The sequence below is a fragment of the Streptomyces sp. SN-593 genome (assembly GCF_016756395.1).
GTDB lineage: Bacteria > Actinomycetota > Actinomycetes > Streptomycetales > Streptomycetaceae > Actinacidiphila > Actinacidiphila reveromycinica.
Genome location: NZ_AP018365.1, coordinates 3,476,654 through 3,591,996 on the forward strand (window position 1 = coordinate 3,476,654; position 115,343 = coordinate 3,591,996).

At 73.8% G+C, this 115,343-nt stretch carries 97 protein-coding genes and 2 pseudogenes (1 of these 99 cut by a window edge); 41 read left to right on the plus strand and 58 right to left on the minus strand.

Going from position 1 to position 115,343, the window contains the following annotated elements:
• Positions 1-154: 154 nt before the first annotated feature.
• Both RVR_RS14320 and RVR_RS14325 read right to left on the minus strand, forming a co-directional pair.
• Complete coding sequence (locus RVR_RS14320; RefSeq protein WP_202234224.1) at positions 155-1,729, minus strand: MFS transporter; 1,575 nt, start codon at positions 1,727-1,729, stop codon at positions 155-157.
• Positions 1,730-1,833: 104 nt separating this feature from the next.
• Complete coding sequence (locus RVR_RS14325; protein WP_202234225.1) at positions 1,834-2,469, minus strand: TetR/AcrR family transcriptional regulator; 636 nt, start codon at positions 2,467-2,469, stop codon at positions 1,834-1,836.
• A 357-nt stretch (positions 2,470-2,826) separates the two neighbouring features.
• On the opposite strand from RVR_RS14325, the gene RVR_RS14330 reads away from it, so the two are divergent.
• The gene (locus RVR_RS14330; RefSeq protein ID WP_202234226.1) at positions 2,827-3,378 is read left to right on the plus strand and encodes an NfeD family protein; all 552 of its coding nucleotides are present in this window, start codon (positions 2,827-2,829) and stop codon (positions 3,376-3,378) included.
• A 60-nt stretch (positions 3,379-3,438) separates the two neighbouring features.
• Here RVR_RS14330 and RVR_RS14335 read toward each other — a convergent pair whose 3' ends face one another.
• The 7 genes from RVR_RS14335 to RVR_RS14365 form a co-directional block, all read right to left on the minus strand.
• Positions 3,439-4,584 (minus strand): RNA polymerase sigma factor, encoded by a 1,146-nt coding sequence (locus RVR_RS14335; protein WP_202238628.1) that lies wholly within the window; start codon positions 4,582-4,584, stop codon positions 3,439-3,441.
• Between the two features lie 92 nt (positions 4,585-4,676).
• Positions 4,677-5,084, minus strand: a complete 408-nt coding sequence (locus tag RVR_RS14340; RefSeq protein WP_202234227.1) for a YciI family protein — start codon at positions 5,082-5,084, stop codon at positions 4,677-4,679.
• Positions 5,085-5,229: 145 nt separating this feature from the next.
• Positions 5,230-5,979, minus strand: a complete 750-nt coding sequence (locus tag RVR_RS14345) for an SDR family oxidoreductase (protein ID WP_202234228.1) — start codon at positions 5,977-5,979, stop codon at positions 5,230-5,232.
• 123 nt (positions 5,980-6,102) lie between these two features.
• Positions 6,103-7,005 (minus strand): RNA polymerase sigma-70 factor, encoded by a 903-nt coding sequence (locus tag RVR_RS14350; protein ID WP_202234229.1) that lies wholly within the window; start codon positions 7,003-7,005, stop codon positions 6,103-6,105.
• Positions 7,006-7,036: 31 nt separating this feature from the next.
• Entirely contained in the window at positions 7,037-7,711 is a 675-nt protein-coding gene (locus RVR_RS14355; protein WP_202234230.1) for a maltokinase N-terminal cap-like domain-containing protein, read from the minus strand.
• 126 nt (positions 7,712-7,837) lie between these two features.
• Entirely contained in the window at positions 7,838-8,056 is a 219-nt protein-coding gene (locus RVR_RS14360) for a DUF397 domain-containing protein (protein WP_202234231.1), read from the minus strand.
• Complete coding sequence (locus tag RVR_RS14365; protein WP_202234232.1) at positions 8,032-8,889, minus strand: helix-turn-helix domain-containing protein; 858 nt, start codon at positions 8,887-8,889, stop codon at positions 8,032-8,034. The genes RVR_RS14360 and RVR_RS14365 overlap by 25 nt, the downstream gene beginning before the upstream one ends.
• A 372-nt stretch (positions 8,890-9,261) precedes the next feature.
• Between RVR_RS14365 and RVR_RS14370 the strand changes: the two genes are divergently transcribed.
• From RVR_RS14370 to RVR_RS14380, 3 genes are read left to right on the plus strand one after another with little or no spacing between them, the layout of a single operon-like run.
• Positions 9,262-9,582 (plus strand): hypothetical protein, encoded by a 321-nt coding sequence (locus RVR_RS14370; RefSeq protein ID WP_202234233.1) that lies wholly within the window; start codon positions 9,262-9,264, stop codon positions 9,580-9,582.
• 53 nt (positions 9,583-9,635) lie between these two features.
• Complete coding sequence (locus RVR_RS14375; protein WP_202234234.1) at positions 9,636-11,231, plus strand: alpha/beta hydrolase; 1,596 nt, start codon at positions 9,636-9,638, stop codon at positions 11,229-11,231.
• An 8-nt stretch (positions 11,232-11,239) separates the two neighbouring features.
• Positions 11,240-11,737, plus strand: coding sequence for a hypothetical protein (locus RVR_RS14380; RefSeq protein ID WP_202234235.1), 498 nt, complete (start codon positions 11,240-11,242; stop codon positions 11,735-11,737).
• Positions 11,738-11,868: 131 nt separating this feature from the next.
• Here RVR_RS14380 and RVR_RS14385 read toward each other — a convergent pair whose 3' ends face one another.
• Positions 11,869-12,525, minus strand: a complete 657-nt coding sequence (locus RVR_RS14385; protein WP_202234236.1) for a hypothetical protein — start codon at positions 12,523-12,525, stop codon at positions 11,869-11,871.
• 329 nt (positions 12,526-12,854) lie between these two features.
• Here RVR_RS14385 and RVR_RS14390 point away from each other — a divergent pair, with 329 nt between their 5' ends.
• Positions 12,855-13,292 carry a nuclear transport factor 2 family protein gene (locus RVR_RS14390; protein ID WP_237404735.1) on the plus strand — a complete coding sequence of 146 codons (438 nt, stop codon included), beginning with the start codon at positions 12,855-12,857 and terminating at the stop codon, positions 13,290-13,292.
• Between the two features lie 66 nt (positions 13,293-13,358).
• Here the strand turns inward: RVR_RS14390 and RVR_RS14395 are convergent, their stop codons facing one another.
• From RVR_RS14395 to RVR_RS14410, 4 genes and pseudogenes are all read right to left on the minus strand, one after another.
• A complete protein-coding gene (locus RVR_RS14395; protein ID WP_202234238.1) occupies positions 13,359-14,594 on the minus strand; it encodes an MFS transporter in 1,236 nt (411 codons plus the stop codon).
• Positions 14,595-14,699: 105 nt separating this feature from the next.
• Complete coding sequence (locus RVR_RS14400; RefSeq protein WP_202234239.1) at positions 14,700-15,350, minus strand: TetR/AcrR family transcriptional regulator; 651 nt, start codon at positions 15,348-15,350, stop codon at positions 14,700-14,702.
• A 707-nt stretch (positions 15,351-16,057) separates the two neighbouring features.
• A pseudogene (locus tag RVR_RS14405) lies at positions 16,058-17,623 on the minus strand (threonine/serine exporter family protein); the annotation flags it as partial.
• On the minus strand, positions 17,577-18,335 hold the full coding sequence (locus RVR_RS14410) for a DedA family protein (protein WP_430393134.1): 759 nt from the start codon (positions 18,333-18,335) through the stop codon (positions 17,577-17,579). The pseudogene RVR_RS14405 and the gene RVR_RS14410, both read right to left, overlap by 47 nt.
• Before the next feature lie 216 nt (positions 18,336-18,551).
• Here RVR_RS14410 and RVR_RS14415 point away from each other — a divergent pair, with 216 nt between their 5' ends.
• The 9 genes from RVR_RS14415 to RVR_RS14455 all read left to right on the plus strand — a co-directional run bounded on the left by RVR_RS14415 (position 18,552) and on the right by RVR_RS14455 (position 29,003).
• A complete protein-coding gene (locus tag RVR_RS14415; protein ID WP_202234240.1) occupies positions 18,552-19,970 on the plus strand; it encodes an ABC transporter ATP-binding protein in 1,419 nt (472 codons plus the stop codon).
• 880 nt (positions 19,971-20,850) lie between these two features.
• The gene (locus RVR_RS14420) at positions 20,851-22,056 is read left to right on the plus strand and encodes a glycosyltransferase family 29 protein (protein WP_202234241.1); all 1,206 of its coding nucleotides are present in this window, start codon (positions 20,851-20,853) and stop codon (positions 22,054-22,056) included.
• The gene (locus RVR_RS14425; protein WP_202234242.1) at positions 22,053-24,329 is read left to right on the plus strand and encodes a polysaccharide pyruvyl transferase family protein; all 2,277 of its coding nucleotides are present in this window, start codon (positions 22,053-22,055) and stop codon (positions 24,327-24,329) included. Before RVR_RS14420 ends, RVR_RS14425 begins: the two co-directional genes overlap by 4 nt.
• A gap of 164 nt (positions 24,330-24,493) precedes the next feature.
• Positions 24,494-24,961, plus strand: a complete 468-nt coding sequence (locus RVR_RS14430; RefSeq protein ID WP_202234243.1) for a MarR family winged helix-turn-helix transcriptional regulator — start codon at positions 24,494-24,496, stop codon at positions 24,959-24,961.
• Between the two features lie 120 nt (positions 24,962-25,081).
• Positions 25,082-26,485 (plus strand): glutamate decarboxylase, encoded by a 1,404-nt coding sequence (gene gad, locus RVR_RS14435; protein ID WP_202234244.1) that lies wholly within the window; start codon positions 25,082-25,084, stop codon positions 26,483-26,485.
• Between the two features lie 126 nt (positions 26,486-26,611).
• The gene (locus RVR_RS14440) at positions 26,612-26,827 is read left to right on the plus strand and encodes a dodecin (RefSeq protein WP_202234245.1); all 216 of its coding nucleotides are present in this window, start codon (positions 26,612-26,614) and stop codon (positions 26,825-26,827) included.
• A 248-nt stretch (positions 26,828-27,075) separates the two neighbouring features.
• Complete coding sequence (locus RVR_RS14445) at positions 27,076-27,555, plus strand: DUF7144 family membrane protein (RefSeq protein WP_202234246.1); 480 nt, start codon at positions 27,076-27,078, stop codon at positions 27,553-27,555.
• Between the two features lie 11 nt (positions 27,556-27,566).
• Positions 27,567-28,607, plus strand: coding sequence for a rod shape-determining protein (locus tag RVR_RS14450; protein ID WP_202238634.1), 1,041 nt, complete (start codon positions 27,567-27,569; stop codon positions 28,605-28,607).
• Between the two features lie 27 nt (positions 28,608-28,634).
• Positions 28,635-29,003, plus strand: a complete 369-nt coding sequence (locus RVR_RS14455) for a VOC family protein (protein WP_202234247.1) — start codon at positions 28,635-28,637, stop codon at positions 29,001-29,003.
• 73 nt (positions 29,004-29,076) lie between these two features.
• Here RVR_RS14455 and RVR_RS14460 read toward each other — a convergent pair whose 3' ends face one another.
• The 7 genes from RVR_RS14460 to RVR_RS14490 all read right to left on the minus strand — a co-directional run bounded on the left by RVR_RS14460 (position 29,077) and on the right by RVR_RS14490 (position 41,581).
• The gene (locus RVR_RS14460; protein ID WP_202234248.1) at positions 29,077-30,090 is read right to left on the minus strand and encodes a DUF2786 domain-containing protein; all 1,014 of its coding nucleotides are present in this window, start codon (positions 30,088-30,090) and stop codon (positions 29,077-29,079) included.
• A gap of 764 nt (positions 30,091-30,854) precedes the next feature.
• Positions 30,855-31,778, minus strand: coding sequence for a M56 family metallopeptidase (locus RVR_RS14465; RefSeq protein ID WP_202234249.1), 924 nt, complete (start codon positions 31,776-31,778; stop codon positions 30,855-30,857).
• Positions 31,775-32,227, minus strand: coding sequence for a BlaI/MecI/CopY family transcriptional regulator (locus tag RVR_RS14470; RefSeq protein WP_202234250.1), 453 nt, complete (start codon positions 32,225-32,227; stop codon positions 31,775-31,777). Before RVR_RS14470 ends, RVR_RS14465 begins: the two co-directional genes overlap by 4 nt.
• A gap of 202 nt (positions 32,228-32,429) precedes the next feature.
• The gene (locus RVR_RS14475) at positions 32,430-37,394 is read right to left on the minus strand and encodes a DNA repair ATPase (RefSeq protein WP_202234251.1); all 4,965 of its coding nucleotides are present in this window, start codon (positions 37,392-37,394) and stop codon (positions 32,430-32,432) included.
• Between the two features lie 251 nt (positions 37,395-37,645).
• On the minus strand, positions 37,646-39,826 hold the full coding sequence (locus RVR_RS14480) for a flotillin family protein (protein WP_237404737.1): 2,181 nt from the start codon (positions 39,824-39,826) through the stop codon (positions 37,646-37,648).
• Between the two features lie 105 nt (positions 39,827-39,931).
• Positions 39,932-40,804, minus strand: coding sequence for a hypothetical protein (locus RVR_RS14485; RefSeq protein WP_202234252.1), 873 nt, complete (start codon positions 40,802-40,804; stop codon positions 39,932-39,934).
• Between the two features lie 225 nt (positions 40,805-41,029).
• Positions 41,030-41,581 carry a YceI family protein gene (locus RVR_RS14490; protein WP_202234253.1) on the minus strand — a complete coding sequence of 184 codons (552 nt, stop codon included), beginning with the start codon at positions 41,579-41,581 and terminating at the stop codon, positions 41,030-41,032.
• Positions 41,582-41,687: 106 nt separating this feature from the next.
• Here RVR_RS14490 and RVR_RS14495 point away from each other — a divergent pair, with 106 nt between their 5' ends.
• Positions 41,688-42,203 carry a MarR family winged helix-turn-helix transcriptional regulator gene (locus RVR_RS14495; protein ID WP_202234254.1) on the plus strand — a complete coding sequence of 172 codons (516 nt, stop codon included), beginning with the start codon at positions 41,688-41,690 and terminating at the stop codon, positions 42,201-42,203.
• Between the two features lie 125 nt (positions 42,204-42,328).
• Here the strand turns inward: RVR_RS14495 and RVR_RS14500 are convergent, their stop codons facing one another.
• The 3 genes from RVR_RS14500 to RVR_RS14510 all read right to left on the minus strand — a co-directional run bounded on the left by RVR_RS14500 (position 42,329) and on the right by RVR_RS14510 (position 44,776).
• Positions 42,329-43,402, minus strand: a complete 1,074-nt coding sequence (locus tag RVR_RS14500) for a PucR family transcriptional regulator (protein ID WP_202234255.1) — start codon at positions 43,400-43,402, stop codon at positions 42,329-42,331.
• Positions 43,403-43,843: 441 nt separating this feature from the next.
• A complete protein-coding gene (tatA, locus tag RVR_RS14505) occupies positions 43,844-44,125 on the minus strand; it encodes a Sec-independent protein translocase subunit TatA (protein WP_202234256.1) in 282 nt (93 codons plus the stop codon).
• A gap of 318 nt (positions 44,126-44,443) precedes the next feature.
• Positions 44,444-44,776 (minus strand): cupin domain-containing protein, encoded by a 333-nt coding sequence (locus tag RVR_RS14510; RefSeq protein WP_202234257.1) that lies wholly within the window; start codon positions 44,774-44,776, stop codon positions 44,444-44,446.
• A gap of 517 nt (positions 44,777-45,293) precedes the next feature.
• Here RVR_RS14510 and RVR_RS14515 point away from each other — a divergent pair.
• On the plus strand, positions 45,294-48,509 hold the full coding sequence (locus RVR_RS14515) for an AfsR/SARP family transcriptional regulator (protein ID WP_202234258.1): 3,216 nt from the start codon (positions 45,294-45,296) through the stop codon (positions 48,507-48,509).
• A gap of 217 nt (positions 48,510-48,726) precedes the next feature.
• Here RVR_RS14515 and RVR_RS14520 read toward each other — a convergent pair whose 3' ends face one another.
• Both RVR_RS14520 and RVR_RS14525 read right to left on the minus strand, forming a co-directional pair.
• Positions 48,727-48,993: a DUF6295 family protein gene (locus RVR_RS14520; protein ID WP_202234259.1), complete on the minus strand. Its 267-nt coding sequence runs from the start codon at positions 48,991-48,993 to the stop codon at positions 48,727-48,729.
• A 6-nt stretch (positions 48,994-48,999) separates the two neighbouring features.
• Positions 49,000-49,779 (minus strand): dienelactone hydrolase family protein, encoded by a 780-nt coding sequence (locus tag RVR_RS14525; RefSeq protein ID WP_202234260.1) that lies wholly within the window; start codon positions 49,777-49,779, stop codon positions 49,000-49,002.
• Between the two features lie 50 nt (positions 49,780-49,829).
• Here RVR_RS14525 and RVR_RS14530 point away from each other — a divergent pair, with 50 nt between their 5' ends.
• Together RVR_RS14530 and RVR_RS14535 are read left to right on the plus strand one after the other, a co-directional pair.
• Entirely contained in the window at positions 49,830-50,297 is a 468-nt protein-coding gene (locus tag RVR_RS14530) for a MarR family winged helix-turn-helix transcriptional regulator (RefSeq protein WP_202234261.1), read from the plus strand.
• Between the two features lie 163 nt (positions 50,298-50,460).
• Positions 50,461-52,068 (plus strand): MFS transporter, encoded by a 1,608-nt coding sequence (locus RVR_RS14535; RefSeq protein WP_202238636.1) that lies wholly within the window; start codon positions 50,461-50,463, stop codon positions 52,066-52,068.
• Positions 52,069-52,105: 37 nt separating this feature from the next.
• Here the strand turns inward: RVR_RS14535 and RVR_RS14540 are convergent, their stop codons facing one another.
• Positions 52,106-52,648 (minus strand): hypothetical protein, encoded by a 543-nt coding sequence (locus RVR_RS14540; protein WP_202234262.1) that lies wholly within the window; start codon positions 52,646-52,648, stop codon positions 52,106-52,108.
• 260 nt (positions 52,649-52,908) lie between these two features.
• On the opposite strand from RVR_RS14540, the gene RVR_RS14545 reads away from it, so the two are divergent.
• The 3 genes from RVR_RS14545 to RVR_RS14555 all read left to right on the plus strand — a co-directional run bounded on the left by RVR_RS14545 (position 52,909) and on the right by RVR_RS14555 (position 55,918).
• On the plus strand, positions 52,909-53,802 hold the full coding sequence (locus RVR_RS14545; protein ID WP_202234263.1) for a hypothetical protein: 894 nt from the start codon (positions 52,909-52,911) through the stop codon (positions 53,800-53,802).
• A gap of 113 nt (positions 53,803-53,915) precedes the next feature.
• Positions 53,916-55,172: a sensor histidine kinase gene (locus tag RVR_RS14550; protein ID WP_202234264.1), complete on the plus strand. Its 1,257-nt coding sequence runs from the start codon at positions 53,916-53,918 to the stop codon at positions 55,170-55,172.
• Positions 55,169-55,918: a response regulator transcription factor gene (locus RVR_RS14555; protein WP_237404738.1), complete on the plus strand. Its 750-nt coding sequence runs from the start codon at positions 55,169-55,171 to the stop codon at positions 55,916-55,918. The genes RVR_RS14550 and RVR_RS14555 overlap by 4 nt, the downstream gene beginning before the upstream one ends.
• 227 nt (positions 55,919-56,145) lie before the next feature.
• Here RVR_RS14555 and RVR_RS14560 read toward each other — a convergent pair whose 3' ends face one another.
• From RVR_RS14560 to RVR_RS14570, 3 genes are all read right to left on the minus strand, one after another.
• Entirely contained in the window at positions 56,146-56,610 is a 465-nt protein-coding gene (locus tag RVR_RS14560; protein WP_202234265.1) for an SPW repeat protein, read from the minus strand.
• A 164-nt stretch (positions 56,611-56,774) separates the two neighbouring features.
• The gene (locus RVR_RS14565; protein WP_202234266.1) at positions 56,775-57,491 is read right to left on the minus strand and encodes a TetR/AcrR family transcriptional regulator; all 717 of its coding nucleotides are present in this window, start codon (positions 57,489-57,491) and stop codon (positions 56,775-56,777) included.
• A gap of 170 nt (positions 57,492-57,661) precedes the next feature.
• Positions 57,662-59,020 carry an MFS transporter gene (locus RVR_RS14570; RefSeq protein WP_237404739.1) on the minus strand — a complete coding sequence of 453 codons (1,359 nt, stop codon included), beginning with the start codon at positions 59,018-59,020 and terminating at the stop codon, positions 57,662-57,664.
• 238 nt (positions 59,021-59,258) lie between these two features.
• Between RVR_RS14570 and RVR_RS14575 the strand changes: the two genes are divergently transcribed.
• The 5 genes from RVR_RS14575 to RVR_RS14595 all read left to right on the plus strand — a co-directional run bounded on the left by RVR_RS14575 (position 59,259) and on the right by RVR_RS14595 (position 64,904).
• Positions 59,259-60,119 (plus strand): DNA polymerase ligase N-terminal domain-containing protein, encoded by an 861-nt coding sequence (locus RVR_RS14575; protein ID WP_202234267.1) that lies wholly within the window; start codon positions 59,259-59,261, stop codon positions 60,117-60,119.
• Positions 60,120-60,571: 452 nt separating this feature from the next.
• Positions 60,572-61,504, plus strand: a complete 933-nt coding sequence (gene ligD / locus RVR_RS14580) for a non-homologous end-joining DNA ligase (RefSeq protein ID WP_202234268.1) — start codon at positions 60,572-60,574, stop codon at positions 61,502-61,504.
• Positions 61,505-61,586: 82 nt separating this feature from the next.
• Complete coding sequence (locus RVR_RS14585) at positions 61,587-62,306, plus strand: MgtC/SapB family protein (protein ID WP_202234269.1); 720 nt, start codon at positions 61,587-61,589, stop codon at positions 62,304-62,306.
• A gap of 159 nt (positions 62,307-62,465) precedes the next feature.
• Positions 62,466-63,098, plus strand: a complete 633-nt coding sequence (locus tag RVR_RS14590) for a MarR family winged helix-turn-helix transcriptional regulator (protein WP_237404740.1) — start codon at positions 62,466-62,468, stop codon at positions 63,096-63,098.
• A 117-nt stretch (positions 63,099-63,215) separates the two neighbouring features.
• Positions 63,216-64,904 carry an MDR family MFS transporter gene (locus tag RVR_RS14595; RefSeq protein ID WP_430393135.1) on the plus strand — a complete coding sequence of 563 codons (1,689 nt, stop codon included), beginning with the start codon at positions 63,216-63,218 and terminating at the stop codon, positions 64,902-64,904.
• Positions 64,905-64,984: 80 nt separating this feature from the next.
• Here RVR_RS14595 and RVR_RS14600 read toward each other — a convergent pair whose 3' ends face one another.
• Entirely contained in the window at positions 64,985-65,620 is a 636-nt protein-coding gene (locus RVR_RS14600) for an RDD family protein (RefSeq protein ID WP_202234270.1), read from the minus strand.
• 119 nt (positions 65,621-65,739) lie between these two features.
• On the opposite strand from RVR_RS14600, the gene RVR_RS14605 reads away from it, so the two are divergent.
• The gene (locus RVR_RS14605; RefSeq protein WP_237404741.1) at positions 65,740-66,006 is read left to right on the plus strand and encodes a type II toxin-antitoxin system VapB family antitoxin; all 267 of its coding nucleotides are present in this window, start codon (positions 65,740-65,742) and stop codon (positions 66,004-66,006) included.
• Positions 66,006-66,425, plus strand: coding sequence for a PIN domain nuclease (locus RVR_RS14610; RefSeq protein WP_202234271.1), 420 nt, complete (start codon positions 66,006-66,008; stop codon positions 66,423-66,425). The genes RVR_RS14605 and RVR_RS14610 overlap by 1 nt, the downstream gene beginning before the upstream one ends.
• A gap of 133 nt (positions 66,426-66,558) precedes the next feature.
• Here RVR_RS14610 and RVR_RS14615 read toward each other — a convergent pair whose 3' ends face one another.
• Complete coding sequence (locus RVR_RS14615; RefSeq protein WP_202234272.1) at positions 66,559-67,479, minus strand: SDR family oxidoreductase; 921 nt, start codon at positions 67,477-67,479, stop codon at positions 66,559-66,561.
• On the minus strand, positions 67,479-67,874 hold the full coding sequence (locus tag RVR_RS14620) for a nuclear transport factor 2 family protein (RefSeq protein ID WP_202234273.1): 396 nt from the start codon (positions 67,872-67,874) through the stop codon (positions 67,479-67,481). Before RVR_RS14620 ends, RVR_RS14615 begins: the two co-directional genes overlap by 1 nt.
• Before the next feature lie 25 nt (positions 67,875-67,899).
• Here RVR_RS14620 and RVR_RS14625 point away from each other — a divergent pair, with 25 nt between their 5' ends.
• Positions 67,900-68,529, plus strand: a complete 630-nt coding sequence (locus RVR_RS14625) for a TetR/AcrR family transcriptional regulator (protein ID WP_237404742.1) — start codon at positions 67,900-67,902, stop codon at positions 68,527-68,529.
• A 149-nt stretch (positions 68,530-68,678) separates the two neighbouring features.
• A complete protein-coding gene (locus RVR_RS14630) occupies positions 68,679-69,317 on the plus strand; it encodes a dihydrofolate reductase family protein (RefSeq protein WP_202234275.1) in 639 nt (212 codons plus the stop codon).
• A 153-nt stretch (positions 69,318-69,470) separates the two neighbouring features.
• On the opposite strand, the gene wrbA is transcribed toward RVR_RS14630, so the two are convergent.
• Complete coding sequence (gene wrbA, locus RVR_RS14635; RefSeq protein ID WP_202234276.1) at positions 69,471-70,082, minus strand: NAD(P)H:quinone oxidoreductase; 612 nt, start codon at positions 70,080-70,082, stop codon at positions 69,471-69,473.
• A 154-nt stretch (positions 70,083-70,236) separates the two neighbouring features.
• Here wrbA and sigJ point away from each other — a divergent pair, with 154 nt between their 5' ends.
• From sigJ to RVR_RS14650, 3 genes are all read left to right on the plus strand, one after another.
• Positions 70,237-71,175: an RNA polymerase sigma factor SigJ gene (gene sigJ / locus RVR_RS14640; RefSeq protein WP_202234277.1), complete on the plus strand. Its 939-nt coding sequence runs from the start codon at positions 70,237-70,239 to the stop codon at positions 71,173-71,175.
• Positions 71,176-71,764: 589 nt separating this feature from the next.
• Positions 71,765-73,846 (plus strand): ATP-binding protein, encoded by a 2,082-nt coding sequence (locus RVR_RS14645; protein WP_202234278.1) that lies wholly within the window; start codon positions 71,765-71,767, stop codon positions 73,844-73,846.
• Positions 73,847-74,447: 601 nt separating this feature from the next.
• On the plus strand, positions 74,448-75,269 hold the full coding sequence (locus RVR_RS14650) for an AfsR/SARP family transcriptional regulator (protein ID WP_202234279.1): 822 nt from the start codon (positions 74,448-74,450) through the stop codon (positions 75,267-75,269).
• A gap of 96 nt (positions 75,270-75,365) precedes the next feature.
• Here the strand turns inward: RVR_RS14650 and RVR_RS14655 are convergent, their stop codons facing one another.
• From RVR_RS14655 to RVR_RS14665, 3 genes are all read right to left on the minus strand, one after another.
• Positions 75,366-76,436, minus strand: a complete 1,071-nt coding sequence (locus tag RVR_RS14655; RefSeq protein WP_237404743.1) for an acetylserotonin O-methyltransferase — start codon at positions 76,434-76,436, stop codon at positions 75,366-75,368.
• 255 nt (positions 76,437-76,691) lie between these two features.
• Positions 76,692-77,483, minus strand: a complete 792-nt coding sequence (locus RVR_RS14660) for an undecaprenyl diphosphate synthase family protein (RefSeq protein WP_237404744.1) — start codon at positions 77,481-77,483, stop codon at positions 76,692-76,694.
• 326 nt (positions 77,484-77,809) lie between these two features.
• Positions 77,810-78,877, minus strand: a complete 1,068-nt coding sequence (locus tag RVR_RS14665) for a polyprenyl synthetase family protein (protein WP_237404745.1) — start codon at positions 78,875-78,877, stop codon at positions 77,810-77,812.
• A gap of 426 nt (positions 78,878-79,303) precedes the next feature.
• On the opposite strand from RVR_RS14665, the gene RVR_RS14670 reads away from it, so the two are divergent.
• Positions 79,304-79,933 carry a hypothetical protein gene (locus RVR_RS14670; RefSeq protein WP_237404746.1) on the plus strand — a complete coding sequence of 210 codons (630 nt, stop codon included), beginning with the start codon at positions 79,304-79,306 and terminating at the stop codon, positions 79,931-79,933.
• Between the two features lie 229 nt (positions 79,934-80,162).
• On the opposite strand, the gene RVR_RS14675 is transcribed toward RVR_RS14670, so the two are convergent.
• The 17 genes from RVR_RS14675 to RVR_RS14755 form a co-directional block, all read right to left on the minus strand.
• The gene (locus RVR_RS14675; RefSeq protein ID WP_202234280.1) at positions 80,163-81,608 is read right to left on the minus strand and encodes a nitrosuccinate lyase; all 1,446 of its coding nucleotides are present in this window, start codon (positions 81,606-81,608) and stop codon (positions 80,163-80,165) included.
• Positions 81,598-83,658, minus strand: a complete 2,061-nt coding sequence (locus RVR_RS14680) for an FAD/NAD(P)-binding protein (RefSeq protein ID WP_202234281.1) — start codon at positions 83,656-83,658, stop codon at positions 81,598-81,600. The genes RVR_RS14675 and RVR_RS14680 overlap by 11 nt, the downstream gene beginning before the upstream one ends.
• Positions 83,659-83,810: 152 nt before the next feature.
• Positions 83,811-84,785 carry a 3-oxoacyl-ACP synthase III family protein gene (locus tag RVR_RS14685; protein ID WP_202234282.1) on the minus strand — a complete coding sequence of 325 codons (975 nt, stop codon included), beginning with the start codon at positions 84,783-84,785 and terminating at the stop codon, positions 83,811-83,813.
• A 131-nt stretch (positions 84,786-84,916) separates the two neighbouring features.
• Positions 84,917-86,092, minus strand: coding sequence for a hydroxymethylglutaryl-CoA synthase (locus RVR_RS14690; protein WP_202234283.1), 1,176 nt, complete (start codon positions 86,090-86,092; stop codon positions 84,917-84,919).
• A gap of 5 nt (positions 86,093-86,097) precedes the next feature.
• Positions 86,098-87,156, minus strand: a complete 1,059-nt coding sequence (locus tag RVR_RS14695) for a hydroxymethylglutaryl-CoA reductase (protein WP_202234284.1) — start codon at positions 87,154-87,156, stop codon at positions 86,098-86,100.
• Entirely contained in the window at positions 87,153-88,244 is a 1,092-nt protein-coding gene (gene fni, locus RVR_RS14700) for a type 2 isopentenyl-diphosphate Delta-isomerase (RefSeq protein ID WP_202234285.1), read from the minus strand. The genes RVR_RS14695 and fni overlap by 4 nt, the downstream gene beginning before the upstream one ends.
• Entirely contained in the window at positions 88,241-89,356 is a 1,116-nt protein-coding gene (locus RVR_RS14705) for a phosphomevalonate kinase (protein ID WP_202234286.1), read from the minus strand. Before RVR_RS14705 ends, fni begins: the two co-directional genes overlap by 4 nt.
• Entirely contained in the window at positions 89,353-90,408 is a 1,056-nt protein-coding gene (gene mvaD, locus RVR_RS14710) for a diphosphomevalonate decarboxylase (protein WP_202234287.1), read from the minus strand. The genes RVR_RS14705 and mvaD overlap by 4 nt, the downstream gene beginning before the upstream one ends.
• The gene (gene mvk, locus RVR_RS14715) at positions 90,398-91,399 is read right to left on the minus strand and encodes a mevalonate kinase (RefSeq protein ID WP_202234288.1); all 1,002 of its coding nucleotides are present in this window, start codon (positions 91,397-91,399) and stop codon (positions 90,398-90,400) included. Before mvk ends, mvaD begins: the two co-directional genes overlap by 11 nt.
• Before the next feature lie 118 nt (positions 91,400-91,517).
• Positions 91,518-92,858, minus strand: coding sequence for a cytochrome P450 (locus RVR_RS14720; RefSeq protein ID WP_202234289.1), 1,341 nt, complete (start codon positions 92,856-92,858; stop codon positions 91,518-91,520).
• 148 nt (positions 92,859-93,006) lie between these two features.
• On the minus strand, positions 93,007-93,924 hold the full coding sequence (locus tag RVR_RS14725; protein ID WP_202234290.1) for an aromatic prenyltransferase: 918 nt from the start codon (positions 93,922-93,924) through the stop codon (positions 93,007-93,009).
• Positions 93,925-94,026: 102 nt separating this feature from the next.
• Positions 94,027-95,100, minus strand: a complete 1,074-nt coding sequence (locus RVR_RS14730) for a methyltransferase (RefSeq protein ID WP_237404747.1) — start codon at positions 95,098-95,100, stop codon at positions 94,027-94,029.
• Positions 95,101-95,159: 59 nt separating this feature from the next.
• Complete coding sequence (locus RVR_RS14735) at positions 95,160-96,746, minus strand: AMP-binding protein (protein ID WP_202234291.1); 1,587 nt, start codon at positions 96,744-96,746, stop codon at positions 95,160-95,162.
• Positions 96,747-97,058: 312 nt separating this feature from the next.
• Positions 97,059-98,054 (minus strand): class I SAM-dependent methyltransferase, encoded by a 996-nt coding sequence (locus tag RVR_RS14740; RefSeq protein ID WP_202234292.1) that lies wholly within the window; start codon positions 98,052-98,054, stop codon positions 97,059-97,061.
• Positions 98,051-99,205: a DegT/DnrJ/EryC1/StrS family aminotransferase gene (locus RVR_RS14745; protein ID WP_202234293.1), complete on the minus strand. Its 1,155-nt coding sequence runs from the start codon at positions 99,203-99,205 to the stop codon at positions 98,051-98,053. The genes RVR_RS14740 and RVR_RS14745 overlap by 4 nt, the downstream gene beginning before the upstream one ends.
• Before the next feature lie 5 nt (positions 99,206-99,210).
• Positions 99,211-99,777 (minus strand): cupin domain-containing protein, encoded by a 567-nt coding sequence (locus tag RVR_RS14750; RefSeq protein ID WP_202234294.1) that lies wholly within the window; start codon positions 99,775-99,777, stop codon positions 99,211-99,213.
• Between the two features lie 31 nt (positions 99,778-99,808).
• Entirely contained in the window at positions 99,809-100,879 is a 1,071-nt protein-coding gene (locus RVR_RS14755) for a type III polyketide synthase (protein ID WP_202234295.1), read from the minus strand.
• Between the two features lie 797 nt (positions 100,880-101,676).
• Here RVR_RS14755 and RVR_RS14760 point away from each other — a divergent pair.
• Positions 101,677-105,795, plus strand: a complete 4,119-nt coding sequence (locus tag RVR_RS14760; RefSeq protein ID WP_202234296.1) for an Ig domain-containing protein — start codon at positions 101,677-101,679, stop codon at positions 105,793-105,795.
• Positions 105,796-105,980: 185 nt separating this feature from the next.
• On the opposite strand, the gene RVR_RS14765 is transcribed toward RVR_RS14760, so the two are convergent.
• Positions 105,981-107,915, minus strand: a complete 1,935-nt coding sequence (locus RVR_RS14765) for a BTAD domain-containing putative transcriptional regulator (protein ID WP_202234297.1) — start codon at positions 107,913-107,915, stop codon at positions 105,981-105,983.
• Positions 107,916-108,081: 166 nt separating this feature from the next.
• Here RVR_RS14765 and RVR_RS39140 point away from each other — a divergent pair, with 166 nt between their 5' ends.
• The gene (locus RVR_RS39140; protein WP_202238665.1) at positions 108,082-108,222 is read left to right on the plus strand and encodes a nuclear transport factor 2 family protein; all 141 of its coding nucleotides are present in this window, start codon (positions 108,082-108,084) and stop codon (positions 108,220-108,222) included.
• 143 nt (positions 108,223-108,365) lie between these two features.
• Here RVR_RS39140 and RVR_RS14775 read toward each other — a convergent pair whose 3' ends face one another.
• From RVR_RS14775 to RVR_RS14785, 3 genes are all read right to left on the minus strand, one after another.
• Positions 108,366-109,181, minus strand: a complete 816-nt coding sequence (locus RVR_RS14775; RefSeq protein ID WP_202234298.1) for an NAD-dependent epimerase/dehydratase family protein — start codon at positions 109,179-109,181, stop codon at positions 108,366-108,368.
• Positions 109,178-109,642 carry a MarR family winged helix-turn-helix transcriptional regulator gene (locus RVR_RS14780; protein ID WP_237404748.1) on the minus strand — a complete coding sequence of 155 codons (465 nt, stop codon included), beginning with the start codon at positions 109,640-109,642 and terminating at the stop codon, positions 109,178-109,180. The genes RVR_RS14775 and RVR_RS14780 overlap by 4 nt, the downstream gene beginning before the upstream one ends.
• A gap of 127 nt (positions 109,643-109,769) precedes the next feature.
• Positions 109,770-110,612 (minus strand): helix-turn-helix transcriptional regulator, encoded by an 843-nt coding sequence (locus RVR_RS14785; RefSeq protein ID WP_202234299.1) that lies wholly within the window; start codon positions 110,610-110,612, stop codon positions 109,770-109,772.
• Positions 110,613-110,713: 101 nt separating this feature from the next.
• Between RVR_RS14785 and RVR_RS14790 the strand changes: the two genes are divergently transcribed.
• The 5 genes and pseudogenes from RVR_RS14790 to RVR_RS14810 all read left to right on the plus strand — a co-directional run.
• Complete coding sequence (locus tag RVR_RS14790; RefSeq protein ID WP_202234300.1) at positions 110,714-111,682, plus strand: alpha/beta hydrolase family protein; 969 nt, start codon at positions 110,714-110,716, stop codon at positions 111,680-111,682.
• Positions 111,683-111,694: 12 nt separating this feature from the next.
• Positions 111,695-112,112: pseudogene (locus tag RVR_RS14795) on the plus strand (SDR family oxidoreductase); the annotation flags it as partial.
• Positions 112,113-112,203: 91 nt separating this feature from the next.
• Entirely contained in the window at positions 112,204-112,344 is a 141-nt protein-coding gene (locus RVR_RS14800) for a hypothetical protein (protein WP_202234301.1), read from the plus strand.
• Between the two features lie 210 nt (positions 112,345-112,554).
• Positions 112,555-113,397 carry a S1 RNA-binding domain-containing protein gene (locus tag RVR_RS14805; protein ID WP_202234302.1) on the plus strand — a complete coding sequence of 281 codons (843 nt, stop codon included), beginning with the start codon at positions 112,555-112,557 and terminating at the stop codon, positions 113,395-113,397.
• A gap of 810 nt (positions 113,398-114,207) precedes the next feature.
• Positions 114,208-115,343, plus strand: partial view of a DUF6907 domain-containing protein gene (locus RVR_RS14810; protein ID WP_202234303.1) — the 5' portion only. 82 nt of this gene lie beyond the right edge of the window; the window shows 1,136 of its 1,218 coding nt (coding positions 1-1,136); its start codon is at positions 114,208-114,210; its stop codon lies off the right edge, out of view.

A 115,343-nucleotide genomic window follows, 5' to 3' on the forward strand; every position in this document is an offset into this window, starting at 1 on the left:
CGCGCCGTGCGGGCGGGTACGGCCCTGCCCGCCCGGGCGGGTACGGGCCCGCGAGTCGTACGTGTACGGGCGCGGGCCCGCGAGTTGTACGCGTACGGGCGCGCGTGACGGGGCGTGGACGGACGGGCCCGCGTGGACGTACGGGCCCGCCCGGTCAGCGGGTGGTGCGGGAGGGCGCCTCGCGCAGGAGCAGGGTGACCACGAGGGCGGCGAGCAGGGCCACCCCCGCGCCCGCCAGCAGCGTCTGGTGGACGCCCGCCACGAACGCGTGCCGCGCCTGGCCGGCGGCCGGCCCGCCGGCCGCGCTCGCCCCGGCCAGCGACGAGCGGGCCGCCCGCGCGGCGGCCGGCGGCAGTCCGGCCGGCAGGTGCAGGTGCGCGCGGTAGCCGGCGCCGAGCACACTGCCGAGCACCGCGATGCCGAGCGCGCCGCCCACCTCGCGCGACAGGTCGTTCATCGCCGAACCGACGTTCTGGAGCGCGCGCGGCAGCGCGTCGGTGATCTCGGTGGTCGCCGGCGTCATCGCCAGGCCGGTGCCGGCCCCGAGCGGCACCAGGCCCGCGACGACCAGCCCGTACGGACTGCCGGTGTCCAGCCGGGAGAGCACCGCCATCGCCGCCGCCACCAGCACCAGCCCGGCCGTCCACGGCCGCCGCGCGCCGAAGCGCTCCACCAGCCGCGGGCTCAGCCGGGTGGCGGGCACCAGCGCCGCCGCCATCGGCAGCACGCTCACCGCGGCGGTCAACGGACTGTCGCCGCGGACCAGTTGCAGGTACTGCATGGCCACGAAGATGAAGCCGAAGAAGACGAAGAACTGGAGCGTGATCGACGCCGAACCGGCCGCGAACCGCCGGTTGCGGAACAACCTCGGGTCCAGCAGCGGGTGTTCGCGGCGCAGTTCCCATCCGACGAAGCCGGCGAGCACCAGCACGCCGAGTCCGGTCCCGCCCAGGGTCAGCGGATCGCCCCAGCCGCGGGTGGGCGCCTGGATCGCCGAGCAGACCAGCGCGAACAGCCCGGCCACCGCCAACAGCGCGCCCACCAGGTCGAGTCGGGGCCGCTCCGACTCCGCCGACTCCGGCACGAACACCAGGGTCCCGGCGGCGGCGACCACCGCGAGCACCACGTTGAGCAGGAACACCGAGCGCCACGACCAGGCTTGGAGCAGCAGGCCCGACGCGAGCAGGCCGGCGACCGCGCTCCCGCCGGCCACCGCGGTCCACGCGCTCACCGCCCTCGCCCGCTGCTCGCGCGGGAAGGTCGTGGTGAGGGTGGACAGCGTGGCCGGCATCACCAGCGCGGCGCCGGCGCCCAGCAGGCCGCGCAGGGCGATGAGCCGGCTCGGGTCGGTGGTGAGCGCGGCCAGGGCGGAGCCGGCAGCGAACAGGGTGAGCCCGGCCACCAGAGCCAGCCGCCGGCCGAACCGGTCGCCGAGCGCCCCGGCGGGCAGCAGCAGTGCGGCGAAGGCGAGGCTGTAGGCGTCCACGATCCAGGAAAGCTGCGTCTGGTCCGCGTGGGTGTCGCGGGCCAGGCTCGGCAGCGCGACGTTGAGCGAGGCCATCGCCGAGACCACCGCGCCCAGCGCGAGGCAGGTGAGGAACAGGACCACGCCGTGCCGGACGGCGGGCCCGGGCGGCTCGGCCGGCGCGGTGGCGGCGGTCCGGGGCGCCGCCGGGGCGACGGGCGGGGTAAGGGGCGGGGTGCCGCCGCGCGAGTCCGCGGTGCGCATGGGGGCCTCCTGGGGCGGGATGTGCGCTGACCCCCGCACGGTCCCCCGCGGCCGCGTCCGCCTGCCACGCCGATGAATTCCCGGTGCCGTCCGACCTGCGGCTCCTACCGGTCGGGCCGCCGCATCCGCCGTTCCTGACGAATTCCGGGCCGGCCGTGCAGGGCCAGCCGCAGGGACGGCCCGCAGTGCCGCACGACGTCCTCGACCGGCATGGACGCGATCGGTTCGAGGGCCAGCAGGTAGCGGGTCATGATGATGCCCGCGATCTGCGAGCAGAACGCCATGGCCCGCGCGTGGGCCTGCGGGCCGCCGACGCGGTCGGCCAGCTTCTCGACGACCTCCCGCTCCAGCATCTCCTTCACGAGTACGGCGAACGACTCCTCGGTCATCACGTTGCGCACCATGGCCACCAGCGCCGGGCCGGTCTCCTCGGCGTCCCAGATGGCCAGCATGGCGCGCAGCGCCCGCAGGCTCAGCGTGGCCGGGTCGCCGTCGAGCACCCGCACCAGCACCTCGGCCGGGTTCGCCACCAGCGCCATGGACGCGCCGAACAGGCCGCGTTTGGAGCCGAAGTAGTAGCTGATCAGGGCGGCGTCCACGCCGGCGTCCGCGGCGATCGCCCGCAGCGTCACCGCCTCGTAGCCGTGTTCGAGGAACAGCCGCCGCGCCGCGGCGAGGACGGCTCCGCGCGTGTCCGCCGCCCCGGGCCGGCGCCCCCGCCGGGCCGGTCCATCCCCCACCCGCCCCACGATCCTCTCGGCCGCCCGACCCGCCCCCGGGAGCGAACCTAGCCGACCTGCCGCGCGCCCGGTGCCCCTCCCCGGCGGACGCGGACCCGGCCATGCGGCGAACGGCACCGAGTTTGCCACCGTTTGACCCTCGACGGACGGCCGCGGACCGCATTTCCGGCCCTAATCGAAATCCCCCGGACCCGAGAGCAGTTCACCCGTCACAGGCGTTTCTCCCGCACCCGTACGACCAGTTGGACCCACCCGGCGCAGACCGCCGGGATTCGGTTACGAAGGGGCCTGCCGACCGCTACTGTCGTCCGCCCGGAGTTTCTTCACCAGTGCACCTGACCAGGGAGACAAGAGATCATGACGTACGACGCGCCGCCGCCCCCCGGCTCGCCGCAGCCACCGCAGAACGCGGGCGGCCCGTCCGGGGGTTCTTTCGACCCCTCTTCGGTCGAACGGCTCGACTGGGCGATTCTCGGAATCGGGTTCATCGTCCTCGTCTTCTCGTTCTTCGACTACTACTCCTGGGATTTCGGCGCCTACGGGGTCCACCTCGGCAGCGTGAGCTGGAGTGCCTGGCACTTCGACCACGGGCTGTTCATAGCCTGGTTCGCGATGGTCCTCACCGTGCTGGGCGCCGGCGCGCTGGCCCTCAGCCTGTTCGTCCCCGCGGTCCAACTCCCCGCCCCGGCCCGGGCGCTGACGTTCCTCGGCTTCGGCATCGGCTTCGTGCTCTACGTGATCGCGATCTTCGCCCACTCCGACTTCGGCCCGGACGGCGGTCACGCCTTCAGCTTCTGGCTCAGCCTGATCCTCGCCGGCGTCGGCGCGGTGATCGCGCTGCTGCGGGCCCAGCAGACCGGCACGCCGCTGCCCGGTGCGCTCGGCAACCTGCCGCGCGTCGGCCGCTGACCTTCCCCCGCGACCGGCGCCCGTCCACGGCGCCGGTCACGGCGCCGGTCCACGACGACCTCAGCCGGGCCGCCGGGCGTTCAGCCGGGCGGCCTGGCGCGTGAGGTGGTCCCGCTCGGCGAGGTTGGTCGCCTCGTGGGCCGCCTCGGCGTACAGCCGGGCCGCCGCCGCGAGGTCGCCGTCGCGCTCGCGCAGGTAGGCCGCCACCGCGGCGTGGCGGGGCAGTGAGGCGTCCACCTCGGCGAGCGCCGCGAGGCCGGGGCGCGGACCGTCCGCCTCGCCGACGGCCACCGCGCGGTTGAGCCGGACCACCGGGCTGCCGGTCAACCGCACCAACTCGTCGTACCACTCCACGATCTGCACCCAGTCGGTCTCCTCCGCCGTGGGCGCGTCCGCGTGCAGGGACGCGATGGCGGCCTGGGCCTGGTACTCGCCCAGCCGGTCGCGCGCGAGGGCGGCCTGGAGGACGCGTACGCCCTCGGCGATCATCCGGGTGTCCCACCGGCCGCGGTCCTGCTCGGCCAGCGGCACCAGGGCGCCGTCGGGGGCGGTGCGCGCGGCGCGGCGCGCGTGGTGCAGCAGCATCAGGGCGAGCAGCCCCGCGGCTTCGGGGTGGTCGATCCGGGCCGCGAGCTGCCGGGTGAGCCGGATCGCCTCGGCGGCGAGGTCCACGTCGCCGGAGTAGCCCTCGTTGAAGACGAGGTAGAGCACGCGCAGCACCGTCGCCACGTCGCCGGGCCGGTCGAGGCGCACCCCGGACACGGTGCGCTTGGCGCGGCTGATCCGCTGGGCCATGGTCGCCTCGGGCACCAGGTAGGCCCGGGCGATCTGCCGGGTGGTGAGCCCGCCGACGGCGCGCAGCGTGAGGGCGACCGCGGAGGACGGGGTCAGCGAGGGGTGGGCGCACAGGAAGTAGAGCCGGAGGGTGTCGTCGGCCGCGGACGCGGGACCGGCGTCCGGCTCCGCGTCCACGGCGTCCTCGCGCCGCCGGCGGGCGGCGTCCGCCCGGGTCGCGTCGAGGAACCGGCGCCAGGCCACGGTGACCAGCCAGCCCTTCGGATCGCGCGGCGGCTCGGCCGGCCAGGTCCGGACCGCCTCGACCAGGGCGTCCTGCACGGCGTCCTCGGCCGCCGCGAAGTCCGCTCCGCGGCGGACGAGGATCGCGAGCACGACGGGGGTGAGGCCGCGCAGCAGCGCCTCGTCCATGGGCGGGCCCGCACCGCCGCCCCGCTCCTCCCCCGACCCGCCCGGCACCCCCGACCCGCCCGGCACCCCCGCGCCTTCCCGGTTCACCCGCGTCACTCCGTGACCGTGGGCGCCTCGGTGAGGAACGGGCGCAGCTCCAGCCACTCGTGGATGGGCCGGCCGCCCGCGCCGGGCGCTGCCGAGAGTTCCCCGGCCAGTTCCACGGCGCGGTCGTGGCCGTCCACGTCGATCACCATCCACCCGGCGATGACGTCCTTGGTCTCGGCGAACGGGCCGTCGGTGACCGGCGGCCGCCCCTCGCCGTCGTAGCGGACCCACTCCCCGCCGGGTGCGAGCGCCTGGGAGTCGACGTACTCGCCGGTCTCCTCCAGCCGGGCCGCGAAGTCGTTCATGTACCGGATGTGGTCGGAGATCTCCTGCGGCGTCCACCGGTCCATCGGCACGTTGTTCACCGCGTCCGGGGCGCCGCGGTAGTGCTTCAGCAGAAGGTACTTGGCCATAGTGGTTCTCCTCGGTGCTGGGTGCGGCCCCTTGTGGTCGCGTTCCTAGCAGGGACGGAGCCGGCCGGCGGTTCTCGACATCCCCGGACGGGGCTTTTTCCCGCGGGGGGCGTACGGTCACGGGCCGGGCCGCGGCCGCACCGCCTCAGTCGCCGGCGCTCCGGCAGAGGAACTGCTCGAACGTGACCGCGCCGACGGCGTGTTCGGGCGCGAGGTGGCCGCCGTCCCGGAAGGCGCGGTAGGTCCGGCCGGTCAGCGGGACCCCGACCACGGGGCGCCGCCGCCCGCCGGCCCGCAGATAGGCCCGGGCGAGTTCGGCGAACCCCAGCACCTCGGGCCCGCCGACGTCGGGCACCCGCCCGGCCGGCTCACCGCCCGCGATCCCCGCCAGCCGCGCGGCGACCTCCGAGGCGTCCACGGGCTGGTCGCTCAGCCCCGCGGGCACGAACACGACCGGCAGCTTCGCCAGCGCCCTGAGCACCTGGAGCACCAGCTCGTGGAACTGCGTCGCCCGCAGCACGCTGAACCCGATCCCGGACTCCTCGATCATCTTCTCCACGGCGAACTTGCTGCGGTAGTAGCTGTACGGCACCCGGTCGACGCCGACGATCGAGATGTAGACGAGGTGCCGCACCCCCGCCCGCCGGGAGGCGTCGAGCAGGTGGCGGGCCGCCTCCTCGTCGCCGCCGCGCGGGCTGGACGCGCAGTGCACGACCGTGTCCACGCCCGCCAGCGCCTCGTCGAGGCCGGTCCCCTCGCGCAGGTCCACCGCGTACGGCGGTGCCGCGTGCCGGCTGAGCACCCGCACGTCGTGGCCGTCGGCACGCAGCCGGTCCACGACGAGCCGCCCGAGCGTTCCCGTACCGCCGGTCACCAACGTCGTCCTCGCCGCCATCGCCCTCGCCGTCCCTTCGGTGGGGGCGCTCCCCGCTGGAGCACCCTCACGGAGAAGGAACCGGCGGACGCCCGCCGATGTGACGACGCCACGCGCGTCGCCCCCCGGCTCACCCGGACGGGCCTACGCCGCCTCGGCGAGCTGGCGCGCCGCGAAGGCCAGCTTCTCCGGGTTCAGCACCGCCCACACGCCGGCGATGGCGTCGCCGCGCACGTCCATCCCGACGACCGCGTACAGCCGCCCGCCGAGCCACACCGCCACCGCCGGGGAGCCGTTCGCCTCGATCACGCGCACCGCCAGCACGTCGCCGGGGACGCCGCCGAGCTTGCCGACGGTGCCGGACAGGAAGCGCATCACCCTCACCCGGCCCAGGATCGGGCGCCGGGCCGCGCTGGCCTTGCCGCCGCCGTCGCTCCACCAGGCGACGTCCTCGGCGAGCAGTCTCTCCAGCCGCGCGAGGTCGCCCTCGCGCGCCGCGCTGACGAAGGACTCGACGAGCGCGCGCTGCCGCTCCACCGCGGGCGTGAACCGGGTCTCCCGGGCCGCCACCCGCTTGACCGCCCTGCCGTACACCTGGCGGGAGTTGGCCTCGGTCAGGTCGAGCACCCCGGCGATGTCCCGGTGGCTGTAGCCGAACGCCTCGCGCAGCACGTACACCGCGCGCTCGGTGGGGTTCAGCCGCTCCAGCAGCACCAGCAGCGCGGTGGACACGGCGTCGCGCTGCTCGGCGGACTCCAGCGGCCCGAGCGCGCCCTCCCGGGTCAGCACCGGCTCCGGCAGCCAGGGCCCGACGTAGCGTTCGCGCCGGGCCCGGGCCGACGTCAGCCGGTTCACGCACAGGTTGGTGACGACCTTGGCGAGCCACGCGCCCGGCTGCTCGATCGCGGCCCGGTCGGCGCGGCTCCACCGCAGGTACGCGTCCTGCACCGCGTCCTCCGCCTCCTCGGCGGACCCGAGCAGCCGGTAGGCCAGGCCGAACATCCTGCGGCGGTACTCCGTGAACTCCTCGGCGCTCCCAGACGTCACGCCGCCCAGCGTGCCACAGGGCGCGCTCCGCTCACCCGCCGGTCGGGACCAGCAGGGCGAGCAGCCCGGTGACGCGCTCCCCGGTGCCGGGGGTGTGCCACCCGGCGCTGAGGTGGGCGCGCGGGGCCGGGTCGGCCGGCACCTCGGTGGACGGGTCCAAGGCGCGCAGCAGGTGCAGGGTGTGGGCGGCGTACGCGGGCGTCTCGACGGCGAGCCGGGTGCCGTCGGGCCCGTTGGCGACGGTGGTGACGACGGCGTCCACGGGCAGCGCGGGGCCGTTGAGGGTCGGGACCACCGTGAAGTCCGCCGTGTCCGAGACGGACTGCGCCTGCGGCTCGGCCCGGTCCTGCACCAGCGCGAGCAACTGAGCCTGGAGTACGGGGTCGTGGGTCCCGTCGTAGACCCAGCGGTGGCCGAGCACGCCGTGCTCGGTGGTGCCGATCAGCGCGTGGTCGGCGCCGTCGAGCGCCGCACCGCGGTACGTCAACGGGACCAGGTAGGCGCGCCCTTCGCCCTCACCGGAGGTGTCGGTGACCACCATGAACTCGATGCCCACCTCGCCCGCGGGGTCGTCCAGCCGGAACCCGCCGGACTTGTCGAGTACGGGCGCCCGCCCGGTGCCTGCGTACCAGGGCTGGGCCGCCAGCCACGGCGCGACGAGTTCCACCTTGCTCGGTACCAGCGTGGTGTTGTGGATGAAAGCCATGGGGCCAGCTCATCCGAGAACGCCCGCACGGGTCAAGGCGACCGGCGCGCGAACGGGCACGCGGCCGGTGAGGCGGCGCAAGCGGACGGGCGATCGACCGCTTGCGCCCTCAGGTGTCGGACCGGTTCAGACCCTCGGGAACTCGTCGGCGCGCACCGCGCCCACGAACGACGCCCACGCCTCCGCGGAGAACGCCAGCGCGGGCCCCTGGGGGTCCTTCGAGTCGCGGACCGGGACCACACCCGTGAAGCCGTCGGCGACCTCGACGCAGTTGCCCCCATCGGCGTTGCTGTACGACGACTTGCGCCACGTGGCAGCGCTCAGGTCCGTGGCAGGAGTGAACATGATGCGTGGTCCTCCAGTGCGGTTCGGATCATGGCCAAGGAATGCTCCGGCGTGAGCGCGAAGTCCCTGAAGCGATCGTAGGCCAACCGCAGGTGCTCCACCTCCTCGGAATCCTCGATCAACTGGCCATTGATGCTGCCTTCCAAGTAGGCAATGTTGCGGCCGCTGGGCAACCAGAGCATCGTCAGGGAGCCGCCCAGCAAGTCGTTCGGACCTGCCTCGAACGGCACGACGTGCAGCGTGACGTGAGGCAACTCTGCTGCCTGAATGAGCCGTTCAAGCTGCTCCGCCCAAGCATCCGGGTCCTTGATGCCGCGTCGAAGCGCCCCCTCGTCGATCAGGCCTCGGTAGTCCAGCAAGTTGGCGGTCCCGAAGATTCGCGCTTGGCGCTCCATCCGCTGGCGCACGCGCTCCGCCACTACGTGCTCGGGGAGCCCTCGCCGCGTGCGAAACAACGCCTCGGCATACCGCTCGGTCTGGAGCAGTCCGGGGATCACCCCCGCGACGAACTCCTGCATTCCACCGGCTTCCGTCTCCACGTCCATGAAGCCCTCGTACCGGCCCTGTTTCTTCTCCAGCTTGGCCAGTTCCCACAGGTCCGCGAGCAGGTCGCCGGTGCCGTAGAACTTGTCGAGCACCCTGGGGACGTCGGACGAGCCGAGGCGTTCGCCCTTCTCCAGCCGGTGCAGGTAGGACTGCTCGTACTTGGTCTCCGCGCCGAGCTGGATCAGGCTCAGGCCCGTCTTCTCCCGCTGCCGGGCCAGCTCCTTGGCGTAGATCCGCCGCGCGGAGGGCCTCTGGTCACTGCTGGCGTCGCCGTTGCTGTTGCTCATCGCACGCCCCTTCCTCTCCTGTTGCCGGAAAGCCAGGACAAGAGCCCTCCCGCGCACGGGAGTCGAGGCTCCGACCTGGCCTCCTTCGTTCCTGTTGATCCGTCACGGCTCGCCGCATTGCCTGCGGGCATAGGCAAATAAGCCCCTTTGCCCGGACAAAGGCTCACCTGAAACAGATCGTAGGGGCATGCACCGGCCCTTGTGCACGGAACGTCAGGATTCGCTCACAAACAGCTCGCCTTCGATCACTCCGGTCACCATCCGCCCCACCCGGCATCTCGGTCCGTGTGACCGACACGACACAGCGTCACCGTTGCTCCGGAGATCGGAGCTGCCTACTGTCACGGCCATCTGACGCAACGCAACCGGGGGATGGTCGAATTGGGCGGACAGATGGTGGACAACCCGCGCCGCGCCTGGCTCCAGTCACTGCTGTCGAGCATCGACACGACGCTGGCCGCGATGCGGCCCGTCCTGGACAAGCCCGCCTCCGACTTCGGCGGCGGCAAGGCGTGGATCGGCACGGACGCGGCGACGAGGTTCCAGGCGGACCTGACCGGCCGCAGGAACTCCGTGCACACGCTGACCGACGGGCTGCGGGACGTCGTGCAGAACGCGCTCAGGGCGGAACCGCTCCAGGTCACGGAGGGCCAGGCCCGGCAGATGCGGATGGACCACGAACACGGCTGGTGACGCGCTCCGTCCACCCGTCACCCTGACCTCAACGCCCGTTCCCGGGGGGGACCATGACCAAGATCGCGGCGATAGACACCACCGTGCTCGCCCAGGCCATCAAGAAGATGGACACCGGCGCCCACACGCTCACCACCAACTGCCAGTCGCTGACGAGCCAGTTCGGCACGTACGGCCTCGACACGACCAACCTGCGCAAGCTGGAGGCCATCGCCACCTGGACCCGTGACCAACTCCCCGACCTGCGCCGCCGGCACGCCCTGGCGGTGCAGATCGGCCAGGGCGACCCCCATGTCAAGGTCCCCGAGCCCATCTCCGTCCCGGTCGCGGACGCGTACCTCTTCCAGCAGGCGACGAAGAACCACGACCAGGCCGGCCTGGACCTGGTCAAGAGCGACCTGGCCAGGAACCTGGGCGATCCCGCCTTCCTCAAGGCGTACGCCGACGCGTCCCCCGACGACATCACCGCGTTCCAGGGGCTGCCGGCGGTCGACGCGGACAAGCTCAGCCGCCTGCGGCTGGCGGAGTGCCTGAAGGCGACGGACTGCCCGCAGCAGCTCAAGGACCTGTCGGCGTACCTCGACGGGAACAGCATCAGCCAGCCGTTCCTGCTCGGGTTCGACGCCAAGGGCAAAGGCCACGTGGCCCTGTCCTTCGGCAACCCGGACACCGCGAAGAACACCGCCGTCTACGTCCCCGGCACCGGCGCCCACGCAAGCGACGGCGACATGGACCGCGCGCTGACGCTGTTCAACTCCGCCAACGGCACGAAGAACGGGACGCCCCACTCGACGGCGTCGATCTACTGGCTGGGGTACGACGCGCCGGGCTGGAGCGTGCCCGGGCCGGCGTCGCCGGCCTCCGCCAACGACGGCGCGCCGAAGCTGGCCGCGTTCGTGAAGGCGTTGCAGGCCGACCACACCGGCAGCGGCCACCTCACGGTGATCGGCCACAGCTACGGGACCACGCTGGTGGGCGACGCGGCCGCGCACTTCGGGATGCGGCCGAACGACATCGTCTTCGTCGGCTCCCCCGGTGTCACCGTGGAGAAGGCGTCCCAACTCGGCATCGGGGCCGACCACGTGTGGGCGAGCAAGAAGAAGTTCGATCCCGTCCCGGAGATCGCCCTGCCGCTCGATCCCCTGCACTTCCTGGACGACCACAGCGACCTTTTCGGCAACGACCCGACCTCCACCACGTTCGGGGGCAGGACCTTCGACTCCGGGGACGGCAGCGGCGAAGGGCACGCCCACAGCGAGTACTGGGACGCGGGACCGTCCCTGGACAACATGACCCGCATCGTGACCGGGCACCCGGGCAAGGTCTCCGCGATGTCCACCGAGGAGAAGGCCGGCGCGCTGCCCAACTTCGCCGACTTCGTCGTGGACCCGGGGGCGGGCGTCGACGAACTGGTCGGCTCCGGGCTCCAGAACGCGGGCCACGCGATCGGCGGATACTGGGGGCGGCCGGTGGAGGACAGCGGTGACGTGCTCCACGACGTCGGCCAGACGCAGAACGACCTCATCAGCTCCGTCACCGACCTGGCCAGCGCCGATCCGGGAGCGACCGTGCACGACCTTGAGGACGCCGGCAGTTCGGTCGTGGACGCGGGCAAGAACGCCGTCCACGTGGTGACCGACTTCTTCTAGCAGGAGCGATGAACCGACACACGCGCACAGGCAGCTTGGCCGCCACGGGAGCTGTCACGCTGCTCCTCACCCTCACGACCGCCTGCGGCGTGGCGCACAAGGGTGACGTCCAGCCCGACGCCGTCGAGAAGCAGGCGCATACCTTCACCACACAGACCCTCGACGCCCTTCGCTCCACCATCGGCGCACCTACGACGACGACCTACGAGAACAAGTGGACCAAGTGCGCCACCGAGACACCCGGCCAGCACCGCTTCGAATACGTCTACGCGGTGACCATCCCCGTGCCGACCTCCAAGGCGAAGCCCGCGCTGGCCGCGGCACGAGCCGACTTCACCCGCCGCGGCTACACCCTCGCCTACGTACCGAACCCGAGTAGTGGCGCCGGAGCTACGCCTCCGAAGACCAAGTGGATCATCAACCTCAACGTTCGCACCACCTCGTTCCTCTTGTACGTCGACTCCGACTGCGTCTTCACCCGCCACGACCCCAAAACCACCTCTTGACCCGCACTATGCACACACCGAAATCCGTTGCCCGCGCACACAATTGACACACCGCCAGCACGTGCAGGGCACACGGACGACGGCCCGCCGGGGAAGTCCGGCGGGCCGTCACCGTGAGGAGGTCGTGCGGATCAGTTCAACGGGATGTCGAAGTTCTTCGCGGTGATCGACGTGCCGTCGGACGCCTGCGCGGCGAGGCGCTTGTAGCGCAGCACCAGCTTCTTCGTGTCCTTGTCCGGGGTGAACACGACCCACCCGGTCGTGGTCTTGCCCGTCTCGGCGTCGGGCAGCGGCGGGTAGCCGGCGGCCTTGATCTCGTCGTCGAGGATCGTGGTGCTCCCCTGGTCGATGCCGTTCGACATGCCGGTGAGGTAGAAGGAGTCCGCCCCGAAGGTGTCGTAGTACTTGCTGCTCGCGGTCACCTTCACGTCCACGAGGACCACCTCCTCGTCCTCCAGCGCGGAGTACTTGCTCTTGGACGCGGCCGAGGGCTGGTACCCGCTCACGTACTTGAGCACGGTGGCCTTGTCGCCCATCACGTCGTCGGTGAAGGACTTGTCGACCGTCACCGCGGCGGCCGACGACCCGCCGTCGTCGCCGCTGTCGTCCGTCGTCGCGGCGGGACTCGTCGCGGGCGCGGCGGTGGTGGCCGGCGCGGACGCGGACGTCGTGGACGACGCACTCGCGTCGTCCGACGAACCGGAGTCGTCGTTGCACGCGGTGAGCAGCGCGCCGCCCGCGAGGACCGCGGCTATGACGGGAAGACTGGTACGAACGTGAACACGCATGGTGCGGAACCCCGTTTCGGAATGCGGACTCCGAAATCGGCCCCCATTGCCTCCCCCGAAGTCGCCGCATTCATTGAACTTCGAATACTGACAACGGCTCGCCACTATACATGTGCGCTTCCGCGCCCCCACCGGCCATTTCCCGGGCCGCCTTCACCCGTTTCCTCCGGCTTTCCCGCCACCCGGAACGCCCCTTCCGGCACGGCCGTCCCCGCACCCCCGCGCCACGGGGACAGAACCGGAACCGAAGCGGAACGCAATCAGCACATCCCCGCCGCGGGTCCGCCGGGACCGCCCCCGCCCCCGGCCTCTCGGGTACGTTCGACCGCGTGAACAGCACCGCGGGTGAGACCGCCGTCCACCATCTGATCGCCCGGTACGCCGAGTTGGTCGACACCGGGGACTTCGCCGGGGTCGGCGCGTTGTTCGCGCACGCCCGCTTCATCGGCAGCGGCGAGCCCGTCGAGGGCCGGGACGGCGGGGTGGAGCGGATGCTCCGCGACAGCGTGATCCGGTACGAGGACGGCACGCCGCGCACGCACCACGTCACCACGAACATCGTCGCCGAGGTGGACGAGGAGGCGGGCACCGCCCACGCGCGCTCCTACGTGACGGTGTACCAGGCCCTTCCCGACTTCCCGCTCCAGGCCGTGGCCGCGGGCCGCTACGGTGACCGCTTCGAACGGCACGACGGGCAGTGGCGGTTCGCGGAGCGCCGGGTCCGCATCCACCTGGTGGGCGACGTCAGCCGGCACCTGCGCGCGTAGGGCCTGTCCGGCGGATCGTGCCGGTCGAGTTCGCGGAGGTGCCGGCGCTCCAGGCGCGGCCGGCCGTCACGGACGGCGGGCGCCGTGGCCCGTGAAGCGCTCCACCGACCAGAGCGCGAACGCCACCAGCGTCAGGGCGCCGCCCATGACACTCACCCCGGTCCAGCCCCAGGCCGAGTGCACCGCCCCGGTCGCGGCGGACGCGGCGGCGCCGCCGAGGAAGACGGTGGTCATGTAGACGGAGTTGACGCGGGCCCGGGCGTCGGGCCGCAGCGCGTAGATGTCGCGCTGGCTGAGCACCTGGTGGCCCTGGACGGCGAAGTCCAGCAGCACCCCGGCGATCGCGAGCAGCACGAGGTTGCCGACCCCGAACCCGGCCAGGACCATCGCCACCAGACCGGTCAGGATCGCCACCGCCCGGCCGACGACCCCGCGCCCGGCGTCGCCCAGCCGCCCGGCGACGGGTGCGGAGGCCGCGCCCGCGGCACCCACCAGCGCGAAGACGGCGATGCCGTTCTGCGACATGTGGTGCCGGTCGGCGAGTTCGTACGCCACCGCCGTCCAGTACGCGGTGAACGCGCCGAACATGCTCGCCTGCGTCAGCGCCCGGCGCACCAGCACCGGTTCGCTGCGCACCAGCCCGGCCACCGAGGCGAGCAGGGCGCCGTAGCGGGCGCTGTGCTCGGGCTTGCGGACCGGCAGCACCTTCAGCAGCGCCAGCGAGGTGAGCAGCATGACGACGGCCGAGATGGCGTAGATGCTGCGCCAGCCCCACGCGGCGGCGGCGAAGCTGGCGACGGAACGGGCCAGCATGATGCCGAGCAGCAGCCCGCTCATCACCTGCCCGACCAGCCGTCCGCGCGACTCGGCGGGCGCGAGGTGCGCCGCGAGCGGCACCAGGATCTGCGCCACCACGGAGGTGACGCCGATCAGCACCGACACCGCGAGGAAGACCCAGAAGTCCGGGGAGAACGCGGCCACCGCGAGCGCGAGCGCGGTGACCAGCAGCGTGCGGGAGGCCAGCCGCCGGTTCTCCAGGAGGTCGCCGAGCGGTATGAGCAGGGCGAGGCCGAGGGCGTAGCCGATCTGGGTGGCGGTCACCACGATGGTCGCGGTGCCCTTGCTCACGCCGAAGGAGTGGCTGAGCAGGCCGAGCAGCGGCTGCGCGTAGTAGAGGTTCGCGACGCTGGCGCCGCACGCGAAGGCGAGGGTGATGATCACCCAGCGCAGTGCGCGGGCGGGCTCGTCGGGTGGGGCGGGGGCGCCGGCCGCGTCGGCCGGGCTCGCGGTGGTCAGGGCCACGGGCGGAACGGCTGACGCAGGGGCGGACGGGGACGGGCCGCTGGTCGTCATGCGGGGCTCTCCGGTGCTCGGGGGTGTCCGGCACCCCAGGCACCGGACGGCTTCTTACTGAACGCTACGTTCAGTTTGAGCAACGGCCCGCACCGGGCTATTCCCATCCGCCCCGATCCCGGCCATCGCCTGCCGCACGGTCCGCTCGGCGAACGCCTCGTCCAGCGGTTCGTGGCCGAACAGCAGCCGGAAGTACACCGGTCCGAAGATCAGGTCGATCGTCGCGGGGATGTCCAGGTCGGCCCGCAGTTCCCCGCGGCGCATGCCCTCCCGCAGGACCTCGGCGGTCACCGCGCGGCGCGGGGAGAGCCACTGCTCGCGGAGCGCCTGCGCGATCTCCGGGTCGGACTGGGCGTCCGCGGCCAGCGCGCGCATCAGCGGGCCGGCCGGGCTCCGCGTGAACAGCCGCACCGCGGCCACGGCGATGACCCGCAGGGACTCCTCGGCGGGGGCGTTCTCGGGGAGGGTCCACGAATCCGCTGCGCGGAGCATGAAGCCCTCCAGGGCGACCGCGCCGCGCGACGGCCACCACTTGTAGACGGTGGCCTTGCCGACGCCCGCGCGGGCGGCGATGGCCTCCATCGTGGCGGCCTTCAGCCCGCCTTCCATCATCAGGTCGCCGGCTGCCGCGAGGATCGCCGCCTTGCGTTTCTCGCTGCGCGGGCGCCCGCGTGTCGGGTGCCCCGTCGCTTCGTCCGTCTCCACGGTCCGCTCTCTTTGCTGAACGCTACGTTCTGAGCGTACGTCACTATGACCCCACGGTGCCGAGCACTCCCGGGCGCCCCCGTCCCCCCGCCGTGACGGTGCCCGTCCGCTCCCGGGTGCGGCCCGGTGACCGGTTGCCCGCGCAGTTCCCCGCGCCCCTTCGGTTCCCCGCCGTGACGGTGCCCGTCCGCTCCCGAGTGCGGCCCGGTGACCGGTTGCCCGCGCAGTTCCCCGCGCCCCTTCGGTTCCCCGCCGTGACGGTGCCCGTCCGCTCCCGGGTGCGGGCCGGTGGCCGGTTGCGCGCGCAGTTCCCCGCGCCCCTGGGTGGGTGCCCCTTGCGGTGCGTGCCTTCCTGCGGGTGCGTGGTGGCTGGGGGTACCGCCCAGGCGAAGCTCTGGGGGAGCGCAGTTCCCCGCGCCCCTTTTTTGGGTTGCTCGCCGTTGTCGGCTGTACGGTCCCTTCGCCCGGGTACGGGCCGGGGTGCGCTGCGAAGCAGCCGCACCCACCCCAGGGGCGCGGGGAACTGCGCGCACAACCACGACGTACCGGCAGGTGGATGCGGACCGCAAGAGGCACCCACCAAGGGGCGCGGGGAACTGCGCGACAAGCCACCACGCACCCGCGGGTGGACGCGGACCGCAAGGGGCACCCACCTCGGGGGCACCCGGGGGCGGGGGCCCGGGGGCGCCCGGGCGGGACGGGGGCCGTCAGAACCCGCGGGTGCGCTTCGCGGCGCGCCGGGGCGCGGAAGCCCCGGGCACGCGAAGCGCGAGCCTCGCGATCTCGTTCCCGAGGTTCACCCCGATCGCCAGAGCGAGCGCGAGGGCCGCCGCCTTCGTGAGCTGCCCGAGCGCGGCGGACTGATGCTGCTGCGTGAGCGCGAGCAGCCCGAAGTACGTCGCGGACCCGGGCAGCAGCGGCCCGATCGCCGCCGTCACGTACGGCAGCACCGACACGAACCGGTACCGCGCCATGAGCTGCCCGAAGAGCCCGACCAGCCCCGCGGCAGCGGCCGTGCACACCACCTGGTTGCCGCCCGCCCGCTGGTGCAGCACCCCGAAGACGGTCCAGGCGACGCCGCCGTTGAGCGTCGCGATCAGCAGCACCCTGCGCTCGCACTGGAGCAGCACCGCGAACGCGAGCGTGAGCACCATGGCCGCGGGCAACTGCACCCACGGCCGGTCGTACGCCCGCAGCGCCTGGTCCGGGTTGAGCCGCGCCCCGGAGTGCACCCCGACGTAGAGGACGAGCGTGACCCCTATGACGATGCCCACGATGAGGTAGACCACTTCGAGCAGGCGGGCGGAGGCGGTGATGTAGAACCCGGTCAGCCCGTCCTGCACGGCGGCGACCAGCGCCCGCCCCGGCAGCAGCGCGAACAGCCCGCCGGTGATCACCGCCGAGGACTGGAGGTTGGTCGCCCCCGGAATCCAGTGGCCGTAGTGCCCGACGAGCACGCCCATCGCGGCGGCGGGCATCGCGGCGACCGCGAACTGGTAGAACTCCGGCAGCCCCCGCGCTGCCAGCAGCCACGCCAGCCGGTCGCCGAGCATCGCCGCGAGCGCGGCCAGCACGAAGATCAGCGGCCCGCCGCCGACCAGCACGCTCGCCGCCCCCGCCAGCAGCCCGGCCGCCCCGGTGAGCACCCACGAGCTGTACGGGTGCCGGTTGCGGCGGATGTCGGCGAGCCGGCGGTACGCCTCCTCCAGCGTCACCTCGTGGGCGGTGATCCCGTCCACGAGGTGGAAGACGGCGGCCAGCCGGGTGTAGTCGGTGCCGCGGCGGCGCACCGTACGGCTCATCGTGTGCGGGGTCTCGGTCAGCGAGGGCTGGTAGGAGATGCCCAGCAGCGTGAAGGTGACCGTCGGCTCCACCCGCGCCAGCCCGTACGCGAAGGCCACGCCGAACATCGCCGCCTCGACGTCCTCCGCGCCCTCGCCGCCGGCGAGCAGCAGTTCCCCGATGCGCAGGGTGAGGTCGAGCACGCGCGGCACCGAGCCGCCGCCCCCGCCGGAGCCGCCCGACGAGCGGTCGCCGGGCGGCGCGGGCCGCTCGGTCGACGGCAGCCGCAGCATCGCCCGCATCCGGTCCTGCCACGGTCCGCCCTCGGGCGGCAGCACCACGGCGGGAACGCCGTCGGCGGGGGTCAGCGCGGCCCCGAGGTCGACGGTGCCGTCGTCCGGCGGACCGGACGACGGCACGGATGGCTGCTCCCCGCCCAAGGTGTCAGCGCTTCGTCGCGCGGTGCCGACCGCCGCGCGGGGCGGTGGCGGCGACCGTCTCGGCGCCCAGGTCCGCGGTCGCCAGGGCGCCGCCCTCGCCCCGCCCGGCGCCCGCCGCCGGAGCGGCGTCCGCGCCCTCCGCCGCGGACTTGCGGCGCGAGCGCAGGAACTCGATGCCCACCGGCACCACGGAGACGAGCACCACCAGGACGAGGATCGCCTCGATGTTGTCCCGGACGAACGCGATCTGTCCGAGCCAGTAGCCCAGGAGCGTGACGCCGGCGCCCCACAGGGTGCCGCCGATGATGTTGAAGGTCGCGAAGGTCCGGTAGTTCATCCGGCTGACGCCGGCCACGATCGGGGTGAAGGTCCGCACGATGGGCACGAAGCAGGCCATCACGATCGCCTTCGGCCCGTGCCGCTCGAAGAAGGCGTGCGCCTTCTCGATGTTCTCCATCTTGAACAGCCGGGACTCCGGCCGGGAGAAGAGCGAGGGCCCGACCTTGCGGCCGAACCAGTAGCCGGTCTGCTCCCCCGCCACCGCCGCCACCGCGATCAGCGCGGCCACCACGGCCAGCGGCTGGTGCAGGGTGCCGGACGCGACCAGCAGCCCGGTGGTGAACAGCAGCGAGTCACCGGGCAGGAAGAAGCCGATCAGCAGTCCGGACTCGGCGAACACGACCAGCAGCACGCCCCACAGGCCGTAGGTGTTGATCAGATGGTTCGGGTCGAGCCAGCTCGGTCCGAGCGCGAGGTTCATCACGACTCAAAAGTATCAATCCTGTGTTGGTACAAGCGTTCCGCTGGCTATGAGTAGTGCACTACGGTCTGCGCAGCGTCGACCACGCAACTTCGCAAGTCCGGGCAAGTCACGCAGGTCACACAGGTCACACCCGGCCCTCACCTGTGGAAATCCTGTGCCCGGAACCTCCTCCCACGTGCTCCGTCACCGCGACCGAACTACCTGGCGGCTCCCGTTATGACTCGCGCCATCACCCTGCACGAAGTTTCCAAGTACTACCCGAAGCAGCCGTCGCCGGCCGTGGACCGGTTCTCGCTGGACATCGCCCCCGGTGAGTTCCTGGTACTGCTCGGCCCCTCGGGCTGCGGAAAGTCCACGGTCCTGCGGATGATCGCCGGCCTGGAGGACATCACCACCGGCGAACTGCTGCTCGACGGCGAGTACTCCAACGACCTGGCGCCGGGCGACCGGAAGATGGCGATGGTCTTCCAGAACTTCGCCCTCTACCCGAGCATGACCAGCCGGGAGAACATCGGGTTCCCGCTGCGCTTCGAGATGCCCGGCGAGGAGCACGGGCCCCGGGTGGACGAGACCGCCCGCATCCTCGGGATCGAGGAGATCCTCGACCGCTACCCCGGGCAGCTTTCCGGCGGCGAGCGGCAGCGTGTCGCGATGGGCCGGGCGATCTCCCGGCACCCCTCGGTCTTCCTGATGGACGAGCCGCTGTCGAACCTCGACGCGAAGCTGCGGGCGCACCTGCGCGCGGAGATCGCACGCCTCACCCGCGGGATGGGCGTGACCACGGTGTACGTCACCCACGACCAGGCCGAGGCGATGTCGCTCGGGGACCGCGTGGCGATCATGCGCAGCGGGGTGCTCCAGCAGCTCAGCAGCCCGCGGGACGCGTACCACCTGCCGGAGAACGTGTTCGTGGCCGCGTTCGTCGGCACGCCGCGGATCAACCTGCTCCAGGCGACCGTGATCGCTCCGCTGAGCGGGGGGATGTGGATCGACTTCGGCCGCCAGCGGCTGGGGCTGCCGGAGCCGCTCGGCTACGACCACCAGATGCTCCGCATCCAGCAGGGCCGGCCGATCATCGTCGGGCTGCGGTCGGAGGCGGTGCGGATCGCGCAGCCGAGCCAGGCGCACGCGGGGGAGGTGGTGATCAGCGGGGTCGTCGAGCACGTGGAGTACCAGGGGCACGAGTCGCTGGTGCACCTCGACACCGGGTCGCGGCCGGCGATCGTGCCGGAGCTGGAGGCGCCGCGGCCGGCGCCCGCCGTGACGCGGGCCGGGAGCAGGCGGGCCGCGAGTGGTTCGGGGGGCGGGATCGGGAAGTTGGCGCAGAAGGCCGCGCGGCGGCTCCAGGCGTCGATTCCGGCGCGGGACGCGGCGGGTGCGGGTGGGGGTGCGGGTGGGGGTGCGGGTGGGGTGCCGCCGAGGCCCGGGCACGCGCCCGGGGCGGCGGTCATCGACCGGCCTCAGGCGTCGCCCGAGACCCGCACGGGGGATCTCGTGGTGCGCACCGGGCCGGACATCCAGGTACGGCGCGGGGACCGGGTGCCGCTTCTCGTCGACCTCGCGCACCTTTACGTCTTCGATCGCGACGGCAACCGGGTGTGTCCCGCTCCCACCCGGCAGCCCCTCCTGGAGTAGCCCTCCGGGGGTCCAGCCGCCCCCAGGGCACCCCTCCCCCCGGCGGCGCCCCGGCCCCCGCCCCCGGGGTGCCCCGGACCCCGCCCCCGGGTGCCCCATGCGGTCCGCGTCCACCCGCAGGTACGTCGTGGCTGAGCGCGCAGTTCCCCGCGCCCCTGGGGGATGCCCCTTGCGGTCCGCGTTCACCCGCGGGTGCGTGGTGGCTGAGCGCGCAGTTCCCCGCGCCCCTGGGGGGATGCCCCTTGCGGTCCGCGTTCACCCGCCCGTGCACTGTGGCTGAGCGCGCAGTTCCCCGCGCCCCTGAGGTGGGTGCGGCTGCTCCGCAGCGCACCCCGGCCCGTACCCGGGCGAAGGGACCGTACAGCCGACAACGGCGAGCAACCCAAAAAAGGGGCGCGGGGAACTGCGCGACCAACCGGCCACCGGCCCGCACCCGGGAGCGCGACGGGACCGCCACGGCGGGGAACCGAAGGGGCGCGGGGAACTGCGCGACCAGCCACCACGCACCCGCAGGAAGGCACCCACCGCAAGGGGCACCCACCCAGGGGCGCGGGGAACTGCGCGACCAACCGGCCACCGGCCCGCACCCGGCAACACGGCGGCACCCCCACGGCGGGGGGATGGGGGCACCCCAGGCCGCAGGGGGTCCCGGGTCGGGGGAGGGGGCACCCGGGGGGCGGGTGGACGTAAGAAGGGATTCATCGGGGGTTCACCGCGGCGCCCTAACGTCCACCCGGTGACAACGACCCGCGGCCATTGGTTCACCCCACGCCACAGGGGCGCCCCGGAACCGGCCCGCCCGCAGCAGAACCCCACCCCGCCTAAAACCCTTCCGTGGGAACCCGTCACCGTCGCGGACTGCCTCAGGGAGTGCGCCCGGATGTGCGGCACCCTCACCGCGTCCCGCGACGAGAACCGCCACCCCGAACTGACCCGGCGCCTGATCCACCTCCCCTCGCCGGACGAACTCGGCCAGGACACCCCGGCGGGCCCGGCCGTGACGGACGACCTGCTCGACGCCCTCCTGGAGGCCGGCGGGTCCGCGGTCCCGGCCGGCGACGCGGGCCGCCGCCTCGCGCGGACCGTGACGGAGACCGTGCTGCCGCTGCGTCCGGACTCCCGCCCGGCCTGGCGCCTGCGGGCCCGCGCGCTGGAGGCCGCGGGCGACACCGAGGGCGCGCTGGCGGCGTACGACCGCTGCGTGGCCCTCGCGGCCCACGACACCCACGCCCGCACCCGCGCGACCGCGCTGCGCACGGCCCTCCCGGAGGAACGCGCGCTCGCCGCGCTGCTCCCGGGCGCCGGCGTCCCGCCCCGCGGCCCCGGCACCGTACCGGCCCTGGAGGCGGCCGCGGTGCGGCACATCGAGGAGCACCTCGCCACCGCGGCGGCCGGCTCCCCCGCGCTGGCGGAGGTGATCGCCCTCTACGCCGACCAGCACCGCCACCGTCTGCGCGCCCCGATCGCGGACCCCACCTACGGCGGCACCGGCTGGCTCGACCTCGGCGGGCTCCGCAACCGGATCGCCGGCCGCTCGATCTGCCTGGTCGCCAACTCCGGCACGGTGAAGGACGGTTCGCTCGGCGCGCTGATCGACTCCTACGACGTGGTGGTCCGCTTCACCTCGTACGTGATCGATCCGGCCGCGACCGGCACCCGCACCGACATCCATGTCACCGGGCACCGGAAGGTCTTCAACTGGGACCGCCCGGTCACCACCCGCCTGGTCCTCGGCGACAGCGCCGCCGCGTGGCGCACCGACGTCCGCGCCCGCCTGGTGCCCGGCGCGCAGCGGTACGCCGGCGACGAGTCGCTGCGCGCCCCCGTACGGGACATCGGCCGCCTGGACGAGGGCCGTTGGCCGCACCCGCCGACCTGCTCCTTCGAGGCGATGTGGCTGCTCGACTTCCTCGACGTCAGCCCGCGCCTCGACCTGGTCGGCTTCGACTTCCACCGGACGCCGCCCTACCGCCTGCCGGGCGCGGCCCTGATACCCACCGCCTCCGACGAGGCGAACACCCGCCAGGAGGCATGGGTCATGGAACGTGCCCGGAACATCGCGGGACCGGTGGTCTCCCTGCGATGAGCACCCTGTCCTCCCGCTCCGACGCGGCCTGGGCCGCACCCGCCCCGCAGTCCGCCGCCGCCCTCACCGGCAAGCGGCGGATCGCCTTCGCCGCGTGGGCCGACGCCGGCCGGCTGCCCGGCCTGCTGGCGTTGCTGCGCAGCCTCGCCCTGACCAACCAGGCCGTGTGCGAGGACTTCCTCGTGCTCCACGACGGGCTGCCGGAAGGCACCGCCGAGCGTGTCGCCGCCTACCACCCGCGCGCCGAACTGCGCCGTGTGGAGCCGGAGTCGGCCGAGCGCCGCGCGTCGTACGCGCAGGCCGCCGGCGGCGCCGCCGAGCCGGGCGCGTACGGCGTGCTGGAGGCGTTCCGGCTGCGCGACCACGACACGGTGATCGTGCTGGACACCGCGCAGGTGGCCTGCGGCCCGCTCGGCCGGCTGCTGACGCTGCGCCGGGGCCTGGCGGCGGCACCGTACCGGCCCGGCGGGGACGCGCCCGGCACGCGGGTGCTGGTGGTGCAGCGCGAGCACCTGACCGACGCGTTCTGCGCGCGGCTGGACGCGGTGGCCCGGGACGGCGCCTACCCGCAGGAGCGGGCCGCGGCGGGCGTGCTGGCGGCGGCGCTGGACGCGCCGTACGAACCGCTCGACACCGACGGGGTGTTCGCCTCGGCGCACTCCGCCCCGAGCGCCGCCCCCGGGGAGCCCGACGGATGCGCGCCCGCCGACTTCCAGGCGCGGTTCATGGCGCTGTCCGGCCCCGCGCACCACGACCTGCTGGTGCACCTCGGCACCCCGCACGTGGCGAGGACCGGCGACGTGGGCTGCGCGCGCCGGGTCGCGGCCGCGCACATCGCCGCGGGCGAGTACCAGGACGCGGTCGACCTGCTCGGCTCGGTGCGCATACCGGTGGACGACGCGTGGCCGCACGAGGTCTACGGCCAGGCGCTGATGAGCGTCTCGCGCGACGAAGAGGCGCGGGCGCACCTGCGGTTGGCCACCGCCTCCCCCAACTGGGCGCCGCCCGCGTTCGCCAGGCTGGCGCAGATCGCCTGGGTGCGCGGGGACGACGACGGCGCGCGGCAGTCGGCCCTGGCCGGGCTGGACGCGGACCCGACGCACCGGCCGTGCCGGCAGATGCTGCTGCGCGCCGCCGTGCCCGACGGACCCGCCGACCCGGCCGGCGCTCCCGCCGTCGAACCGGCCGCAGCGCGCGAGCAGTTGGCGCACGTCGCGTTCTACATGCCGCGGCAGGGCAACGCTGGCGACAAGGTGCTGCCCGAGGCCGTACGGCTCGCCTTCGACCGCGACCCGGGTCCCCGCCGCTGGCACTCCGTGCACGCCCACCGGCTGTTCGACGAGGCCGCGTTGGAGCGGGTCAACTCCCGCCGCGGGCTGGTGATCGGCGGCGGCGGGCTCTTCCTGCCCGACACCATGCCCAACGGCAACAGCGCCTGGCAGTGGAACGTCCCCGACGACGTGCTGGCCCGTGTCGAGGTGCCCGTCGCGGTCTACGCGGTCGGCTTCAACCTCTTCGACGGCCAGTCGTACCGGCACGAGCGCTTCCGCACCGCGTTGCGGGCACTCGCCGAGAAGGCGGCCTTCTTCGGCCTGCGCAACCACGGGTCCATCGCGCAGGTGCGCCGGCTGCTGCCGCCGGAGCTGCACGGCAAGGTGCGCTTCCAGCCCTGTCCCACCACCGTCACCCGCCACCTGGTGCCCGGCTGGTCCGACCCCGTACGGCGCGACGACACCATCCTGCTCAACGCCGCCTACGACCGCGCGGGCCTGCGCTTCGGCCACGACTACGGCCACTTCCTCGCCGAACTCGCCTTCTCGGTGCGGGCGCTGGGCGCCCGTGCGGAGGTGCGGTGCGCGGCCCACACGGTGGAGGACGAGCGGATCGCCCACGACCTGCGGCGCGAGCACGGCGTGGCGCTGCCGGTCGTCCCGATGTACGACTTCGACACCGACGGCATCCGGGCCGCCTACGCCCGCACCAAGCTGGTCATCGGCATGCGCGGCCACGCCGGTATGGTCCCGTTCGGCTGCGGCACCCCGATCATCAGCCTCATCTCGCACCCGAAGATGGCGTACTTCCTCGCCGACATCGACCGTCCCGCCTGGGGTGTGTCCGTCCACGACCGCGACCTGTCCGCGCGCCTCACCGAGCGCGCGACGGCCCTGCTCGACGACCACGAAGCGGCCGTCGCCGACGTGCGCGAGCGCCAGGACATGCTGTGGCGGGTCACCCGGGAGAACGCGGAGGTCCTGCGCACCCTCGGCTTCTGAGCCCCGCTGACCGAGCCCCGCGAACCGGGACCACCCGCATCCCGGGACCGCCCGCATCCCGGGGCGCCCCCGCGGTGCGGGCGGCCCGCGCCCCGGTCGCACCGCGGGGGTGGACCGAACCGTCGCGGCGGGGGAGCGGGGGGCGCGGGACATAAGCTGAGCGGATGAGCGAAGCCACCGCCGGGGAGCGGATCGCCGAGGACTTCGGGGACATCGTCCGCCGCGAATCACGCGCCGTCGTCTACGGCGAACTCACCGCCGGCCTCGGCCCGGCCCTGGACGAGGCCACCTACCCCGTCCTGAGCGGCCTCGCCCGCGGCGGCCCCCGCAGCGCCGCCCGCCTCGGCCACGACATCGGCCTGGACCGCTCCGTCGTGAGCCGCCACGCCGACCGCCTCCAGGCGGCGGGCCTGCTCCGCCGCGAACCCGACCCCTCCGACCGCCGGGCGAGCCTGCTCGTGCTGACCGAGGAGGGCTCGCAGGTGGTGACCCGGATGCGCGCCCGCCTGGCCGAACGCTTCGACGCCTACCTCGCGCACTGGCCGCCCGCCGAGGCCGAGGCGTTCGCCCGCGCCCTGCACCGCTTCACCCAGGAGGCCCTGCTCCCGAGGGACTGCGGGGACACGCCGTAGGGCCGGTCCGGCCCCTGCCGGCACCGACGGGAGGACGTAACGTCGGGCGCGTACGGCGGTATGACGATCGGGCCGGTCGGCCCGGGCCGTCGCCGCCCCGCAGTCGGAAGGGCTTTCCGCATGTCGTTGCACAAGGGCTCGGGCGCGCCGCACGAGGTCTCCGTCAGTCCGTTCTTCCTGGGAGACGCCGACCCGGTCGGCGCCATGCAGACCGCCCCGCCCAAGCACCGGCTGCCGGACGGCCCGATGACGCCGGCCGCGGCGTACCAGCTCGTGCACGACGAGCTGATGCTCGACGGCAACTCCCGGCTCAACCTCGCCACCTTCGTCACCACCTGGATGGAGCCGCAGGCGAACGTGCTGATGGCGGAGTGCGTCGACAAGAACATGATCGACAAGGACGAGTACCCGCGCACCGCCGAACTGGAGCGGCGCTGCGTGGCGATGCTCGCCGACCTGTGGAACGCCCCCGACCCCGGCGCGGCCGTCGGCTGCTCGACCACCGGCTCCTCCGAGGCGTGCATGCTCGCCGGAATGGCGCTCAAGCGGCGCTGGGCCAAGCGCACCCCGGGCTACCCGGCCACCGCCCGGCCGAACCTGGTGATGGGCGCCAACGTCCAGGTCTGCTGGGAGAAGTTCTGCACGTTCTGGGAGGTCGAGCCGCGGCTGGCCCCGATGGACGGCGACCGGCTGCACCTGGACGCCGAGTCGGCGCTCGCCCTGTGCGACGAGAACACCATCGGGGTGGTGGCCGTGCTCGGCTCCACCTTCGACGGCTCCTACGAGCCCGTCGCCGAGATCTGCGCGGCCCTGGACGACTACGAGCAGCGCACCGGCGTCCACATCCCCGTGCACGTGGACGGCGCCTCCGGCGGCATGATCGCGCCGTTCCTCGACACGGACCTGGAGTGGGACTTCCGGCTCCCCCGGGTGGCCTCGATCAACACCTCGGGCCACAAGTACGGGCTGGTCTACCCCGGGGTCGGCTGGGCGCTGTGGCGCGACGCCGAGTCGCTGCCGGAGGAGCTGGTCTTCCGGGTGAACTACCTCGGCGGCGACATGCCCACCTTCGCGCTGAACTTCTCCCGCCCGGGCGCCCAGGTGGTCGCGCAGTACTACTCCTTCCTGCGGCTGGGCCACGACGGCTACCGCGCGGTGCAGCAGTCCTGCCGCGACGTCGCCACCGGCACCGCGCGGCGCTTCGAGGAACTGGAGGACTTCCGGCTGATCACCCGGGGGGACCAGCTCCCGGTGTTCGCGGTCACCACCACGCCCGACGTGACGGCGTACGACGTGTTCGACGTCTCGCGGCGGCTGCGCGAGCGCGGCTGGCTGGTCCCGGCGTACACCTACCCGGCCGACCGGCAGGACCTGGCGGTGCTGCGGGTGGTCTGCCGCAACGGCTTCTCCGCGGACCTGGCCGACCTGCTGATGGACGACGTGGCCGCGCTGCTGCCGGAACTGCGGCGCCAGCAGCACCCGTTGAACCGCCCCGAGTCGGTGGCCACCGCGTTCCACCACTGAGCCGGCCGCCCCCGTCTCCATCCCCGTTTCCGCATCCGCCTCCCCGCCTCCCCGTCTCCGCCGTCCCGGCGCTGCCGCGTGACCCCCGTATCCCCCACGTACCCCCCACACGAAAGGGACACCGCCATGGCTGACCACACGTACCGCGTCACCGAGATCGTCGGCACCTCGACCGAGGGCGTGGACGCCGCCGTCCGCAACGGCGTCTCGCGGGCCTCGCGCACCCTGCGCGGCCTGGACTGGTTCGAGATCACGCAGGTGCGCGGGCACATCGTCGACGGCGAGATCGAGCACTACCAGGTCGGCCTGAAGGTGGGCTTCCGCCTGGAGGACGCGGAGTAGCCGGCCCGCCGCGCCCCTCCCCGTCCGCGCGTCACCCCGGACGCCCCCGTACCGCGCCGCAGTGCGCCGTACGGGGGCGTTTGCCCGTACGGCCGCAGCCCGTTCGGCTCAACATCGCTGGCCCGGGCCGACAATCCGGCAAATCCTCTTTTCATGAGGGCAGGTTTTCGCCCGGAGACATGCGGCCGTGCCGCGTACTCCGCCGGGCGGGCCCGCCGTGGACGCCGACGCCTTCTCGGGAGCCCGCCATGAGCAACTCCGCCGCCGCCAGCCCGCCGCCCGGTGCGAAGCCGCCCGGTTCCACCGGCCGGGACCCGCACGAGGACGGGCGCAGCGCCTGGGCCGCCGGCGGCGCCGTCTTCGCCGGACTGATGCTGATGATCAACGGCGTGCTCGCCGTCCTGGAAGGGATCGTCGGCATCGCCAAGGACGTGGTCTACGTCCGCACCCGCGGCGACTACGTCTACAAGTTCGACGTGACCGCGTGGGGCTGGATCCACCTGGTACTGGGCGTCGTCGCCCTGCTGGTCGGCTACTTCCTGCTGCGCGGCCTGGCGTTCGCCCGCTACATCGGCATCTTCATCGCCGGGCTGAGCCTGATCGCGAACTTCATGTTCCTGCCCTACCAGCCGATCTGGGCGATCATCATGATCGCGATCGACACCTTCGTGATCTGGGCGCTGGCCACCTACCACCCGCGGAACCTGCCGTACGGGAGCGCCCTGTGAACCCCAACGTCCTGTCCCCCACCCTCGACCAGTTGCGGCGCTGCACCGTGGCGGTCGACATCGGTGCCGCCCGCACCCGGGTGCACCTGCGCGGCAGCGGGCTGGTGGTGGACGAGCCCAGCGTCGCCGCGGTGGACATCCGCACCGGCGCGCTGATCGCCGTCGGCAAGCGGGCCGAGACGATGGCCGGCCGCACCCCCGACCACATCCGGGTGGCCCGCCCGGTGGCCGGGGGCGCCGTCGTCGACGTCGAGATGGCGCAGCGGATGCTGCGGCACGTCCTCGGCGACAAGCTCGGCCGGCGCTGGCTGCGGCTGCGCGGCACCCCGGTGATGCGCGCCGCGGTGTGCATGCCGCACGGCAGCGCCCCGATCGCCCGCCGCGCCGCCGTCGAGACGATGTACGGCCTCGGCGCGCGCCGGGTGGAGATGGTGGACACCCTCATCGCCGCGGCGGTCGGCTGCGGGCTGCCCGTGGAGCACCCCGAGGCCACCATGATCGTGGTGTGCGGGGCCGGGACGACCCAGGTGGCGGTGCTCTCGCTCGGCGCGATCGTGGCCGCGGAGACCGTGCCGGTCGGCGGCGACGCGATCGACCGGGCGGTCGTGGACCACCTGCGCAGCAACCACGCGCTGATGCTGCCGAGCCAGTCGGTGCGGCCGCTGCACAAGGTGCTCGGCTCGGCCGAGAGCCGCGGCATCACCACCACCGAGGTGTACGGGCGGGACGTGGTCAGCGGGCTGGCCCGGTCGGTGCTGGTCGACACCGAGGTGGTGCGCAACGCGATGCGGACCCCGCTGAACGCGGTGCTCGACGCCATGACGTCCGTGCTGCGCCGCTGCGCCCCCGACCTCGTCTCCGACCTGGCCGAGCGCGGCGTCATACTGGCCGGCGGCAGCGCCCACATGCCCGGGCTCGACCTGATGCTGCGCGAGGCCACCAACATGCCGGTGAACGTGGCGCCCGGCCCCGACACGGTCGCCGTCCGCGGGCTGGGCGCGATGATCGAGGGCAAGGTCCGGCCGATGGAGCTGAGCCCGCTGACGGCGTGAGGCTCGCGGGAGGGGATGGTGCCGACCGTGCTGGGAGTCGGTTCGGTGGTGTTGGGCGTCGCGGACGTGGCGCGGGCGCAGGAGTTCTGGACCCGGGCGCTGGAGTACGTGCCGCGCGAGGAGGCGGAGGACGACTGGGTCGTGCTGGTGCCCGCCGCCGGGACCGGGCCGCAGATCGCGCTCCAGCGCAGCGCGACCCCGGTACAGGAGTACCCGCGGGTGCACCTGGACCTGTACGCGGGGGACGCCGCGGACCAGGCCGCGCAGGTCGAGCGGCTGGTTGCTCTGGGGGCGCGGCGGGTGGAGTGGGACCGCTACCCCGACGACGCGGACTTCGTGGTGCTGGCCGACACCGAGGGGAACCGCTTCTGCGTGATCGACACCGGTCGCGGCTGACGACCGCGACGGGGCGGCACGGCGCCGTGCCGGGAACGGTCCGGCGTCCCGCCGGGGACGGTCCCGTTCCGGGTCAGGGGCCTTCGAGCCGGGCGCGGTCCGCGGCAGTGCGGCCGTCGCGCCAGCCGTCCGCGTCGCGCCCCTTCAGGCGGGTGGCGGTGGTCCGGGGGAACAGCCGCCGCGTGGTGTCGCGCACCGCCAGGTCGCGCGCCGCCAGGGCTGGCAGCAGTTCGGGGCCGGCCGCGCGGGCGGCCTCGGCGACCTCGGCCTCGGTGGCCGCGGTGAGGCGTTCCCCGACCCGGGCGGCGTAGGAGATCAGGAACGACTCCCGGAAGTCGCGGGAGCGGGAGGTGCGGCCGCGGTGCAGCGCGCGGTCGGCCTGCACCAGCAGCGAGGTGAAGAGCACCTCGACCGCCTCCAGGTCGGAGCGGTGCCCGACGACGGTGGAGAAGCCGAACTCCGCGGACCAGACGGACTCGCAGCGGTTCGCCGCCGCCACGGCGTCCAGGAGGAGCGCCTTCGCGCCTTCGTAGGGGCGGTCCACACCGATCCGGCGGGCCGCCGGGGCGTCCGGGCCGGCGCCGTTCGCGGCGGCGAGCGCGGCCGCGTCGATGCTGTGCCGGGCCATCAGCTGCTGGGCCTTCGCCGACAGCGCCTCGGCCTCCTCGGGGAAGCCGGTGGACTCCGCCTTCGCGAGCAGGGCGCGGATACGGGCGAGGGCCTTCCCGCCGCTCCCCTCCCCCGGGGTGCTCGGCGGGGGGACGGTCAGCGCGGTGATCGGGGGGAGGGCGGAGTACAGGCCGAGCAGGTCGACGACCGCGCGGGCGGCGGAGAAGCGGTCGAGGCGTTCCTCGGCCGCGAACTTGTCGAGCGTCCTGCGCCCGGGGGCCGCGGCCATCGCCACGGCGAGGCGGTGGAACGGTTCGCCCAGTTCCCGGGTGGCCATCCGGGCGAGGTCCTCCTCCGTCCAGCCCCGTCCCACGGCCTCCTTCACCACCTGGGCGTACGCCTTCGCGGCCGCGCGGGTCCACGAGGGTCCCAGTGCGGCCCACTCCGACGCTGCCGCGTCCTTCGCGTTCTCCTCCACCCCCTGATTCTCCCCGACCCCCCGGGGTGCCTTCCGCCCCCGGGCGCCCCGCCCCCACCCCCGGGGTGCCCCTCACGGCCCGCGTCCACCTGCGGGTGCGTGGTGGCTTGTCGCGCAGTTCCCCGCGCCCCTGAGGTGGGTGCCCCTTGCGGTTCGCGTTCACCTGCCCGTGCACTGTGGCTGGTCGCGCAGTTCCCCGCGCCCCTGAGGTGAGTGCCCCTCACGGCCCGCGTCCACCCGCCGGTGCGTAGTGGCTTGTCGCGCAGTTCCCCGCGCCCCTGAGGTGAGTGCCCCTTGCGGTCCGCGCCCACCCGCGGGTGCGTCGTGGCTTGTCGCGCAGTTCCCCGCGCCCCTGAGGTGAGTGCCCCTCGCGGTCCACGTCCACCCGCCGGTACGTCATGGCTGAGCGCGCAGTTCCCCGCGCCCCTGGGGTGGGTGCGGCTGCTTCGCAGCGCACCCCGGCCCGTACCCGGGCGAAGGGACCGTACAGCCGACAACGGCGAGCAACCCAAACAAGGGGCGCGGGGAACTGCGCGCGCAACCGGCCACCGGCCCGCACCCGGGAGCGGACGGGACCGTCGCGGCGGGGAACTGCGCGGGCAACCGGCCACCGGGCCGCACCCGGCAACACGGCGGCACCCCCACGGCGGGGGGACGGGGGCACCCGGGGGCGGAGGGGGACCGTCGCGGCGGGGGGACGGGGGCACCCCCGGAAGGCAGGGGGACCGTCGGAGTGGGGGGTGCGGCTGGGCCTCCGGAGGAGGTCAGCGGGGCTCCCCCTGGGCCACCTCGATGGTGCCGTGCAGATCATAGGCGGCGTGCACCGCACACCCGGCCGACAGCACCACCGCCCCCGCCAGGGCGAGAGCGACGGCGCGCGGAACCCGCACCACCCGCGGAGCGAGCAGCGCCGCCACCCTCATGGGCACCGGCCCGGCCGCCGCGGAGAGCGCCGCGTGGGGCCGTACCCCGCCGCCGTGCCCGGCCAGCGCGGCGCGGCCGATCGCGCGGGCCGCCACCCTGCGGTCCCCGACCGCCGCCGCGGCGGCCTCGTCCGCACCCCGCTCCAACGCGTAGGACAGCGGCACCCGCAGCACCCGCAGCGCGGGATGGCACGCGCAGGCGAGCGCGAGCACCGTGAGGAACCGGTGGTGCCGCCCGGCCAGGTGCGCACGCTCGTGCGCGAGGAGCGCCTCCCGCTCGGCCGGGTCGAGCGCCCGCAGCATCCCCGAGGTGACCACGATCCGCCCGGGCCGCCCGAAGCGCCCGGGAAGGGCGTACGCGTCGGGCCGCGCGTCGGAGACCACCGTCAGGTCCCCCGCGGCCGCACCGTGGCGGTCCGCGTCCCGCCGGGCACGGGCGGCGAGCAGCACATGGCGGCGTACCGCCCGTAGCAGCGCGACCGCGACGACGGCGAGCAGCGCGGCGGCGGCGCACGCGGCCGGCACGGTCACCTGGTCGCCGACCACGGGCAGCACCAGGTGGCCGAGCGCCGCGACCGGGGGCAGCCGCAGCGCGCCCGCCCCGGCGAGCAGCCCGAGCGCGGCGGTGCTGGACCCGGCGAGCAGCACCGCGGAGCAGGCCAGCAGCCAGGCGGCGGCGCGCGGCGGCAGCCCCGCGGCGAGCCGTCGGGCGGCGGGCGCGGCCGGCAGCGGCAGCAGCAGGGGCAGCCAGACGGCGACGTTCACGCCGTCGCCCCGCCGTCCGTGCCGCCCTCCGTACCGCCGTTCGTTGCCCCCTCCGCGACGCCCTCCGCAGCGCCGTCCGCCTGGGCCAGCAGCTCCCGCAGCAGCCTCTCGTCGTCGGGCCCGAGGCCGGAGACGAAGCGGGCCAGCACGGTGCCGCGGTCGTCGCGCGCGGACTTGTCCAGCTCGCTGCGCATCCGGCGGGCGGCGAGCCCCGGGGAGTCCTGCACCGGCAGGTAGGCGTACCCCCGGCCGGACCGCGCGCGGCTGACCGAGCCCTTCTCGTGCAGCCTCGCCAGGATCGTGGTGACGGTGGTGCGCGCCAGGGCGGTGCCGAGTTCGCGCTGCACGTCGGCGGGGGTCAGCGGGCGGCCGCCGGCCGCCCAGAGCGCGGCCAGGACGCTCGCCTCCAGCTCGCCCGGGGGACGGCGGCCCGCGCTCGGCTCCGGCATGGCTCGATCGCCCCTTCCGGTTCTTTCGTCGTGCAGTGCGACAGATCGTCTACATCACCGTAGACGGTCGGGGCGCGACGCGCGCCCCGGCACCATTATGGGAGGGCCCGCGCCCGCCGGGCCCGACCCGGGCCGCCACCGCCGCCCCCTTCACCCTCCTCCTCACCGCCCGCGCGGCGGCCACCCGGCGGCCACCCGGCGGTCACGCCGCACCGTAGGGGGCCTTGAGGCGGCTCCAGCGGGCGGACTGCGCGGGGGTGAGGGTCCCGCGCAGCTCGGCGAGCTTGAGGAGGGCGGCCTCGGCGCCGTGCGCGAGGGTCTGGGCCTCGGACCGGTAGTGGTCGCCGACGGCCGCCTCGACCTCCGCCGCGTTCATGGTCGCCGTGATCCGCCCGGCCAGCCGGTTCATGTTGCGGTAGGACCCCTGGAGCAGGAACGGCGGCTCGGTACGGGAGTCCTCCGTACGGCGGGCCGAGTCGAGGTACGCCGCGTTGACGGTGAGCAGGGTGTCCCGCACCCGCAGCAGGTGGCGCAGCACCGCGAGGACCTCCTCCCGCTCCGACCCGGCGTAGGGGTGCGCCAGGTCCGCCGGGCGCGCCGTCGGGTCGCCGGCGGCCAGCCGCACCAGCAGGTCGAGGTCGGCCCGGTCCCGGCCGGCGAGCGGCGCCAGCACGGGGTTGGCGGTGAGGGCGTTCTCCACGTAGGAGAGGGCGAACAGCTCCTCCCGCCCGGTGAGCACGTCCCCGAGGTTCCACACGTCGGCCCGGTTCGCCAGCATGTCCGGCACCCGGAAGAGGGCGCCGGACTCGGTGTAGGGGTTGCCGGCCATGCAGACGGCGAACCGCTTGCCGCGCAGGTCGTACGCGCCCTCGGGCCCCTCGATCCTGCGCTGCGCGTCGCACAGCGGGATGAACTTCTGCAGGAACTCCGCCGAGGCGTGCTGGATGTCGTCGAGGTGGAGCAGCACGTTGGAGCCCATCTCCAGGGCCAGCCGCACCTTCTCCAGTTCGCGCCGGGCGGCCGCGTCGGGCGCGCGGTCGGGGTCCAGCGACGTGGTGCCGCTGCCGAGGGCGGGCCCGGAGACGCCGACCAGCGCCAGGCCGAGACCGCTCGCCACGTACTCCACCAGCGACGTCTTGCCGTACCCGGGCGGGGACATCAGCATCAGCAGGCCGCCGGCCGGACCGAACTGCTTGGCCAGGCTGTCGCCGACCAGCGGCAGGTACACCTCGTCCAGCAGCCGGTTGCGGACGAAGCCGGCGGGCGGCCGGGCGCGGTAGGCGTCCGGCGCGAGCCGGCCGCGCTCGGCGGCGACCACGGCCGCGCGGTGCCGCTGGTAGGCGCGGTGGGCCGGGACGTCCTCGGCGGTGAACCGGCGTACCCGGGCGAGCAGTTCGTCCAGCCGCAGGGTCATGACGCCGTCCACGGCCCTCGGGTGGGCCGCGAGCAGCCCGCGCACGGTCACCTCGACGTCGGCGTCGGCCGCGTACCGCGCGACTGCGGGGCCGCAGAGCAGTCCGGCCGCGGCCTCCAGCAGGTGGCCGGCGCCGGGCGCCTCCCCGTCACCGCACCGGTCCGGGTCCGTGCCGTCGGGGGCGGTGGCGAACGGGCCGAGCCAGGCGCGGGCGAGCTGCCAGCGCGCGCCGAGCCCGGCGTCGGGCCCCGCGCCGAGCGCGTCGAGGTCGGCGGTGAACTCCTTGTACGGCACCGCGTCCGGCCCGCCCAGTGCCTCGGTCAGCCGCGCCACGACCGCCCGGGCGCCGGGTCCGACCGCGAACCCCTCCTGTCCGGAGGCGAGTTCGGCGACCAGGTACTCGCCCAGCAGCAGGGTGTCCGTCGCCGAGTCCGGTGCCGGGCGGACCGGTTCGGGCAGGCCAGACGACCCGAGGAAGTCCCGGGCGCGGGCGCCGATCTCCTCGGCCAGTTCGTCCAGTGCCCGTCCGGCCTCGGCCCCGCCGAAGGCGGCGCGGGCCCGGCTGAGCGAGCGGGCCCGGGCGGTCCAGGCGGCCCGCTCGGCGGGCGGGGCGGCCTGTGTCCAGAACAGCAGCGCGCCGGCGCGGGTGGCCGCGGGGTACCGCAACGGCCCGGCGCACTCGGCGCGTTCGGCGAGCGCGGTGAGGAGCAGCACGGCGTCGTGGTCGTGCACGCCCCGCTCGTACCCCTCCGACACGCGCTCGGCGACGGCCGCCCGCACGGCGCCGGGGAGGTCGGCGCCGGCCGTGCCGCCCGCGGCGAGCAGGTCCAGCAGCAGGCCGCCGGCGAGGAACTCCGCGCGGGACAGCCGCGGGGACTCCGAGACCAGCGGACGCGACCAGAAGGCGCGGGTGGCCTCGAACGCGGGGTCGTCCACCGGCGCGAGGTAGTCGGTGCCGGTGAGGGTGAAGGCGAGCCCGCCGGCGTGCGGAACGAGCGCGAGGTCGAGCGGCTGGGTGTTGACCGCGAACCGGTGCCGGCCCAGCCGGATCGCGGCGCCGCCGTCCTCGTACAGGTCGAGGCGGTCGCGCAGGGCGGCCGTGGCCGCCTGGCGGGCGGCGGCGAGCGCGGCGGTGAGTTCCGCGGCCCGGGCGGGGTCCTTCAGGGTGCGCAACTCTGCCGCGGCCCGCCGGTGTTCGGCCGCCAGCGGGTCGGAGGCAAAGTAGGTGTGGATCTCCTCGGCGGAGCCGAGGGTGGCCGTGCGGCGCCGGATGCCGTCGAGCATCCGGGCCGCGCCGGCGGTCAACCGCTGGACCCGCCGGGCGCGTTCGTCGGCGAGTGCCTGGCCGCGGGCCGCGAAGGTCTCGCGCACCTCCTCGCGGCGGGCGTCGAGCACCGCCGACCGCTCCTCGTCGGCGGCGAATGCGGTGGCGAGGTTCTCGATCCGCACCAGCAGGCGGCCGAGTTGCTCCTCGCACGCCTCGGGGGTGACCGCCGCGTCGAGCGCGGCGCCGATGCTCTGGGCGAGCAGCGCGCTCTGCGCGGCGAACTCCGCGCCGGTCTCGGCGGCGAGCAGCTCCCGCCGGCGGGCGGCGAGGAGGGCCCGGGCCTGGTTGACCGTCCCGAGCACGTCGGCGGCGGCCGCCAGGATGCGGGTGCGGACGGTCGCGTCGGCGATCTCCAGGGTGCCGGCGGTCTCGGTGACGGTGGCCAGGCCCGCGGCCTGCTCGTCGAGGGTCGCGGCCAGCGGCCCGGTGTCGGCCGCGGTCGCCGCCTCCGGGACCCGCGCGGCGACCTCGGCGACGCGCCGCCGGTAGCCGTCGAAGGCGGCCTCGTCGGCGAAGTGCGCCGCGGCGCGGGAGGCGGCCTCGGCCAACTCCCGTGCCAGCAGGGAGTCCAGTGCGTCCAGCCGGGCCGGGTCGGCCTGCCGTGTCTCCCGCAGTGTCGCCAACCGGCCCTGGACGGAGCGCAGTCCGGCGAGCCGGGCGACCCACTCGTCCGCGGAGGCGGCGGCCTCGCCGCGCACCCGGCGGCCGAGCGCGGTGATCCGCGCCTCTGCCTCGTCGGCGGCCGCGGCGGCCCGCGCGGCGGCCTCCCGTACCCGGGCGTACTCGGCGAGCACCTGCCGCGCGGTGTCGCGGACCTCGGTGAGCGGCCCGGCGAGATCCTGCGCGTCGGGGTCCGCGAGCCAGTGGTGGCGGTCCAGGACGCGTTCCGCGGCGGCGACCAGCGCCTCGTGGACGGCCGCGGCGGGCTCGGGCGCCAGGGCGGCGCGGGCCACCGACAGCGCGTCCGAGACCGCGCGGACCAGGTCGGGGTTGCCGATCCTGGCCAGCGGACCGTCGCCGACCGGGCGGGCGGCGGCATAGGTGTCGGACAGGAACGGGGTGTGCCAGCGCTGGAGCGCGTGCACCCGGCCGGGCTCGCCGCCCTCGGCGGGCCGCAGCGTGATCAGGGTGCCGTCCTCGTACAGCGCGCTGCCCTGGACGTGCAGCGGGGCGGCGGCCTCCTTGCGGATGAGGTTGTACGGCAGCAGCAGCCGGTGGCCGTCGGCGGGCGCGTGGAAGACGTAGAGCACGTCCTCGCCGTTGGCCGAGCGCACCACCCGCTCGAACTCCTGCGTGGCCGGGGCGGTTTCACCGGCGCCGGTCGACGCGCCCCGTTCAGCGGCCGGTTCGGCGCGCCCGGCGAGGTCGGGCAGGTCGAAGGTGCGGGTGCCGCCGGTGGCCAGGACGTAGCCGCCGGGGAAGACCACGCCCTGGTCGTCGGGCAGCCGCAGGCAGACCTGGCCGAGGGCGTCGATCCGCTCGACCTGCTCGGTGCGGGTGTTGACCGCGAAGTGCCGTTCGACGGACTCCCGGTAGGGGCGCACCCGCAGCAGCACCAGCGGACCGGCGCCGGCGGACGCGACGTCGGCGTCGGCCAGCGACTGGAGCGCGTCGTCGACGGGCTCCTCGTGGACGGCGCCGCCGGTGCGCAGGGTGAGGGTCCCGCCGGTGGTGTCCAGGGTGAGGGTGCCGCCGTCGGGTGCGGCGAGCGCGATGTGCGGGTGGCGGCCGGGGACGTACGCCTCGCGGCCGACCGCGCTCCAGCGCACCGCCTCCGGCGGCTCGGCGGGCTCCTCGCGGGTGGTGCCCTCGTAGGCGCAGCGGCCGTCGCGGCCGATCCGCCAGCTCAGCGCCTTGACGTCGTCGGCGCCCGCGCCGGTGCGGAAGACCGCCAGCAGCCGCCCCTCCCAGGCGCGCACCCGCACCACCCGGGTCTGCCGGTAGTAGCGGTACAGCTCGCGGAAGTCGCGGACGAAGCCGGGGTCGTCGAGCAGCCCGGCGGGGCCGGCCGGGCCGTCCGCCGCGTCGTCCGCGGACCCGCCGGCCGCCGCGTCGTCCGCGGACCCGCCGTCCAGGTCGTCCGCGCGGCGGACCTGGAACACGTCGGCGACGTCCTCGACCTCGGCGGGGTTCGCGGCGAACAGCAGCCAGGGGCCGACCGGGGCGATGTCGCCGGGCAGCGCCGGGCGGGCGGTGCGCATCCGCTCGGCGCCGGCGAGCCGCAGCTCGGTGCTGCCGAAGACCTCCTGCCGGGCCGCGTTCAGGGCCTCGGCGCGGCGGACCAGTTCGCGGGCCGTACCGGACAGCCGGTCGCGCAGCACCCGGTAGGCGTCACCGGCGGGGTCCGCGGGGCCGGCGTCTCCGGGTGCGGCGGGTGCGGCGGGGTCGGGTGCGGCCGGGGCGGCCGGTGCCGTCGCTTCGGACACGCGGCCGGGGGCGGCTTGCGCCGCGGACCTCCCGGCCGGTCCCGCCGCCCCAACCGGTCCGCCAGGTACGGCGGTTCCTGCGGTTCCGACTGGACCCCCGGCTCTCCCGCCCGGTTGCCCGGCGGTTCCGGCCGGACCCCCGGCTCTGGCGCCCGGTCCCCCGGCGGTTCCGCCGGTTCCAGCGGTTCCGGCTGCCCCGGGCACCCCTGGAACGCGGTCAGGAGCGGGGTCCGGGGTGGAGGCCCGCCCGCTCACTTCTTCGCCAGTCCGTTCACGGACGCGGGAACGGTGCCGGCGGCGGCACCGGCCGGCACGGGCTCACCGGTGGCCGCGGCGCCCGATCCGACCGCACCCGATCCCACCGCACCCGATCCCACCGCACCCGGCACCGGGGCGTCCGCGATCCCCATCGTCCGTGCCTGGTCCAGGAGTTGCTGGAACCCGCCGGCCTGCGGGCCGCCGTTCGCGATCAGCCGGCCGAGCAGGCCGGCGACGCTCGTGCCGCCCCACCCCGAGCCGAGCGAGGACAGCATCCGGGTGGCGTCCTGCGTGAAGCGCTCCGACCCGTCCAGCCACGGCGCCGCCGCCGTGCGCACCGTCTCGGAGTTGGCCACGAAGGAGTCCACCGACCGGGCCGCGCTGACCGCGCCGAGCAGCCGGTCGAAGAAGACGTCCTCGCCGCCGACGATGCTGATGTCCGCGTTCTCCAGCCCGGTGGCCAGGACGGTCGCCTGCGCCTCGGCGATCTGCCGCTGCGTGTCGAGCCCGGCCAGCCGGACGTCCTTCTCCGCCGCCAGCCGCAGCCGGTACTCCTCGTGGCCGCGCGAGGCGTCGTCGAGGGCGGCCATCGCGGCGGCCTTCTCGGTCAGCCCGGCCGCCTCCGCCTTCAGCCGCTCGCCGATCATCGCGGCCTCCGCCGCCGCCTGCGCGGTCATGCCCTCGGCCTGCGCCAGCGACTTGGCGCGGGCGCCCTCGGCCTCGGCCCGCAGCCGGGCGGTGGTCGCCTCGGCCTCGGCCGCGCCGACCTTGGCGATCGCGGCCGCGCTGCGCTCGTGCACCTCGACCTCGGCGAGCCCCTGCGCGGCGGCCTCCGCCCGCAGGCCCTCGGCGAGGCGCGTCTTGGCGTCGGCGTCCAGCTCCGCGGCCTGCTTGCGGGCCTCGGCCAGGGTGAGGGACTCCCGGGCCTTGTGCCGGGCGGCCTGCTCCGCGGCCTCGGCGGCCTTGATGTCCTTGACCAGCCGCTCCTGCGCCTGCGCCTCGGCGGTGATGATCAGCGCCTGCCGTTCCCGCTCGGCCTCCTGCACCAGCCGTAGCTGCTTGATCGACTCCTCCTGCTCGGCGACCGTACGGTCCACCGCGATCCGCTCGCGCACCACGTCGGCGACGTCGCGGCGCTCGCCCTCGACCTCGCGCTCCTTGGAGATCCTGGCCAGTTCGGTCTCGCGCTCGCGGGCGATGACCTCCAGCACCCGGTCCTTCTCGATCCGCTCGTTCTCCACCGCGATCACCCGCTCGCGGTTCTTCTGGGCGACGGCGACCTCGCGGGCCTGGTTCTCCCGCTGGACCCCCAACTGCTCCTCGGTGCGCAGGAACGCGCCCTGGGCGCCGAGGCGTTCCTCCTCCTGCACCCTGGCGGTGACCGCCTCCTCCCGGGCCCGCAGCGTCTCGACCTCGCGGCGCTGCTTGATCTCGGCCTCGGACTGGCGGCGTTCCAGTTCGAGGATGGTCTCCCGGGCCTCCACGTCCTGCCGGGTGATCTCCTTCTGCTCGGTACGCTGGAACTCGTTGGTGCGCACGTGCTCGATCGCGGTCAGCTCGGTGATCTTCCGGATGCCCTGCGCGTCGAGGATGTTGGCGGGGTCGAGCTGGGTGAGCGGGGTCTGCTCCAGGAAGTCGATCGCGCAGTCCTCCAGGTGGTAGCCGTTGAGGTCGGTACCGATCACCTGGATGATCTGGTCGCGGAAGTGCTCGCGGTGGGTGTAGAGGTCGACGAAGTCGAGCTGCTTGCCGACCGTCTTCAGCGCCTCGGAGAACTTCGCGCTGAACAGCTTCTGCAACGTCTCCTGGTGGCTGGCGCGTTCGGTACCGATCGCCTGCGCCACCTTGATCACGTCCTCCTTGGTCTTGTTGACCCGCACGAAGAACGTCAGGTGGATGTCGGCGCGGATGTTGTCCTGGCAGATCAGGCCCTCGCGGCCGGTGCGCTGCACCTCGATGGTCTTCACCGAGATGTCCATCAACTCGGCGCTGTGCAGCACCGGGAGCACGACCGTGCCGGTGAAGGTCACGTCCACGTGCTTGGACTTGGAGACGATCAGCGCGTGGCCCTGGGAGACCTTCCGGAAGAGCTTGGTGACGGTGACGACCGCGCCCAGGGCGATGAGCAGGAGGACGGCGACGAGCACGCCGATCCCGATGACGGTGGCATCCATGACGGATCAACCTCGATGCGGTGAAGCGGATATGAGTGGGTGCGCCGGTTGCCGGCAGCACGTGGTGCGCCGCGGAGAGAGGCGGTGCGGCGCGGTGCGACGCGCTCAGGACAGGGCGCGGGCACCCGGCGGCGGCGGTCCGGCCGCCGGGTCCTGGTAGGGCGCGGCCCAGAAGAACCCGCCCTGCGGGTCGTAGTCGTACAGCAGCGCGGTACGGCCGGCCGCCAGCGGGCCGCCGGTGTCGTCCGCGGGGCGCCGGACCTGGACGATCGCGGTGGAGCCGTCGGGCGCGGTCACCTCGGCCTGGCCGAAGCGCTCGGTGACGGTGCCGGTGCGGACCACGCAGACCAGGCCGACGAAGTCCGCGCGGGAGGGCGGTCGTTCGTACGGGAAGAGGCGGCGCAGCGGCCGGACCAGCACCCAGGCGCCCGTCCAGGCGCCGGCCAGCGCGGCGGCGATCAGGGCGGCGTCGGCGGCCGCGCGGGCGGGGCCGTGCAGCCCGGCACCGTTCAGGGCGGCCGAGCCGGCCAGGCTCAGGAACCAGCCGAGCGCGATGAGCAGCGAGAGCACCACGGTGACGGGCACGCCGTCGAGTCCGGCGGCGGCCAACAGGCCCGACCCGCCCGGGTGTTCGACGTCGTGACCGTCCCCGTCACGGCCGCCGGCTGCGTGGGCGCCCCCGTCGTGGCCGCCGGCGGTACGGGCGCCCGACGCGTGGCCGCCGGCGCCGTGGACGGACGCGTGGCCGCCCGCGCCGTGGACGGGCGCGTGGGCCGACAGGCCCTCACCGCCGGCGGAGGCCGCTCCATGGGAACCCCCGTTCCCCATGGAGTGCCCGCCGGCGGCGCCGTGGTGGCCCGGGCCGTGCGAGTCGGCGGCACCGACCAGCACCAGTCCCCAGAAGCCGACCACGACCACCAGCGCCCCTCCGAACAGGACGGTCGGAAAGCCGAGGCACACATCGACGAACTCCCCCATGCCGGTTGCGCCTCCCCCCCTGCCGTTCCGTCCTGCCGGGACAGATCGTGGCAGTGCGCGCCGGGGTACGGCATTTCCGCATCCCGGCAGACTTGGCGGCCCTGAGATGTCCGGGTCCACCTGCAACCGGAACGCGACGGCCGTCGTGGGCGCGGGAGTGCGCCCACGACGGCCGTCGTCGGGAAGCGGATCAGGCGGCGGACCGCCGGGGGATCCGGGGGTGGATCAGGCGTCGGCCTTCGCGGCCTCGATCTCCAGGGCGATCCGGATCTTGTCGCCGACCGCGGCACCGGCGGCGCCGCCGGTCACGCCGAAGTCGCCGCGGCTGATCTCGGTGGCGGCCGAGAAGCCGGCCACCGCGTTGCCGTCGAAGCCGGTGCCGAAGCCGTTGAGCTCCAGGGCCAGGGTGACGGGCTTGGTCACACCGTGCAGGGTCAGGTTGCCGTCGACCTCGAAGACCTCGGAGGACTTGGCGCGGATGCCGGTGGAGGAGAAGGTCAGCTCGGGGAACTTCTCGACGTCGAGGAAGTCCTCGCCCCGCACGTGGGCGTCGCGGCCCTCGTTGTTGGTGCTGACCGACTCCGTCTTGATCACGGCGTTGACGGTGGACTCCAGCGGGTCCTCCGCGGTGACGATGGTGCCCTCGAAGGTCGCGAAGTGGCCGCGGACCTTGGAGACACCGAGGTGACGGACGTAGAACGAGACGTCCGAGTGCACGGCGTCAATCTTCCAGGTGCCGGCGACGTAGCCGTCGATCACTTCGGTCTGCGTGCTCATGGGGAGGGCTCCTCGGAACGTTGCTGGTGATGAGTGCGAGATCATTGAGCTTTCACACACCATACTGCGCTGGTATTGAAACTTCAACCACACGTATGCTGGGCCTATGGACGACGTGCGCTGGCTGACCGACGAGGAGCAGGAGATCTGGCGGGCCTACATGACGTCGAGCGTGGAGTTCAACGCCTACGTCGACCGTCAGCTGCGCCGGGACTCCGGCATGCCGATGGCCTACTACGAGATCCTCGTGCGGCTGTCGGACGCGCCCGGACGGTGCCTGCGGATGAGTGAGCTGGCCGACGCGTCGCTGTCCTCCCGCAGCCGGCTGTCGCACGCCGTCTCCGCGCTGGAGAAGAACGGGTGGGTGCACCGGCGGCCCGCCGACGGGGACCGCCGGGGGTGGGTGTGCGCGTTGACCACGGCGGGGTTCGACGCGCTCGCGGCGGCCGCGCCCGGGCATGTCACGGCGGTACGCGAGCACCTGTTCGACGTGCTCACGACCGAGCAGTTGGCCGCGCTGCGGGAGATCGGGCGGGCGATCAGCGCGGGGTTGCGCAGCGAGTGCGAGACCGCTCGCGCGGAGGACGCGGGGGGGTGCGCGGCGGAGGAGGGTCCCTGCTGAGGTGGGGGCGGGGGCGGGTGGCGGTCAGGGGGTGCCCCTTGCGGCCCGCGTCCACCCGCGGGTGCGTGGTGGCTTGTCGCGCAGTTCCCCGCGCCCCTGGGGTGGGGAGCCCTGGGGGCCGGGGGTCAGAGGGAGCGGGTGGGCCAGTCGAGCAGTCGCGCGCCCAGCGCCGCCGTCTCCAGCGTGTACCGCTGCAACGCGTCGTCCGGGTCGAACCCGGTGAGCGATGCGATCCGTTCGAGCCGGTAGGACAGCGCCCGCACGCTGAGGTCGAGCCGCCGCGCGGCCTCCGCGTTGACGTACCCCGCCGCGGCGTACGCCGAGATCGTGTCGACGAGGGGCTGCGCGCCGCCGCGCGCGTGCACGAGCGGCCCGAGCACCGTCCGCACCAGGTCCGACATCGCCGCCCGGTCCCGCATCAGGACCGGGAAGACCAGCAGGTCCGCGGAGTTGAGCACGGACGCGGTCAGCCCGAGCCGCTCGGCGAGGTCCAGCGCGCTGAGCGCCTCCTCGTACGACCGGACCACGCCGGCCGCGCCGCTGTGCGGACGGCTGACGGCCACCCGCCCCGCCGCGGTGAGCTTGACGAAGGCGTCGAGGGCGGGCCGCTGCTCGGTGGGGGCCACGCACACCAGGCGGCCGTCCTTGGAGGCGACGAGCAGGTCGTGGTCGCCGAAGCGCCCGGCGAGTTCGCGCTCGACACGGCGCAGCAGCGGATGCGTCTCGCGGTACTCGTCACCGGCGGGCGGCGCGGCGACGGCCACCACGTGGCGGTCGGCCAGCCGCAGCCCGAACCCCTCGGCCTGCTCGGCGATCCGGCCCGGGTCGGTACGGCCGTACAGGAGGTCGTCGATGAAGGTCCGGCGGGCGGCCTCGGCGCGGCGCACCGCGTGCCGCTGGGCGCGTGCGTGCCCTTCGGCGAGGGCCGCGATCCCCGCCTCCAGCGCGGCGAACACCGCGCTGCCGACCTGGCGCAGTTCGCCCGCGTCGCGCGCGCCGGCCACGCCGGGCAGCCGCGGCCAGGCCAGCCGCGCCTCCGCGAGGTGGACGGCCGTCAGCTCGCGCAGCCCGAACCCGGAGTCGGCGGCGTGCTCGCCCAGCACCCGGCGGCTCTCCCGCTCGGCGCGGGTGAGGGTGCGGCAGCTTCGGGATATCTCGGCGAGCGTCTCGGGGAACCCGGCGACGAACTCGGGGGGCACGGCGCCGTCGCCGACGGTGTGCGCGCCGCCGCGGCCGGCCGCGGAACGACCACCCGCGCCGTTCGCGCCGTTCGCACCACCCGCGGGTCCGGATCCGCCCGCGGGTCCGGATCCGCCGGCCGGTCCGGAGCCGCCTGCGCGCCTCCCGCTCTCCGGGTGGCCCGCCCCGCTTCCTGGGTGACCCGCTTGCCTACCCGCCCCCGACGACACAACAGGCCCCCTCGTTCGCTTCCCGCACCCGGACGTCCTGAACGTACCAAGACTGCCGGGTCCCGGAAGCGGGGGGCCTGTCACGGGTGCGGGGGCCCGCCGGAGCGCGCGGAGCGCTTCGGGTGCCCGCACCGGAGTGCGGCGGTCGGCCGCGGGGGCCGGCGGCTCACGGCCGCCGGTCAGCGGTCAGCGGTCAGCGGTCAGCGGTCGGTGTCACTTCACCGAGCCGGGTCACTTCACCGAGCCGGTCGCGGGCTCCTGCGTCTTGGACTCGGTGGCCGTCACCACGTCGCTGGGGGTGATGGCGTCGGGAGCCGGGGTGGCGGAGGGGTTGGGCGTGCTGCCGGCGGACGTCGCGTCGTCGCTCTTCATCGCCTTCGCCTCGGACTTCAGGATGCGCATCGACTTGCCGAGACCGCGGGCGGCCTCAGGAAGCTTCTTCGAACCGAACAGCACGATGACGACGATCGCCACCACGATCAGGTGCCACGGCTCCAACCCGTTTCGCAACATGGGATGATCCTCGTTTCGTTATGGCCGACTCACAGCTCTCTAGTGTCGCATTGTCACCCGGCCACCCCTGCGGACGGATACCCGGGTACTCAAAGCATGCGCAAAAAGCGCGTGAACGGGAAGACCCAGCCGCCCTTTTCCCGCCTTCCGGACACCCCGGCCCGCAGCCGCCGCCCATCCCGTGACCTGCACGGACGGCCTCGTACGCGACCGCGCGGCGGGTTTCCGCACCGGCCTGCGACCGGCGGGACGAAAGCACCCGTACCGGACGCGCCCGAGCCGGCGCGGCCGTCCCGGACCGGGCCGATCGGACCGTCGTCAGCCCCGCATCCCGACCGTCAGCAGCACCGCGCTGTCCTCCAGCGCCTCCAGGCCGTGCCGGGCGTGCGGCAGCACCAGCAGGTCCCCGGCCATCGCCTCCCAGGTGTCCGGCCCGCAGGTGAGGCGGACCCGGCCGCGCAGCACCTGGAGTGTCGCCTCGCCCGGGTTCTCGTGGTCGGCGAGCGCGGTCCGTTCGGTCATCGCGATGAGCGTCTGGCGCAGCGCCTGCTCGTGGCCGCCGTAGACGGTCTCCGCGCTGCGCCCGTTGGAGGCGGCCGCGGCCTGGCGGAGGTGTTCGCGCACCTGCGCGTCCAGCGAGAATTTACGCATGCGCCGAGTCTGGCAGCGCCCGGGCCCGGTGGCCGGGAACGCCATGCCCGCACCCGGGTGCCCGGCGGCAGGGGGGGCATGTGGGTCCGGCCGCGACACCGGTTGCCCCCGTTTCGCGGAAGGTGGGCTTCCACGCGCACCCGTGGCGGCCGGACCCGACCCCGTCATCATGCGGAAGCCCGCCAACCGACCGCTAACATATGGCTAACGCTTCGTCCCCACCGCCCCCACCCGCTCTCACCAGCCTCTTTCCGTCCCCGTGGCCCCACCGGCGGCCCGCCCTCGCGGCACCCGGACGGTCCTACGGCGCCCCGCCCGCAACCCCGCGACGGCGGTGAGCGGTTCGCCGTCCCCGAGGACGCGTCCACCACGGCGCGCCGCGAGGACGCGCACACGGGACCGGAACGCGGGAAGGCGACGCGGGAAGGACCCGCGGGGACGGCCCCCGCGAAGCGGCGCGACCTCGGCCCGGCACCGCGGGACCGCCCGCGACTGATCCGGCCAGGGAGGCCCACGGATGCGGTTCGGCCTGCTCGGCACGGTCACGGTCGTCGCCGACGGCGACCCGGGCGGCGACGGCTCCGGCGGCAGCGGCGGCGGGCTGCCGCGCCCGGTCGGGTCGGCGAAGGTCCGGGCCCTGCTCGCCGCGCTGCTGGCCACGCCCGGCCGGGCGGTGCCGCTGCGCCACCTGAAGTCCGCGCTGTGGGGAGACGCCCCGCCCACCACCGCCACCGCGTCCCTGCACAACCACGTCGCCCGGCTGCGCCGGGTGCTGCACGAGGAGGGCCAGGACGGCTCCCGGCTGCGCGCCGCCCCGCCCGGCTACGTGCTGGACATCGCCGACGGCGAGTTCGACGTCTGGATCTTCCTCGGGCACCACGCGGCCGCCCGCACCGCGCACCGCGCCGGCGACTGGCACGCGGTGCTCGACGAGTGCGGCGCCGCGCTGGCGCTGTGGCGCGGCGAACCGCTGTCGGACGTGCCGCTGCGCTCCGACGTGCTGCGGGCGCTCGCCGCGCACCTCACCGAGGCCCGGCTGCTCACCCTGGAGTGGCGGTTCGCCGCGGAACTGGCGCTCGGCAGGCACCAGGGCATGGCCGCGGAGCTGGCCGGCCTGGCCGCCGCGCACCCGCTGCGCGAGACCTTCCACCGGCAGCTCATGCTCGCGCTGCACCGCACCCACCGGCAGGCGGAGGCGCTGGCCGTCTACCACCGGCTGCGCCGAACCCTGGTCGAGGAGCTGGGCGTGGAGCCCGACTCCGCGGTGCAGGCCACCTACCAGGAGATCCTGGCCGAGCCGCCCTCCGCCAGGCTCGCCCCCGGCGGCCCGTCCGGCGGTACGGCCGGCGGCCCGCGAGGCCGTACGGGCACGACGCGGCCCGGCGGTGCGGACGGCGGTGCGGACGGGGACGCGGCCGGGGATGCGGCCGACGGCACGGGCGGGAGTACGGGCAGCGGTACGGGCACGGGTGGGACGGCTCCGCGCCGGGCCGAGCGCGCGGGCGCCGCGGTGGACACGGACTCGGGCGGGCCCCTGCCCCCGGCCGCGCCGGTCGGACCCGGACCCGTACCCGCGGACGGGCCCGCGGCCGGACCCGCGGCCGGCGACGCACCCGTGACCGTAGGACCGCGCGCTCCGGCGCCGGAGGGCGGCGGGGCCTCGGCCGGCGACGCCGTCCCCGCCGTTCGCCCCCGTCCCGCGCCCGCCCAGCTCCCGCCGGACACTCCGGACTTCACCGGGCGGAGCAGCGAACTCGACACCCTGCTTGCGGCGTTGCGCGGGAGCCGGGCAGAGTGCGGCCCGCGCGTCGCCGTGGTCTCGGGCATGGGCGGGGTGGGCAAGACCGCGCTCGCGGTCCGGGCGGCGCACCTGTTGCGGTCGGAGTTCCCCGACGGCCAGCTCTACGCGGACCTGCGCGGTTTCGGCGCCGGCGACGCCCGCGACCCCGCCGACCTGCTGGCCCGCTTCCTCGGCGACCTCGCCGCCGACGGCCAGCCGCCGCCCGCGGACCCCGACGACCGGGCGGTGGTGTGGCGCGACGCGCTGCACGGCCGGCGGGTGCTGCTGATGCTGGACAACGCCGGCGACGCGGCCCAGGTGACGCCGCTGCTGCCGGGCGGAGGCGGCAGCGCGGTGCTGGTCACCAGCCGGCGGGCCCTCGGCGAGCTGCCCGGCGCCGCCCGGCTGGCGCTGGAGCCGCTGCCGGCGCCGGAGCAGCGGGAGTTGCTGGTCGCGCTGTGCGGCAGGCAGCGGGTGGCGGCGGAACCCGAGGCCGCGGAAGGGGTGTTGGCCGCGTGCGGCGGCCTGCCGCTGGCGCTGCGGATCGCCGGCGCGCGCATGGCGGCGCGCCCCCACTGGCCGCTGAGCGCGCTCGCCGAGCGCCTCGACGCCCCGGCAGGCTCGCGGCTGCACGCCCTGTCCACCGGCGGGCTCGCGGTGCAGGACACCTTCGCGATGAGCTACGTGGCGATGCGGGACAGCCCGCTCGCCGCGGACCGCGCGGCGGCCGGCGCGTTCCGGACGCTGGGGGCCTGGCCGGGGCACGGCCTGGACTCGCCGGCGGCCGCCGCGCTGCTCGGGCAGGGCTCCGCGGCGGCCGCCGACGACCTCCTGGAAGCACTGGTGGACGCGCACCTGCTGGAGGCGCCCCGGCCGGGCCGCTACGGCTTCCACGACCTGGTCGGCGAGTACGCGGCGGTCTGCGCGCGCGGCGAACTCACCGCGGCCGAGCGCCGGTCCGCGCTGCGCCGGATCACCGTCTGGTACGCCGCCACGGTCGCCTCCTCGCTGGCCGTCCTCGCCCCCGAGGGGCACCCGTTGCCGCCGCTCGACGAGCAACCGGTGCTGCCGGCGCCGGAGTTCACCGGCGACGAGGAGGCGCTGCACTGGTGCGTGCGCGAACTGCCCGCGATCAGGCTGGCGATCACCACCGCAGTCGCGTGCGGCTGGCCCGACATCGCCTGGCGCACCGCGGCCGGGCTGTTCGGCTACGCACAGGCGTACTGGTGGACCGGCGAGTGGACCGCCTGCCTGGAGGAGGCGATGGCCTGCGTCACCGCGCACGGCGACGTGCTCGGCCAGGGCTGGATGCACAGCCGCCTCGGCGTCGCGCACGGCATGGCCGAGCGGTACGAGGTGAGCCTGGAGCACCTGCACGCCGCCCGCGCCCGCTTCGAGGCGGCCGGCGACCTGCACGGGGTCGCCGCGATCCTCACCAACCTCACCGCCCTGCACCGCTGCACCGGCGAGTACGGCCTCGCGCTGGAGTACGGCCGGCGCTCGCTCGCCCTGCACCGCTCGCTCGGCGCGGTCGACCGGGTGGCCACGGTGCTGGGCAACCTCGGCGACACCCACCTGTTCGTGGGCGACCCGGTGGCCGCCGAGCAGTGCTTCCGCGAGGCGCTCGCGGCCTGGCGCGCCCGCGGCTCGCTGACCAGCATCGCCCGCACCCTCACCAGCCTCGCCGAGGCCCGGCTGGCGCTGGGGCGTCCCGCCGAGGCCGTACGGGCCCTCACCGAGACGCTCGCGCTGCTGGACCGGCTCGGCGACCGCGCCACCGCGGCGGACGCCCTGGAGGTCCTGGGCCGCGCCCACCTGGCGCGCGGCGATCGCGCGGCGGCCCGGGCCTGCTGGCAGGAGGCCCTCGGCCTGGCCCGCGCCCACCACCTGCCGGTGGAGGAGGAGGCGGTGCTGCGCGGGCTGGCCGGGCTGGAACCCGGCGGCACGGCGTAGGGCCGAAGGCCGCCGGGCCCCTCGGTGCGGCGCTGCCGCACGGGGCGGGCCGGGTACGGGAACGGTCCCCGCGTCCGGGCGATCGGCCGGGGACCGGCCGGGGATCGGCCGGGGACCGGACGGGGATCGGACGGGACCGGCCGAAGGTCGACCGGGAACCGGACGGGAAGCCGGCCGGAGAAGAGATCGGCCGGCCCGCTCCCGCCACGCGGCCGGCTCAGACCTGCATGTCGGCCGGCACCGCGGCCAGCGCCTCCTGGATCGCGGCGACCAGGTCGCGCGCCGACTGCGCGGTCAACTCCAGCGCCACCCGGGCGTTCGGGCCCTTGGCCGGGTTGGCGAAGTCGATGTTCAGTGTGTGCTCGGCCATCGCGTGGACCGGGTGGTCGAAGTAGACGGTCACGTCACTGACGTGGAACCACGAGCCGTTCGGGCCCTTGGCGCTGCCGTCGACGGCGTCCTTGACGGTGGTGTAGGTGCACATGGCCGGTCAGCTCCCCTGCCCGCCGGCCAGGTGCCGGCCGAAGAACTCCTCGATCCGCTCCCAGCCGTCGTTCGCCGCGGCGACGTCGTACCGGGGCCGGTTCACCGCGAAGAAGCCGTGACCGGCTCCCGGGTAGTTGTGGAACTCGAACGTCTTGTCCGCCTCGGTGAGCAGGCTGCCGAGTTCCGCGACCTCGGCCGGGCTCGGGTGGGCGTCCTCCTCGCCGAAGAGGCCGAGCAGCGGGGCGCGCAGGTCCGGCAGCCGGTCGACCAGGTTGGTGACCTTGAGCGTGGCCCCCTCGGGCACCGTGCCGGTCACGTAGGCGCCGTAGCAGTCGACGACCGCGTCCAGGTCGGTGGAGCAGCCGGCGAGCACCGCCTGGCGGCCGCCCGAGCAGTGGCCGATGACGCCCACCCGGCCGTTGGAGGTGGGCAGCGCCCGCAGGTAGGCGGCCGCGCCGGCCACGTCGCCGACCAGCCGCTCGTCGGGCACGCCGCCCTGCGCGCGGGCCACGGCGGCCGCGTCGTCGGGCGCGGCGCCGGGCGCCTCGCGCGTGTAGAGGTTGGGGCAGACCGCGTCGTAGCCCAGCTCCGCGAAGCGCCGGACCATCTCCTTGGTCTGCCGGTCGTACCCGGGCAGGTGGTGGATGACCACGACACCGCCGCGGCGGGCGTCGCCCTCCGGCCGGGCGAGGTACGCCTCGATCTCGTCGCCGCCGTGGCCGGCGAGAAAGACGGTGGTCGCCGTCAACGAACCGCTGGGGGAAGCAGAAGGGGAATCACTCACGAGCGTCACCTATACCATAAGGCTGGACTGATCAGTTTATACTGAAGATCATGTCATCATCCGGCGGCCCGCCGCCCACCGGCCCACCTCCCGCCGGCCCGGCCCGTATCGCCACGGACCTGCGGGCCGCCCTCGGTCCGCTGGCCCGGCGGCTGCGCACCGTGAAGCCGGACGGCGAGTTGACCCTCTCCCAGACCTCGGCACTGGTCCTGCTGGACCGGGAGGGCCCGGCCACCGCGTCCGAACTGGCCGCGCGCGAGGGGATCAGACCGCAGTCGATGGGCACGATCGTCGGGGTGCTGGCCGAACGCGGCCTGGTCGCCCGCACACCCGACCCGGACGACGGCCGCCGGATCGTCGTCTCGCTCACCCCCGCCGGCCGCGAGGGGCTGCACGGCGCCCGCCGCGAGCGCGCCCGCCGGCTCACCCTCGCCATCGAGGACGAGCTCACCCCCCACGAGCAAGAGCAGTTGGCGGCCGCGATCCCGCTGCTGGAGAGGATCACCCGACGTGTCTGAACAGCGGCCGGCCACTCCCGACGACGGCCCCACCCGACCCGGCGCCCCGATGACCGGCGCCCCGACGACCAGCGCGCCCACGGCCGCCGCCGCGCCGGCCGCCCCCGCCGAGGGGCGCCCCGACCGCTACAAGTGGGTGGCGCTGTCCAACACCAGCCTCGGGATGTTCATGGCGATGGTCGACGCGTCGATCGTCATCATCTCGATGCCCGCGATCTTCCGCGGCATCCACCTCGACCCGTTCGCGGCCGGCAACATCACCTACCTGCTGTGGATGATCATGGGCTACCTGCTGGTCACCGCGGTGCTCGTGGTGAGCCTCGGGCGGCTGGGGGACATCGTCGGCCGGGTGAAGATCTACAACCTCGGCTTCGTCGTCTTCACCCTCGCCTCCATCGCGCTGTCCTTCGACCCCGCGCGCGGCACGCACGGCGCGCTGTGGCTGATCTGCTGGCGGGTCGTCCAGGCGCTGGGCGGCGCGATGCTGATGGCGAACTCCGCGGCGATCCTCACCGACGCCTTCCCGGCCCGCCAGCGCGGCATGGCGCTGGGCATCAACCAGATCTCCGCGCTGTCCGGGCAGTTCATCGGTCTGGTGCTCGGCGGCCTGCTCTCGGCGTGGGACTGGCGCGCGGTGTTCTGGGTGAACGTGCCCGTCGGGATCTTCGGCAGCATCTGGGCGTACCGCTCGCTGCGCGAGATCTCCGCGCGCAACCCGGCCCGGATCGACTGGTGGGGCAACCTCACCTTCGCGCTGGGCTGCGGGATGATCCTGGTCTCCATCACCTACGGCATCCAGCCCTACCGCGACCACACCATGGGCTGGACCAGTCCCAAGGTGCTCACCGGCCTGATCGGCGGCGGCGTGCTGCTGATCGCCTTCGGGCTGATCGAGACCCGGGTGAAGCAGCCGATGTTCACCCTCGGGCTCTTCCGCAACCGGCACTTCGCCGCCGGGAACGCGGCCGCGCTGCTCGCCTCCGTCGCCCGCGGCGGGCTCCAGTTCATGCTGATCATCTGGCTCCAGGGCATCTGGCTGCCCCTGCACGGCTACGCGTTCGAGGACGCGCCGCTGTGGGCGGGGATCTTCCTGCTGCCGCTGACCGCCGGGTTCCTGCTGGCCGGGCCCGCCTCCGGGACCCTCTCCGACCGGTTCGGTGTGCGCTGGTTCACCACCGGCGGGCTGGTGCTGTTCGGTTCGAGCTTCGTCGGGCTGCTCCTGCTGCCGATCGACTTCCCCTACTGGGCGTTCGCGCTGCTCATCCTGCTCAACGGGATGGGCTCGGGGATGTTCTCCGCGCCCAACACCTCCGCGATCATGTCGAGCGTGCCGGCCACCCACCGCGGCGCGGCCTCCGGGATGCGGTCCACCTTCCAGAACTCGGGCACCTCGCTGTCGATCGGCGTCTTCTTCTCGCTGCTGATCGTCGGACTCGCCGACCGCCTGCCGCACACGCTCCAGGCCGGGCTGCGCGCCCAGGGCGTGCCGGCGGGCGTCGCCCACCACGCGGCGACGCTGCCGCCGGTGTCCACCGTCTTCTCGGCGTTCCTCGGGGTGAACCCGGTCGAGACGCTGCTCAAGCCCTCCGGGACGCTGGCGACGCTGCCCGCGCACAACCGCGACGTGCTCACCGGCAAGCAGTTCTTCCCGAACCTCATCTCCGCGCCCTTCCACCACGGCCTGGTCATCGTCTTCGCCACCGCGGCCGGGATGTCCCTGCTCGCCGCGATCGCCTCCGCGCTCCGGGGCACCCCGGGCGGCACCCGCTAGCCCCGAAGGTTGCGGCCGGGGCCGCCTTCGGGGCCGCTCAGGCGGAGGCGACGGCCGCCGCGCCGCCGTCCGGGCCCTGGCGGCGCACCGCCGCGGCCTGCGCGGCGAGGGCGAACGTGCGGGTCAGCGTCATCGCCACCGCCATCAGCAGCAGCGAGTCCGTGATCGCGTCGACGCTGACCTGGTGCTGCGCCATCCAGCGCCCGAGCGGCGCGGTGAACCAGTGCTCGGAGCCGTAGGAGAAGGCCGCGCGGGCGCCGATCACGACGATCCACAAGGCCGCGTAGCCGGCGCCGTTGCGGCTGACCGGCCGACCGGTGCGGGGGCTGCGGTAGACGTGGGTGAGGCTCGCCGCGCCCAACCCGCACGCCGCCCCGAGGACGACGCCGAGCACCTCCAGCCCGAGGCCGTAGCCGTGGGTGGCGGGCGACTCGACGAACAGCGGCACGATCGCGGCGGACATCAGCAGCGGTCGCAGGATGCGGAAGGCGCCGATCTTGCGGTGCGGGCCGAGATCGGCCTCCAGGACCGCGAGGAGGACGGCGGCGTTGATCACCATGGCCTGGGTGAGCGTGGACATCAGCGGGTTCCTGTCGTGGAGGTCGTGGGCGTCGAGGACCCCCTCAGGCTCCGCCCGGCACCGGTACGAGCGCGCCGTAGCGCGGGGCGACAAGCGGGGTGATCCGCGCCGGCCGGCCTCCACCCCGTCACCCCGCGACGTCACCCCCGCGGATCACCCCGGGCCTCACCCCGCGGTGTGACGCCCGCGCCGGGCCAGCTCCGTAACGTCGCTGGTGGCAGGCCGGACCGGGCCGCCGACACCGACCGGAGGAGCTTCCCGTGATCGAGGTACTGGCCGTGATCGCGATCGTGGCCTACGTCATCGGCCGCCAACTCCTCGGCGAGTCGCTGCGCGGGAAGCGGGTGCTGCTGCTGCCCGCGATCCTGGTAATCGTCGGGCTGACCCGGCTCAGCGGCGGCGGCCACCACCTGCACCCGGTGGACGTCGCGTGCCTGGTCGTCAGCGGACTCGTCGCGGCGGCGATCGGCGCCGGGCAGGGCGCGATGATGCGGCTGGAGAACCGCCAGGGCGGCCTGTGGGGGCAGATGCCCCCGCGCGGCCTGGTGCTGTGGGTCGCGCTGGTCGGCTTCCGGGTGGCCATGACGGTCCTGGCGGGCGCGCTGGGCGCCCATGTGGCCGCCTCCAGCGCGCCGATCGTGCTGCTGCTGGGCGTCAACCGGCTCGGCCAGGCCGCCGTCATCACCCGCCGCGCCCTGGCCGCGGGCATCCCCTTCGCCCGCGAGAACGACGGCTCGGTCTTCCTGTCCGACCAGCTCTCCGGCCTGGGCACCCGCCTCACCGGCCGGAGCGGCCCCGCCGCACCCGGCCGCGGCGCCACGTCCTACGGCCCGCAGGCGTCCTCCGGCCGCCCCGGCGCGTACGACGCCCCCACCGCCGACCGCTACGCCCCGTACGACGCGTACGACGCGTACGGCCGCAACGACCCCTACGACCGTCAGGACGCGTACGACCGCGGCGCGTACGACCGCGGCGCCGCCCGCGACCGCGACCGGAACGCCTCCTACGACCGCGCCCCCTACGGCGGCAGCCCCTACGACCGGGACGACGCGTACCCCGGCGGCGACCGCCGGCGCGGCAACTCCGACCGCGGCCACTACGGCGCCGTCCGCCGTGACCGCGCCGGACGGCGGACCTCCCGGCGGTTCCAGTGACCACCGCGCCCGCGGCCGCGCGGAGCGGCCGCCCCGCGCCGCGGGCGCCCGGCCCCGCCGAGGGCCCGCCGTACGGCTCGAACCCCGGGCCGGACGACGACTATCGTGCTGATGTGCTGACATCCGTGACCTGGCTGATCCGTGCGGGCGCCTACGTCCTGTTCGGGATCGACCTGTTCACCCACCACGCCTACGGCCCGGTCGAACACCTCGCCGTCACGATCGCGTTCGGACTGTCCGGCGCGCTCACCCTGTGGGGGCTGCTGCCTGTCGGCCTCGGCGACGGCACCGCCCGGCGCACGACCGTCCTGGCCCTGGCCGCGTCCGTGTCGAGCGCGGTCGCCGTCCAGCCGGGCGCGACCACGCTCGTGGGCGTCGGCATGATCGCCACGATCGACGCGGCGACCGGCCTGCGCCGTTCCGAGGGCTGGTGCGTGTTCGGGTCGGCGGTGCTCGCCGCCGAGGTGGGGCTGTTCTTCAGCACCGCGGACCCGCAGGCCGCCCAGGGCATCCCGCTGCTGCTCGCCATCGGCCTGCTCACGGGCTTCAACCGGCGCGCCTACCGGGTCCAGGCCGAGCAGAACAAGGCGCTGCTCGCCCAGGCCGAGCGGCTGCGCTCGGAGCAGCGCCGGGTCGCCGTGCTCGACGAGCGCACCCGGATCGCCCGCGAGATCCACGACGTGCTCGCCCACTCGCTGGGCGCCCTCGGCATCCAGATCCAGGCCGCCCGCGCCCTGCTCACCGACCACCAGGACACCGACCGGGCGATCGAGGTGCTGACCACCGCGCAGCGGATCGCCTCGGACGGGCTGTCCGAGACCCGCCGCGCCGTGCACGCCCTGCGCACCGACACCCCGCCGCTCTCGGAGGAGTTGGCGCGGATGGCGGCCACGCACGAGCAGCGGCACGGGAGTACGGTGACGCTCACCGTGGTCGGTGGCGCGGCGCCGCTGCCCCCGGACCGGGCGCTGGCCCTGGTGCGCACCGCGCAGGAGTCGTTGACCAACGCCGCCAAGCACGCGCCGCTCCGGCCCGTGACCGTCGATCTGCGCTATGGGGACGAGGACGTGACGCTGACGCTCACCAACCCGCTCGGCCGAGACACCCCGTCGGCGGCCGAGCCGCCGCCGGACGGGACGGAGCGGACGGACGGGACGCGGGAGGGGACGGCGGGCGGCGCGGCGGACGGAGCCCCGGCCGGCGCGGCCGCCGGGCGCGGCACCGCCTTCGCCACCGTGGACGGCGGCTACGGCCTGACCGGCATGCGCGAGCGGCTGCTGCTGCTCGGCGGCACCCTCACCGCGGGCCCGGCGGACGGCCGGTGGAGCGTCACCGCGTGCGTGCCGCGGCAAGGGCGGGCGGCGGCGTGACCCCGGCTCCCCCCGCGGCCGGCGAGCCCGCCCTGCGCGTGGTGGTCGCCGACGACCAGGCCGCCGTGCGCGAGGGGCTGGTGCTGATGCTGGACCTGCTGCCGGGCATCGACGTGGTCGGCTCGGCGGCCGACGGCCGGCAGGCGCTGGAGGTGGTCGCCGCGCAGCGCCCGGACGCGATCCTGCTCGACCTCCACATGCCGGTGATGGACGGCATCGAGGCCACCCGGCGGCTCACCGCGGAACACCCGGACGTGGCGATCGTGGTGCTCACCACCTACGCGGACGACCGGTCGGTGCTGGAAACCCTCCGGGCCGGCGCGCGCAGCTACCTCACCAAGGACGCGGACCGGCTGCACATCGCGCAGACCCTGCGCAGCGCGACGGCCGGCCTGACGGTGCTGCACCCGCAGGTGCAGGCCACGCTGCTGGCCGCCACCGACCCCGGGCCGGCGGAGGCCGGCGAGCGGTTCGCGTCCGGGGACGCGCCGGGTCCCGGGGGCGGCCAGGGCGCGCACTCCGGTACGGAGCAGGCGCATCGCGGCGCGCTCCCGGACGGACTGACCCGGCGCGAGGCCGAGATCCTGGCGCTGATCGCCCTCGGCCGGAACAACGCCGAGATCGCCGGCGAGCTGTTCCTCAGCGGCAACACCGTCAAGACCCACATCAACCGGATCTTCGCCAAGACCGGCTCCCGGGACCGCGCGGCCGCCACCCGTTACGCGCTGCGGCACGGCCTGGACTGACGGCAAGAGGCAACGGACCCGCTACCGGCACCGGCGGCGGCAACGGCAACGGCAACGGCAACGGCAACGGCAACGGCACCAGCACTAGCAGCGGCAGCGGCAGCGGCTCCGATCGCAGTGCCCCTACACACACGTGGGCGGCTCCTCCTGTCCACGGAGGAGCCGCCCACGCTTTCTCTTCGGTGCGCTAGTGCTTCTTTCCCGGTGCCCTTGCGGGCGTCAGCCGGTCACGCACGGACCTTGCGCTTCATCAGGCCCATGCCCATCGTGGCCAGGCCAAGCAGGCACGCAACACCACCGACCACCGCGTTGTTCCAGATCGTCTTGGTGATGTCCGCGTCCCCCGCGACCACCCACGGGGCGATGATCGTCCACACGCCGATCGCGATCGCGACCCAGCCGAGTCCGTGGGTCCGCTCCAGAACGGAGCCGTACCCCATGGCCAGCACGGCCAGGGCGATACCCACCACGAGGTTGGTGACCCTCAGGCTGGTCAGGCCGGTGAAGCCCACCACCCACGGCGAGATGGCCAGGTACAGGCCGGTGAGGAGGCACAGCCCCTCGACCAGGCCGGCCATCGGCTTGCTGCCCACCGCGGCGTACTGGTCCCGCAGGGACCTGATGTCCGGGTGGTCCTCCATGGTCGAGCGCGTCGACGGAGAAGTCGGCGAATGAGTCGAATCGGTGGCCATCTAAGCCACCTCCCTTTCGCAAGTGCAGTCGCTTCTGACGCCGGATGTCCTTCGGTTCTCCACTCCCGAAGCTGCCGCATCCTTACTCAGCGTAAAACTCACGGCAGCCTTGTGGCCACCCGACGCCGTGACGGTTTGCCCGCATTGGCGGTTCTTCCGACCGCTTACCCACGGGCGGCGGGTCGAACACGCCCTTTCTCCGCATCCTTCGCATGTCGGGCGATATTCGCCGCGGCCCCGGCGTCGATCTCGGCCGCCTCCCGGTCCCGGTCCTCGGCCATCGGCGCCGCGTCCACCAGCACGGCGGCCGCCTCGCGCGCCACGGACGCGGCCGTGGGGTCGCGGTCCATCCGGGAGCTGAGCGTGGCGCCGTCGTAGAGCAGGTGGAGTTGGCGGGCGAGGCCCTCGGGGTCGGCGACCCCGACCTCGGCGGCGAGTTCGGCGAACAGCCCCCGCATCCAGGCGCGGTAGTCGTCCGACGCCTGCTGGACGGAGCCGCCGGGGGGCGCCTCGGCGCTGGCCGCGGCGAACGCGCACCCGTTGTACCCCGGCGAGGTGATCAGCTCGCCCTGCGCGTCGAACATGCCGAGCAGCCGCTCCCGAGGGGTGCGGAACCGGGTCAGCACCCGGGTGATCCGGTCGACGCTCCGCTCGTGACGGTGTTCGAGATACGCCCTGACCAGGCTCTCCTTGCTGCCGAAGCAGTTGTACAGGGACGCCTTGGCCACTCCGGCGTGCTCGATGACGCGGTCGATGCCGACCGACTGCACGCCCTCCGCGTAGAACAGCTCGTCGGCGGCGAGGAGCAGGCGCTCCCGCGCGGAGACCTTCGCCGGCTTGGACGCCTTGGCCGGCCCTTCCGGCACGGTCTTCTGCACCATCCCGATCACCTCTCAGACAACCCTGTCTAGTCTACCGCGGGCACCGTACCGGACATCCGGCCCGGCATCCAGGACTCGCCCTGCCGCGGGGCGCGCGTCCCGCCGACCCGGCCCCGGGCCGGACCCGGACGGCCCGACCGCCGCGGACCCCGCTCCCCCATCCCTGGAGATCAGCTCTCACGCACCGCCTGAGGGGTGCGGCGGCCGAGCAGCAGGGCGGCGAGCGCCGCGGCGGCCAGCACGATCACCGCGACGCCGTACTCCCGGACGGTGTCGAGCAGACCGCCGCCGTGGACCACCAGCACACCGGCGATCACCGCGGGCACGCCCATGCCGAGGTAGGACACCACGTACAGCAGCGAGAGCACCCCGGCCCGTTCGTGCGGCTCCACCAGCGGGACGACCAGGCGTATGCCGCCCTGGAAGCCGGCGCCGAAGCCGAACCCGGCCACGGCGCTGCCGGCGAAGAAGCCGATCTCCGCACCGGTCCCGCCCCCGCCCGACCCGATGGCCAGCAGGGTGGCCGCGACCCCGACGATCAGGGCGACCACACCGGTCACCATCACGGTGCGGGTCGGCGTCTCGCGCAGCACCGGCACGGACAGCGCGGCCGCGCCGGCCAGCACGAACAACCCCAGCCCGCCGTAGACCACGGAGTCGGAGTGCACCAGGCGGCTGGTGATCGCCGGGCCGAGCGAGCCGTAGAAACCGGCCAGCGACCAGACCGCGAAGAGCACGGGCGCGGCCACGGCGATCGCGCCGCGCGCGGCCCGGGGCAGCTTGATCTCGGGCACCATGCTCGACAGCGCGCCCCGCTTGCGGCTCACCGGCTCCCTGAGCGCGACCACGCCGAGCGCCTGGAGGGCGAAGACGCCGAGCAGCAGGTAGTAGACGAGGTGGGTGGGGGCGGGCAGGAACCGCACCACCAGCCCGGAGGCGAGGGCGCCGACGGCGGTGCCGATCGGGGGCGCGAAGGAGTTCGCCACCGAGCCCTTGATCCGGTCGATGTCGAGCAGACCGGCGCCTATCGCGCCGAGGGCGGCACCGGTCGCAACGCCCTGGACCACCCGGCCGGCCATCAGGACATCGACCCCGCCGGCGGTGGCGAACACCACCATCGCCACCGCCTGCGCGGCGAGCGCGACGAACAGGACGGGCTTGCGCCCTATGTGGTCGGAGATCTTCCCGAAGACCAGCAGCGACAGCAGCACCGCCACCGCGTACACCCCGAAGACGACGGTGGTGGTGATCGGGGAGAAGCCCCACTCGCCCTGGTACACCGCGTAGAGCGGGGTGGGGGCGCTGGACGCGGCGAGCAGCGACACGATGATCGAGGCGAGCAAAACCAGGGCGGCGGTCGGCCCGAGATGTCGGCCGCGGCCGGCGGCGGCCTCCTGCCGCTCCTCACCCGCGCCCGCGGCCGCGCGGGCCGCGGCAGGGCCGGAACCGGGCCCGGAGACGCCGGGGACCACGGACCCAGGCGTGCGCCTCAGGCGGGCGACTGCCTCGCTGGTCGGGGGGACGGGCATGGCTGCTCCCTCGTCGATTGAACAGACCTGTCTGGTACGGTTCCTCGACATTAGACAGACAGGTCTACCCATGTCAAGCCGAGGTTTGTCCGCCGTCCGGGTGGTGATCCGTGGGGGGAGGCCGGTTCGCCACCCGCGGGGCGGTGCCCGGCGGGGCGGCCCGGGAAGCGCCCGGGAAACCGCCCGAGGAGAGACGGGGAGGGACGGCAGGAGCACGTCGCAGCAGCGAGGAGGCGCCGTGACCGCTTCGGACACCTCGAACACCCCGGACCGCGACCCCGCCGGCGAGACCGGCGGCACCGGTAGCGCCGGCGGCAGCGACCGCGCCGGACGCCGTACCGCCCGGGGCGACGACCGCCGAGACCGGCTCGCGGCCTACCACCGCAAGCGCGACTTCGGCCGGACCGCCGAACCGCGCGGCGGCCGCGCCCCCGCGGGCGGCGGCCCCGCGTACGTCGTGCAGATCCACGACGCGACCCGCACCCACTTCGACTTCCGGCTGGAGGTCGACGGTGTGCTCAAGTCCTGGGCGGTGCCCAAGGGCCCCTCGACCGATCCGCGGGACAAGCGGCTCGCGGTGCCGACCGAGGACCACCCCATGGAGTACCGCGACTTCGAGGGCGTGATCGAGGCGGGCGAGTACGGCGGCGGGACGGTGATCGTCTGGGACGCGGGCGGCTACCGCAACGCGAGCACCGACCGGTCCGGCCGCGAGATCCCCTTCGCCGAGGCCCTGGCGCGCGGCCACGCGTCCTTCCGGCTGGTCGGCGGGAAGCTGCGCGGGCGCTGGTCGCTGACCCGTTTCCGCAAGGGCGAGCCCGGCACCGAGGACGAGAGCGGGCACGCCCGCGGCGAGGCGTGGCTGCTGGTCCGGTCCGCGGAGGAGGGCCCGCGCGGGGGAGGGCGCGCCGCCGCCCGCCGTAGCCGCGCGCGCCGTCCCCCCGCGCCGGGTCAGACCCCGGCCCAGCCGGGCGGCGCCGATCCGCGCTCCCGCGGCCGTGGCACCCCCGACCCGCACCTGGCCCGCAGCACGCGGACCGGCCGCACCCTCGCGCAGGTGGCCGAGGCGGGCGGCCCGACCTGGCACTCGGACCGTTGACCGCCGCCCGGGACACCTTCCCTGACGGCGGCCCCTTCCCTGACGGCGGCCCTTCCGCCGGCCGCGGCCGTTCCCCCGGCCACCGCCCCCGAAGGCACGGCGGCCCCGCCGGAACGGGCGGCCGTCCCGGTCCCGCGGCCGGACATTCCTCCGGGGCCGACCCGGGCGCCTCCCCCGCCTCCCCCGCCTCCGCCGACCGCCGCGCCCGCCCGCCCCGCGGCCCCGCCGGAACGGCCTCCGACCCGGGCGCCTCCGCCCGGCCCGGCTCCACCGCCGGGAACCCCGGGGGCGTCGGGAACCCCCGCTCCCCCGCCTCTACGTCCACCACCCCGCCCTCCCCCGAACCCCCCACTTCGCCCACCTCGCCCTCCCCCGCCTCGCTCTCCTCCGCCGTACCGGCGCGGCTGCTGCGCCCGGTCCCCGCGCACCGCGCCGGCACGCCGGTCCGGCCGATGCTGGCCACCCCCACCGACCGCCGCTCGTACGACGGGAGCTGGCTCTTCGAGCGCAAGCTCGACGGCGTACGGGTGCTGGCGGTGCGCGACGCGGACGGGGTGCGGCTGCTGTCGCGCACCGGGCGGGACGTCAGCGCGACCTATCCCGAGGTCGTGGCGGCGCTCGCGGCGCAGCGGTGCGCGGACTTCACCGTCGACGGCGAGGTGGTGGCGCTGCGGTCGGGCCGTACCGACTTCGCGCTGCTCCAGCAGCGGATGGGGCTGACCGATCCGCGGGCGGTGCGGGCCAGCCCGGTGGCGGTGCACTACTACGTGTTCGACGTGCTGGCGCTGGCCGGCTGGGACACCTCCCGGGTGCCGCAGCGGACCCGCAAGACGCTGCTGCGGGACGCGCTGGAGTACGGCGGCCCGCTGCGCTTCACCCCGCACCGCAACCACGACGGCGACACCCCGGCGCTGCTCGCCGACGCCTGCGCGCGGGGCTGGGAGGGGCTGATCGCCAAGCGCGCGGACGCCGCGTACCAGCCGCGCCGGTCGCGGGACTGGCTGAAGCTGAAGTGCGCGGCCGGGCAGGAGTTCGTGGTCGGCGGCTTCACCGAGCCGGCCGGTTCGCGGATCGGGTTCGGCGCGCTGCTGCTGGGCTACCACGACGCGGACGGCGCGCTGCGCTACGCGGGGAAGGTGGGCACCGGGTACCGGGACCGGGTGCTGCGGCAGTTGCGGGCGCGGCTGGACGGGCTCGCGCGGGCCGCCAGCCCCTTCGCCGACCCGGTGCGCGAGCGGTCCGCGCACTGGGCCGAGCCGGCGCTCGTGGCGCAGGTCGCCTTCACCGAGTGGACCCGGGACGGGATGCTGCGCCACCCCCGGTTCCTGGGCCTGCGCGACGACAGGGACCCGGCGGACGTGGTCCGCGAGGAGCCGCCCGGCTGACCCGCGCACGGTGCGGGAGGGGCGCGGGCGCGGCGGGCCCGGGCGGCCGGTCGCCACGACGGGTGGTCACTACAGTGGCGGGATGGAACTGGCGATGTGGGGCGAAGCGACCGGTCAGGGCTGGTCGCAGATCGGGGAGTTGGGGCTCGCGTTCGTGCTGTCGGCGGCGATCGGGCTCGAACGCGAGGTGCGGCAGAAGAGCGCGGGGATGCGCACCCACACGCTCGTCGGGCTCGGTGCGGCGCTGATCATGCTGGTGTCGAAGTACGGCTTCAGCGACGTGCTCGGCGGCCACACCGTGCTGGACCCCTCGCGGGTGGCGGCCCAGATCGTCTCCGGTATCGGCTTCATCGGCGGCGGGCTGATCTTCGTCCGGCAGGACGTGGTGCGGGGGCTGACCACGGCGGCGGTGGTGTGGATGACGGCCGCGATCGGCATGGCGGCGGGCGCCGGGCTGCCGGTGCTGGCGCTGGTCGTGGCGGGCGCGCACTTCCTGATCGTGCTCGGCTTCGCGCCGCTGGCCGCCCGCATCCCCGGCTCGACCCGGTCCCCCGCCTGGCTGAGGCTGGACTACGAGGACGGCCGCGGGGTGCTGCGGACCGCGTTGGAGTCCTGCACGAGCATGGGCTTCAACGTCGTCGACCTGTCCGCCGAGCACGACCACGAACCCGAGCACCGCGGCGGCGTCACGGTGCACCTGACGGTGCAGGGGCCGCGGCCGGTGGTGGAGCTCGCGTCGGCGCTCGCGGAGATCGAGGGCGTGCACCGGGTGAGCACGACGCAGGACGACGCCATCGAGTAGCTTCCGGGCGCCCCCTCCCATTCAGTTGCTTGCCTCCAGCAATTAATATAAGTTGCTGAAGGCAAACAAATACTTATCGGACAACAGGGGGCGAGGACGACGGACACGCAGACGAGCGGGACGGCGCGGAGCACCGCGCCCCTGGACACGACCGGGAGCGTGGACCCCACCGCCACCGCCACCGCGGACCCGACCGGAACCGCGGGCGCGACCGGAACCGCGGGCGCGACCGGCACCACGACCGGCACCACGACCGGGAGCACGGCCCCGACCGGCGCCGCCTCCCCCGGACCCGACGCGGCCCACCCCGCCGACGTCGTCATGGAGAGCGCCGCCGTCGGCGACGAGATGGCCCGGCTGATGCGGCTGGTCGGGGCGTGGAAGCAGCGGGTGCGGGACGAGGGGTGGGGCGACCGGCTGCTGCTGGGGCGGCTCACCGAGGGCGGTCCGCGCAGGGCCACCGACCTCGCCGCCGACACCCTGCTCGACCTGTCCACCGTGAGCCGGCAGATCCGCTCGCTGGTCGAGCGGGGCCTGGTCGAGCGGCGCCCCGATCCCGAGGACGGCCGCGGCGCCCTGCTCTCCCCCACCGGGCAGGGGCTCGCCGCGGTGGAGCGCTACCGCGCGCAGCGCGACCAGAAGCTGGCCGACGCGCTCGCCTCCTGGCCGAGCCGGGACCGCAGGGAGTTCGGCCGCCTGCTGGCCCGCTTCAACGACGACTTCGGCGAGCTGCACGTGCGGCCCGTGTGCGCGCCCGGCCACCAGCAGGGCCCCGCCGCGCCCCGGCCATGACCGCGCCGCCGCGCCCACGCCGGGCGCGCGCGCACCGGGCGGCGCCGCCGCCACCCCCTCCGACTTCCGCACCACTGCCGGGCCCGCACCCCGGGTCAGATCGAGGAGAGCAGCGAAGTGAGCAGTAGCAGCCGGACCTCACCACCGTCAGGGGCGGCCTCGAACCCCCCGGCGCCCGCGGCCGGCCCGGCGCCGGGCGGGCTGACCCACCGCCAGATCCTGACCATCCTCAGCGGCCTGATGCTGGGCATGTTCCTGGCCGCGCTCGACCAGACCATCGTCAGCACCGCGATCCGCACCATCGCCGACGACCTGCACGGCCTGAACCAGCAGGCGTGGACCACCACCGCCTACCTGATCACGTCGACCATCACCACCCCGCTCTACGGCAAGCTGTCCGACATACACGGCCGCAAGCCGTACTTCATCGCCGCGATCAGCATCTTCATCGTGGGCTCGGTGCTGTGCACCTTCTCCACCTCGATGATCGAACTGGCGGTCTTCCGCGCCTTCCAGGGCATCGGGGCCGGCGGTCTGATGTCACTGGCGCTGGCGATCATCGGCGACATCGTGCCGCCGCGCGAACGGGCCCGCTACCAGGGCTACATCCTCGCGGTCTTCGCCACCTCCAGCGTGGCCGGGCCGCTGATCGGCGGGTTCCTCGCCGGCCAGTCCTCGGTGCTGGCGATCGCCGGCTGGCGCTGGGTGTTCCTGGTGAACGTGCCGATCGGCATCATCGGGCTCTTCGTCGTGGCGAGGGTGCTCAACGTGCCGCACACCCGGCGCGAGCACCGCATCGACTGGTGGGGCGCGCTGACCATCGTGCTCGGCGTGGTGCCGCTGCTGCTCATCGCCGAGCAGGGCGAGTCGTGGGGCTGGCTCTCCGCGCGGGCCCTGGTCTGCTACGTGGTCGGCGTCGTCGGGGTGGTCGCCTGGGTCCTCGTCGAGCGGCGCATGGGCGACGAGGCGCTGATCCCGATGCGGCTGTTCCGCAACACCGTCTTCAGCCGGACCAGCCTGCTCAGCCTGCTGGTCGGCATGGTGATGTTCGGCGGGATGCTGATGATCCCGCAGTACCTCCAGATCGTGAAGGGCGCGAGCCCGACCAGGTCGGGTCTGGAGATGCTGCCGCTGATGCTCGGAATGATGAGCGCCTCGATCGGCACCGGCCAGATCGTCTCCAGGACGGGGCGCTACAAGATCTTCCCGGTGATCGGCACCGCGCTGATGATCGTCTCCATGCTGCTGTTCCACTACAAGGTGCAGTGGAACACCCCGCTGCCCGAGACCATGGTGTTCATGGCGCTGATGGGCGCCGGGCTCGGCCTGACCATGCAGACGCTGGTGCTGGCGGTGCAGAACGCGGTCCCACCGCAGGACATGGGCACCGCGACCGCGTCGGCGACGTTCTTCCGCCAGCTCGGCGGCACCGCGGGCACCGCGATCTTCCTGTCCGTGCTCTTCAGCACGGTCGGCGGCAAGATCACCACGGCGCTCGGCAGGGCGAAGACGCACCCGGACTTCCAGAAGGCGCTCGCCGAGCACCCGGACGCGCTGTCGCCGCAGAGCGCCAGGTCGGTGGTCACCGACTCGTCCTTCCTCAAGCGCCTCGACCCGGCGCTGGCCGCGCCCTTCAAGCAGGGGTTCGCCGACTCGATGCACCTGGTGTTCATCATCGTCGCCGGGGTCGCCGTGCTCGCCTTCCTCCTGATGCTCACCATCAAGGAGGTCCCGCTCCGCAGGCTCTCCGGCGCCCAGGCCCGCGCCCAGGCCGAGGCCGAGGCGGCCGCGGCCAAGGAGCTGTAGGCGCCGGGGCAGGAAGCCACGGGCCGCACGTACGGAGCACCGCCGCTGCCGCCCCTGCCGACCCGCCCCCGCGGGTACGGTCAGGGGCGGCGCGGGCGGCGGACCACCACGGTGCGGGCGGCGGTGTCGAAGGCGCCGTGGTGGTAGGGCCGCTCGGTGAGGACGTTGCCGAGCCGGCTGAGCACGACCACGACGTTCAGCAGCGGGACCAGCCAGCCCATCACCGCCATGGAGCGCGCCCGCCGCACCGCCTGCCGCCAGGTCGGCCGCGCGTGGCCGTCCCAGAGGCGGGCCACGCGCAGCCCGGTCAGCAGCATCCCGGGGGTACCGCCCCAGAGCGTCGCGAACACGGCGCCGTAGAACGTCAGCCAGACGAACCCGAGCAGCCAGAAGGCGAGCAGGAACCAGCCCTGGCCGTCGGGGTCCACCGAGTACTGGAGCCCGGCGGCGAGTGTTCCGGGCGCGGCGAGGGAGGCCGCGGCGATCACCAGGTCGAGCACCAGCGCGGTGAAGCGCCGTCCGGTGGCGGCCAGTTCGACGGTGGTGACGTCGCCGCCACCCGTCGGAGCCCGGCCGGCCAGCCCCGCGCAGGCGTATGCCGTGCGGGAGTGCGCAGGGGGTTCCGCCGTGAGCGGGTGCCGCTTGCGCTGCGCCTCGCGGGCCCGCTCGACCCGCGCGATCCGGTCCGCTCCGCGCATGCCCTCCAACGTCTCCATCGCTCCCCACTCTCGACGTCACAGGCGGTGCGCACGCCGGGCACCGCGCAGCCGGCGGGGCGATCCTGGCACAACCTTCCCGGACGCCCCCACCAAGATCTTCCCAAGTCTGCGCCGCGATGCCATCTCCGGGGAACCACAAGGGCGTTGACGGCGTCCCCGACCGACCGGCGCGGGAGGGCCCGGAGCACGGCACGAAGACGAAGGCGAAGGCTGTCCGCCTCGCCATGGAGGACGCCGTCAAGCGCCATCTGCGGCAGGAGTTCTTCGACGCCATGGACGCAGGCGAACTCGACTTCAGCGAGATCGTGGAGACCACCGGCCCGCGCGACGCCGACGGCTCCCTGAAGCGCCACAACGGTCAGAACGGCGACCCCGCCGCCTGATGCAGGACCGCTACCTGATCGACCAGTCCGCCCTGGCACGCTGGACGAAGCCCGGGGTGAAGACCGTCCTCACGCCGCTCCACGAGCGCTGCCTCCTCGCCGTCTGCCAACCCACCGAGTACGAGATGGTGCACTCGGCGCGGGACACCACGGAGGCGACCCGCATCAGCACCTGGCTCCACGCCTTCGACTACCTGCCGACCGACGAGGACGCCTTCAGCCGGGCCCTGGAGATCCAGCGCCATGCGCTCGACGCGGGCTTCCACCGCGCCCTGTCCCTTCCGGACCTGCTGATCGCCGCCACCGCCGCGCTGAACGGCCGGACCGTGCTCCACTACGACGGCGACTTCGACATGATCGCCTCCCTCACCGGTCAGCCCACCCGATGGGTCGTCCCGCTCGGCACCGCCGACCGCTGAGCGCCCCCCACGCCGACCCCCTCTTTCCGGAGTTCGCACCGACGTCCCCACGGATCCGGACTCCTCGCGGCCGGGCGGGGGGCGCTGGTTGCCGCAGCCGATCAGGCCGGGGGCTCCGGGGCGGAGTGGGGAATCAGGTGGGGCGGGGGGCCGCCGGCGCGGTGTAGTAGGACGGGCGGTCGATGTCGCGCAGGAGTCCCGGGCCCACGGGCTCCCAGCCGAGCCGCTGCCGGGTGAGCGTGCTGGACGCGGGGCCGTCGGACTGCGCGAAGTACGCGAGGACGCCGAAGTGCGCGGCCGCCTCGTCGGCGCCGAGGGAGGTCACCGGGACGCAGAGGCGGCGGCCGATGACCTCGGCGACGTCCCGGAAGGGCACCCCCTCCTCCGCCACCGCGTGGTGGCGCGCCCCGGGGACCGCCGCTTCGAGCGCGAGCCGGTAGACGCGGGCGGCGTCCGCGTGGTGGACGGCGGGCCAGCGGTTGCCGCCGTCGCCGACGTACGCCGAGACCCCCGTGCGGACGGCGACGTCGATGTAGCGGGGGACGGTGAACCGGTCGCCGTCGCCGTGCACGCAGGGCAGGCGCACCACCGACACGCACACACCGTCCTCGACGAGGGCCGCGGCGGTCAGCTCGGCGTCGCGGCCGAACGGCCCCGCGGGCCGCGGCAGGTCGTCCTCGGTGACGGGCCGTCCCGGTTGTTCCGGGACCACCGGCGCGAACCCGGCCGTGACCACCAGCGGGCGGCCGCTGCCGGCCAGTACGCCGCCGATCGCCCGCAGCGCGGACCGCTCCGTCCGGCCGTTCTCGGCGAACCGCGCCAGGTCGGCGGTGTCGAAGGCGGTGTGCACGACGCCGTCGGCCCCGGACGCCCCGGCCCGCAGGCTGTCCAGGTCCTCCAGCGAACCGCGGTGCGGCGTCGCGCCGGCCGCCGCGAGCACGGCGGCGGACGCGTCGGACCGGGCGAGCCCGAGCACCTGGTGGCCGGCGCCGACCAGGTCGCGTACGACGGCGCCGCCGACGAAACCCGAGCCGCCGGTGACGAAGACGCGCATCAGGCCGCCCCGCCGCCCGGCCGCCGCGGGCCCATGTAGTCGCGGATCCGCGCCATCCGGCCGTCGCGCAGGGTGATGATCCAGACGTAGCGCAGGTCGAACGGGTCACCGCCGGCGGCGTCGTGGTGGTGCCCCTCGGCCTCCACCACGACCTCGTCGCCGATCTCGCGGGCCCGCACCCCGCTGAGGGTGCCGAAGCGCACGTGCCCGAGGACCACGGTCAGGTAGGCCCGGATGGCCTCCCGGCCCTCGATGCGCTCGGGCGCCCCGGGCGCGGCGAACGGGAACTCGTGCACCGCGTCCTCGGTGAGCGTGTCCGTCCAGGCGTCGACGTCGCCCGCGGCCAGTCCCTCCATGGCGTCGGACAACCACGGAGGAAGGGTGTTGGTCGGCATGAGAACCTCCCCTACGATTCGGACTGTGAGTCCTGAACACCGTACCACCAATACGGACCGGCAGTCCGAAACTGGGGGGCGGCGGCCCGGCCGGCCCTCGTTCCCCCGCGAGCTCGTCCTGGCTGCGGCGGAGCGCCTGTTCGCCGGGGCCAACGCGCCCAAGGCGGTCACCATGGACGACATCGCCGCGGCCGCGGGCGTCGGCAAGGGCACCCTGTTCCGCGCCTTCGGCAGCCGTGACGGCCTGCTCGACGCGCTCTTCGCCGCGCAGGCGGCCCCGCTGCGCGCCGAACTCGAACGGGAGGGCTCGCCCGTCGGCCCCGAGGTGCCGCCCCTCGAACGGGTGCTGGCGGTGCTCGACGCGCTGGTGTCGTTCAAGTTCGCCCACCGGCACCTCACCGCCGCGCGCGAACTGGCGGGCTCCGGGCTGCTCACGTCGCCCCACTACGTGTGGATGCACGACACGCTGCGCGGGATGGTCGAGGAGATCGGTCCCCCCGCAGTCGAGTCGGCCGCCTCCGCCGACTACACCGCGCACGTCCTGCTCGGGGCCCTGCGGGTGGACCTGCTCGACGAGCTGCTCGCGTCCGGCCGCTCCCCCGCCGACATCCGCGGTGACCTGGCGGCGCTGGCACGGCGCGTGCTCACCGTCTGAGCCCGGCCGGCGCGGCCGGTCCGGGCACGACGTCCACGACCGACCAGCGATGAGTCCGGGGCCGCCCGGGCGTCTACCCCCCTGACAGGGCGCCCGGCGGAGGACCCGGCAGGACGCCCCTTGGGACCCCGACACCTCAGGAGCGAGCCATGGGCCTCATCCACATCGAACTGTTCACCACGCTCGACCTCGTCGGGCAGGCCCCCGGCGGCCCGGACGAGGACCCGGAGGGGTTCCCGTTCGGGGGCTGGCAGGCGCCCTTGGTGGACGAGGTCACCGGAGCGCAGATCGCCGCGGCGTACGAGGGCACGGACGCCCTCCTGCTCGGCCGGCGCACGTACGACATCTTCGCCGCGTACTGGCCGCACCAGGAGGGCGGCGAGGACAACGCGATCGCCACGCTCTTCAACGGCATCCCGAAGTACGTGGCCTCGCGCGGCCGCCCCGACCTCGCGTGGGCCGGGTCCACGCAGCTCGGCCCGGATCTGGCGGGCGCGGTGCGCGAGGTCCGCGACCGGCACCGGAACGTGAAGGTCGTCGGGAGCCTGGACCTGGTGCAGTCCCTGCTGCGCGAGAAGCTCTTCGACCGCCTCGACCTGTGGGTGCACCCGATCGTGCTGGGCGTCGGGAAGAAGCTGTTCGACGGAGGCGCGGTGCCCACCAGCCTCACGCTCCTGGACCCGCCGGCCGCGGGCCCGAAGGGCACCGTCCACCTGCGCTACGGCCTCGCGGAGGGCACCCCCGGGACGGGCGACATGTCCGCCCCCGACCGCGGCCTCGACCGGTGACCGCCCCCTGACGGGGTACCGAGTCCGGAAAGCGCGGGAAACGCGGAACGCGGGAACACCGGACGCGGGAAACGCGTCCGCCGCCCCTGGCGGCAGCCGGGGGCGGTGGACGGGAGTGGCGGGCCGCTCAGCGGCGGCCCCGTCGGGCGCGCGTCAGGCGGCGCCGCCGGCCTTGAGCGCGGCCGCGATCTCGACCGCACGGCGGGCCTGGTGGCGGGCCGCCTGCAACGTCACGTCACCGGGCATGCCCTCGCCGGCCACGTGGGACGTGCCGTAGGGGTTGCCCGCCTGGAACTGGACGGGGTCGGTGTAGCCGGGGGGCACGATGACGCCGCCCCAGTGGTAGAAGGTGTTCGCCAGCGCCAGGATGGTGGACTCCTGGCCGCCGTGGGCGGTGTTGGAGGCGGCGAACGCCGAGTACACCTTGCCCGCGAGCTTGCCCTCGAACCACAGCGGACCGGTGGTCTCGATGAACGCCCGCAACTGGCTGGCCGGGTTGCCGAAACGGGTGGGGGTGCCGAAGAGCACCACGTCGGCCCACGTCAGGTCGTCATGGCTCGCCAGGGCGATGTCGGCGGTGTCCTGGAGGTGCTGGGCCCACTCCTGGCGGGAGTTGACCGCCTCCGGCGGAGCCGTCTCCGCGACCCTGCGCAGCCGCACCTGCGCGCCGGCCTTCTCCGCGCCCTCGACGGCCGCCTGCGCCAGGGCATGCACATTGCCTGTGGAACTGTAGTAAATGATCGCGACGTTAACGGAGTCCGACATCGGCTCGCTTCCTTCATCACCGGGATAGTGTTTCGTTCATCCGTTAAGACGACGTAGCCCTGCGCGATGTGAGGCGGCGTTCCCACCCGGCGGTTCACCGGGACGTCCCGTCGGGCCGGGCGGGGGCGGAGCGACCAAGGGAGCCGGCGAGACCATGACCTACTTATCCGGGTCCGAGCACGAGCGGTCCGATCCGGGACTGAGCGCGATCATGAGCGAGCGTCCCCGGCTGATCAACCTCACCTACCGGCTCCTCGGCTCGCTGACCGAGGCCGAGGACGTCGTGCAGGAGACCTGCGCCCGCTGGTACGCCATGGCCCCCGCGCAGCGGAAGGGCATCGTGTCCCCCGGCAGTTGGCTGACGACCGTCGCCAGCCGCATCTGCCTCGACCTGCTCGGTTCGGCGCGCGCCAGGCGCGAGCAGTACGTCGGCGAGTGGGTCCCCGAGCCGCTGCCCGACCGCACGGAGTGGATCAGCGGGCGGTGGGGCGGCGCCACCGCGGTCGACCCGGCGGAACGCGTCACCATCGACGAGTCGGTCGACATGGCGTTCCTCGTGGTGCTCGACGTGATGACCCCGGCCGAGCGCGTCGCGTTCATCCTGCACGACGTCTTCCGCTACTCCTTCGCGGAGGTGGCCGAGATCGTCGGCCGGACCTCCGCGGCGTGCCGCCAGCTTGCGTCGTCGGCCCGGCGGCGCATCCGCGCGTCGCAGTCCGTCGCGGCGCCGTCGGCCCGGCGCGCCGCGACCGTCAGGGCGTTCAAGCAGGCGTGGGAGTCCCAGGACATCGACGCCCTCATCGGGCTGCTGCACCCCGAGGCCACGGCGACCGGCGACGGCGGCGGGCTCGTGCCGGCCGCGCTCCACCCGGTCCGGGGCGCCGAGCAGGTCGCGCGCTTCTTCGCCGACCGGATCGACGCGGTGTCCAGCGTGACGTTCCTGGAGAGCATGGTCAACGGCCAGCCGGGACTGATCGCCCAGGCCGACGGCGTCTGTGTGTCGGTGCTGGCGTTCGACGTCGACGGGGACCGCATCAAAGGGATCTGGGCGGTGCTCAATCCCGACAAGCTCCGGCTCTGGCGGGCGAGCTGACCGGTGCCCGGGTGCCCCGGGCCGACCGGCCGCCGGTGGGCCACCGCCTCCGGCCCGGCTCGGGGGCGGGCCGGAGGCGGCCACGGGCGGGGGTGCGGACGCCGCGGTTCCGCCCGGTCGGCGTGGGCGACGGGAGCGGCGGGCACGGCCGGCCGGGCGGAGGGGCCGGGTCCGGCCTCGCGGCGCGCAGGACGGCACGGTGCAGGCGCGGTGTCCCGCTGCGCCGGCGGAACGGTCCGTTCCGCGGTCCCCGGCCGGCGCGCGCGGCCGCCTGAGCGGCCCCGACCGCACGGCCCCTTCACGGACGGGCTCCGGCCGGCTCCGCGTCCCGCCCGCCCGGCCGCTCGCCGCCGGGCCGCCGGCCGGTTCTCCCGCCGGGAACGCTTCCGAGGGTTTTCCCATGAGTGTCACAGGGTCCTCACACGTACAGAGGGGAAGGGCGGCGGCCCGTCCGGGTGACGGCGGCGCCGGCGAGCGGGCCGCGTACCTCCTCGCCGTCTCCGGTCACGGCCTCCGCCCCAACGCATCACCGTCGTCCGCGTGAGATCGCTCGACCTTCCCACCCCGCCGACTTGGAAGAATCAACGACATGGCTGACGTGAGATTCGTTAGGACCACGTTCGACACCCCGTCGGAGTTATTCCGGTGGACCGGAGTACAGCCGCCCAGGGCACAGGGCGTCGCACCCCCCGCGGTGGAGTTCAGAGCCCTGGGCCCGTTGGAGGCGCTGGTTGCCGGGCGGGCGGTGAGCCTGGGGACGCCCAAGCAGCGCCGGCTGATCGCGTTGCTGGTCAGCCGGGTCGGCCAGCCGGTGCCGGTGGACGTGATGCTGGAGGCCCTGTGGGCCGGGTCCCCGCCCCCCTCGGCGAAGACCTCGCTCCAGGCGTACGTGGCCAATCTCCGCAGGGTGCTGGAGCCGGGCCGGGCGCCCAGGACGCCCTCGACGGTGCTGCGCACCACCGACCGGGGCTACCAGTTGGACGCCCGGGCGGTCGAGGTGGACGTCAACCGCTTCGAGCAGCACGCCACTTCGGGATGGCAGGCGTGGAACCGGGGCGAACCGCACCAGGCGCTCGGCGAGTTCGAGGCCGGACTGGCGTGGTGGCGCGGCGAGGCGTACACGGAGGTGTCCCAGTCCGTCCATGTGGCGGCGGAGGTGACACGGCTGGAGGAGTTGCGGCTGTCCGTGGTGGAGGGGCGCTGCGCGGCGCTGCTGGCCGTGGGGGCCCACGAGATGGCGGCCGCCGAACTGGAGGGCTTCATGCAGGCCCATCCGCTGCGCGAGTACGGCTGCGAGCTCCTCAGCCTGGCGCTGTACCGGTCCGGGCGGCAGGCCGACGCGCTGGCGGTGCTCCGCACCAACCAGAGGCGCCTGGGAGAGGAACTGGGCATCGACCCCGTACCGGCGCTGCAACACCTCGAACGGGAGATCCTGAGCCACACCCCGGCGCTGGACTGGCGTCCGGCCCTGGACGGCCCGGCCGTCACCTCGCCGGGCCGGCCGGCGGTCGCACCGCGGGTCCGCGTGCCGGCCCAGTCGTGGCGCCGGGCAGCCGTGGAGGAGGACGCCTTCGTCGGCCGCGAGGACGCGCTCCGGCAGTTGGACGCGGCGACGGCGGCGGCGGCGCTCGGGCGGGGACAGGTGGTGACCGTGTCCGGTGAACCCGGCATCGGCAAGACCAGCCTGCTGCGGCGCCTGACCTCGGCGGCGGGCGCGCCGGTGCTGTGGGGTTCCTACCCGGCCCACGTCGCCACGCCGCCGTTGTGGCCCTGGCGGCAGGTGCTGGACATGGCGGGTGCCCACGGCCCGCGGCGCCCCGTCCCGAGCGCCGTCGCCGAAGTGCTCAACGGGGAGATCCCGCTCCCGCGGGACGGCGCGGACCCGGGCGCCGCCACCTCGCGGCGGTTGGAGGTGATCGCGGACTACCTGATCGGCGCGGCCGAGGTCACGCCGCTGGTGATCGTCCTCGACGGGCTGCACCAGGCGGACCCGGGGTCGCTGCGGCTGCTGGCGCGCCTGACCGGGTCGGTGCGGGCCAGCCGCCTCCTGGTGGCGGTGTCCTACCGCTCCAACGAGGGGGCGCACCTGGCCAGGACGGCGACGGCGCCGAGAGGAGCGGAGACGACGCGCGTAGAGCTGGGCGGCCTGAGCGACGCGGAGACCCGGGCTCTGGCGAGCGCGCTGCTCCGCCGCGAGGTGAGCGCGGCCACCGCCCGGCAGTTACGGGGCCGCACCGGCGGCAACCCGTTCTACCTGCGCGAACTCGTCAAGGTACTCGACGGCCAGGACGACCCGGGCCGGGCCCGCACGGCACCGGTGCCCGGGCCGGTGCGCGAGATGGTGCTCGGCCGCGTCGCACGACTCGCCCCGGCCGCGGGCGAGTTGCTGTCCGTCGCCGCCGTCTCCGGTCCCGGCTTCACCGTCGACGTCGTCGCGGAGGTCTCCTCGACCGAGTACGGGCGGGCGCTCGGGATCGTCGGCACCCTGGTCGCCGCGGGCCTGGTACGCGAGGACCAGCAGCGGCCGGGCTGGTACTCCTTCGTCCACGGCCTGACCGCCGACGTGCTGTTCCACGAGATGGGGCGGCTGCGCCGGGTCCACCTGCTGCGCCGGGCCCGCACCGCGGCGGCCCGGCCGAGGAAGGCGCGGGAGCCCGGCGACCCCGGGTGACGGGGCCGGGCCGCGCGACGCTCGCGCGGCCCGGCCGCACCGCGGCTTGACGCCGGGTTGACGCTTGTTTGACGCCCCGTTGGCGCGGTGCGGCCGGGCGGCGCGCACACCCGCGCCGGCGCACCGCCAAGCGGACGCCAAGTCGACGGACAGTCCGCTTCAAGCCCCATGGACCACACTGATGGACCTGCACCTCAGCGGAACGGTTCGGCCACGTCAGACAGGCGTCAGCACGGAACTCAGGAGGACGCATGTCCGAGACCGCCGGGCCCTCCCACCACTCCGCCGACCGGGCGGTCGGCAGTGACGCAGCGTCCCTGCCGACCGCCCGGTCCGCCGACGCGCTCTCCCCGGTCGGCACCGGACCGAGATGTCCGCGAGGGAACGCGACCCTCCGAGCCGAGTGACCGCTCTTCCGCCCGGATCCCCCTCCTGCACGACGCGTCACCCGCCCGCGGAACCGCGGTGGGCGGCACGTCGGATCCAGCGGACGGGGCAGCCGGGCGGGCCGCGCCGGGGCGCCCCGACAACACCCGGAGGACAGTCCGTGACGACAACGATATCAACCATGGCGAGCGAACTGACGGATTCCAGGGGAAACATGAAGATTCAGCTGCTTGGCGCGCTGCGCGCCGAGGTCAACGGGGAGTCGATCGTGCCGACGGCCGGCAAACCGCGGCAGATCCTGTCCCTGCTCGCCCTCCGGCCCAGACAGGTGGTGCCGGTTCCCACCCTCATGGAGGAGTTATGGGGGGCCGAGCCGCCGCAGAGCGCGCTCGCCACCCTCCAGACCTACGTCCTGCACTTACGCCGGCACCTCCGCACCGCCATGGGGCCCGACACCCCGGCCACGGCCAAGGAGGTGCTCGCCACCCGGCACCACGGCTACGTGATGGAGACACCCGCCGAGAGCGTCGACGTGCACACCTACGAACACGAGGTCGCGGAGGGCCTGTCGGCCTTCGAGGTCGGCGACGACGCCGTCGCCGCCGACCGCTTCCGGCGCGCGCTCGGCCTGTGGCAGGGGCCGGCGCTCGTCGACGTACGGGTCGGGCCCGTCCTCAGGATCGAGGTCCTCCGGCTGGAGGAGAGCCGGCTCGGCACCGTCGAGCGGCGGATCGACGCCGACCTCCGGCTCGGCCGGCACACCCAGCTCCTCCCGGAACTCACCGAACTGACCGCACGCCACCCGCAGCACGAGGGCCTGCACTCGCAGGCCATGGTGGCGCTGTACCGGTCCGGGCGGCAGGGATCGGCCCTGGAGGTCTACCGGACGCTGCGCATCCGGCTGATCGAGGAACTGGGCGTCGAGCCCTCGCCCCAGATCCAGCGGCTGCACCAGGCGATGCTGGCGGTCGACCCCCAACTCGACGTGATCGCGGGGCCTCGCCACATCTCGACCTTCGACCTCTACGCCGCGTGAGTCCCCCCGGAGGCCCGGCGGTTCCCGCGGGCCCCGCCGGACTCCAGGGGCCCGCCGGACTCCGGGGGCCGCGGCGACCTGGCGCCCCCGGACCGGTCAGCCCCGCTTGACCGCGGAGATGACGACGCGGTTGATGATGGCGTCCGCCGGGATGTCCGCGGGGTCCTTGGCGGTCACCCCCGTGACCTCGAACCCGCTCTCCTCCAGCCAGCGCCGGTAGGTGGACGCCTTCTGGAGGCCGCCGCGCCCCATGACGCAGCCGAGGATGTAGGCGGGGAAGAAGTCGGCCTGGTAGTCGCCGGGGTCCGCGACGTCCTCGGGATACACCGGCGCGAGGACGACGATCCGCCCACCGGGCTCCAGCGCCCGGTGGGCGTTCCCGAAGATGGTGCGGACGTCGTCCTTGTCGTACATGTCCACGAAGTGCTTGAGCAGCATCACGTCGTAGCCCGTCGGGAGGGACTCCAGGATGTCCCCGCCGGCGAAGGAGCAGTGCTCCGACAGGCCCTGCTCCTCGAAGTTCCGCAGGCACTCGGCTTCGAGGAAGGGCCGGTCGAAGGTGGTCACCCGGAGGTCCGGCCCCTTCGACTGGTAGGTCATGATCGCGCCGAGCCCGTTGCCGCCCTGCACGTCGAGCACCCGCGCCCCGGCCGGGACGTCGAAGCTGCCGAAGAACCAGGGGTAGACGCTGGCGGTCTCGTTGCGGGCCAGCGGCCCCCACGCGCCGCGCACCTCCGCGACCGTGGCCGCCGCCTCGAACATGGTGCCCTCGAAGCCGTAGAGCTCCTTCAGGCCGACCACGCTGCCGGTCCTGACGCTCTCGGGGAGGTAGTAGAGCTGCCGGAGCATGCCGGTCCTGACCATGCCCATGAAGGTCAGGGCACGCTGGAGGTCGGCGTCGGCGACGTCCGCGAGCGCGGCGAGGGTGTAGCGGCCGGTGGCCTCGTCCTGGGCGACGAAGCCCTCCTTGACCAGCAGGTACAGCAACTGCTCCACCGCGTCGGGCTTCGCGCCCACGGTGGCGCCGAGTTCGGCCGCGGTCAGGCCGGACTCCTTGCGCAGCGCCTCGACGATGCCGAGCTCGAAGCACGCGAAGAGGTTCATGAAGCGGGTGGGCCCCACCATGTACTCACGCATCCGGGCGAGTACGCGTTCAGCATTGGACACAACTGTCCCCTCGGGTTCGGTTTCTCGGGTGGGCCCCGCCCTGGCCCTGTACGCCAGGACCTCGTGCTCTCGGAGCACCGAGTATCGGTCGCGGTGCTGGAGCGACGATCGAGCGGGACTGTGGCGCCGCTCCGGTCGGCCCGGGTAAGGGCGCGCGACCGGGGGGCGCGGGTACGGGCAGGTGCAGGTACGGATACGGGCGCGGGTGCGGGTACCGGCGGGCGGCGGGCGCGGAAGGACGCGTCCGGCGTCATGTCACGCGTCGTGGCCCCGGTCCCGGGCCGCGTACGAGCGCAGCGCGCGCAGGAGGTCCGTCCGGCGGAAGTCGGGCCACAGCACCTCGACGAAGTGGACCTCCCCGGAGGCGGGCTGCCGGAGCAGGAAGCCGGACAGCCGCTGCTCGGCGGAGGTGCGGATGACGAAGTCGGCGTCGCCCGCCGGAGCCGGGAAGCGGAGGTGGCCGGAGAGGTCCGGGAGGTCGAAGTCCTCCGCCAGGTCGCGCGGGTCGCCGCCGGCGGAGACGTGCTGCCGGAAGGCGGCCCTGACCGTGTCCACGATCTCGCTGCGCCCGGACCGGCCGACCGCCACGCCGACGCTGAGGCCCGTCCGGCTGGCGGTGCGCGCGACCGCCTCCTCCAGGGTCCGCACGGTCTCCTCCGGCAGCCGGTCCAGGGGGCCCGCCACCTCGATCCGCCAGTCCTCGTCGGCCGTGCACATGCAGGCCACGGTCTCCTCGACGACGCCGCTCAGCGGCCCGGACCGGTCCGGCGTCCGGTGGGCGGAGGTGTCGTCGGGGAGCACCCACACGGTGACGTGCCGGATGCCCGCGGCGTCGCACCAGCGCAGCACGTCACGGATCTTCGCGCCGCCGGCGCGGGAGCCGGCGGCGGTGTGCCCGGTGCCGGTCTGCCCGGTGCCGCGGTCCCCCCGGCCGTCGGCGTCCAGCAGGATGGCGACGTGCCGTGGCCGCGGGCCGCCGTCCAGTGCGCGCGTCAGGCGCCGGACGTACAGGGCCTCCGTCGCCGAACGCAGCATTCTCAGCGCCACGAGCCCTGTCCCTTCGTCCCCACCGGCGGCGGCCGGCGGCGCCGGCGCGGGTCACCGTACCGCCGGCGCGGAGCCGGGGCCATCGTGCCGGTGTGCGCCCGCCCGGCTCCGGTGGGCCGGGGCACGCGCCGGCGCGGACGCCGGGCGGTGTCCGCGCCGGGCGGCCCCGGGCCGGGCGGCCCCGGGCCGGGGACGGACCACCGGACCGCCCGACCGACCGAACCGACCGACCGGACCGACCGGACCGACCGGACCGACCGGGCCCACCGGGTACGCGCCACCGGGCGCCCGCCACGGGGCACGCGCCACCGGAGCCGGGCTCGGCCTCAGGCGTTGCGGTAGGCGACCCGCCGGGCCATGGCCGCGAGTTCCCCGCGCCACACCGCTTCCAGCGGCGCGTCGGCGATGGCCTTGCAGCCGCGCTCGACGAGATGGGCGATGTGCCGCTCGACGTCGGCGGGGACGCCCGTGTCCAGGAGGCGGCGGCGCACCTCCTCGGAGGTGTGGCCCGGCTCCGTGATCAGGCCGTGGATGTGATCGTCGCGCTGCATCGCCCACCCCAGCAGCAGCGTCATCTTGTGCTGGGTGAAGTCGAGGCCGGTGGGCTTGCCGGTGTCGGCGGAGTCGCCGAAGGCGTCCAGCAGGTCGTCCCGGAGCTGGAACGCCTCGCCCACCGCCTCGCCGTACTCCTCGAAGGCGGGGGCGAGGTCGTCGCGGCCCGCCGCGTTCGCGCCCACCACGAGGGGGCGGTGGATGGTGTAGCGGCCGGACTTGATCCTGGCGATCAGGCGCGAGCCCTTGGGGTCGACCGAGAACTCGGCCGCCGCGTGGACGTCCAGGTACTGGCCGATCATCACTTCGGACCGCAGCCTGTTCCACTCCGGGACCACCGCCGCCGGCGCCTGGGCCATCAACTCCTCGGAGTAGACGAGCGCGAGGTCGCCGACCAGCAGGGCCACGCCTTCGCCGTACCGGCGTGACTCCCCCTGCCAGCCGCGGTCGGCGTGCAGCTCCGCGTGCGCCGTGTGGACGGTCGGCACCCCGCGCCGCCGGCTGGAGTCGTCCAGGACGTCGTCGTGGACGAGGGCGGAGACGTGCAGCAGTTCCAGGGCCGCGCCCGCCGCCACGATGCCGGGGTCGCCGGGGTCCCCGCCGGCGGCGAGGTAGCCGGCGACGCAGAAGGCCGGCCGCAGGCGCTTGCCGCCCGACGCGACCAGCGTGGACAGCTCGTCCACGGGGACGGCCGCCCGTTCGTGCACCCCGGCCCACACGTCGTGCTCGGCCGCGAGATGGGATCGCAGCCTGTCCTCGATACGGCGGAGCAGGTCCGCGCTGGTGCGGCGGGCGAGGCCGGCGGCCTCCTCGCCGATGTCGGCGGTCATGTCGGACGTCACGGATATCTCCTCAAGTTCAGATGGAGCGGCACTCGAGCGGGAGCGCTCCGGTGCCGGCCGGCCGGGCGGCGGCGGCTCGGCCGGGTGCACGCCCCGGCCCTGGTGACGACGCCTGCGCGGGCGAATCCGGGGGTTTCTCTCCGGTGAAGATCGACCGGAAAATGAGAGCGTTGACATCGGGATATGCCCCGTGTAATTCTCCTGTGCATCCGGGTCGGATCCGAACGGACAACTCCGAGGGCACGCAATGTTCGCGACCCGCCCGCTCCACCGGACACGCGCCCCTGCTCGCCGATCCCGCGTCAGATCCCTTAACGGCCTCTCTCTTCCCACGAGCCGTCGGCCCGACTGCGACCGCCATTCCGTCCGGGTGGTCCCGGTCATTTCCGACGACCGGCGGACAAGCCAGCTCAGAAAGGCGATCGAATGCAGTCACGCACCTGTCCCGGAACCCCGCAACAGGGACACGGCATTGCGGCCGAATCCTTCCTCAGCCCCGCGCGGCTCCGGCATCTGAAGGGCAACCTGGCCGCGCTTCCCGGCCTCTACCAGGAGACGTTGCACCACATATCGCCCGTATCACGGCAGATGCACCAGACGCGGGTCTCCGGCAGCCGGAACACGGACCAGTTGAGCATGTCCGCCCTCGACGCCCGGCAGAACATCCTCGCCATTCTCGAGTCGTGGGCCGATCTCGTCGTCGACAAACACGGAGGCGAAATCCTGACACGCTCGGTCCCACACCTGACATATTTCCTGATGCGCAACCTCGGATGGCTGACCGCACAACCGCAGGCGGCGGATTTCGCGGACGAAATCGATGGCCTCCGATTAGAACTCCTGCGTACCATCGACCCGGAGCCCGCCGAACCGGACCTGCTCACCTGGGATTGCGTGGTGGCCGGATGCGGGGGAAAGATCACCACGCCCACTCAGCACGTCGGGAACTCGGACGGGAAAAGCGTCCGGTGTTCGTCGGGACACACCTGGGAGATTCACGAATGGATCACTCTGCGACCGCTGATGGCACGGCAGGGGAAGGCCGCCCGCCCGTGAGGAGGCCGCCACGCCACCGGTTGCTGCCCACGAGTGCGGCCGCGCTGGCCGCGGGGGTGTCGGAGGCGACGATCCGCAAGTGGGTGAGCCGCGGGAAGATCACCCGCTACGGGACGCCGGGCCGGTCCCAGTTCGACATCGACGAGATCATGCAGATCGTGATGCGGCGCGGGCCCCGGCCGGCGCGGGCCGGCGGCCTCGCGCCGGGGTCCGGGCCGCGCCAGGACGCTCACGCCGCGCCTCCGCCCGGGGGCAGCGGACGCGACAGCGCGCGGTCCGTCAGCGGGCCCGCGGCCCCCGCGTAGGCGTCCGGCTCGAACAGGTCGGCCGACCGGGCCTCGGCGAGCGCCGCCGAGGCCCGGCTGTCCTGCCGCAGGACGTCGGCCAGCGGCTCGCCGGTGCGCGCCGAGCGGGCGGACGCCTCGTTCAGCAGATCGCGGGCCAGCGCCTTGCCGAGGGCCGGGGCGAGCACCGCGGCGATCCGCTCGGAGACGATCAGGCCCGCCGTCAGGCGCGTGTTGGCCCGCATCCGTGACGGGTCGACCGACAGGTGGCAGACGAGTTCCACCGTCTGGTGCGCGGCGCCCCCGGCCAGCCGCAGCAGCGCGCGCAGCGGCTCCCATTCGGCGTGCCAGGCGCCGGCGGACCGCTCGTCCTCGCTCGGCAGGCAGCCGAGCACCGTCGCGGCGAGTTGCGGCGCCTGGAGCGCGGCGGACCTGACGGCCGTCGCCAGCACGGGGTTGCGCTTGTGCGGCATCGCCGACGACGCGCCCCGGCCGCCGGGCGACGGCTCGTACACCTCGCCCACCTCGGTCCGGGTCAGCGCCAGCACGTCGACGGCGATCTTGCCGAGGGCTCCGCACAGGAAGGCCGCGGCGGTGGCCGTGTCCACCACGGGGGTGCGCAGCACGTGCCATGGCAGGAGGGGGGCGGACAGCCCCAGTTCGGCCGCGAACGCGTCGGTCAGCTCCTCGACGTAGGCGGCCGGGTCGGCCCCCGGCGCGTACGCGAGGTACCCGGCCAGGGTGCCGGCGGCGCCGCCGAGTTGGACCGGGAGCCCGCCGGCGCTCAGCGCGTCGAGCTTGTCCACCGCGTCCAGGACGAGATGGCGCCAGCCCGCCGCTTTGAGGCCGAAGGTGGTGGGCACCGCGTGCAGGCCCAGCGTCCGGCCCGCGACCAGGGTGTCGCGGTGCTCCCGGGCGAGTACGGCCAGCGCCTCCGCCACGCGGGCGAGGTCCGCGCGGATCAGCCGCAGGGCCCGGCCGACGACCAGGACGGTCGCGGTGTCGAGGATGTCCTGGCTGGTCGAGCCCCGGTGCACGTACGCCGCCGCCGCCGGGTCCCGGTCGGCCACCACCGCGGTGAACTCCCGCACCAGCGCCACCACGGGGTTGGCGGACTCCCGCGACTGCCGTGCCAGGGCGGCCAGGTCGAGGTGTTCGGCGCGCGCGGCCCGGGTGATGGCCCGGGCGGCGGACGACGGCACCGTGCCGAGCCGGGCCTGCGCCCGGCTGAGCGCCGCCTCGGCGTCCAGCATGGCCTGGAGCCAGGCCCCGTCGGACACCGCGGCCAGGACGGGTGTCGCCGCCCAGACCGGGGACAGCAGACCGGGGTCCGCCGCCGGCGGCGCCCCGTCGGTCCCGAGGTCCGCGCCGGGTCCGGTGTCAGTGAACATAGTCCAGTCCTTGTCCTGTGTGGGCCTGCTGTCCGCTCCCGGGCTGTGCGCCGGCGGTCCGCCCGCCCCCGGTCTGCCCGCCGCCCGCCTCGGCGCCGGCGGCCGGCGCCGAGGCGGCCGCGGCGACCGGTCCGGCCGCTCCCGCACAGGCGAGGACCGCGCGGGCGATGGCGTCGGACTCCACCAACGTCACCGAGTTGACGCCCGGCCTGATGCCCGCGGCCGTCACCCAGTGCACCGACTCGGTGGGCACGCCGAAGGCGAAGCGGCGCGGATGGGCCCGGCCGGCCGCGTCGACCAGGTGGAACGGCCGCCCGGTGACGGCCAGTCCGTCGCTCTCGTAGGCGCGGCCGGAGCGCCTGCGGATGCGGAAGGCGGCGCACTGCCCGGTCGCCAGCAGCCGGCGCAGCAGCGGATCCTCCGTCCGGCTCAGCGAGATGTCGGGCAGGCGCGCCTCGACGAGCGCGTCCACCCGGATCGCCGAACCGGGCACGAGCGGGGAGTCGGCGTGGTACCGGTCGCCGTCGACGGCCACCCGCAGGCCCGGTCCGACCACCTTCAGCACGCCGGCCTCGATGAGGGCGGTCATCTCCTCGACCCGCTGCCCGGGCGGCCCGATCGACAGGAACGCGTTGAGCGGGGTGTACCAGTCGTCCAGGTCGGCGCGGTGGGAGTCGCCGTGCAGGCCCCCGTGGTCGACCGCGAGGCGGACCTCGTTGCGCAGGTCCCGCAGCACGTCGAGCGCGGCCTTCAGCGGGCCGCTGACGTTGCCGCGCCTGGCGTCCGAGACGTCCTTGCGCAGGTGGTCCAGGAGCCAGCCGGTGAAGTCCTCCGGGCCGGCGAACTCCCGGTCCCGGTAGGGGCGGGCGATCAGGTCCCAGTCCCAGCGGTACTTCTCGCCCACGCCGTACGCCGCCAGGACGGCGTCCTTGTCCCGCTCCCCCGGCCCCGCCGCCAGGAACTCGTCCTGGAAGCGCTCCGCCGTGAGCGTGTGCCCGCGTGAGGCGAACAGCGTCCGGTAGTAGACCGTCTCGACCTCGCGGGAGATCAGCGGCCACAGGTCCTTCCTGAAGTCCAGTCCCGAGTCCCGGTGGGCGGCGCGCAGTTCCGCGACGCGGTCGGCGGTGAGCAGCAGCGGCTCGTGCCGGCCGTGCGGGCCCTTCTCGTTGTCGCCCCGGGCCTGGTAGGGGACGCCGCGCCGGGACCCGGCGTGCAGGACCGGTTCGCGCCCGCTGGGGCGGTACACCAGCCGGCCGGCGGCGGCCCGGGCGAAGGATCCCCCGCGGCCGACGGTGAGTTCGGCCATGTAGTCGAAGAAGTTCAGCCCGAGGCCGCGCAGCAGCACCTCGGTACCCGGGGGGAGCACGTCCAGGTCGACGTCCGCCGGGTTGGACGGCGGGACGTGCAGGAGCCCCGCCGTCCGGGCCCGGGCGGCGAAGCGCCGCTCGGCGGTGCCGGCGGTGGCGGGCAGGTGTCCCTGGCACAGGATCACGGCGTGCAGGCCCGCGAGCACGGTCCCGTCGGCGAGCGTCACCCGCTGGAGCCCGCCGTCCCCGGCGTCCGGGTCGTCGTCGAGCGCCACCGCGAGGGAGGCGTGGGTGCTGACGGTCACTCCCGCGGGCGCGCCCTCCACGGTGCGCCGGTAGGCCCATCGCAGGTACCGGCCGTAGAAGGCGCGGGTCGGGTAGGTGTCCGGGGTCAGCGCGCGGGCCTCGTCGAGGACGTGGGCGGGGACGCCGTCCCCGAGCCGGCCCGCGACGACCTCCACGGCCCACTCGTACAGGCTCGGCCCCGGTTCCAGCGGGCCGCGCAGGTCCACGGAGGCGTCGGTGAAGACCGAGATCTGTCCGGCCACGGTGTTCATGAGCAGGTGACGGGACTGGTCGGTGCGCCACACCTTGCCGGAGCCGGGCGGGTAGGGGTCGACCAGATGGACGTGGACAGTGCTGCCCTCGGGCTGCGAGCGGGCGTTGGCGCAGAGCCGTTCGACCACCGAGAGCCCGCGCGGGCCGCCGCCTATCAGGCCCACGGTGCAGTGTCTCGTTGTCATGGTTCCTGTTTCTGCCGATGGCTGGAACCCAGCGCGAGGCCGCGGTGGCGCCGGGCTGCTGACGAGTGCGGTGACCGCGGGGGCCGGTCGGGGGGCTCGCGGCGTCCGGTCCGCCGGTCCGGCGGCCGCCACCGGCCGCGCAGGTGCCGGCCTCACCACTCGACCAGTGCGAATCCGACCGCCATGCCGCCGCCGAAACCGGCCAGCAGGATCAGGTCGCCGGGTCGGAAGGCGCCCGAGCGAGCGGCTTCGGCCAGGGTGATCGGGATGGAGGCGGCTCCCGTGTTGCCGTAGCGCGTCAGCGTGAGGTGCATGGTCGCCCTGGGCAGGGCGAGTTCGGCGAAGACGGCGTCGAGCATGACGCCGTTGGCCTGGTGCGGCACGAAGTGGGCGACGTCGCCGGGACCGACACCGCTCTCGTGCAGGAACTGCTTGGTCAGCAGGGGCAGGCGGTCCTCGACGAAGGCGCGCACCGCCCGGCCGTCCATGGTGAAGAACTGGAGGCCGGCGTCCAGGGCGGCCCGGTCGACGGGCTGCCGGCTGCCCCCGGCGGGCACCTCGATCAGGCTCGAGAGCTCGCCGAAGGTGTGCGCGGAGATGTCGCGGACCCGCGCTCCCCCCTTGAGGCCCAGGACCATCGCACCGGCGCCGTCGCCGAACAGGACGACCGTCCTGCGGTCGGCCGGGTTCAGGATGCGCGAGTACACGTCGGCACCGATGACCAGCGCGCACCCGCCCCGCCGGCGGAGCACGCCCTCGGCCGCGGCGAGCGCGAACACCTCGCCGGAGCACACGGCGTTGACGTCGAACGCGGCCGCGTCGACGGCCCCGAGCAGGTGCTGCACGTAGGCGGCGGTGGGCGGTTGGGGGCGGTCGGGCGTGGAGGTGGCGACGATGATCACCGACAGGTCGGCGGCGGTGATCCCGGCCGACCGCAGGGCCGCCCGCCCGGCGGCCGCGGCCAGGTCCGAGGTCGCCTGCCCGGGGGCGGCCCAGCGGCGCTCCCGGATCGCGGTCTTGCGGACGACCCAGGCGTCGTCGACGCCCGCCTCGGCCGCGGCCTCGTCGTTGGAGACGACCCGGTCCGGCACATGTGCGCCCGTACCGAGGATCCCGATGCCGGTCATGGGCCCGCCTTCCCCTCGCGTGGTCGTGGTTGGGTGGTGCGATCGGCCGCGAGGCCGCGGCCGTCCCGGCGGGCGTACGGCCCCGCGCACGCGGGGCCCCGGCCGCGGACGGGTGGCCGGACAGGCCCTGGCTAACGTGCCTCGTAGACGCGCTTGTGACCGCGCAGGGCCGCCAGCCGGAAGGGGCCGGTGGTCTCGGCCGGGACGAGGTGGTCCCCGCCGTCGGGCGGGAAGGAGTGCCCGTGCAGTTCGCGGTAGCGGGCGTGGCCGACCTCCTTGCGCCGGTCGATCGCCTCGCGGTTCGCCGCGGTGCGCAGGTGCTCCCGGTATCCGGGGGCGACGGTGCCGGCGAAGAACTCGGCGACGCTGCCCGAGCCGTAGCTGAGGAAGCCGACCGCCCGGCCGGTCAGGTCGTCCGCCTGGTCGAGCAGCGCGGCGAGGGCCAGGTACACCGAGGCCGTGTAGCTGTTGCCGATGACGTTGTTGTAGGCCGTGGTCAGCCCGAGGTGCCGGGTGATCCGCTCCTCGTCGATGTCGTGCCCGCAGTAGTTCAGGAGCTGGCGGTGGGCCTTGTAGGCCATCTTCGTGAACGGCTGGTGGTAGCAGAACGCGGCGAACTCCTCCAGGGACCGGCCGCCCTGCTCCGTGTAGTCCTTCCAGCTTCCCTCCACCGCCAGCAGGTAGGCGCCGATGGACTCCTGCCCGTCGACCAGGGCCGTCTCCCGGTAGTTCGGCCGCCAGAAGTCCATGACGTCGGCGGTGAACACGCCCGACGGGTCCTCGACGCGCACCAGCGCCGGATCGGTGCCGACCAGCATGGCCACGGCGGCCGCGCCCTGGGTGGCCTCACCGGGGCTGTCCACGTCGTACCGGGAGACGTCGGAGGCGATCACGAGGACGCGCTGCGCCGGGTCGCGGCGTACCAGGCCGATGGCGAACTGCAGGGCCGCCGTCGCCGCGTAGCACGCCTGCTTGAGTTCCACGACCCGGGTGGCCGCGGGCAGTCCGAGCAGGGAGTGGACGTAGATGCCGGCCGACTTCGCCTGGTCGATCGAGGACTCCGTGGCGAAGATGATCGTCCGGATGCCGTCGCCGCCGTGCCGGGCGATGATGGGCGCCGCCGCGGCCGCGCCCATGGTCACGATGTCCTCGTCGGCGGCCGGCACGCTCATCGACCGCTGGCCGATGCCCACGTGGTACTTGCCGACGTCGGTGCCGTTGTACTCGGCGAGGACCGTGTGCGGCAGGACGAACTCGGTCGTCGCTAACGACAGGTCGTGAATGCCTATGGCGGAATCGTTGGCCATTTTCCCTAGACACCAGCCTTTGCTGTCGGGTTGTCGCGTTCCAGCCGGACGTGTGCGCGCATGAGTTCGCCCGGGTTCGTCTGGGCCGCGAGGAGGGAGAGTTCACCGCACAGCACCGTCGCCGCCGCGATGACGGCGAGCCGGCGGGCGTTGTCCCCGGGGCCCCGCTCGTCCCGGCAGCCGAGCCGGGCCAGGTTGGACTCCACGAAGTCGAGCCCCTTGCCGTTGCCGACGGTGCCCACGATCAGGTTGGGCAGGGTGCAGGCGAAGTAGAGGTCGCCGTCCCGGTCCTCGGCCATGACGACGCCCTGCGAGCCCTCGACGATGTTGGCCGCGTCCTGGCCGGTGGCCAGGTAGAAGCCGAGCAGCATGTTCGCGAAGTGGGCGTTCGCCGAGCGGATGCCGCCGGCGAGCAGGGTCCCGAGCATGTTCTTGCGGATGTTCAGCTCCACGACCGCGGCGGCCGTGGTGTGCAGGACGCCGTCGACCACGTCGCGCGGCACGAGCAGCTCGGTGACCACGTTCTTGCCGCGGCCGAGGATGCCGTTGATCGCGGTCGCCTTCTTGTCCGTGCAGTAGTTCCCGGAGATCGACCCGTAGGAGATGCCCGGGATCGTCTCCAGCAGGTGCCCGAGCAGCGCGTCGGAGGCGAGCGTGGCCATGTTGTGGCCCGACGCGTCGCCGGTGCTGAACTCGAAGCGGATGAAGAGCAGGTTGGCGTTGATCTCGTGGCGCACGCCGATCAGCTCGGCGAACCGGCTGCAACCGCGCACCACTGTGCGCAGCTCGTCGAGGTGCGCGTCGATGGTCCGCGCGGCCGTCAGCGCGGTCTGCGCGTCCGCCGCCTCCACCAGCACCGACCGGGTCATCCGCTCGTCGACGAGGGTGGCGACGATGCCCCGCTCGGAGAGCATGGAGACCTTCGCCCCCCGCCCCACGGAGGGCCACAGCGGCGACTCGTAGGTGGCGAGCGGGACCCGGGTCTCGGTGGCGGCCACGTTCCCCGAGATGCGCACGGGGCCCACCCAGCGCATCGGAACCCCGGCGATCGCCTCGTCGGTCATCGTCTGTCTCCCGTCGTCTCGTGGGCGCCGTCCCGGCCGCCGGAACGGCCGGCGAACGCCCGGGTGTCGATCCCCCGGTCCGCGCAGAACTCGCGCAGCCCGCCGTGGATCACCAGGTCGCGGTGCGTCAGGTCGGCGGGGGTGCGCGCGCCGAGCAGGGTCAGGAGTGCGGCGAGTTGGTCGAGCCAGGTCGTGATCCGGTCGATCAGCGCCCCCACGCCGCCGTCGAGCAGCGTGCGCAGGAAGGTGCCGGACACGCCGACACCGGACGCGCCGAGCGCCAGCGCGCGGGCCACGTCGAGCGGGTTGCGCACGCCGCCGGAGGCGAGGACCGGGATCGGGGCGCCCTGCGCGTCCAGCAGGCACGCGGCCGTGGACTGCCCCCAGCCGGTGAGGTAGGCGTAGTCGGCGAGTTCGCGCCGGCCGTTCTCGATGCGGGCGAAGTCGGTGCCGCCCCGGCCGCCGAGGTCGGCGACCCGCACGCCCAGGTCCTCCAGCAGGTGGACGGTCTCGCGGCTCAGGCCGAAGCCGACCTCCTTGACGATCACGGGGACGTCGACGCCGGCCGCGATCTTCCCGATCTGCGGCGCCCAGGAGGCGAACGACCGGTCGCCTTCGGGCATCACCGTCTCCTGCACGGTGTTGACGTGGATCTGGAGGGCGTCGGCCCGGAGCAGGTCGACGGCCCGCCGCGCCCTGTCGACGGAGGCCGTCGCGTTGACGTTGGCCAGGACGAACCCGTCCGGGTTCTGTTCGCGCAGCACGCTGAAGGTGCCGGCGCAGTCCGGATCCTTGAAGTAGGCGCTCATCGAGCCGGAGGCGATCGGCACGCCGGTCTCGCGCGCGGCGATGCCCAGGTCCCGGTTGATGGCGCCGGTCCGCTGGCTGCCGCCGGTCATCGCGTTGATGTAGAGCGGCACCCGCCAGGAGATGCCGGCGAAGCCGGTGGCCAGGCAGACGTCCTCCCGGTCGATGCCGGCCAGGGCGTGGTGGACGAACGACACGTCGTCGAACTGGTTGCGCCCGTGGTGCTGCTGCTGTTGCTCGACGGCGAGCCGGACGTGGTCGTCCTTGCGATCGGCGATCATTCCTCGTTCCCTTCCGCGGCGGCACGGATGCGGAGGGGCCGCACCCCGGCGCGGGCCCACCGCTCGCGCAATCGGGCGATGTCGTGTGGGGCTGCGGCGTCCAGGAGCGCGATGCCGCAGTCGCCGCCGCCCGCCCCGGAGGGCTTGGCCGCGCCTCCGACGGCTTCGGCGGCCTCGCACAGCGCCGTCAGCCGGGGGGTGAAGATCCCCAGGGCGACCTCGTCGTCCAGCCGGGCCAGCTCCTGCCGGGCCCGCCGGACCTGCTCCTTGAGCTCTCGTCCGCAACGCCGCTCCAGCGCGGCGGCCGCCGCCCGGGCGCAGTCGGCGGTGGTGCGGACGAACCGCCGGTGGGCGTCGGTGCCGCGCCACTGCCGCCGGTGCAGGTCCGCCACCAGGGCCGTGGTGGAGGCCGGTGTCCCGGTCCACCCGACCTCCAGCGCGAGGCCCTCGGGGGCGGGCAGACGGCGTACCCCGAACCCGGGCCAGGGCGCGCGGAGCGCCTCCTCGATCCCGCGCTCGCGGGCCAGGGCCAGGACGGCGTCCCGGTCGGGCGCGCGGTAGGCGATCCAGCCGCCCCAGGTGCCGGCGGCGAGGTCGCCGCCGGAGCCCTTGGGGTCGATCCCGGCGGTGGCGAGCAGCGCCAGCCGGAACCGCTCCTCGGCGGACAGGGCGAGGCCGCAGTACGCGGCCGTGGCGGCGACGGTCGCCACGGTCACCGCGGCGCTGGAGCCCAGACCGTACTTGGTGCCGTGGTCGTGCAGGTCGCTCTCGATCGACACGCCGAACGACGGCGCGGGACACCCGCGTTCGGCCAGCAGCCGGGCCACCGTCTCGATCGCGCCCGTCACGTGGGCGAGCCCGGCGCCCGCGTCCGCCCCGTCGCCGGTGCCGTACGGCCGGAGCCGGCCGCGGCTCCACCGGAGGCGGGCGCCGCGCGGGCCGAGGTCGGAGGAGATCTCGACGCCGTGCCCGGCCGGGCCGGTCAGGGTGACGGTGACGTAGCGGTCGACCGCGACGAGGACCGCGGGGTTGCCGGGCTCGACGACCGCGTACTCCCCCACCACGAACAGCTTGCCCGGCGCGCGGCGCACGGCGGTCCGCTGACCGGTCATCGACCGTCCCCGCCCAGCAGGCGGGCTCCCGGCCCCGGCCCGGCGACGAGCACGGTGCCGTCCGCGGCCGCCTCCCACAGCGCCGCGGCGACCTGGCCGGCGTCGGCGCGGCGGCACAGGACCTTGACGTTGGGTCCGGCGTCCATGGTGGCGTAGGCCGGGACGCCGTCGCGTCGGATCCGGAGCACCCGGTCGAGGACGGCGAGGGTGGCCGGCGTCATGTAGCGCACCGCCGGCCGGGCCGCGAGCATCGTCGCGTGCATGCCCAGCGCGTTGCGCTCGGCGACCTCCCCGACCGTCTCGATGTCGCCGGCGAGCAGTGCGGCCCGCATCTCGGCCAGGTCCGCCCCGCTGGACGCGGCCCACGACTCGTACAGCGGCGAGGTGTCCACGGTCCGCCGCATGGCGGTCCTGCTGGAGACCTCCTTGGGGCCCGCGTCGAGCACGGCGACGACCAGTGCCGGGTCGAGGTCCCCCGTGGGCACCGGTTCGGCGTGGGAGGCGAGGTCGGCCTCCTGCGCGGTGCCGCGGGCCGGGCCCGCGTGCCACACCGCGAAGCCGCCGAAGACCGACCGGGAGGCCGACCCGGAGCCGCGCCGGGCCAGCCGCGACAGGGCGGTGGCGTCGAGGTCGAGCCCGTACGCGGCCGCGGCGGCGACCGCGAGGGCGGCGAAACCGCTGGCGGACGAGGCGAGGCCCGCTCCGGTCGGGACGGTGTTCTCGCTGTCCACGACGGCCCGGTGCGCCCGCCCGGCCCGCTCCCGGACCAGGTCGAGGAAGGCGACGACCCGGCGCAGTGCCTCGCCCCGGGCGGGGGCGCCGTTCAGGGTGACCTGGTCGTGCGCGGCGTCGGCCCGGAGGCGGACGCGGGTGGTCGTGGGGAAGACGTCCAGGGTCATCGACAGGCTGTCGACGCGGGGCAGGACCAGGTCCTCGTCGCGCTTGCCCCAGTACTTGATGAGCGCGATGTTCGGGTGCGCGACGGCGGTGGCCTCCTCGGTGGCACCCTGCTCCGGCGCGGCGGCCAGGGTGGCCGGGTGTTCAGAGCGCATCTTCGGCAGGCCCTCCCAGCGGCACGGTCCAGGTCTGCGCGGCGCCTGCCGCGTGGAGCCCCCGGACGACCTCGGGGGCGCGGTCCGGACGGGTCAGGACGATGGCGCAGCCGCCCAGGCCGCCGCCGGTGATCTTGGCACCGAGGCCGCCCGCGGCGAGCGCGGCGTCGACGAGCGCGTCGACGGCCCCGGTGCTGAGCCCGGCTCCTCGCAGCAGGTCGTGGTAGTGCGTCAGCCGCGAGCCGAGCTCCTCCGGCCGGCCGCCCGCGAGCGCCTGCCGGGCCTCCTCGGTCAGTCGGGACGCGCGGCGCACGAACCGCTCCCGCGCTCCGTCCTCCCGTGCGAACCCGTCCCGCAGCAGCGCGACCGCGTCCTTGGTGCGGCCCATGGCCCCGCTGTCCGCGATGACGAACAGGCCGTCGCAGCCGATGCTCAGCTCCTGGACCTCGCCCCCGCGGAACAGCAGCGGGGCGGACGCGCCGACGGTCCGCGCGTCCACTCCGCTGGAGCGGCCGTGGGCCACGTTCTCGGCCGTCTGCACCAGGTCGAACGTCTCGTCCTCCGTGAGGTCGAGACGGTGGAGGTCGGCGAGTGCGCGGACGACCGCGCGTGCGCAGGCCGCGCTGGAGCCGAGCCCGCGGCCGGGCGGGATCGTGGCGTCGACGGCCACGTCGAGGTGCGGGCCGCCGTCGGCGCCGGTGAGCGCCGTGAACCCGGCGACCAGCCGGCGCAGGCCCTCGGACGCCTGCGCGACCATCGGGCGCGACGGGGAGCCGGCCGACGTGAAGGACACGCCGCCCGGTGCCCCGCGGCCGGACCGGCGGGCCCACGCCGTGACCGTCAGTTGCGGAACGGGGAGGGCGAGCGCGGGAGCCCCGTACACGACGGCGTGCTCTCCGAGCAGGATGGCCTTGGCGTGGGCGCGGCCGATGCCGACGGAAACGCCCCGGCGGTCCTCCGGCACCCCCTCGACCGAGGTCGGCAGCGTCAAAGCGCTCAACTCCCTGTGTCGTTCGGGTGGGTTCGCGTGGTGCGGCGGTGCGGGAGGGCGGTGCGGGAGGCCGCCGGCGTCGCTCACGGGCGGCCGTCCGCCGCGCACCTCCCGCCGGTCACCGCGGCTCGGGCGTCATGAGGAGGCGGCGGGGGTGGAGCGTGGTCTCCGGCGCGGTGCGGACCCGGTGGCCGGGATCGGGGCGCAGCTTCCACTTCTGCGTCACCACGTCGAGGATGACCTCCAACTGCTCCCAGGCGAACGGCTCGCCGATGCACCCCTTCGATCCGACGCCGAAGGGGATGTAGGAGGCGTCGGAGCTGCTGGGACGCAGGGAGAGCCACCGGTCGGGGTCGAACCGGTGCGGATCGGGGTAGCGTCCGGGGTCGCGGTGCAGCAGGTACGAGCTGAAGACCAGGTTCGTGCCCGCCGGGAGCCGGTGGCTGCCGAGCCGGACGTCCACCAGGGCCTTCCGGCACGAGATCCACACCGGCGGGTAGAGCCGGAGGATCTCCGCGAGGAACCGGAGGGTGTAGCCGGAGGCGCCGTGTTCCAGGCCGGCGCCCGCGGTGCGCCGGTGCACCAGGTCCTTCAGGAGTTGTTCCTCGGCCGAGTCGTCGGTGGAGAGCACGTGCAGGGCCCAGGACATGACGGAGGCCGTGGTGACGGTGGCCGCGGTCAGCATCATGACCGCCTCCTCGCACACCTGCTCCGGCGTCAGGACGCGGTTGCCCTCGCTGTCGGAGTCCGCCAGGAGCGCCGAGAGGTAGCCGGCCGTCGACGTGGGGGAGTCCAGGAGACCGGCGATGCACTCCGAGAGGAGTTCCCGGAACTCCCTGCGTGCCCGGGACAGCCGGGCGGACGCGCCCGGACGCGCCGCGCGGGCCGCCGCCTTGCCGTAGAGCGGCTTGCGGATCATCTCCCAGGCCAGGCGGGAGAGCCGCTCGCTCAGTGCCTTGATCGTCGCCTGCGGCAGCCCGACGATGAGCGTCCCGGTGACGATCGCGCAGGTGATCCGGCACATCTCGGCCTGGACGTCCACCGGTTCCCCGGCCCGCCACGAGGAGATGGTGTCGCTGACGATGTCCCGCATCGCGGGAACGTACTCGTCGATCCTCGCCGACCGGACGTAGGGGTTCGCCAGGCGCCGGTAGTGCCGGTGCATGGACTCGTCCTCCGAGAGCATCCCCACCCGGCTGAGGTTCCTGGCCTTCCGGAAGAGCTCGCCCTTGCCGTAGTTCCGGCTCTCGCCCACCAGGATGTCGCGGACCAGGACCGGGTCCCGCACGAAAACCGCCTCGATGCCGTCCACCGTCAGGTGGCGCAGCGTGTGCCCCCGCAGGAGGCTCTCCATCTGGCTGAACCGGAACGCGGGACTGCCGTGCCCACCGCGTTCCTCGCGCTCGTCGTGTTCGACGCGGCCCCCCGGTTCGCCCTGGTCCAGGGTTGCCGAGTCCATCCGACCCGTCATTGCACCCACCTCTCGTACGTCGTTCCGCGTGCGCTCCGTGACCGGATCCGGCCGTGGCGGCCCGCCGCGCGAGCAGCACAAAGAAGGGAGATCCCGCAGGGGCGGGATCTCCCGGGAGCGCGTGAGCGGTTCCGCGTTACGCGGTTTCCTTGTCGCGAGCCGCGATGTAGGCGGCGTTCAGCCGGCTGACGGAGTGCCAGCGGTAGTACGACTGGAGCTTGTAGTACTCCTCGCCGCCGGACGTCACGGCGGCGTAGACCATCTTGACGTCGTCGACCCCGTAGGTGACGTTCTTCACGAAGTGCTCGACCTTGGTGCCCAGCCGGGCGAAGAACGCCATCGGATCGTCCGTCTTCACGCCGTAGGAGATCCGCTCGATCTCCATGGTGTCCCAGTTCAGGGTGGTGTAGAGGCCGAACGACCGCTCGCAGAAGGCGAACATCTGCTCGCTGGGGCTCGGCAGCCCGATGTCCTGGTGCATCGCCAGGACGGTGTCCCGCTCGAAGCACTGGGCGGGTGCCGCGAAGTACACGTTCATGGTGCGGCTGCGGTAGTCGATGCCGATGACGTCGACCTTCTCCGCCAGGCCGTAGCGGGTGAAGAAGGCGGTGTTCCCGGCCAGGCTGCGCGGCATCGACGCCAGGCCGGTGAGCCGGTCCAGCGTCTCGTGCTCCCCGGCCGGGAAGTACACCCAGATCTTCTTGAACCCGGAGACGACCCCGAGGTCGACGCCGTAGCTGTCGATGGGGCACAGCCGCTGGAGGTCGGCGAGCAGGTCGCCGACGGGGTGGTCCGTCTTCTCGATCAGACCGTTCGCCAGGGCCACGGAGTAGGGGTCGATGTCCTTGGGAAGGGTGAAGCGGGTGTCGAAGTCCCCCTCGTGCCGCGCGTTGGTGGCCACCCTGAAGGCGATCACGGCCTGGGGAAGAGCGTCCTCGAAGGCGGTGAGGACGGGCCAGACGACGTCACGCGAGGCGGTCACGTCCAGCAGGCCGGCTGACTTCTCGATGGCTGAGTAGACACTCGCCACGTCGACATCGGCTGCATCCGGCATCGTTTGTCTCCAAAGGGTTCGGGTTCCTGTGGGCATTGCTGGTGTGGTGCCCGGGCGCGCGCGGCGATGGCCGCGCGCGGCGCCGCCGGGCACCGCGCCGGGTCACGCCACCTTGGTCGCGGACAGGATCGCCTGGACCGGGATGACGTCCGGCGGCACCTCCGACGCGTCCTTGGTGATCGCCTTCGTCACCTTGAACCCGCACTCCTCCAGCCAGCTCTGGTAGACCGACAGCTTCTGCGGACCGCCCTGGCCCATCGTGCAGCCGATGAAGAAGGCCGGGAAGAAGTCGACGTTGTAGTTGTCGGTGTCCGTGATGTCCTCCGGGTACACCGGCACCATGATGTTGACCTGGCCGCCGACCTCCAGGGCGGCGTTGACGCCGCTGAGGATCCTGACCACGTCGTCCTTGTCGAACATGTCCAGGAAGTGCTTGATCAGGACGATGTCGAAGCCCTTGGGCACGCCGTCGAAGACGTCGCCGCCGATGAAGGAGCACTGCTCCGCGACACCGTGGGCCTTGAAGTTCGCCAGGGCCTCCTGCTCCTTCTCCGGCAGGTCGAAGGTGGTGACCCGCAGGCCGGGGGACGCCTTGTACGTGGCGGTGTGGACCGCTCCGAGGCCGGTGTTGCCCGCCAGGTCGAGCACCCGGGCGCCGGCCGGGACGTCGATGTTCCCGAAGAACCAGGGGTCGATGTTGGCGGTGACCGTGTTCATCAGGTTCGCCCACGCCTCGCGCAGGTCGCGGTGCTCGGCCACGGCCCCGTAGAGGGTGCCCTCGGTCACCCCGTACATCTCCCGCAGGCCGACGAGCGTGCCGGTCCGGGCGCTCTCGGTCAGGTGGAAGAGCTGGCGGAGCGCCACCACCTTGATCATGTTCATGTAGGCGAGGGCGCGCTTCAGATCGGCCGCCGCGACCTCGGCGAGGGCGTCCAGGGTGTAGCCGCCGGACTCCTCGTCGCAGGCGACGAAGCCCTCCTTGACCAGCAGGAGGAGCAGTTGCTCGACGGCGTCCGCCTTGGCGCCGACCGCCGTCCCCAGCTCGTCCGCGGTCAGACCCGGGCGCTCCCGGATCGTGTCGACGAGGCCGAGCTCGAAGCAGGACAGCAGGGTCATGAACCGGGAGGGGCCCACCATGTACTCGCGGAATCGGGCGAGCGTGGCTTCCGACGTCATGGACTCGTCTCTTTCGGTAGGGGTTTCCACCGCCGTGGCGGCGGCCTGCTGGTGAGGGGTCACTCCCGGCCCTTGAGGTCGTCCTTGAGCCGGTCGGCCAGCGCGAGGCGCTGGACCTTGAGGGTGGCGGTGCGCGGCAGCTCGGCCTCCGGGATCTGGACCGGGTCGGCCAGTTGGGGGAAGTCGGCGACGGCCTCCCGCCAGCGGTCCCGGTCCAGCGGCCGGTCGCCGTGGGTGCAGAGCACCGGAACGGCCTGGGAGTCGGGGCCCTGGACCACGACCAGCTCGCTCAACTCGTGCAGTTTGCCGAGGACCAGGTCCTCGATCTCCAGGGAGCTGCGGACACCGTGGATCATGTCGACCTCCCGGTCGAGCATGTGCAGGCAGCCGAACCGGGTGAAGTAGCCGACGTCCCCGGTGCCCCACCAGTCGCCGCTGCGGTTGCTGTCGTAGCGCTCCTGCTCGCCGAAGTACGTCTTGGCCAGGGCCGGCCAGGCGACCTGGATGCGACCGGGGTTCGCGGCCGTCGGCCGCTTCCCGTCCCGGCTGACCACGCGGACCTTCGCCGAGCCGACGGGCATCTGCCAGCCGACGCAGCGCCCGTTGGCCTTGTGGGCGGAGCGGCGGAAGTAAGCCCGGCCGACGGCGGGTCCGACCTCGCTCTGCCCGTAGATCTGGAAGAACAGTGCGCCCCGACGCTCGGAGGACCTGAGCAGCTTGCTCATCGTCCCCGGGTGGATCGCGTCGAAGGTGCTGCTGAAGTACTTCACCGACGCGAAGGGCCGCCGCGGGTCGTCGGCTAGGCCCTCCCACGCCATCAGCGAGTTGGGCAGCGCCTCGATCAGCCCGGGCCGGTTCGCGAGGAACAGCTCGGCGACCGTGTCGGGGTCCGACTCGTTCATGAGCAGCACCGGCATCTCCTTCAGGAGGGCCAGGGCCATCGCCGCGACGTTCCGGGAGTGCACGAAGGGGATGTGGATCGCCACCCGCTCGCGCTTGCGCATGAGGGACAGCAGCCGCCACTGCGGCTTGAGCCGCAGGCCCTGGGTACGGGGCGTGTGCACGACCAGCTTGGGCACCCCGGTGGTGCCGGAGGTGTGGGTGATCACGGCTGCCTCGTCGATGGGCCGCTCCACCGGCTGGACCCGCGGCGCGCCGGCGAGCGCGCCCAGCGACACGGTCCCCGGCCGCTCACCGGACACGGTGATCACCCGCCGGGTCAGCTCCGGCAGGGGGAGTTCGGCCAGCACGTCCAGCTTGTGGTCGTCGGTGAGCAGGCTCGGCCGGTCGACCCGCTCCAGCAGGGCCCCGACGGTCGTGGCGTCCAGGCCCGGCGAGAGCAGCACCGGCACCGCGCCGATCCGGGACAGCGCGCAGGCCAGCATCCACACGTCGGCGTTCGCCTTCTTGTGGAGCACCACGTGCTCGTCGGGCCGGACGCCGGCGGCCCACAGGCGGGCCGCCAGGTCGTCGACCACCTCGGCGAGCCCCGAGACCGTCAGGTGCCGGCCCACCTCGGGGAGGACGTCGAGGTCGTGGTCGAGCGTGATCGGCGTCGTCTTGTTGACGGCCGCGGCCATGGCGGGCAGCAGGCCGATGTGGAGACCGCGCTCCTGTATCGATCGGTAGGCCACAGAGCCCTTCATCGGACTGTCTCCTTTGCGGTGCGGTGATCGATGGGCGGGGAAGCCGTCGCGGGTGCGGGTGCGGGCGCGGGCGGATGCGGGCGCGCGGGCGGATGCGGGTGCGGGCGCAGGCGCAGGCGCGCGCGGGTGCTGGGTGCTTAGGGCTCGCGACGGCGGCCCGGTCACCGGGAGGGGGGCGGCCCGGAACGGTCCCGAGGCGCCGTCGAAGCGGCGTCGCGGGACCCGTTGTCCATGGCCTGCCCGGCGGGTCCTGCCGGGCTCACGGCGCCCGGCACCGCACCTCCCTGCGTTGCCGGACCACCCACGTACGACCTAGCGGGCGATGACCAGCGTGGCCGGCGGCGCGGAGTGGAACGTGACACTCGTGAAGCCCGCCTTGACCAGCCACTCGTGGTAGTCGGACCGCCGCCAGGTACCGCCCCGCTTGCTCTTCAGGAGCATCTCCGAGGCGAAGATCAGCGGCAGGGCCGGACCGCCGCGGTCGTCGTCGACGACGTAGTCGCAGACCACCAGCGCACCGCCGGGCTTGAGCGCTTCGCGGAGGCGGGAGAAGACCGCGATGTTGTCCTCCGCCCCCTCCTGGTGGGCGATGTGGGAGTACAGCGCGATGTCGTACCGCGCGGTGCCGAAGTCGGTGGTGTGGAAGTCGCCGTTGACGGTGGTGAACCGGTCGCCCACACCCCGCTCCTCCTGGAGCCGGCGGGCGATCGCGTTGATCGGCTCCCAGTCGAGCTGGGTGGAGTGTGCGGCCGGGTTGGCCTCCAGCCAGATCCCGGAGTAGACGCCCGAACCGCCCCCCACGTCGAGGATGGAGACCGGGCCCGCCCCGGCGAGGCCGAGCACCTCGGCGGCGGCGCCGGCGGCCGTGACCGACTGCGCCGCGATGGCCGGGACGATCTCCTCCCAGTGCGGGTTGTCGGCCACCTCGGTCGTCGCGTTCTGCACCGGCCCCCCGGCCCGGACCACGTCCGGCAGGCCGGCCAGGCCGCCCATGTGCTTCAGCTTCAGTTGGGCGAAGCCGCTCAGGCAGGTGGGCTTGCCGTCGACCAGGTAGACGGACGCCTCGGGGGTGTTGCGGTAGCGGCCCTCGTGGAGCTCGACCAGGCCCACGCTGACGAGGCCGTCCAGGAGGGTCTGCGCGCCCCGCAGCGCGATGCCGGCACGGTCGGCCAGTTCGGCGGCCGTGCCCGCTCCGTCCTCCAGGTGCGTGAAGAGCGAGTGGGCGGCCGCGGCGCCCACGACACCGGTGGCCCAGTAGCCGTTGATGAGCCGCAGTACCCCGTCCGGGGTCGGCTGGTGGTCGGTCATGCGGCGCCTCCCGTCGTGCTGGTGGACGCGTGGGTCCGCACCGCGCCGCGCAGGGCGTCCACGACGCGTTCGACCTGCTCCGGCCTGAGTTCCGCGTGCATGGGAATCGCGAGCTGGCGCTGGAACAGGTCAGCCGAGACCGGGCACTTCTGCTGGGCCTCGAACACCGGCTGCACGTGCGCGGCGAAGGTGCCGTGCCCGCAGCCGATCCCCTGGCCGCGCAGCTCGGTGGCGACGGCGGCGCGGTCCACGCGCGGGTCCAGCGTCACCATGTAGGTCTGCCAGGCGTGGGTGCGGTCCTGAGGCACCTGGGGCAGCGTCAGCAACTCCTCGTCGGCGAGCAGTTCGGCGTACCGGGCCGCGGTGGCGCTGCGGCGCTCGGTGAGTTCGTCGATCCGGCCCAGTTGCACCTCCAGGATCGCCGCGGCGATGTCGGAGAGCTTGAAGTTGTAGCCGATCCCGGTGAACGTCGGGATCGGCAGGCCGACGACGTTCCCCATGTCGAAGATGCTGCCGATGCCGAAGGAGGAGCGCAGCCGCGCGTCCTTGCCGATCGCCGGGTCGCGGGCGAGCAGCGCGCCGCCCTCACCGCTGGAGGCGCCCTTGCGGCCGTGGAAGGAGAGGCAGCCCACCTGGGCGAGCGAACCGGCCGGGCGGCCCTGGTAGGTCGCGCCGACGGCGCAGGCGGCGTCCTCGACGAGGAACAGGCCGTGGCGGTCGGCGATCTCCTGGAGTTCGGTGTAGTCGGCGGGCAGGCCGACCGTGTCCACCGCGATCACGCCGACGGTGCGGGGCGTGACCAGGTCGGCCACCGACTGCGGGTCGATGGTGTAGGTGTCGGGCCGTACGTCGGCGAAGACCGGGACGGCGTCGAGGTACCGCACGGCCTGGGCGGGCGCCGGGAACCCGTAGTCGGCGACGATCACCTCGTCGCCCGGCTTGACGCCGAGGGCGAGCACGGCCAGGTGGAGCGCGGCGCCGCAGTTGCTGACCGCGACGGCGTCGCCGACTCCGTACCTCTCCGCCAGCCGGGCCTCCAGCGCCTTGCCCCGGGGGCCCTGGCCGGCCGGCCAGCCGGAGGCGAACACCTCGGCCACGGCCGCCAGTTCCCGCTCACCGAGACTCGCGCGGACCAGGGGGATCGGTTCCACCGCGGTCACCTCCCGTTCCGCTTCGCGTCGGGCGCCGCCGCGGGCGCCGCCTTCGTCGGCGGCTCGAAGCGCAGCGGCGTGATCTGGGCGACGTCGTAGCGCCGGCGCATCGCCTCCACGGCCGCGGGGTCCACCGCGGTGCCGCGTGACCAGATCTCGGCGATCTCCTCGAAGTACGTCTCGTGGTCGGGTGAGGGGTAGTTCTGGAAGAGCATCTTCACCGGCTTGTCCGTGGCGTTGCGGAAGGCGTGCGGCGTGCCGGGGGGGACGAACATGCAGCTTCCCTCGCCGGCGCGGACGACCCGGTCGCCCTTGGGGGACTGCCAGTGGTGCCAGGTGTCCGAGGTGCGCTCGGTCGGCTCGAAGCAGAGCACGTCCAGTTCCCCCTCCAGGACGTAGAAGAACTCCTCGGACTGGCTGTGGACGTGCGCCCCGACGTCGAATCCGGGCGGGACGACCACCTCGAAGACGGAGACGGACGATCCCATCTCCTGCGTGGCCTTGAAGGTCACCGCCTGCGCCGGGGTGACCAGCTTTCTCCCGGCACCGGCCGGTTTGATGAGGTCGGACATGGACTCCGCTTCCGTTGTTGGCGCGTGTGGTCTAGGCGAACGTCTCCGGGACGCTGTCGGTCGCCCAACTGCCGAGGGCCATCTCGGCGGTGATGCCGGGACCGAAGCCCGCGATCAGACCGGTCGCGCCGGGCGCCGGGGGGGCCTCCTCGAACATCCTGCGGGCGGCTTCGAGCACGACGGCGCTGGCGATGTTCCCGTACTCGTGCAGGGTCGACCAGCTGTGGCGGAACACGTTGCGGTCCACTTCGAGGAACTTCGCCAGGTCGTCGAGGATGCGCGGACCGCCGGCGTGGACGAGGTAGAAGTCGAGCTTGCCGACGTCCCAGCTGTGGTCCTTCGCCAGCTCGCGCAGCACCGGGGCGAGCGGCTCCATCGTGCCGGGCACGCGGCGGTCGAGCTGGAAGTGGAAGCCGGTGTCCTTGACCGCGTAGGAGATCCAGTCCTCGGTACCCGGGATCAGGTAGGAGGCGTTGCGCTCCAGGTCGATGCCGACGCCCCCCTCGCCGCGCACGACGGCGGCGGCGACCGCGTCGCCGAACAGGCCGTCCGAGAGCAGCGAGCCGATGTCGTCGGCGTCGGGCTGGTAGCAGAGCGAGCACAGCTCGCAGGAGACGATCAGGACGTGGCTGCCGGGGTGGGCCACGCAGAAGTCGTGGGCGCGGTTGATCGCCGCTCCGCCGGCCGCGCACCCCAGTTGGGAGATGGGGATCTGCCGGGTGTCGGAGCGGAAGCCCATGGTGTTGATCAGCCAGGCCGTCAGCGACGGCATCAGGAAGCCGGTGCACGACACGTAGATGATCGCGTCGATGTCACGGGCCTTCAGGTCGGCGTTGGCCAGGGCCTGTTCGATGACGCCGGGGGTGAGCTTCTTGGACTCGACCTCGTAGACGCGGTTGCGCTCCTGGAAGCCCGGGTGGTGGAGCGTCTTCTCGATGGGCTGGACGATGTGGCGCTTCCTGACGCCGGTGTTGCGGATCAGGCGCAGTGCCAGGGGGAGTTGCGGCTTGCCCGCGTGGGCCCTCGCGGCGAACTCCAGAGTCTCTTCCAGCGTGATGACGTGTTCGGGCGCACGCATCGCCGGCTTGCATAGCCTCGGCATATCCGGGGTCCACTTCCTCAGAGTCTCGACAGCAAGGGCAGTGGGGCGTCGCGCAGACGGCGGATCCTTCACCCGCCGTCCTCGGTGGGGTCGTTGACGCGTTCTTCACGGCGGCCGGCAGGCCCGCCGGCTCGGCGGCCGGGCGGAAACGGGGCGCGGCCCGCCGCCGTCCTGCCCCCCGCGAGGGGGAGAGGGACGGCGGCGGGCCGCGGGGCCGGGGCACGGGAGATGTTCGCTGGGGCGGCCGGTCGGACGGAGTCCGCCGACGGCGATTGGCGCCTGTCCTGAACGGGAAGGGACGTGAGCTGCTCGGCGGGAGCAGTCGGCTGCTGTGGATCGCCGGGAGTTCTGCGTGCGGGTCCCGCCTGTGCGGGGAACCGGCGGACGGCGGTCGATCCGCTGCCTGGTGACTGCTTTCGGGCAGGGAAGGTGTGCGGAAATAGTGACACGGCAGCAGGCTTGGCGCCAAGCATTACATGGAGTGACCTGGGTCACACTCGACTCCCCGTGGAGGCCGAGGACACCCCGGCTCGACGAGCACCGCACCGACCGGGCCCAACGGGCCCCAGGCGAGGGAACGTTCAGGGAACGCGCGCCTCCTAACGTCGTCCCCGACCTGCCACACCGGGCGGCCGAACGTCTCGGCCCCGTCCGGAGGCGGGGACGGCGGCACCGTCCCGGGGCGGTCGCCGACCGGGCGGACCCGTGCTCCTCCCGGCCGACGGCCGCGCTCCTCCCGGGACTTCGGAACCGATCCGTCCAGACCCTCACCCCGAAACGTCGAAAGGCGGTTCTCCATGACCGACACCCGCGCCTCCCATGCACCGCTCCGGAGCGCCGGACGGACGGCCGTCCTCACCGAGCAGGCCCAGCAGGCCGAGCCGGCCGGCACCGCGCTCGACGGCCCCGGTTCCGTGACCGTCTCCTGCCTGCTGATGCAGGACGCCGTGTCCGCGGACGTGGTGTCCGTCGCCACCGGAACCGGCAAGGTCGCCCTGTTCGCCAACCCCTACCTGGACGGCAAGGAGGAGGCCCTGGTCGTCGACCAGGAGGGGCACCTGACCTACCTCGGACGCACGGACTCGACGACCGGTTGGGAGCAGGCGGACGTCACCGGCGGCGGCGCCGAGACGCTGACGGCCACCGAGGTCGTGGTGGTCGTCCACCCGCAGGACCGCACCCTGTGGGCGCTCTACAGCAGCGCCACCGGCGCCTATCCCCGGCTGCGGGCGCTGCGCCTGGTCGGCGACACCACCCAGGAGGGCGCGGTGACGTCCTGGAGCTGGCGGGCGGAACCGTCCGCCATCGCGACCCCCGGTGGCGACGGGGTCGACGGCCTGAGCCACCTGTACACGTACTACGACGGCAGGACGCCCGTCGTCTTCGGCTACGACGCCGGCTCCTCCCGCATGGCCGTCGTCCGGCCCAGCACGACGGGACCGTCCCGCTTCGCCACCTGGACCGCGGGGACCCTGAAGCAGGCGGCGGGGGCGGTCGACGACCTCGCCGGCGGATACGTCACGCCGGAGGACCGCGGCACCCCTCCGGCGCCCGTGGGCGGGAACATCGTCTACGTCCGCCGCGGGCGGAACCTCAGCCGCCACAGCTCCTCGGCGGGCGCGGCGGTCCCCATCGCGCCGGACGCCACCGAACTGGTCGGGGTCTACCGGCCGTACGGGCGGCCGGACCTCGGGTGCCTGTACCTGGACGGCTCCGGGAACCTCGTGACGTGGAACACCGACGGCACCCCGAACGGGAAGTACACCTACACGGGCGGTCTGGGCCTGCGCACGGCCGACGCCTGGGTGGACGTCGACGGCATGGTCCACGTCTACGGCCTGGCCGTGGAGACCGACGGCGACGGGGTCGAGACGCACACGCTCAAAGTGCTCCACCAGGTGAGCTGGGAACCCGGCGGGGCGCCCGGCTGGTCCCGGGCCGCCGTCCCGTCGTCGATCCCGTTGGTTCCGGTGGACCCGGCCGCCCCGAAGTCCGCCGGCGGCGCGGGCGCCGCGCGGACGGCGCCGCACGGCGCCGCACCCGTGCCCACGTGCATCGGGCTGGTGCCGAAGGTCGCGTTCTTCGCGCTGGACCCGTTCCCCGACTCCCTGCCCAGCCAACTGGTGAAGCGGGAGGGGGTCGCGACGCCGTCGGACCAGTTCAGCATCCACACGCAGGACATCACCTCCGCCCGCTGGTCACGGGACAAGATCCGGCTGGCGCCGCAGGACGGCCCGGACCCGGTGAGCCGCGACCCGCACCTGGTCAGCCACTACGTCAGCTCGGTCACCGTCCTGGACGGGCGCGGCACCCCGATGCCCGCGGTGACCGTCCAGATCTCCGCGGAGACGCTGGTCGAGATCCAGGTCGACGGCGCCTCCTACCTGGTCGGACCGGGCTACCACGCCCGTCTGGCCACGAACAGCCTCGGCCGGATCACCGTCGCGACGCCCGCGGACAGCCTGCTGCCGGCCACCTTGCACGTGGACGTGATCGGGCTGGCGAAGGGCGCGATCATCCAGCCGGCGTCCGCGGTGCACGAGTACCTGGCCGGCACCGGCACGCTCCCGTCCCGGCAGGGCCTGTTCGACGCCGAGGCCCTCCGGACCGCCGAGGCCGACGGCAGGCCGCTGGTCGCCCCGGAGCACGAGGGCTCGGTCGACCACGTCGTCAACGGGACCAAGCAGGTGTTCAAGGTCGCCTCGGGACAGCCGCTGACCTCGCGGCTGTTCAGGGGCGCCGGACCCGCCCCGCACCTCCACGGCTTCGCGGTCGGGTCCGCCCCGGGCCACGCGCGGGCCGCCGGCGCCGGCGGTGTCGCCTACTCCGAGTTCACCACCCCCGACCAGGCACGGGCGCACCTGGAGGGGATACGGGCGCGGCCGGAGTACGGCGGCATCTGGGACGACTTCGTCAACTGGGCGGGCGACGTCTGGGAGGGCATCAAGAACGGCGCCATCGAGGTCTACGAGGTCGCCGTGCACGCCGTGACCTCGGTCTTCGTCTGGGTCGGCGAGAAGATCGTCGAACTGGTCGGCTTCGCCATCGACACGGTCGAGAGCGCCGTGCACGCGGTCGAGGCGGTCATCAGGGAGGTCGTCGACGCCGTTTCGAGGGTCGTCGACTGGCTGAAGGCGCTGTTCGACTTCAAGGACATCTGGGACACCAAGCGGGCACTGGAGTCCGGGATGGGCATGCTCCTCTCCTACGGCAGCGCGACCCTGGAGCACTTCGGCAGCCTGCCCGGCGCCTGGTTCGAGAGCAAGGAAGCCGAGGTGAAGCAGTACTTCGACGGGCTCAGGAGCCGCTACGCCGGGCGCCCGCTGGGAGACGCGGGCAACCAGGTCCCCGCGATCACCGACGCGTCCGGGAGCACCGCCACACCTCAGGACCTGCGCGGCAACCCGCAGGCCACGTGGCTGCTCGACCAGGCGATGGGCTCCCGGGTCATGGCGGCCGCCGGCGGCGCCCCGTCGCCGGTGCGGGCCGACTCGGCGATCTTCGACGCGTTCACCGCGTTCGTCGGCGATCTGAGGAAGACCCGCATCGACGAGACGGCGCTGGAGGTGCTCGGCGACCTGGGGGCCGTCGTGGCGCAGGTCGTCGACGCCGCGGACCCGGAGCTGGCCGGCAAGGCCTCGATGACCGCGCTCATCGACACCCTCGAAAAGCTGATCAACGCCGTCCTCGCGATGCTGGACGCCGTCGTCAAGGCGGTCGTGGCCCTGGTCAAGGCGGTCGCGACGAACCTGACCGAGGTGCTGGGCGCGCAACCGCCCGGACTCATGGCGCTGAACACCCTCTACCGGTGGATCCAGACGTCGGGCGGGGTCGAGGAGGAGGACGTCGAGGACATCACCCTCGGCGGACTGATCAGCCTGGTCGCGGGCTTCGCCGTCACCACCGTCCACAAGCTCGTCAACGGCGTGGACCGGGCGCCGTTCCCCGGCGGCTGGTTCCCGGTCGTCCCGGCGCCGCCGTGGCACCCCCAGTACGACCCGCGGGCCGGGTCCGGGGCCGACGACCCCGCCTTCAACGCGTCGATGAGGGACCTTCAGCTCGTGGCCGGTTCCATGGGCCTGGTCGGTGCCCTGTTCGACGTGGCCGCCGACCTGATGCCGCTCGGCGGGGACGCCGTCCCCGATCTGTTGCAGGTCGGCGTCGCGGCGGGCTCCAGCCTCTGCACCGCGACCCTCTTCGGCGTGCTCGGCTCCTGCCCGCCGGTCATGGGCATCGACTGGGAGGAAGGGGGCGGCAGGGCCTCCGCCGCCTTCGGCGTCGCGACCACCTACGCGCTGGCGTGCCTGGCCACCGTGGGTGCCCAGTTGGCGGGCTACGGCGACACCCCGATCCTCAAGAACATCGCCGACGTCACCCTGGGCCCCATCACGGCATGCGCGGCCTCGGCGCTCGTCGTGTTCCTCGCGATCCCCGCCGACGGGGACGTCGACCCCTACGCGACGACCCAGATCGCCCTGGCCGGGGTACCCGGGATGGCGCAGATGCTCCGCTACCGGGCCACGCCGAAACAGCCCGGGGCCCAGGTGCGCGCGGGGATCGTCGCCGTGGTCGACGGTCTGGCCCAGGCGACGTCGTCCAGCATGCTGCTGGCCGCCGCGGCCAGGTCCGAGGTGGTCGTGCCGTCGCAGCAGCCGCACCTGCTGCCCGGCTCGGTGGGAGCGCCCTACACCGCCACCCTCGTGGCCGAGGGAGGCGGCGACCCCTTCAACGAGCCGCTGCGGGGGTGGACCGTGGACAGCGGGTCGCTGCCCGCGGGCCTGAGTCTCGCGCCGTCCGGCGTCATCTCCGGGACGCCGACGAAGGCGGGCCGGTACACCTTCACCGTCACCGTCTCGAACTCCTTCAAGCCGCCCCAGTACGCCTCCCCGACGGCGCTCACCCTGACCGTCGGCTGAACGCGCGGCACGGCCTCGGCTCGCCCGCCGGGTCGCGGGCGAGCCGGGCGTCGCGGCGCTACCGCGGGTGCCCTCGCGGGGGCTTCGCGGGCGACATCGCGGCGCTACCGCGGGGGACTTCCCGGACGACCGCGCGGGCGCCCTCGCAAGGGCGGCCTCGCGGACGGCCTCGCGGGCACCCCCCGCTACGACCCGCTCGGGGCGCCTGCCGCGTCCATCTGCGCCAGTGTCCGCGTCTCCCAGAACGTGTGGCCCGCCTTCCGGTAAAGGGCCGCCGCCGACTGGAAGCGCTCGCGGGCGAGGAGCCGGTCGCCGTCGGCGAGGGCGGCGCTTGCCGCCGTCGACTCGGCCATCGCGCTCCAGGCCGAACTCTCGAAGGAGTCGGCCAGTTGGGCGGCCGCCGAGGCGAGGGCGTGCGCGCCCTCCCGGTCGCCGACCTGGGCGAGCACCTGCGCGCCGACCGGGTTGAGCAGGGCGCTACAGGTCAGGCAGGCGCCGTGGCGGGCGGCCGCGGCCTGAGTGGCCCGGACCGCGCGGATCGCCCCTTCCGGTTCGCCCCGCTCCAGGGCCGCCAGCGCGGCGGTCCCGTGCAGCCGGGCCCATGCGTGGCGTGCCATCGGAGTGACCGTCGCTATCGCGGTCGCACGCTTCAGGTAGGACGCGGCGCCGTCGTGATCGCCTTCGCAGGCCGCGAGTTCGGCCCGGCGGATCCACGGCAGGGCGACCGAACGGCTCCCCAGCGGCGCGTACAGGTCGCAGCTGCGTTCCAGACACGCCGCCGCCTCCTCCCACCGGGCCCGCAGCAGCAGCGACTCGCCCAGCATGCACCAGGCGAACGCCTGCGCCGGCACGGCGTCGGCGCGCTCGGCGACGGCCAGGGTCCGGCGGGCGTACTCCTCGACGTCGTCGGCGAACCCGTCTCCGTAGAGCTGGTACTGCCCGAGACAGTGGTTGAAGTCGCAGAGCCGGGCGATGCGGACCCCCTGGGCCGGATGGGCAAGCCCCTCCATCTGGACCTGCAACCCCTGCCGCCAGCCGCCCTGGACGTGCGAGATGAACGCGAGCGTCTCCAACGCCATGGCGACGTCGTCCGCGTCGCCGTCGGTGCGGGCCAGGTCGTGGGCCTGCTCGGCGAGGCGGCGTGCCGCGGCGATGTCGCCGCGCTCCCAGGCCAGGTTCGCCCGCAGGCAGACCAGCCGGCCGAACTCGGCCGGGACCGGTGCGAGTTCCTCGGCGGCCGCGAGATGCGGCTCCGCCCCGTCGGGCAGGTGCCGCAGCAGCCACGCGCTCGCGCACTTCCGGTGGATGCGGCCGTTCGCCGCGGGTTCGGAGCAGACCGCGAGGGCCCGTTCGAACGCTTCGACGGCCCCGACGTGATCGCCCGACTGGACGCGAAGGTCGCCGACGCGTTCCCACAGGTCGGCCGTGAGGTCGGGCTCGGATATCTGCCCCGCGTTGATCTCCGCGAACTGGCGCTGCGTCTCCGGACGCGGTTCGGTGCCGAGTTCCGCGTGGAGGAGCTCGCACAACCGCGCGTACTGCCGCCGCGCCTCGTCACGGCGGCCCGCCAAGGCGTACAGACGCATCAGCCAGGCGTGGGCGTCCTCCCGCAGGGGCTCCTCCGCGACCAGCCGCTGGACCGTGCGCGCGGCACCGTTGAGGTCACCGCGTGCCTCCAGCAGCCCGGCCAGTTCCTCCAGCGCGGCCGACCGGTCGAGCCGGAGTTCGTCGCGCGGCGCGACCGCCCAGTCCTCGTAGACGTCCTCGGGAAGCAGACCGTCCCGGTAGGTCTCGATAGCGGCGACATACGTCCTGACCTCCCGGTTCCTGCGGGCCGACGCCACAAGCGACCAGTAGTCGGCGACATCGACCCCGAGGCCGTCGGAGGGCAGGCACAGCAGGTCGCCGGCCGAGACGATCAGTTGGGCGCCGCTCTCGGCGCCCAGGCTCCGGCGTGCCGCGTGCAGGGCCTTGCGCAGGTTCGCGCCGGCCGCCCGCGGGTCGAGATCGGGCCACAGCGCGTCCATCACCTGGTCCCTGCGCAGGCGGTGGCCGGGCGCCAGGGCAAGTAACTTGACCAGCGCCGCCGGCTTGCGCAGGGACCACGCCTCCGGCGGCACGACACGGCCTCCGACGGTGACCCGAAAGCCACCGAGCAAGTCAATCCGTAGATCCATCGCGTTGCCCCTGAACCCGTCGTCATCAGCGTAATTCCGTCACTATGACAGGGAATGACGATGATGGCGGACCACGTCCGCACCGGCACCGAGGGTTGGGGGGCAGTTCCTGATCGGAGGCCGCTACGACGACCGGCTCACCCGCACGGCCGACGGATGGCGCATCACACGACGCAAGGTCACCGTCCCGTGGACGCAGGGAAACGCGCGCGTCTTGGGCAACACCCTCAAGCGACGCACCACCGACTGAGGACTCCGCGACAGGGGAGCCGACCCCCACCACTCCCCCTGTCGTCGGGAGCTCCCGGCACACGACTGACGATCCGTCACCAAGCCGTCGGAAGGTCTGGTGCCGATACGTCAGAACCCCGGCCGCTTACCGACCGGGGTTCCCTACAGCAGGCCGTCGCGCTGAGCCTGGTGGACGGTGGGGACGGTGGCGGTGAAGCCGAGGGTGCGCAGGAGGGTGCCGTCGGCGCGGCCCGTCCAGGGATCGTCGAGTGGTTCGGCGGAGGGTTCGTAGGGGGCGCCGACGATCCGAGCGATCTCGTAGATGGTGGTGGGGGACTCGTCCACGACGTTGACGGTGTGTCCGTCGAGCGCGCCGGTGAGGGCGAGCCTGACGGCGGTGGCGATGTCACGGTGGTGGATGAGGTCGAGGGTCTGGGCGGGGTGCCACTTCCAGTTGCCCATGAGGGCGGGGGCGGATTCGAGGTGGCCGTCCTTGTCGCCGTAGACGAAGCCGAAACGCAGGATGCTCCAGTTGAGGCCACTGGCCTTGAGGTCGGCCTCGGCCTGGATCTTGCTGGCCGGATAGGGGAGGTCGGCGGTGGTGGGGTCGTCCTCGCGGGCGGGCCGGTCCAGGCCGGATCCGTAGACGAGGCCGGTACTGGCCATGGTGAAGCGTGCCTGCGGTGCCTGGGCCCTGGTCGCTGCGATGAGGTTGCGCGTGCCCTCGACGTTGGTGCGGTGGATGGCGTCCGTGTCCTGGGTGCGGAACAGAGCGGCCAGGTGCACGACGTCGGTGACGCCGTCGAGCGCGCCATCGAGCGAGCCGGGGTCGAGGATGTCACCCTCGACAGGCGTGACGCCTGCGGGGGCGGACCTGCCGGGGCGGACGAGGGCGCGGCAGTCGACGCCGGCGTCCACGAGGCGGGGCAGGAGGCGGGTGCCGACCAGTCCGGTGGCACCGGTGACGAGGATCGTCATGGGGCTGTCTCTTCCTTCAGGTGGTGTGCGAGTCGTTCAGTGGCCCCGCGCAGGATGCGGACGACCTGCGCCTGCTCCTCCTCGCTCACGCCGTCGAAGGCGACCGCGAGGATGCGGGCGATGGGGTCGGGCAGCCGTGTCCACAGTTCGCCGCCCGCTTCGGTGAGGCGCAGCGTCTTCTGTCGCAGGTCGCCGGGGTCGGGTGTCTGTTCCACGAGTCCTTTGCGGACCAGGGCGGCGACGACGCCGGTCATCGTGGCGCGCTCTATACGGAGCGCGCGTACGAGGTCGCGCTGCCTGGTCGGACCGTCGTGAGCAAGCTGGTAGAGCACGTACCACTGGGTCGGCCCGAGTCCGTGGGGGCGCAGGATCGACTCCAGAACCGCTTGGCTGGTCTGGTAGTACCGCTTCGCCCACGCGCCTGCGGATTCATGCTGCTCGCGCACGTCTTTGCTAGCCACCTAACAAATAATGTTAGGTGGCTAGCAATATGTCAAACGGACGAAGCCGATGGCGTTCGTGCCAGGAGCCGCCCGGGACACGTTCCGCCGTGACGGACACCACTGGTGTGGTGTCCGGGCTGCCGCTTCAGTCGGTCGGGAACTTCTGGGCCCCGATCACCTGCAGGAGGCGCAGTTTCTCGGCTGCGTTCGTGCCGTCGAGCGGGAGCAGGACCCGGATTCTGAGGTCGGACTGCGGCGGGTGGAGAACCTGGCACCGGAGCTGGACGAGTCCCACGGACGGATGTCTGATCTCCTTGATGTCGGCGCTGCGGACCGCGACGTCGTGCCGTTCCCACAATCGTCCGAACTCCTCCGACTGGGCGGCGAGTTCGTCGACGAGTTGGCCGACTGCCGGGTCCGCGGGCCGCCGGGAGTACGTGGCGCGGAGGTCGCTGACGTGCGCCTCCGACAGACGCGCCTGTTGCTCCTGCGGGATGTGCTGGCGGGACGGGGCGTCGGTGAACCAGTTCCAGTGGACGTTGCCGCCCCGGCCGGGACGCCGCTCGTCGCGGCCCAGCAGCAGGTCGTCCAGGGAGTTCGACCACAACACGTCGCCCAGGTCGTTGCAGATGAGGACCGGGAGGCTGTCGAGGTGTTCGGTGAGCTGAAGCAGTACAGGATCCACCCGGTGGTGGGGCCGCCGCGCCGGGACGGGGAAGCCGGCCAGTCGGAAGAGGTGGTCGCGCTGGTCGGGATCGCAGCGCAGCGCGCGGGCCAGGGCGATGACGACCGGCTCGGACGGGTGGGAGCCGCGAGCCTGTTCCAGGCGCGCGTAGAAGTCGCTCGACACGCCCGCGAGGACGGCCACCTCCTCCCGGCGCAGCCCGCGGGTGCGGCGGCGGGAGCCTCCGGGCAGGCCGACGTCGGCTGGCTGCAGTCTCTCCCGCCGGCGGCGCAGGAAATCGCCCAGCGCGATACGGTCAGTCATCACTCCAGTCTGCGACCGGGGCCCACCGGTATCCAGGACCAGATGGGTCCCGGATACTCCGAGCCTGCCCTGGCTCCGCTTGCGGTGACACGCTTGCCCACATGATCAACAACCTGCTGGGCCCGGCCCGTCACCTTCCCGTCACCGACGCCGTCCCCACTGTGACGGTCAACCCGGTGACGCTGCCCGCCCCCGACCGCGGTCTGTCGCTGGAACTGCGTGTCACCGCGCCGGTGAGCGGACGGAACCTGCCGGTCGTCCTGCTCTCCCACGGCGGCGGCGACATGCTCTACCTGCCGTCCAAGGACGGCCTCTCCCCGCTGACCGACTTCTACGCCGCCCACGGGTTCGCCGTCATCCAGCCCACCCACCTCAGCTCCAGGCTCGGCGGGTTCGGTCTCGACCCCACCTCCGCCGGCCACCCCGTGTTCTGGCGTTCCCGCGTCGAGGACTTCACGCTGATCCTGGACAACCTGCTCCTGATCGAGGCCCAGGCGCCGGCCGTGGCCGGGCGGCTCGACCCTGCGCGAGTCGCGGTCGTCGGTCACTCCGGCGGCGCCCACACCGCCGCCGTCCTGCTCGGCGCCCGGGTGCCCGACCCGGACGGCGGTGAGCCGGCCGACCTGCGCGACCCGCGGATCACGGCGGGCGTCCTGCTGGCCCCGACCGGCGGCGGGGAACGGCTGACCGCGGGCATCCGTGCGCGGTTCCCCGAGTTCGCCGTCGACTTCTCGCACCTGACCACACGCACCCTGGTGGTCTACGGCGACGCGGACGTCAACCCCGACATGTTCACCGGGGGCGCCGACTGGCACGCGGAGCCCTACCACCGCAGCCCGGGCGCCGACGCCCTGCTCACCCTCGTGGACGGCAGGCACTCCCTCGGCGGGGTCGTCGGCTACGACGCGTCGAGCACCGACGACGCAGACCCCGACCGCCTTGCCGTCACCCAGCGCCTGACCTGGGCCTACCTGCGGTCGGCGTTCGACGCGGACGACCCGGCCTGGGAGCACAACCGCGCAGCCCTGCGGGAGAAGGTGAATGCGCTCGGACACGTGCAGACCAAGTAGCCCGCCGGCACCGCCGAAGTCGCCCGGATGCGCAACCGGCCCACCGGCGGCGCGATCGTCAACATCGCCGCCAACCTCGCCAACAACCTTGGCGCCCACCGCCGCACTCCGGGCTTGGCAGGCCACATCGCCACCGAAGCGGCCGTCTCCGCGTTGACCCGGGCCGCCGCTCTGGACCACATCGCCGAGGGCATCCGCATCAACGCTGTAAGCCCCCGGTCCGTCCGCCACACCCATGACACTGCGCCCAGGTGAGACCGACGCCGCGCGCGCCGACCGGATGAGAGGAGTCTCGCCGCCGGGGCGGGTCGGGAGTGTCGGGAGTGTCTCATCGACCGCCGAAATCGCAGCAGCGGTGCTGTATCGGGCCTCGCCGGACGCCGCCTCCGTGGTCGGCAGCGACCTCGTCGTCGACGGCGGCGCCGCAGCCTGGTACTCCAGTTGCACTTCTCCATATGCCCTGCTCAGGAGGCTCTCTCCGAGCCCAGTGGACTGACGCGACGTCAGGGCGGCGGCGGTTCGTGACGCACTCGATCGAGGCACGTCGAACCCAGCGGGACGGCAAGGAGCCGTCCGGCAAGCAGAAACCCCAGGTCAGCGAGTATCTGACCTGGGGTTTCGTGGAGCCGCCTTCGGGATTCGAACCCGAGACCTACGCATGACGAGGGCCGCTTGGGGCGTGCTGGTGAGTGGTGGCGGGTGACGGGACTTCCGAAACCCGCAGGTCAGCGAGTTTCCCGTTGCCACGGCGTCCGGCGGTGAATGCCGGATGCCGACACGTCCGCTCACGCATTTGGGAGGCTCTGCGCCTGCGTTCACCAGCACGCCCTGGCATCTGCCGAACGCGCAGCAGCCATGGGAAGCTGATCGCCATGAACGGATCCGCGGACGATGAGGCGGCGGCAAGGGAGTTCCTCTCAACGCTCGCAGTCGGGGACATCTGCAGCGGGACGGTGAGCGACTTCACGCGACGGCACGAGGTGTCCGTGATCCTCGACGGATTCCCCGCTCGCGCGCTCGGCAGGGTCTTCTCCTCCGACCGGTCCTGGGGACGGTCGTCGGCAGTCGCACCCCCGGAGGCCGGGCAGCGGATCACCGCCGAAGTGATCGACATCGACCTGGATGCCTGCCGCGCGCGACTGGCGATGACGGCCACCGAGAACCCCGAACTCTGGGCCTTCTTGAAGGGACGGCGGCGGGGTGAGACCTTGACGGGAACCATCGCTTCGATCGAGCAGTTCGGCGTGTTCGTGGCGCTCGACGAGGGCCCCGATCACCCGGTCTTCCCCGGCGTCGGCTTCATCTCATACGCGGAGTTGTCCTGGGCGCACTTCGACACGGCGACGGACGTCGTCCAAGTCGGCCGGCATGTCGCCTGCGAGTTCCTCCAGTTCGACACCTGGAACGGCGAAGCCCGTCTCTCCCTCAAGGCCATGCAGCCCGACCCCCTCATGGCGTTCGCCGAGGCCACCGCCGTAGGCCAAGGACTCCGGGGAAGGGTCACCAGGCTCGTCCCGTTCGGCATCTTCGTGGAGGTGGGCCACGGGATCGAGGGACTGGTCCACCAGCGCGAGGCCCCCGACGGCGCGCCACCGCACTCACCAGACGGCCCGGTCCAGGTCGGCGACGAGGTCAATGTCGTCGTCAGTGACATCGATCAGCCGCGCCGGAGAGTCGCACTGTCCTGGCCACGGGCCGCCTCCGGCCGCCCGTGACCTACAACGCCTGGCCATCACGATGGACTTCCGTCTCGGTGATGCCCGGCCCACAAGCGGCGTCCGGCATGGTCCAACACAACGTCCACGACCCCGACACCGGCGCTCCGTGCAGCACGACCACCAGGTCGAGATCAAACGTCTACGTGCACCGGTCCGTCCCAACTCTGTCACCCAGGCAAGCCGCCCTGGCATGGGGATAGCGCTCCTCAACAATGGCCAACGAGGGCGCCGCACTGACCGGTTTACGAAGCTGCCCGGGCCGCACGGCCGCGCCGACCGGCCACGGGGCATCCGGGCCAGCGGGTCCGGAAGGCCACACGGCTCGGCGGGACCCCTCTGTCGTCATGAGCCACGGCAAAGAAGCCCTCTTCCCCGGGACACCGCTTAGTGCCGAAATCGGGCCACCAGGGGCCAAGTGCTCAAGCCGAACAGGTCCCACAGCAACTGGCTGACCGGGCCTCTCGTCGGCCGAGCATGTAGGCAATGCATCCTGTGCGACCAGGGCCTTCTTGTCTTGATCGCACGGCGAGGCCAGGCGAAGAGCCCCGGCATCGAGCGCAACTGGGTGGCGTCAGTGCAGCGCCTCGGCACAAACCGTCACCACGACGCGCACCATCTTTGAAAGCGCGCATCCTACGCCCAGATTACTCAGCAGTAATCAATCTTGAACGGCATCCACACGAACGGGGAAGGGCATACCCACCCGCTCCGGCAAGGCCACTAGACAAGCAGGCAAGCAGCCTTGAACCGGTCTTCCCAACGACTGGCTCCGAGGCTCGGCCAGAACCTGAACCCGCCGGAGTGATCGTGAACGCTACTACCCTCCCCGCCCCGTCACCGTTCGACGTCGATCCCAGCACGGCCGAGGTTGTCAGGCACGACCGCGCCCTCGCTCTCGTTCCGCCCGCTCCAACCTGCCTAGTCTGGGCGTGGTGCATCGTCACCGGCGATCACGAGATGCACCTCTCCCGTGACGTCACAATCGAGCAGCCAGGCGGTGGGACCGTTCTGGACGCCCACGTCATGGCCGAGGATGGCCGCGACGGCAGCCCCGGCCTCGCCCCGTTCATCGGCTACTGCGAGACCGACCTCTCGGCCGATGAACTGCGCGCCGAGGTCACCCGGATCCGTGCTGCATTGCCTGGCCTGCTGGCGTTGGCCGATATCGCCGACGGCCGCCCGGTCGCCCCCTCGGCCGCGCAGGTCCTCGACCGCCTCGACCGCTGTCTCGATACCGACAGCGACCCAAAGGTCAGCGCCTTCGTCAACTACGTCAAGGAACTGGTCGGCGAGGCCGACGCCCCCGCCGCGACCGTAGAAGACATCGTCTTCGCGATCACCCGCCAGCGGACCCGCAAGTCGGTTGGCGACCGCCAAGCGCTCACCGACTTCCTCGCAGAGCACGACATCACCCACATCTCTGCCAACGGCCCGAACGGTGACTTGCTGACCGAGCCGCTCTACTTCCGCGAGCGCGACGGCCGCCGCTTCCTGGTAACCCCGGTCGGCGCGGCCCCGGCCGAAGCGCTGGAATACCTGCGCGGCGCGTTCAACGCCCAGGAGCAGGCCGCGCCCCAGGCACGCACCTGGTCCATCACCACCGAGAGCGGGGCGACCGTGAGGGGCCATCTCCCAGCATGGGCCGAGGACGACCCGAGCAAGACCGATCTGCCTGACAACAATCTCCAGTTTCGCCTCGCCGATGTGACTCACTACCAAGCCTTCCCCGGCCAGCCGATGGTGATCAACACTCCGTTCGGCATCGAAGGGGGCCGCGAAATCTACGAGGAGAACGTGCTCCGCGCGACGATCACGTGCACCCCGCATTCCCCCGCCCCCGCCCACCGTGTCCCAACCGCGACCATCGTGGTCGTCGAGGACTGCGTCATGGAGGACTTGGACCCGCAGGGCGTCGCGGACGTCGCGGCCAAGCTGCGCGTGCA

Coding starts and splice junctions, on each gene's coding strand:
- RVR_RS14615 (WP_202234272.1), bottom strand. CDS start 67,479: ATGCGCGTCTTCGTCACCGGCGGCTCGGGTTTCGTCGGCGGCGCCGTC.
- RVR_RS14565 (WP_202234266.1), bottom strand. CDS start 57,491: ATGGTGCAGAAGACCGTGCCGGAAGGGCCGGCCAAGGCGTCCAAGCCG.
- RVR_RS14725 (WP_202234290.1), bottom strand. CDS start 93,924: ATGCCGGATGCAGCCGATGTCGACGTGGCGAGTGTCTACTCAGCCATC.
- RVR_RS14420 (WP_202234241.1), top strand. CDS start 20,851: ATGTGCGGCACCCTCACCGCGTCCCGCGACGAGAACCGCCACCCCGAA.
- RVR_RS14495 (WP_202234254.1), top strand. CDS start 41,688: ATGGACGACGTGCGCTGGCTGACCGACGAGGAGCAGGAGATCTGGCGG.
- RVR_RS14585 (WP_202234269.1), top strand. CDS start 61,587: ATGGAACTGGCGATGTGGGGCGAAGCGACCGGTCAGGGCTGGTCGCAG.
- RVR_RS14790 (WP_202234300.1), top strand. CDS start 110,714: ATGATCAACAACCTGCTGGGCCCGGCCCGTCACCTTCCCGTCACCGAC.
- RVR_RS14510 (WP_202234257.1), bottom strand. CDS start 44,776: ATGCGTAAATTCTCGCTGGACGCGCAGGTGCGCGAACACCTCCGCCAG.
- RVR_RS14620 (WP_202234273.1), bottom strand. CDS start 67,874: ATGCCGACCAACACCCTTCCTCCGTGGTTGTCCGACGCCATGGAGGGA.
- RVR_RS14670 (WP_237404746.1), top strand. CDS start 79,304: ATGCAGTCACGCACCTGTCCCGGAACCCCGCAACAGGGACACGGCATT.
- RVR_RS14755 (WP_202234295.1), bottom strand. CDS start 100,879: ATGCCGAGGCTATGCAAGCCGGCGATGCGTGCGCCCGAACACGTCATC.
- RVR_RS14370 (WP_202234233.1), top strand. CDS start 9,262: ATGGTCGAATTGGGCGGACAGATGGTGGACAACCCGCGCCGCGCCTGG.
- RVR_RS14695 (WP_202234284.1), bottom strand. CDS start 87,156: ATGACCGACGAGGCGATCGCCGGGGTTCCGATGCGCTGGGTGGGCCCC.
- RVR_RS14485 (WP_202234252.1), bottom strand. CDS start 40,804: ATGGGGGAGTTCGTCGATGTGTGCCTCGGCTTTCCGACCGTCCTGTTC.
- RVR_RS14630 (WP_202234275.1), top strand. CDS start 68,679: ATGGGCCTCATCCACATCGAACTGTTCACCACGCTCGACCTCGTCGGG.
- RVR_RS14480 (WP_237404737.1), bottom strand. CDS start 39,826: ATGGATGCCACCGTCATCGGGATCGGCGTGCTCGTCGCCGTCCTCCTG.
- RVR_RS14320 (WP_202234224.1), bottom strand. CDS start 1,729: ATGCGCACCGCGGACTCGCGCGGCGGCACCCCGCCCCTTACCCCGCCC.
- RVR_RS14430 (WP_202234243.1), top strand. CDS start 24,494: ATGAGCGAAGCCACCGCCGGGGAGCGGATCGCCGAGGACTTCGGGGAC.
- RVR_RS14605 (WP_237404741.1), top strand. CDS start 65,740: ATGCCATCTCCGGGGAACCACAAGGGCGTTGACGGCGTCCCCGACCGA.
- RVR_RS14530 (WP_202234261.1), top strand. CDS start 49,830: ATGTCATCATCCGGCGGCCCGCCGCCCACCGGCCCACCTCCCGCCGGC.
- RVR_RS14705 (WP_202234286.1), bottom strand. CDS start 89,356: ATGACCGGTCAGCGGACCGCCGTGCGCCGCGCGCCGGGCAAGCTGTTC.
- RVR_RS14570 (WP_237404739.1), bottom strand. CDS start 59,020: ATGCCCGTCCCCCCGACCAGCGAGGCAGTCGCCCGCCTGAGGCGCACG.
- ligD (WP_202234268.1), top strand. CDS start 60,572: ATGCTGGCCACCCCCACCGACCGCCGCTCGTACGACGGGAGCTGGCTC.
- RVR_RS14540 (WP_202234262.1), bottom strand. CDS start 52,648: ATGTCCACGCTCACCCAGGCCATGGTGATCAACGCCGCCGTCCTCCTC.
- RVR_RS14470 (WP_202234250.1), bottom strand. CDS start 32,227: ATGCCGGAGCCGAGCGCGGGCCGCCGTCCCCCGGGCGAGCTGGAGGCG.
- mvaD (WP_202234287.1), bottom strand. CDS start 90,408: ATGCGCTCTGAACACCCGGCCACCCTGGCCGCCGCGCCGGAGCAGGGT.
- RVR_RS14415 (WP_202234240.1), top strand. CDS start 18,552: ATGACTCGCGCCATCACCCTGCACGAAGTTTCCAAGTACTACCCGAAG.
- RVR_RS14535 (WP_202238636.1), top strand. CDS start 50,461: ATGTTCATGGCGATGGTCGACGCGTCGATCGTCATCATCTCGATGCCC.
- RVR_RS14775 (WP_202234298.1), bottom strand. CDS start 109,181: ATGACGATCCTCGTCACCGGTGCCACCGGACTGGTCGGCACCCGCCTC.
- RVR_RS14520 (WP_202234259.1), bottom strand. CDS start 48,993: ATGTGCACCTACACCACCGTCAAGGACGCCGTCGACGGCAGCGCCAAG.
- RVR_RS14740 (WP_202234292.1), bottom strand. CDS start 98,054: ATGACCGACCACCAGCCGACCCCGGACGGGGTACTGCGGCTCATCAAC.
- RVR_RS14375 (WP_202234234.1), top strand. CDS start 9,636: ATGACCAAGATCGCGGCGATAGACACCACCGTGCTCGCCCAGGCCATC.
- RVR_RS14730 (WP_237404747.1), bottom strand. CDS start 95,100: ATGACGTCGGAAGCCACGCTCGCCCGATTCCGCGAGTACATGGTGGGC.
- RVR_RS14440 (WP_202234245.1), top strand. CDS start 26,612: ATGGCTGACCACACGTACCGCGTCACCGAGATCGTCGGCACCTCGACC.
- RVR_RS14680 (WP_202234281.1), bottom strand. CDS start 83,658: ATGACAACGAGACACTGCACCGTGGGCCTGATAGGCGGCGGCCCGCGC.
- RVR_RS14750 (WP_202234294.1), bottom strand. CDS start 99,777: ATGTCCGACCTCATCAAACCGGCCGGTGCCGGGAGAAAGCTGGTCACC.
- RVR_RS14330 (WP_202234226.1), top strand. CDS start 2,827: ATGACGTACGACGCGCCGCCGCCCCCCGGCTCGCCGCAGCCACCGCAG.
- RVR_RS14735 (WP_202234291.1), bottom strand. CDS start 96,746: ATGAAGGGCTCTGTGGCCTACCGATCGATACAGGAGCGCGGTCTCCAC.
- RVR_RS14490 (WP_202234253.1), bottom strand. CDS start 41,581: ATGAGCACGCAGACCGAAGTGATCGACGGCTACGTCGCCGGCACCTGG.
- RVR_RS14380 (WP_202234235.1), top strand. CDS start 11,240: ATGAACCGACACACGCGCACAGGCAGCTTGGCCGCCACGGGAGCTGTC.
- RVR_RS14360 (WP_202234231.1), bottom strand. CDS start 8,056: ATGTTCACTCCTGCCACGGACCTGAGCGCTGCCACGTGGCGCAAGTCG.
- wrbA (WP_202234276.1), bottom strand. CDS start 70,082: ATGTCGGACTCCGTTAACGTCGCGATCATTTACTACAGTTCCACAGGC.
- RVR_RS14425 (WP_202234242.1), top strand. CDS start 22,053: ATGAGCACCCTGTCCTCCCGCTCCGACGCGGCCTGGGCCGCACCCGCC.
- RVR_RS14760 (WP_202234296.1), top strand. CDS start 101,677: ATGACCGACACCCGCGCCTCCCATGCACCGCTCCGGAGCGCCGGACGG.
- RVR_RS14385 (WP_202234236.1), bottom strand. CDS start 12,525: ATGCGTGTTCACGTTCGTACCAGTCTTCCCGTCATAGCCGCGGTCCTC.
- RVR_RS14445 (WP_202234246.1), top strand. CDS start 27,076: ATGAGCAACTCCGCCGCCGCCAGCCCGCCGCCCGGTGCGAAGCCGCCC.
- sigJ (WP_202234277.1), top strand. CDS start 70,237: ATGACCTACTTATCCGGGTCCGAGCACGAGCGGTCCGATCCGGGACTG.
- gad (WP_202234244.1), top strand. CDS start 25,082: ATGTCGTTGCACAAGGGCTCGGGCGCGCCGCACGAGGTCTCCGTCAGT.
- RVR_RS14610 (WP_202234271.1), top strand. CDS start 66,006: ATGCAGGACCGCTACCTGATCGACCAGTCCGCCCTGGCACGCTGGACG.
- RVR_RS14645 (WP_202234278.1), top strand. CDS start 71,765: ATGGCTGACGTGAGATTCGTTAGGACCACGTTCGACACCCCGTCGGAG.
- tatA (WP_202234256.1), bottom strand. CDS start 44,125: ATGTTGCGAAACGGGTTGGAGCCGTGGCACCTGATCGTGGTGGCGATC.
- RVR_RS14600 (WP_202234270.1), bottom strand. CDS start 65,620: ATGGAGACGTTGGAGGGCATGCGCGGAGCGGACCGGATCGCGCGGGTC.
- fni (WP_202234285.1), bottom strand. CDS start 88,244: ATGATCGCCGATCGCAAGGACGACCACGTCCGGCTCGCCGTCGAGCAA.
- RVR_RS14690 (WP_202234283.1), bottom strand. CDS start 86,092: ATGGCCAACGATTCCGCCATAGGCATTCACGACCTGTCGTTAGCGACG.
- RVR_RS14335 (WP_202238628.1), bottom strand. CDS start 4,584: ATGGACGAGGCGCTGCTGCGCGGCCTCACCCCCGTCGTGCTCGCGATC.
- RVR_RS14345 (WP_202234228.1), bottom strand. CDS start 5,979: ATGGCGGCGAGGACGACGTTGGTGACCGGCGGTACGGGAACGCTCGGG.
- RVR_RS14560 (WP_202234265.1), bottom strand. CDS start 56,610: ATGGCCACCGATTCGACTCATTCGCCGACTTCTCCGTCGACGCGCTCG.
- RVR_RS14720 (WP_202234289.1), bottom strand. CDS start 92,858: ATGGACTCGGCAACCCTGGACCAGGGCGAACCGGGGGGCCGCGTCGAA.
- RVR_RS14685 (WP_202234282.1), bottom strand. CDS start 84,785: ATGACCGGCATCGGGATCCTCGGTACGGGCGCACATGTGCCGGACCGG.
- RVR_RS14805 (WP_202234302.1), top strand. CDS start 112,555: ATGAACGGATCCGCGGACGATGAGGCGGCGGCAAGGGAGTTCCTCTCA.
- RVR_RS14365 (WP_202234232.1), bottom strand. CDS start 8,889: ATGAGCAACAGCAACGGCGACGCCAGCAGTGACCAGAGGCCCTCCGCG.
- RVR_RS14675 (WP_202234280.1), bottom strand. CDS start 81,608: ATGTTCACTGACACCGGACCCGGCGCGGACCTCGGGACCGACGGGGCG.
- RVR_RS14785 (WP_202234299.1), bottom strand. CDS start 110,612: ATGACTGACCGTATCGCGCTGGGCGATTTCCTGCGCCGCCGGCGGGAG.
- RVR_RS14355 (WP_202234230.1), bottom strand. CDS start 7,711: ATGGCTTTCATCCACAACACCACGCTGGTACCGAGCAAGGTGGAACTC.
- RVR_RS14340 (WP_202234227.1), bottom strand. CDS start 5,084: ATGGCCAAGTACCTTCTGCTGAAGCACTACCGCGGCGCCCCGGACGCG.
- RVR_RS14650 (WP_202234279.1), top strand. CDS start 74,448: ATGAAGATTCAGCTGCTTGGCGCGCTGCGCGCCGAGGTCAACGGGGAG.
- RVR_RS14515 (WP_202234258.1), top strand. CDS start 45,294: ATGCGGTTCGGCCTGCTCGGCACGGTCACGGTCGTCGCCGACGGCGAC.